Source organism: Aquisalimonas sp. 2447, assembly GCF_012044895.1.
GTDB lineage: Bacteria > Pseudomonadota > Gammaproteobacteria > Nitrococcales > Aquisalimonadaceae > Aquisalimonas.
On sequence record NZ_CP050695.1, the window covers coordinates 1,873,554 to 1,985,152 of the forward strand.

The 111,599-nt window shown below is 64.8% G+C and carries 109 protein-coding genes and 2 tRNA genes (2 of these 111 cut by a window edge); 48 read left to right on the forward strand and 63 right to left on the reverse strand.

All coding sequences use genetic code 11. The annotated features are described in order from the left end of the window. The 4 genes from KU884_RS08825 to KU884_RS08840 form a co-directional block, all read right to left on the reverse strand. On the reverse strand, nucleotides 1-449 hold the 5' portion of the coding sequence (locus KU884_RS08825) for a DUF4113 domain-containing protein (protein WP_167782296.1). 79 nt of this gene lie to the left of the window's left edge; only the first 449 of its 528 coding nucleotides appear in the window; it begins with the start codon at nucleotides 447-449; its stop codon lies off the left edge, out of view. A gap of 26 nt (nucleotides 450-475) precedes the next feature. Next, nucleotides 476-694: a S24 family peptidase gene (locus tag KU884_RS08830; protein WP_174813725.1), complete on the reverse strand. Its 219-nt coding sequence runs from the start codon at nucleotides 692-694 to the stop codon at nucleotides 476-478. A 124-nt stretch (nucleotides 695-818) separates the two neighbouring features. Further along, nucleotides 819-1,994, reverse strand: coding sequence for an MFS transporter (locus tag KU884_RS08835; protein ID WP_254432222.1), 1,176 nt, complete (start codon nucleotides 1,992-1,994; stop codon nucleotides 819-821). Between the two features lie 555 nt (nucleotides 1,995-2,549). Then, nucleotides 2,550-3,242, reverse strand: coding sequence for a hypothetical protein (locus KU884_RS08840; RefSeq protein WP_167782298.1), 693 nt, complete (start codon nucleotides 3,240-3,242; stop codon nucleotides 2,550-2,552). A gap of 545 nt (nucleotides 3,243-3,787) precedes the next feature. On the opposite strand from KU884_RS08840, the gene KU884_RS08845 reads away from it, so the two are divergent. From KU884_RS08845 to KU884_RS08860, 4 genes are all read left to right on the forward strand, one after another. Next, entirely contained in the window at nucleotides 3,788-4,873 is a 1,086-nt protein-coding gene (locus KU884_RS08845) for a fatty acid desaturase (RefSeq protein WP_167782299.1), read from the forward strand. Between the two features lie 396 nt (nucleotides 4,874-5,269). Then, nucleotides 5,270-5,476 (forward strand): hypothetical protein, encoded by a 207-nt coding sequence (locus KU884_RS08850; protein ID WP_167782300.1) that lies wholly within the window; start codon nucleotides 5,270-5,272, stop codon nucleotides 5,474-5,476. Nucleotides 5,477-5,526: 50 nt separating this feature from the next. Continuing rightward, entirely contained in the window at nucleotides 5,527-6,828 is a 1,302-nt protein-coding gene (locus KU884_RS08855; protein WP_167782301.1) for a cyclopropane-fatty-acyl-phospholipid synthase family protein, read from the forward strand. Beyond that, entirely contained in the window at nucleotides 6,821-7,945 is a 1,125-nt protein-coding gene (locus KU884_RS08860; protein WP_167782302.1) for an NAD(P)/FAD-dependent oxidoreductase, read from the forward strand. Before KU884_RS08855 ends, KU884_RS08860 begins: the two co-directional genes overlap by 8 nt. Nucleotides 7,946-8,038: 93 nt before the next feature. Here the strand turns inward: KU884_RS08860 and KU884_RS08865 are convergent, their stop codons facing one another. The 4 genes from KU884_RS08865 to KU884_RS08880 form a co-directional block, all read right to left on the reverse strand. Further along, nucleotides 8,039-8,497, reverse strand: coding sequence for a general glycosylation pathway protein (locus KU884_RS08865; RefSeq protein ID WP_174813726.1), 459 nt, complete (start codon nucleotides 8,495-8,497; stop codon nucleotides 8,039-8,041). 459 nt (nucleotides 8,498-8,956) lie between these two features. After that, nucleotides 8,957-9,145 carry a hypothetical protein gene (locus KU884_RS08870; protein WP_167782303.1) on the reverse strand — a complete coding sequence of 63 codons (189 nt, stop codon included), beginning with the start codon at nucleotides 9,143-9,145 and terminating at the stop codon, nucleotides 8,957-8,959. Between the two features lie 145 nt (nucleotides 9,146-9,290). After that, the gene (locus tag KU884_RS08875; protein ID WP_167782304.1) at nucleotides 9,291-10,841 is read right to left on the reverse strand and encodes a class I adenylate-forming enzyme family protein; all 1,551 of its coding nucleotides are present in this window, start codon (nucleotides 10,839-10,841) and stop codon (nucleotides 9,291-9,293) included. Between the two features lie 120 nt (nucleotides 10,842-10,961). Further along, nucleotides 10,962-12,242, reverse strand: coding sequence for a GGDEF domain-containing protein (locus KU884_RS08880; RefSeq protein WP_167782305.1), 1,281 nt, complete (start codon nucleotides 12,240-12,242; stop codon nucleotides 10,962-10,964). Between the two features lie 139 nt (nucleotides 12,243-12,381). Between KU884_RS08880 and KU884_RS08885 the strand changes: the two genes are divergently transcribed. Further along, nucleotides 12,382-12,936 carry a histidine phosphatase family protein gene (locus KU884_RS08885; RefSeq protein WP_167782306.1) on the forward strand — a complete coding sequence of 185 codons (555 nt, stop codon included), beginning with the start codon at nucleotides 12,382-12,384 and terminating at the stop codon, nucleotides 12,934-12,936. A 45-nt stretch (nucleotides 12,937-12,981) separates the two neighbouring features. Here the strand turns inward: KU884_RS08885 and KU884_RS08890 are convergent, their stop codons facing one another. Further along, nucleotides 12,982-14,184 carry an ABC transporter substrate-binding protein gene (locus KU884_RS08890; protein ID WP_167782307.1) on the reverse strand — a complete coding sequence of 401 codons (1,203 nt, stop codon included), beginning with the start codon at nucleotides 14,182-14,184 and terminating at the stop codon, nucleotides 12,982-12,984. A 182-nt stretch (nucleotides 14,185-14,366) separates the two neighbouring features. Further along, on the reverse strand, nucleotides 14,367-15,833 hold the full coding sequence (locus KU884_RS08895) for an HDOD domain-containing protein (RefSeq protein ID WP_167782308.1): 1,467 nt from the start codon (nucleotides 15,831-15,833) through the stop codon (nucleotides 14,367-14,369). A 242-nt stretch (nucleotides 15,834-16,075) separates the two neighbouring features. Here KU884_RS08895 and motA point away from each other — a divergent pair, with 242 nt between their 5' ends. From motA to rnk, 6 genes are all read left to right on the forward strand, one after another. Beyond that, the gene (motA, locus tag KU884_RS08900; RefSeq protein WP_167782309.1) at nucleotides 16,076-16,927 is read left to right on the forward strand and encodes a flagellar motor stator protein MotA; all 852 of its coding nucleotides are present in this window, start codon (nucleotides 16,076-16,078) and stop codon (nucleotides 16,925-16,927) included. A 16-nt stretch (nucleotides 16,928-16,943) separates the two neighbouring features. Then, entirely contained in the window at nucleotides 16,944-17,831 is an 888-nt protein-coding gene (gene motB / locus KU884_RS08905; protein WP_167782310.1) for a flagellar motor protein MotB, read from the forward strand. Nucleotides 17,832-17,907: 76 nt separating this feature from the next. Then, nucleotides 17,908-18,750, forward strand: a complete 843-nt coding sequence (locus tag KU884_RS08910; protein ID WP_167782311.1) for a 6-carboxytetrahydropterin synthase — start codon at nucleotides 17,908-17,910, stop codon at nucleotides 18,748-18,750. 71 nt (nucleotides 18,751-18,821) lie between these two features. Then, complete coding sequence (hemN, locus tag KU884_RS08915; RefSeq protein ID WP_167782312.1) at nucleotides 18,822-20,210, forward strand: oxygen-independent coproporphyrinogen III oxidase; 1,389 nt, start codon at nucleotides 18,822-18,824, stop codon at nucleotides 20,208-20,210. A gap of 60 nt (nucleotides 20,211-20,270) precedes the next feature. Continuing rightward, nucleotides 20,271-20,636 (forward strand): YbaN family protein, encoded by a 366-nt coding sequence (locus KU884_RS08920; RefSeq protein ID WP_254432223.1) that lies wholly within the window; start codon nucleotides 20,271-20,273, stop codon nucleotides 20,634-20,636. 27 nt (nucleotides 20,637-20,663) lie between these two features. Next, complete coding sequence (rnk, locus tag KU884_RS08925) at nucleotides 20,664-21,077, forward strand: nucleoside diphosphate kinase regulator (protein WP_167782314.1); 414 nt, start codon at nucleotides 20,664-20,666, stop codon at nucleotides 21,075-21,077. Between the two features lie 40 nt (nucleotides 21,078-21,117). Here the strand turns inward: rnk and KU884_RS08930 are convergent, their stop codons facing one another. From KU884_RS08930 to KU884_RS08940, 3 genes are all read right to left on the reverse strand, one after another. Continuing rightward, nucleotides 21,118-21,735 carry a YitT family protein gene (locus KU884_RS08930; protein ID WP_167782315.1) on the reverse strand — a complete coding sequence of 206 codons (618 nt, stop codon included), beginning with the start codon at nucleotides 21,733-21,735 and terminating at the stop codon, nucleotides 21,118-21,120. A gap of 104 nt (nucleotides 21,736-21,839) precedes the next feature. Then, nucleotides 21,840-21,916 (reverse strand) — tRNA-Arg (locus KU884_RS08935). A 79-nt stretch (nucleotides 21,917-21,995) separates the two neighbouring features. Beyond that, complete coding sequence (locus tag KU884_RS08940; RefSeq protein WP_167782316.1) at nucleotides 21,996-23,057, reverse strand: diguanylate cyclase; 1,062 nt, start codon at nucleotides 23,055-23,057, stop codon at nucleotides 21,996-21,998. Nucleotides 23,058-23,220: 163 nt separating this feature from the next. Here KU884_RS08940 and KU884_RS08945 point away from each other — a divergent pair, with 163 nt between their 5' ends. Next, the gene (locus tag KU884_RS08945; protein ID WP_167782317.1) at nucleotides 23,221-23,583 is read left to right on the forward strand and encodes a hypothetical protein; all 363 of its coding nucleotides are present in this window, start codon (nucleotides 23,221-23,223) and stop codon (nucleotides 23,581-23,583) included. 234 nt (nucleotides 23,584-23,817) lie between these two features. After that, entirely contained in the window at nucleotides 23,818-25,998 is a 2,181-nt protein-coding gene (katG, locus tag KU884_RS08950) for a catalase/peroxidase HPI (RefSeq protein ID WP_167782318.1), read from the forward strand. 114 nt (nucleotides 25,999-26,112) lie between these two features. Here the strand turns inward: katG and KU884_RS08955 are convergent, their stop codons facing one another. Both KU884_RS08955 and KU884_RS08960 read right to left on the reverse strand, forming a co-directional pair. Then, a complete protein-coding gene (locus tag KU884_RS08955; protein ID WP_167782319.1) occupies nucleotides 26,113-27,078 on the reverse strand; it encodes a putative zinc-binding metallopeptidase in 966 nt (321 codons plus the stop codon). A 123-nt stretch (nucleotides 27,079-27,201) separates the two neighbouring features. Next, nucleotides 27,202-28,173, reverse strand: a complete 972-nt coding sequence (locus tag KU884_RS08960; protein WP_167782320.1) for a LysR family transcriptional regulator — start codon at nucleotides 28,171-28,173, stop codon at nucleotides 27,202-27,204. Between the two features lie 110 nt (nucleotides 28,174-28,283). Between KU884_RS08960 and KU884_RS08965 the strand changes: the two genes are divergently transcribed. Then, nucleotides 28,284-29,177, forward strand: coding sequence for a DMT family transporter (locus tag KU884_RS08965; RefSeq protein WP_167782321.1), 894 nt, complete (start codon nucleotides 28,284-28,286; stop codon nucleotides 29,175-29,177). A gap of 117 nt (nucleotides 29,178-29,294) precedes the next feature. On the opposite strand, the gene KU884_RS08970 is transcribed toward KU884_RS08965, so the two are convergent. From KU884_RS08970 to KU884_RS09005, 8 genes are all read right to left on the reverse strand, one after another. Beyond that, nucleotides 29,295-29,370: transfer RNA gene (locus KU884_RS08970), tRNA-Ala, on the reverse strand. A gap of 91 nt (nucleotides 29,371-29,461) precedes the next feature. Then, complete coding sequence (locus KU884_RS08975) at nucleotides 29,462-29,761, reverse strand: hypothetical protein (RefSeq protein ID WP_167782322.1); 300 nt, start codon at nucleotides 29,759-29,761, stop codon at nucleotides 29,462-29,464. 148 nt (nucleotides 29,762-29,909) lie between these two features. After that, nucleotides 29,910-31,376 (reverse strand): membrane-bound lytic murein transglycosylase MltF, encoded by a 1,467-nt coding sequence (mltF, locus tag KU884_RS08980; RefSeq protein WP_167782323.1) that lies wholly within the window; start codon nucleotides 31,374-31,376, stop codon nucleotides 29,910-29,912. Between the two features lie 70 nt (nucleotides 31,377-31,446). After that, a complete protein-coding gene (locus KU884_RS08985) occupies nucleotides 31,447-32,631 on the reverse strand; it encodes an NnrS family protein (RefSeq protein ID WP_167782324.1) in 1,185 nt (394 codons plus the stop codon). A gap of 104 nt (nucleotides 32,632-32,735) precedes the next feature. Further along, a complete protein-coding gene (locus tag KU884_RS08990) occupies nucleotides 32,736-34,199 on the reverse strand; it encodes a DASS family sodium-coupled anion symporter (RefSeq protein ID WP_167782325.1) in 1,464 nt (487 codons plus the stop codon). A gap of 7 nt (nucleotides 34,200-34,206) precedes the next feature. After that, the gene (locus tag KU884_RS08995) at nucleotides 34,207-35,667 is read right to left on the reverse strand and encodes a ferric reductase-like transmembrane domain-containing protein (protein ID WP_167782326.1); all 1,461 of its coding nucleotides are present in this window, start codon (nucleotides 35,665-35,667) and stop codon (nucleotides 34,207-34,209) included. 97 nt (nucleotides 35,668-35,764) lie between these two features. Further along, the gene (locus tag KU884_RS09000) at nucleotides 35,765-36,094 is read right to left on the reverse strand and encodes an AzlD domain-containing protein (protein WP_167782327.1); all 330 of its coding nucleotides are present in this window, start codon (nucleotides 36,092-36,094) and stop codon (nucleotides 35,765-35,767) included. Then, nucleotides 36,091-36,813 (reverse strand): AzlC family ABC transporter permease, encoded by a 723-nt coding sequence (locus tag KU884_RS09005; RefSeq protein ID WP_167782328.1) that lies wholly within the window; start codon nucleotides 36,811-36,813, stop codon nucleotides 36,091-36,093. The genes KU884_RS09000 and KU884_RS09005 overlap by 4 nt, the downstream gene beginning before the upstream one ends. 73 nt (nucleotides 36,814-36,886) lie before the next feature. Between KU884_RS09005 and KU884_RS09010 the strand changes: the two genes are divergently transcribed. Both KU884_RS09010 and KU884_RS09015 read left to right on the forward strand, forming a co-directional pair. Beyond that, on the forward strand, nucleotides 36,887-37,429 hold the full coding sequence (locus KU884_RS09010) for a lipocalin family protein (RefSeq protein WP_217351454.1): 543 nt from the start codon (nucleotides 36,887-36,889) through the stop codon (nucleotides 37,427-37,429). Between the two features lie 180 nt (nucleotides 37,430-37,609). After that, nucleotides 37,610-37,864, forward strand: a complete 255-nt coding sequence (locus KU884_RS09015) for a hypothetical protein (RefSeq protein WP_254432224.1) — start codon at nucleotides 37,610-37,612, stop codon at nucleotides 37,862-37,864. 28 nt (nucleotides 37,865-37,892) lie between these two features. Here KU884_RS09015 and KU884_RS09020 read toward each other — a convergent pair whose 3' ends face one another. Both KU884_RS09020 and KU884_RS09025 read right to left on the reverse strand, forming a co-directional pair. Beyond that, the gene (locus tag KU884_RS09020; RefSeq protein ID WP_167782331.1) at nucleotides 37,893-39,467 is read right to left on the reverse strand and encodes a class I adenylate-forming enzyme family protein; all 1,575 of its coding nucleotides are present in this window, start codon (nucleotides 39,465-39,467) and stop codon (nucleotides 37,893-37,895) included. A gap of 70 nt (nucleotides 39,468-39,537) precedes the next feature. Continuing rightward, nucleotides 39,538-40,635: a histone deacetylase gene (locus tag KU884_RS09025; protein ID WP_217351455.1), complete on the reverse strand. Its 1,098-nt coding sequence runs from the start codon at nucleotides 40,633-40,635 to the stop codon at nucleotides 39,538-39,540. Between the two features lie 103 nt (nucleotides 40,636-40,738). On the opposite strand from KU884_RS09025, the gene KU884_RS09030 reads away from it, so the two are divergent. Continuing rightward, entirely contained in the window at nucleotides 40,739-41,197 is a 459-nt protein-coding gene (locus KU884_RS09030; RefSeq protein ID WP_167782332.1) for a YaiI/YqxD family protein, read from the forward strand. A gap of 56 nt (nucleotides 41,198-41,253) precedes the next feature. Here KU884_RS09030 and KU884_RS09035 read toward each other — a convergent pair whose 3' ends face one another. Continuing rightward, a complete protein-coding gene (locus KU884_RS09035) occupies nucleotides 41,254-41,826 on the reverse strand; it encodes a 5-formyltetrahydrofolate cyclo-ligase (RefSeq protein ID WP_167782333.1) in 573 nt (190 codons plus the stop codon). A gap of 70 nt (nucleotides 41,827-41,896) precedes the next feature. Beyond that, nucleotides 41,897-42,220: a ferredoxin FdxA gene (fdxA, locus tag KU884_RS09040; protein ID WP_167782334.1), complete on the reverse strand. Its 324-nt coding sequence runs from the start codon at nucleotides 42,218-42,220 to the stop codon at nucleotides 41,897-41,899. A gap of 164 nt (nucleotides 42,221-42,384) precedes the next feature. On the opposite strand from fdxA, the gene KU884_RS09045 reads away from it, so the two are divergent. Then, a complete protein-coding gene (locus KU884_RS09045) occupies nucleotides 42,385-42,666 on the forward strand; it encodes a DUF2249 domain-containing protein (protein WP_167782335.1) in 282 nt (93 codons plus the stop codon). A gap of 13 nt (nucleotides 42,667-42,679) precedes the next feature. Next, on the forward strand, nucleotides 42,680-43,114 hold the full coding sequence (locus KU884_RS09050) for an Rrf2 family transcriptional regulator (protein ID WP_167782336.1): 435 nt from the start codon (nucleotides 42,680-42,682) through the stop codon (nucleotides 43,112-43,114). 24 nt (nucleotides 43,115-43,138) lie between these two features. Here the strand turns inward: KU884_RS09050 and KU884_RS09055 are convergent, their stop codons facing one another. Then, nucleotides 43,139-45,247, reverse strand: a complete 2,109-nt coding sequence (locus KU884_RS09055; protein WP_167782337.1) for an exonuclease domain-containing protein — start codon at nucleotides 45,245-45,247, stop codon at nucleotides 43,139-43,141. A 122-nt stretch (nucleotides 45,248-45,369) separates the two neighbouring features. Between KU884_RS09055 and KU884_RS09060 the strand changes: the two genes are divergently transcribed. Further along, complete coding sequence (locus KU884_RS09060) at nucleotides 45,370-45,624, forward strand: hypothetical protein (protein WP_167782338.1); 255 nt, start codon at nucleotides 45,370-45,372, stop codon at nucleotides 45,622-45,624. A 21-nt stretch (nucleotides 45,625-45,645) separates the two neighbouring features. Here KU884_RS09060 and KU884_RS09065 read toward each other — a convergent pair whose 3' ends face one another. The 5 genes from KU884_RS09065 to KU884_RS09085 form a co-directional block, all read right to left on the reverse strand. After that, nucleotides 45,646-47,097, reverse strand: coding sequence for a DUF294 nucleotidyltransferase-like domain-containing protein (locus tag KU884_RS09065; RefSeq protein WP_167782339.1), 1,452 nt, complete (start codon nucleotides 47,095-47,097; stop codon nucleotides 45,646-45,648). 90 nt (nucleotides 47,098-47,187) lie between these two features. Beyond that, nucleotides 47,188-48,210 carry a DUF294 nucleotidyltransferase-like domain-containing protein gene (locus KU884_RS09070; RefSeq protein WP_167782340.1) on the reverse strand — a complete coding sequence of 341 codons (1,023 nt, stop codon included), beginning with the start codon at nucleotides 48,208-48,210 and terminating at the stop codon, nucleotides 47,188-47,190. Between the two features lie 108 nt (nucleotides 48,211-48,318). Further along, nucleotides 48,319-50,118 carry a sodium:solute symporter family protein gene (locus KU884_RS09075; RefSeq protein WP_167782341.1) on the reverse strand — a complete coding sequence of 600 codons (1,800 nt, stop codon included), beginning with the start codon at nucleotides 50,116-50,118 and terminating at the stop codon, nucleotides 48,319-48,321. A gap of 21 nt (nucleotides 50,119-50,139) precedes the next feature. Beyond that, nucleotides 50,140-50,415: a DUF4212 domain-containing protein gene (locus KU884_RS09080; protein WP_167782342.1), complete on the reverse strand. Its 276-nt coding sequence runs from the start codon at nucleotides 50,413-50,415 to the stop codon at nucleotides 50,140-50,142. Nucleotides 50,416-50,453: 38 nt separating this feature from the next. After that, nucleotides 50,454-52,388 carry a DUF294 nucleotidyltransferase-like domain-containing protein gene (locus KU884_RS09085; RefSeq protein ID WP_305793270.1) on the reverse strand — a complete coding sequence of 645 codons (1,935 nt, stop codon included), beginning with the start codon at nucleotides 52,386-52,388 and terminating at the stop codon, nucleotides 50,454-50,456. 214 nt (nucleotides 52,389-52,602) lie between these two features. On the opposite strand from KU884_RS09085, the gene modA reads away from it, so the two are divergent. Then, complete coding sequence (modA, locus tag KU884_RS09090) at nucleotides 52,603-53,385, forward strand: molybdate ABC transporter substrate-binding protein (protein ID WP_167782343.1); 783 nt, start codon at nucleotides 52,603-52,605, stop codon at nucleotides 53,383-53,385. 17 nt (nucleotides 53,386-53,402) lie between these two features. Here modA and KU884_RS09095 read toward each other — a convergent pair whose 3' ends face one another. Together KU884_RS09095 and KU884_RS09100 are read right to left on the reverse strand one after the other, a co-directional pair. Then, complete coding sequence (locus KU884_RS09095; RefSeq protein WP_167782344.1) at nucleotides 53,403-54,290, reverse strand: amino acid ABC transporter substrate-binding protein; 888 nt, start codon at nucleotides 54,288-54,290, stop codon at nucleotides 53,403-53,405. Next, a complete protein-coding gene (locus tag KU884_RS09100) occupies nucleotides 54,280-56,673 on the reverse strand; it encodes an EAL domain-containing protein (RefSeq protein ID WP_167782345.1) in 2,394 nt (797 codons plus the stop codon). The genes KU884_RS09095 and KU884_RS09100 overlap by 11 nt, the downstream gene beginning before the upstream one ends. A gap of 242 nt (nucleotides 56,674-56,915) precedes the next feature. Here KU884_RS09100 and KU884_RS09105 point away from each other — a divergent pair, with 242 nt between their 5' ends. From KU884_RS09105 to KU884_RS09115, 3 genes are read left to right on the forward strand one after another with little or no spacing between them, the layout of a single operon-like run. After that, nucleotides 56,916-57,767, forward strand: a complete 852-nt coding sequence (locus tag KU884_RS09105; protein ID WP_167782346.1) for an SDR family NAD(P)-dependent oxidoreductase — start codon at nucleotides 56,916-56,918, stop codon at nucleotides 57,765-57,767. Between the two features lie 47 nt (nucleotides 57,768-57,814). Then, complete coding sequence (locus KU884_RS09110; RefSeq protein WP_167782347.1) at nucleotides 57,815-58,996, forward strand: nitrate/nitrite transporter; 1,182 nt, start codon at nucleotides 57,815-57,817, stop codon at nucleotides 58,994-58,996. A gap of 46 nt (nucleotides 58,997-59,042) precedes the next feature. Beyond that, a complete protein-coding gene (locus KU884_RS09115) occupies nucleotides 59,043-59,531 on the forward strand; it encodes a hypothetical protein (protein ID WP_167782348.1) in 489 nt (162 codons plus the stop codon). A 269-nt stretch (nucleotides 59,532-59,800) separates the two neighbouring features. On the opposite strand, the gene KU884_RS09120 is transcribed toward KU884_RS09115, so the two are convergent. Then, the gene (locus KU884_RS09120; RefSeq protein ID WP_167782349.1) at nucleotides 59,801-60,673 is read right to left on the reverse strand and encodes an alpha/beta fold hydrolase; all 873 of its coding nucleotides are present in this window, start codon (nucleotides 60,671-60,673) and stop codon (nucleotides 59,801-59,803) included. A gap of 55 nt (nucleotides 60,674-60,728) precedes the next feature. On the opposite strand from KU884_RS09120, the gene KU884_RS09125 reads away from it, so the two are divergent. From KU884_RS09125 to KU884_RS09155, 7 genes are all read left to right on the forward strand, one after another. Then, the gene (locus KU884_RS09125; RefSeq protein ID WP_167782350.1) at nucleotides 60,729-61,874 is read left to right on the forward strand and encodes a PQQ-dependent sugar dehydrogenase; all 1,146 of its coding nucleotides are present in this window, start codon (nucleotides 60,729-60,731) and stop codon (nucleotides 61,872-61,874) included. A 122-nt stretch (nucleotides 61,875-61,996) separates the two neighbouring features. Next, entirely contained in the window at nucleotides 61,997-63,670 is a 1,674-nt protein-coding gene (locus KU884_RS09130; RefSeq protein WP_167782351.1) for a carbon starvation protein A, read from the forward strand. A 19-nt stretch (nucleotides 63,671-63,689) separates the two neighbouring features. Next, nucleotides 63,690-64,013, forward strand: coding sequence for a cory-CC-star protein (locus tag KU884_RS09135; RefSeq protein WP_254432225.1), 324 nt, complete (start codon nucleotides 63,690-63,692; stop codon nucleotides 64,011-64,013). 36 nt (nucleotides 64,014-64,049) lie between these two features. Further along, the gene (locus KU884_RS09140; protein ID WP_167782352.1) at nucleotides 64,050-65,069 is read left to right on the forward strand and encodes an ArsA family ATPase; all 1,020 of its coding nucleotides are present in this window, start codon (nucleotides 64,050-64,052) and stop codon (nucleotides 65,067-65,069) included. A 152-nt stretch (nucleotides 65,070-65,221) separates the two neighbouring features. Beyond that, nucleotides 65,222-65,968 carry an SDR family oxidoreductase gene (locus tag KU884_RS09145; RefSeq protein ID WP_167782353.1) on the forward strand — a complete coding sequence of 249 codons (747 nt, stop codon included), beginning with the start codon at nucleotides 65,222-65,224 and terminating at the stop codon, nucleotides 65,966-65,968. 27 nt (nucleotides 65,969-65,995) lie between these two features. Further along, complete coding sequence (locus KU884_RS09150; RefSeq protein WP_167782354.1) at nucleotides 65,996-67,072, forward strand: AI-2E family transporter; 1,077 nt, start codon at nucleotides 65,996-65,998, stop codon at nucleotides 67,070-67,072. Nucleotides 67,073-67,095: 23 nt separating this feature from the next. After that, on the forward strand, nucleotides 67,096-67,749 hold the full coding sequence (locus tag KU884_RS09155) for a glutathione S-transferase (protein ID WP_167782355.1): 654 nt from the start codon (nucleotides 67,096-67,098) through the stop codon (nucleotides 67,747-67,749). On the opposite strand, the gene KU884_RS09160 is transcribed toward KU884_RS09155, so the two are convergent. Then, nucleotides 67,730-68,473: a pseudouridine synthase gene (locus KU884_RS09160; protein WP_167782356.1), complete on the reverse strand. Its 744-nt coding sequence runs from the start codon at nucleotides 68,471-68,473 to the stop codon at nucleotides 67,730-67,732. The genes KU884_RS09155 and KU884_RS09160 overlap by 20 nt on opposite strands. A 215-nt stretch (nucleotides 68,474-68,688) precedes the next feature. Between KU884_RS09160 and KU884_RS09165 the strand changes: the two genes are divergently transcribed. From KU884_RS09165 to KU884_RS09185, 5 genes are read left to right on the forward strand one after another with little or no spacing between them, the layout of a single operon-like run. Then, on the forward strand, nucleotides 68,689-70,557 hold the full coding sequence (locus KU884_RS09165) for a bifunctional diguanylate cyclase/phosphodiesterase (protein WP_167782357.1): 1,869 nt from the start codon (nucleotides 68,689-68,691) through the stop codon (nucleotides 70,555-70,557). 59 nt (nucleotides 70,558-70,616) lie between these two features. Next, nucleotides 70,617-71,264: a hypothetical protein gene (locus tag KU884_RS09170; protein ID WP_167782358.1), complete on the forward strand. Its 648-nt coding sequence runs from the start codon at nucleotides 70,617-70,619 to the stop codon at nucleotides 71,262-71,264. A 9-nt stretch (nucleotides 71,265-71,273) separates the two neighbouring features. Next, nucleotides 71,274-73,082: an ABC transporter ATP-binding protein/permease gene (locus KU884_RS09175; RefSeq protein WP_167782359.1), complete on the forward strand. Its 1,809-nt coding sequence runs from the start codon at nucleotides 71,274-71,276 to the stop codon at nucleotides 73,080-73,082. After that, the gene (locus tag KU884_RS09180; protein ID WP_254432226.1) at nucleotides 73,079-74,254 is read left to right on the forward strand and encodes an NAD(P)/FAD-dependent oxidoreductase; all 1,176 of its coding nucleotides are present in this window, start codon (nucleotides 73,079-73,081) and stop codon (nucleotides 74,252-74,254) included. Before KU884_RS09175 ends, KU884_RS09180 begins: the two co-directional genes overlap by 4 nt. A gap of 56 nt (nucleotides 74,255-74,310) precedes the next feature. Further along, nucleotides 74,311-75,105: an acyl-CoA thioesterase II gene (locus tag KU884_RS09185; RefSeq protein WP_167782360.1), complete on the forward strand. Its 795-nt coding sequence runs from the start codon at nucleotides 74,311-74,313 to the stop codon at nucleotides 75,103-75,105. 24 nt (nucleotides 75,106-75,129) lie between these two features. On the opposite strand, the gene KU884_RS09190 is transcribed toward KU884_RS09185, so the two are convergent. Together KU884_RS09190 and KU884_RS09195 are read right to left on the reverse strand one after the other, a co-directional pair. Then, nucleotides 75,130-75,327: a hypothetical protein gene (locus KU884_RS09190; protein WP_167782361.1), complete on the reverse strand. Its 198-nt coding sequence runs from the start codon at nucleotides 75,325-75,327 to the stop codon at nucleotides 75,130-75,132. 81 nt (nucleotides 75,328-75,408) lie between these two features. Further along, nucleotides 75,409-76,128: a hypothetical protein gene (locus tag KU884_RS09195; RefSeq protein WP_167782362.1), complete on the reverse strand. Its 720-nt coding sequence runs from the start codon at nucleotides 76,126-76,128 to the stop codon at nucleotides 75,409-75,411. 61 nt (nucleotides 76,129-76,189) lie between these two features. Here KU884_RS09195 and KU884_RS09200 point away from each other — a divergent pair, with 61 nt between their 5' ends. Beyond that, nucleotides 76,190-76,873 (forward strand): hemolysin III family protein, encoded by a 684-nt coding sequence (locus KU884_RS09200; protein WP_167782363.1) that lies wholly within the window; start codon nucleotides 76,190-76,192, stop codon nucleotides 76,871-76,873. A gap of 106 nt (nucleotides 76,874-76,979) precedes the next feature. Then, complete coding sequence (locus KU884_RS09205; protein WP_167782364.1) at nucleotides 76,980-77,750, forward strand: SDR family oxidoreductase; 771 nt, start codon at nucleotides 76,980-76,982, stop codon at nucleotides 77,748-77,750. 18 nt (nucleotides 77,751-77,768) lie between these two features. Here the strand turns inward: KU884_RS09205 and KU884_RS09210 are convergent, their stop codons facing one another. Then, the gene (locus KU884_RS09210; protein ID WP_167782365.1) at nucleotides 77,769-78,182 is read right to left on the reverse strand and encodes a secondary thiamine-phosphate synthase enzyme YjbQ; all 414 of its coding nucleotides are present in this window, start codon (nucleotides 78,180-78,182) and stop codon (nucleotides 77,769-77,771) included. A gap of 102 nt (nucleotides 78,183-78,284) precedes the next feature. On the opposite strand from KU884_RS09210, the gene KU884_RS09215 reads away from it, so the two are divergent. Further along, nucleotides 78,285-78,398: a 30S ribosomal protein THX gene (locus KU884_RS09215; protein WP_167782366.1), complete on the forward strand. Its 114-nt coding sequence runs from the start codon at nucleotides 78,285-78,287 to the stop codon at nucleotides 78,396-78,398. 67 nt (nucleotides 78,399-78,465) lie between these two features. Here KU884_RS09215 and KU884_RS09220 read toward each other — a convergent pair whose 3' ends face one another. The 4 genes from KU884_RS09220 to KU884_RS09235 form a co-directional block, all read right to left on the reverse strand. Next, the gene (locus KU884_RS09220; protein ID WP_167782367.1) at nucleotides 78,466-79,041 is read right to left on the reverse strand and encodes a class I SAM-dependent methyltransferase; all 576 of its coding nucleotides are present in this window, start codon (nucleotides 79,039-79,041) and stop codon (nucleotides 78,466-78,468) included. After that, complete coding sequence (locus KU884_RS09225) at nucleotides 79,038-80,117, reverse strand: FAD-binding oxidoreductase (protein WP_167782368.1); 1,080 nt, start codon at nucleotides 80,115-80,117, stop codon at nucleotides 79,038-79,040. Before KU884_RS09225 ends, KU884_RS09220 begins: the two co-directional genes overlap by 4 nt. A gap of 111 nt (nucleotides 80,118-80,228) precedes the next feature. After that, nucleotides 80,229-80,837: an NAD(P)H:quinone oxidoreductase gene (gene wrbA / locus KU884_RS09230; RefSeq protein ID WP_167782369.1), complete on the reverse strand. Its 609-nt coding sequence runs from the start codon at nucleotides 80,835-80,837 to the stop codon at nucleotides 80,229-80,231. A gap of 73 nt (nucleotides 80,838-80,910) precedes the next feature. Next, the gene (locus KU884_RS09235; protein ID WP_167782370.1) at nucleotides 80,911-81,354 is read right to left on the reverse strand and encodes a MarR family winged helix-turn-helix transcriptional regulator; all 444 of its coding nucleotides are present in this window, start codon (nucleotides 81,352-81,354) and stop codon (nucleotides 80,911-80,913) included. A gap of 114 nt (nucleotides 81,355-81,468) precedes the next feature. Here KU884_RS09235 and KU884_RS09240 point away from each other — a divergent pair, with 114 nt between their 5' ends. Further along, entirely contained in the window at nucleotides 81,469-81,849 is a 381-nt protein-coding gene (locus tag KU884_RS09240; protein ID WP_167782371.1) for a DnaJ family domain-containing protein, read from the forward strand. A 19-nt stretch (nucleotides 81,850-81,868) separates the two neighbouring features. Here the strand turns inward: KU884_RS09240 and KU884_RS09245 are convergent, their stop codons facing one another. The 4 genes from KU884_RS09245 to KU884_RS09260 all read right to left on the reverse strand — a co-directional run bounded on the left by KU884_RS09245 (nucleotide 81,869) and on the right by KU884_RS09260 (nucleotide 88,417). Then, entirely contained in the window at nucleotides 81,869-84,664 is a 2,796-nt protein-coding gene (locus KU884_RS09245) for a hypothetical protein (RefSeq protein WP_167782372.1), read from the reverse strand. Nucleotides 84,665-84,792: 128 nt separating this feature from the next. Continuing rightward, nucleotides 84,793-85,587: an NAD-dependent protein deacylase gene (locus tag KU884_RS09250; RefSeq protein ID WP_167782373.1), complete on the reverse strand. Its 795-nt coding sequence runs from the start codon at nucleotides 85,585-85,587 to the stop codon at nucleotides 84,793-84,795. Between the two features lie 79 nt (nucleotides 85,588-85,666). Beyond that, nucleotides 85,667-86,740: a PA0069 family radical SAM protein gene (locus KU884_RS09255; RefSeq protein ID WP_167782374.1), complete on the reverse strand. Its 1,074-nt coding sequence runs from the start codon at nucleotides 86,738-86,740 to the stop codon at nucleotides 85,667-85,669. Nucleotides 86,741-87,001: 261 nt separating this feature from the next. Continuing rightward, nucleotides 87,002-88,417: a M20/M25/M40 family metallo-hydrolase gene (locus KU884_RS09260; protein WP_254432227.1), complete on the reverse strand. Its 1,416-nt coding sequence runs from the start codon at nucleotides 88,415-88,417 to the stop codon at nucleotides 87,002-87,004. 102 nt (nucleotides 88,418-88,519) lie between these two features. On the opposite strand from KU884_RS09260, the gene KU884_RS09265 reads away from it, so the two are divergent. Continuing rightward, nucleotides 88,520-88,822 carry an antibiotic biosynthesis monooxygenase gene (locus KU884_RS09265; protein ID WP_167782375.1) on the forward strand — a complete coding sequence of 101 codons (303 nt, stop codon included), beginning with the start codon at nucleotides 88,520-88,522 and terminating at the stop codon, nucleotides 88,820-88,822. Between the two features lie 15 nt (nucleotides 88,823-88,837). Here the strand turns inward: KU884_RS09265 and KU884_RS09270 are convergent, their stop codons facing one another. The 10 genes from KU884_RS09270 to KU884_RS09315 all read right to left on the reverse strand — a co-directional run bounded on the left by KU884_RS09270 (nucleotide 88,838) and on the right by KU884_RS09315 (nucleotide 100,613). Beyond that, complete coding sequence (locus KU884_RS09270) at nucleotides 88,838-89,539, reverse strand: methyltransferase (RefSeq protein ID WP_254432228.1); 702 nt, start codon at nucleotides 89,537-89,539, stop codon at nucleotides 88,838-88,840. Between the two features lie 49 nt (nucleotides 89,540-89,588). Further along, the gene (gene cydC / locus KU884_RS09275) at nucleotides 89,589-91,247 is read right to left on the reverse strand and encodes a thiol reductant ABC exporter subunit CydC (protein WP_167782377.1); all 1,659 of its coding nucleotides are present in this window, start codon (nucleotides 91,245-91,247) and stop codon (nucleotides 89,589-89,591) included. After that, complete coding sequence (gene cydD / locus KU884_RS09280) at nucleotides 91,240-92,976, reverse strand: thiol reductant ABC exporter subunit CydD (RefSeq protein ID WP_167782378.1); 1,737 nt, start codon at nucleotides 92,974-92,976, stop codon at nucleotides 91,240-91,242. Before cydD ends, cydC begins: the two co-directional genes overlap by 8 nt. Nucleotides 92,977-92,982: 6 nt before the next feature. Then, nucleotides 92,983-93,987: a cytochrome d ubiquinol oxidase subunit II gene (gene cydB / locus KU884_RS09285; protein ID WP_167782379.1), complete on the reverse strand. Its 1,005-nt coding sequence runs from the start codon at nucleotides 93,985-93,987 to the stop codon at nucleotides 92,983-92,985. 5 nt (nucleotides 93,988-93,992) lie between these two features. Next, entirely contained in the window at nucleotides 93,993-95,408 is a 1,416-nt protein-coding gene (locus KU884_RS09290; protein WP_167782380.1) for a cytochrome ubiquinol oxidase subunit I, read from the reverse strand. 79 nt (nucleotides 95,409-95,487) lie between these two features. Further along, nucleotides 95,488-95,838 carry a hypothetical protein gene (locus KU884_RS09295; RefSeq protein ID WP_167782381.1) on the reverse strand — a complete coding sequence of 117 codons (351 nt, stop codon included), beginning with the start codon at nucleotides 95,836-95,838 and terminating at the stop codon, nucleotides 95,488-95,490. A 25-nt stretch (nucleotides 95,839-95,863) separates the two neighbouring features. After that, nucleotides 95,864-97,216, reverse strand: coding sequence for an NAD(P)/FAD-dependent oxidoreductase (locus tag KU884_RS09300; RefSeq protein ID WP_167782382.1), 1,353 nt, complete (start codon nucleotides 97,214-97,216; stop codon nucleotides 95,864-95,866). A 124-nt stretch (nucleotides 97,217-97,340) separates the two neighbouring features. Next, nucleotides 97,341-98,156 carry a TlpA disulfide reductase family protein gene (locus tag KU884_RS09305; protein WP_167782383.1) on the reverse strand — a complete coding sequence of 272 codons (816 nt, stop codon included), beginning with the start codon at nucleotides 98,154-98,156 and terminating at the stop codon, nucleotides 97,341-97,343. 34 nt (nucleotides 98,157-98,190) lie between these two features. Beyond that, nucleotides 98,191-99,201 (reverse strand): cytochrome d ubiquinol oxidase subunit II, encoded by a 1,011-nt coding sequence (cydB, locus tag KU884_RS09310; protein WP_167782384.1) that lies wholly within the window; start codon nucleotides 99,199-99,201, stop codon nucleotides 98,191-98,193. Between the two features lie 5 nt (nucleotides 99,202-99,206). Continuing rightward, nucleotides 99,207-100,613 carry a cytochrome ubiquinol oxidase subunit I gene (locus tag KU884_RS09315; protein WP_167782385.1) on the reverse strand — a complete coding sequence of 469 codons (1,407 nt, stop codon included), beginning with the start codon at nucleotides 100,611-100,613 and terminating at the stop codon, nucleotides 99,207-99,209. Between the two features lie 174 nt (nucleotides 100,614-100,787). Here KU884_RS09315 and KU884_RS09320 point away from each other — a divergent pair, with 174 nt between their 5' ends. From KU884_RS09320 to KU884_RS09330, 3 genes are all read left to right on the forward strand, one after another. Next, entirely contained in the window at nucleotides 100,788-101,378 is a 591-nt protein-coding gene (locus tag KU884_RS09320) for a QsdR family transcriptional regulator (protein ID WP_167782386.1), read from the forward strand. 188 nt (nucleotides 101,379-101,566) lie between these two features. Further along, complete coding sequence (locus KU884_RS09325) at nucleotides 101,567-102,415, forward strand: MoxR family ATPase (RefSeq protein ID WP_174813727.1); 849 nt, start codon at nucleotides 101,567-101,569, stop codon at nucleotides 102,413-102,415. A gap of 37 nt (nucleotides 102,416-102,452) precedes the next feature. Next, nucleotides 102,453-103,631 (forward strand): VWA domain-containing protein, encoded by a 1,179-nt coding sequence (locus tag KU884_RS09330; RefSeq protein WP_167782388.1) that lies wholly within the window; start codon nucleotides 102,453-102,455, stop codon nucleotides 103,629-103,631. A gap of 33 nt (nucleotides 103,632-103,664) precedes the next feature. Here KU884_RS09330 and KU884_RS09335 read toward each other — a convergent pair whose 3' ends face one another. The 4 genes from KU884_RS09335 to KU884_RS09350 form a co-directional block, all read right to left on the reverse strand. After that, a complete protein-coding gene (locus KU884_RS09335; protein ID WP_167782389.1) occupies nucleotides 103,665-104,759 on the reverse strand; it encodes a patatin-like phospholipase family protein in 1,095 nt (364 codons plus the stop codon). An 84-nt stretch (nucleotides 104,760-104,843) separates the two neighbouring features. After that, nucleotides 104,844-105,248: a DUF4878 domain-containing protein gene (locus KU884_RS09340; protein ID WP_167782390.1), complete on the reverse strand. Its 405-nt coding sequence runs from the start codon at nucleotides 105,246-105,248 to the stop codon at nucleotides 104,844-104,846. A 139-nt stretch (nucleotides 105,249-105,387) separates the two neighbouring features. Beyond that, nucleotides 105,388-105,966: an ACP phosphodiesterase gene (locus KU884_RS09345; RefSeq protein WP_167782391.1), complete on the reverse strand. Its 579-nt coding sequence runs from the start codon at nucleotides 105,964-105,966 to the stop codon at nucleotides 105,388-105,390. Between the two features lie 116 nt (nucleotides 105,967-106,082). Continuing rightward, nucleotides 106,083-107,360 carry a DEAD/DEAH box helicase gene (locus tag KU884_RS09350; protein WP_167782392.1) on the reverse strand — a complete coding sequence of 426 codons (1,278 nt, stop codon included), beginning with the start codon at nucleotides 107,358-107,360 and terminating at the stop codon, nucleotides 106,083-106,085. 435 nt (nucleotides 107,361-107,795) lie between these two features. On the opposite strand from KU884_RS09350, the gene KU884_RS09355 reads away from it, so the two are divergent. Genes KU884_RS09355 through KU884_RS09365 form a run of 3 tightly spaced genes read left to right on the forward strand, consistent with a single transcriptional unit; the run spans nucleotide 107,796 to nucleotide 109,459 of the window. Then, nucleotides 107,796-108,155: a DsrE family protein gene (locus tag KU884_RS09355; protein WP_167782393.1), complete on the forward strand. Its 360-nt coding sequence runs from the start codon at nucleotides 107,796-107,798 to the stop codon at nucleotides 108,153-108,155. A 15-nt stretch (nucleotides 108,156-108,170) separates the two neighbouring features. Next, on the forward strand, nucleotides 108,171-108,722 hold the full coding sequence (locus KU884_RS09360; RefSeq protein ID WP_167782394.1) for a hypoxanthine-guanine phosphoribosyltransferase: 552 nt from the start codon (nucleotides 108,171-108,173) through the stop codon (nucleotides 108,720-108,722). Further along, complete coding sequence (locus KU884_RS09365; protein ID WP_167782395.1) at nucleotides 108,722-109,459, forward strand: S-methyl-5'-thioinosine phosphorylase; 738 nt, start codon at nucleotides 108,722-108,724, stop codon at nucleotides 109,457-109,459. The genes KU884_RS09360 and KU884_RS09365 overlap by 1 nt, the downstream gene beginning before the upstream one ends. A gap of 39 nt (nucleotides 109,460-109,498) precedes the next feature. On the opposite strand, the gene KU884_RS09370 is transcribed toward KU884_RS09365, so the two are convergent. Next, on the reverse strand, nucleotides 109,499-111,385 hold the full coding sequence (locus KU884_RS09370; RefSeq protein WP_167782396.1) for an ATP-binding cassette domain-containing protein: 1,887 nt from the start codon (nucleotides 111,383-111,385) through the stop codon (nucleotides 109,499-109,501). A gap of 93 nt (nucleotides 111,386-111,478) precedes the next feature. Between KU884_RS09370 and KU884_RS09375 the strand changes: the two genes are divergently transcribed. Beyond that, nucleotides 111,479-111,599: the start of an HD-GYP domain-containing protein gene (locus tag KU884_RS09375; RefSeq protein WP_167782397.1), read on the forward strand. It continues 1,115 nt past the right edge of the window; only the first 121 of its 1,236 coding nucleotides appear in the window; the start codon lies at nucleotides 111,479-111,481; its stop codon lies beyond the right edge, outside the window.

Consider the following 111,599-nt stretch of genomic DNA (forward strand, 5'->3'; position numbering starts at 1 on the left):
TCTTCCCGGCGTTGTGCGGCGAAGAATACCCGGCCATGGGGGCTCGCGTTCATTGCACCCATCGCGGCCATGAGCCGTCCGGAGCGTTCGCGTGCCGCATTGTCCTGGAATAGGTCCCCCTGGCGAGCCGTCTTCGCAGTGAACTCGATCAGCACTACGGCTGCCTTGGAATAACGGAAACCGGGCTGAACCATTCGCTCCACCATTGCGCGCACGGTGCAGAGCAGAACCCGCGTGTCATCGCTGGGCTCCGCTAAGGGGCCAGTGGCCTGTGGTGTGTGCTGTGGCTCATCGGTATTGAAGACGTTGGTGCGCAGAAAAACGTGCACCACACCAGTGAGCTGGCCCTCCCTGCGAAGTTTCTCTGCGGCCTTGGTGGTGAACTGTGCCAGGGCCTCTTGCAGAGCGGCCGCGCCCTCAATGCGCTGACCGAAGGTGCGGCTGACCACGAGCTGTTGCTTGGCGTTGGGTGCATCTACATCCCTGGATGGATGCCCGCGCCGAGCATGGATTCGCCGCTGGCGCGCACAAAGTACGTTGCCGTTGGGTGGTCGATGCACAGGTCGTTCAGATCCCGCGAGCCGTCGACATAATCCTGGACAGGGGAGAGGAAGCTGGCAGCAACCCGCTTGAGGAAAAGGGGGTGCTCGCAAGAGGGTGCATGCGGATCGGGGCAGGCGAACACTGAAGTCATGGCCATTCAGGAAAGGTGAACATATATACAGTTATCGAGTGCACTGATGTGTTTCAACGCTGGATGGTTAAGACATCGTCCCGTAAGCGACAGGGCGACCCCAGCCCGAGTGAGCTTTGCAGCCTTATGAGGAGCCCCCACGCTGTTGCTGGCCGAAGGTCTCCCGGGTGAATGCAAGCAGGACCACGGCTGCTGCTGTCCAGATCAGCATGGCGCTGAAGGCCCACTGGTATGTGGTGAGTGAATAGACGGGCGTGCCGTCGACTCTGGTGCCGTCCCAGGACCTCTCCAGGAGCCAGCCGACAAGCGGCTGCAGGGTCATCGGGCCTACCATGACACCCATGTTGATAAGGCCGGCGCTCGTGCCGGCGAGATGGGGCGGGACCGATTCCTTGCCAAAGGCGAAGGAGACGATCATGGCGCCGGAGGCCAGGCCGATGACGATCAGCAAACCGAGCAACACGACACGCGGGAGCGCCGGGACCTGAATGACCAAGAGCCAGCCCGCGAGCAGGATAATCACCCCCGCCAGGTAGACACTCTTGCGTCTTTGCATGCGATCGGCGAGCGCTCCGAAAGCGGGGCCTCCGGCGGCCCATGCCAGCAGCAGCGCCGAGGTGTAAACGGCTGCTTCGTTGGCGGACATGCCATAGTGCCTGGTTAGGAAAGGAACGCCCCAGAGACCGGCGAAGGTGAGCAAGGGGCCAACTACGCCCCCGGGGATCAACACCAGCAGCCAGGAATTGCGGTAGCGGAAAACGCTCAGAATGCCTTGAAGGATGCCTTCGTTTTCCGGCGGTCGGGCGTCCTTCGGGGCATGGCTTCGATATCCGTACGCACTCGGGTCTTCGCGGACGAACCATGCGATAAGCACGGCGATCATCAGCGTGGCCACACCGATGATCACCATCACTGGCCGCCAGCCGAATGCATCGACCCCCAGGCGCAGAGGCGCGCCGGCGGACACCGCACCAATCATCCCGACACAAAGGGCCATGCCGCTGGCCAGAGCGAAGCGACGCGCATCAAGCCAGTGAGCAGCCAGCTTTAGCATGCAGACGAAGGCCACCGCGACGGAGGCACCAATCAGGGCCCGGCCGGCGGCGGCCACCGCGAAACTGGGAGCGAGGGCGAACATGAGCGCGCCCGCAGAGGCAATCAGCGCGCCCCAGCCCAGCAGCGGTCGAGGTCCCAGGCGGTCCGCGAGAATCCCGGTCGGGACCTGCATTGCGACGTAGGTATAGAAATAGAACGCCGACAGGCTCCCAAGCCCTGCGGCACCCAGGTTGAACTCGCGCATGAGTTCTTCGGTGATGACCCCGGGAGCCACGCGGTGGAAAAACCCCGCGAAGTACAGGGCTGCCCCGAGTCCCCAGATGGACCAGGCGAGTCGTAGGGGAGGTGGATGCCAAATGGCGTTCTGGGTCATAGGTCAGCGACTGTCCGAGGGATGTGTCAAGAGCCCGGCAAAGCTGGAAAGGATACAGGCATTGCGCGGTTGATCGCAGCTTGTGGGGCAGAGTGCAGGGCAAGAGAACGCCCGATCGGCGGCAAGCCGAAGTGGACTAGAGGGGGAGAGAACCCACGTCTGTGAGGGCGAGAGCGACCCGTTGCCGACCTTCGATCAACGGTTGGGAACGTCTGCTTGCGTCGTTAATAAACCTCGGGTTTGTGTGCCGATTCCGCACCCGGTGGACGTGAACGTCCACCCGATTCCCAAGCTTTTCTAGAAGTCACCGAGGCGTTGTTCCCGCCATTCGTCATCGTTGTACGGACGATACGAAGCGACCAGGCTCCCCCCTGCAGCCGGTCGTCAAGGGCTGGTCATCCCCGTCTGATCTGCCAAAGCTTGGCCCTAACGGACAAGCTCTGCGGTGCGCCGTGTGGTCGAGCCGAACCACATGGGTTTGTCGACGACGAACTTCATCGAACGTTTCACCAGACCTTTGCCGGGGAAGAAACCAAGATCGAGCCACAGCCGGATCACAGCCGGCGCCTCAAGATCGATGGTCTGCTCGATTGGCACCAGGAAGCCTTCGTAATCACCCGCCGGGGTCGCGTACCGCTCTCGAGTGATGGGCATGACTCGGTGCTGGTACTGACCCTTGTGTACAGCTTCTTGCGTCTCTCTGTTAACGACCGTAGCCCTGCCGGAGGCACTCCATGTCTGGTCGGGCACGATCCTGTTGGGTAGCAGCAGTACGGGCGGCTCGTACAGCACGGTCTGGCCTTGCGTCAGCACGTCCAGACCGGTGAGCAGCAGGCTGCCATCCCGAAGCTCTTGAAGATGGAGGATGTTGTAGTCGCCGAATCGAACCTCCCAGCGGCCTTCACCTTCAGCGGAACTCAGTTCCAGCACGACCTGCCGTCCCTCTCCGTCTCCGTCCACCACCTCAAACGTGCTTTCACCTGGGACCAGAGGGAAAAGCTCCCCAGCCTCAACCTCTTGAACCGTCGATGCCGGCGGCGCCGACGTCTCCGCGAGGGTGGCCCCGGCGGTGCAGAGACCGACGCCGATCAGTATCGCTCGTGCGCAAGACAGGTACATTGCATCTCTCCTGTACATTGCATCTCTCCTGGAGCCCGTGGGCGAGGTGCGGCGCAGCACTCGTAGCAGTGAAGCGACGTCAACGCGAGAGACGGCGGCACTGGCCGAGGTTTGTCGAGGCCTTCCCCTGAAGCGCTTCCCGACCAGAATTCGCGACACCCAACCTTCTCCGCTGGAGTTTAGACAACACCCGGCCAGCCGCCACCGCAGCCGCGACGTAGACGTTGCACCGCCGGAGGGGAGTCGTAGGATTATCCCGGTCAATCAAACAGTCCGCGACTGCGACCGGCAACACCGCTGTCCGTGGACACACGAACGCGATTTCACACCGAGGGTCAGAACGCTTCTGATCGCCGATAGGTCGAGCCGACATCACTTTTCCGGCCCTTTTCCGAAGCCCTGCACGGTGCGTTCTGTAGCGCACAGACAACATCCATTGACGGAATTAATCTAACGCCTAAGCAGGTTGCCGCCGGATCCCGTCGGTAAGACCGGAATCGCACTGCGACTTGCATGGTCCGTATTAGTAATTAGAGAGTCGCTGGATGAGTGTACAAGCGTCGAATATCGACACCACGGACGACCCCCGGGCGTGGCGCCGCCTGCTGAGTGGCTATCGTGAACCCCGCATCGTGCGAAGCGTTGTGGAAATCCTCATTACGGCAATCCCGTTCGCGCTCCTGTGGGGGCTGACATGGCTTGCCGTGAGCGCAGGCCACTGGGTTGGGTTGGTGCTTGCCTTGCCGGCGGCAGGCTTCCTCGTGCGTTTGTTCATGATCCAGCATGATTGCGGCCACGGGTCGTTTTTCCGTTCTCGACGTGCCAACGACTGGGTTGGCCGGGTCATCGGGGTGTTTACGCTTACGCCGTATGATTTCTGGCGCCATAGCCATGCGATCCACCACGCTAGTTCCGGCAACCTGGACCGACCCAATGTCGGCGGTATCGATACGTTGACCGTGCGGGAGTACCAAGCGCTTCCAAGGCGTCAAAAGCTGCGCTATCGCTTGTACCGCCATCCACTGGTCCTGTTCGGGATCGGCCCGGCGTACGTGTTCTTGCTCGATCAGCGGCTACCGGTGGGTTTCATGCGCTCCGGGTGGATGCCGTGGGTGAGCACCATGGGCACGAATGCAGGCATCGTTCTGGTGGCGGCCGGCGTGATCGCGCTCGTTGGTGTCGGGGATTTTCTGCTCGTGCAGCTTCCCATTACGCTGCTTGCCTCGGCAATGGGGGTCTGGCTGTTCTATGTCCAGCACCAATTCGAAGATACCTACTGGGAGCGCCAGGACGAGTGGGAATTCCATGAGGCGGCCTTTCATGGGAGTTCGTACTACGCGTTGCCGGGCTTGCTGCGATGGTTCAGCGCCAACATCGGCGTGCACCATGTCCATCACCTGTCCAGTCGCATTCCGTCGTACCGGCTCCGTGAAGTGCTGCAGGACCATCCGGAACTCCGGGACGTGGGGCGCATCACCTTCCGCCAGAGCCTGGCGGGCGTACCGCTTGCCCTCTGGGATGAGGACCAGCGGCGCCTGGTCTCCTTCAAAGAGGCAGAGCGTACCCGCGCCGAGGGCGGACACCCCCTGGGCGGTGCTGAAGATCTCCAGACACCTCGTTCGATGACCTGAAATGCATAAGCACAGACCTATGGCCAAGGTGGACGGTATATACCGACATCAGGACAACGTCATTAACCGGCAGCGTTCCCGACTACTTACCGGCCGCCGCTTTCTCGCCCATCTTCCAGACTTTTGCCGTGCCCAGAGCGACGACGGATATCTAAGGCCGGATGCTGGACGATCCCTGCGATACCAAGCACGTCGCCCTCGGCGTAGAGTCGCAAGACGGATGCGCAGCCATTGCTGTCTATGCTGCAGCGCTTGAAGGCCCTGAAATCACCATGCACGGCCTGGCTGGATACCGATACGCCGGCGCAAGAAAGGTGCTCCCCCTTCGACAGGACGCGGTCGCCACAAGGCGTCTGTTCGTCAGCCGCCTTGTGCCCCGAGAAATGCGGAAACGCAATGGATAGCCCTGGGAATCTAGAGGGCGCGCACTTCGTGTTTTGTTATGTGCAGGGCATGGAATCCTTTATCGAGCTGAGACTGGCGAAGTTCGATCCCGACGTGCAAGGCGAGGACAACCTGCTGGGCATTTCGAGCCGCGCATCACCCGCCCGCTGCGGTGGCTGGCGGACTCCCGCGTTCCGCGTGAGGTTGACACCATTCTGAAACGATCTCGCCGGAGGGGACTACAATGGGCAAGGACGAGGGAAGTAGCCATGCCGCACGATACAGAACACACCTATGTCAACGAGCGTAATCCTCTGGCGGTACCCCACGGCGAGCGCGTTTCCAGCGGGCCCTCGGCTGCACCGGAGCGTTGGCTGACCCGTCGGCTCTACGAGCTGGTGGGCTCACCAGCGTTGGAGGTACGCCTGTGGGACGGTTCGTCCGTTGGATCCGGCGACAGCACTCTGGCGGTCGAGATCATGGATCGCGGCGCCTTGTACGAGCTGCTTCGTAACCCGAACCTGGGCTACGGGGATCTCTACAGCACCGGGCGTATCGAGGTGCATGGCGAGCTCAAGGAAGTAATGAATATCCTGGTAAGAGCCGTGAATGAACGCGAAGGCCGCAAGCCTGCCTGGCTGGAGTGGCTCTGGCGCGATAAGCCGAGCATTGGCGCGGATGTTTCCGGGGCGCGGGGCAATATCCATCACCACTACGATTTGGGCAATGAGTTCTACAGTCTCTGGCTGGACCACGCGGCCATGCAGTATACCTGCGCCTATTTCGAAAGCCCCGACAACACCCTCGAGCAAGCGCAACTGGCCAAGCTGGAACACGTCTGTCGCAAGGTGCGGCTGCAGCCCGGCGAGACGGTCATCGAAGCCGGCTGTGGCTGGGGCGGGCTCGCACGCTACATGGCGAAGCAGTACGGGGCAAAGGTACGCGCATTCAACATATCCCGGGAGCAGATCGAGTATGCCCGCGAGCAGGCCCGTAGGGAGGGCCTGGACCATCTGGTTGAATACGTTGAGGACGACTACCGCAATATTTCCGGCTCCTGCGACCACTTCGTTTCGGTGGGTATGCTCGAGCACGTGGGACCCGCGAACTACGAGGCCTTGGCCAAGGTGGCGCGGCGCTGCCTGCATCCGGAGGGTCTGGGCCTGATCCATACCATCGGGCGTAATCGACCGCGGCCGGTTAACAAGTGGATCGAGCAGCGCATATTCCCGGGCGCCTATGTACCCAGCGCGGCGGAGCTTATGACGCTGTTCGAGTATGATGATCTTTCCGTGCTGGACGTGGAGAACCTACGGCTGCATTACGCGCAGACCCTGGATAACTGGCTGGAGCGTTTCCGGGTCCATCGGGACTGGGTGGCGCAACAGTACGACGAGCGCTTTGCTCGTGCCTGGGAGCTGTATCTGGCCACCTCCAGTGCCACCTTCACGCAGGGAGGGATGCAACTCTTCCAGGTTGTGTTCGCGCCGGCCCGGTCCAACAACGTACCCCGCAATCGCGCGCATCTATACGAAACCACGGCGGCGCCTCGGGAGTGGGCCGATGGATGAATACGACCTGATCGTTGTCGGAGGCGGACCCGCCGGCTCCAGTCTCGCCCACGCCCTCACCCACCGGGGCTGGCGGGTGCTGGTCATGGACAAGGCCCGGTTTCCCAGGGACAAGACGTGCGCGGGCTGGGTGACCCCGGCGGTGCTGGAGTCCCTCGACGTTAACCCTGAGACCTATGGCCGCGATCATGTGCTCCAGCCCATTCGTTCGTTTCGGGTGGGGTTGATGGGTCAGGAGCCCGTGGAGACTGATCACGGCGAGGAGCCGGTGAGCTACGGCATTCGTCGGTGTGAGTTCGACAATTATCTGCTAGAGCGCTCGGGAGCCGACATGGCGCTGGGCGAGAAGCTCCACGACCTGCGCCGCACGGAGGGGGCCTGGGTACTTAATAAACGTTTCCGGGCCGCCTGGCTAGTGGGCGCGGGGGGTCACTTCTGTCCCGTTGCCGCCCGTCTCGGAGACGGCCCGGGTGGGTACGAGCAGCCTGTGACCGCCAAGGAAGTGGAATTCGAAATGACGCCGGAGCAGCAGCAGCGCTGCCGGGCCCGAGGCGATACGCCGGAGCTGTGGTTCTGCCGGGACCTGAAGGGCTATGGCTGGGTGTTTCGCAAGGAGGAGTACCTTAATATCGGACTGGGCCGTCAGGAGAACCACCAGCTTTCGGTACACTTGGCAGAGTTCGTCCGGTTCATGCAGGACGCCGGGCGTATCCCGGAGGATCTGCCCAGGCGATACAAGGGGCACGCCTACCTGCTGCACGGCCACGCCCGTCGTCCACTGACCGACGACCATTGTCTGTTGGTCGGTGATGCCGCTGGCCTGGCCTATGACCAGAGCGGCGAGGGGATTCGCCCGGCGGTGGAATCCTCCTTGCTGGCGGCGGATCTGCTCGCACGCCTGGGAGATCGGCCGGAGACGGTGGTCGCGGAATACGATCGGGCCATTCGCGCTCGTTTCGGCCGGCGTGGCGACGAATCCGGTGGTGTGCGCTTGCCCGAATGGCTGAAAGCCACGGTGGCCCCCCCGTTGATGCGCACGGATTGGTTTACCCGGAAGGTGGTCACGGAGAAGTGGTTCCTCCACACCGACGTGCCGCTACTGCATCTCAGCGCCTAATAGACAAGAGTGGAAAGTGAAAGCTGCCAGGCGGCGAGCAACTCACGGCACTTCAATATTCGAGTAGCAATCGTAATGATTTTTTTATCGCGGCTACTTGTCATCATCCCGAGTCAACTTCTGATAGACGCCCAGACCTACCACCACAAAAATAGCTGCAATTAATAGAAAAGTTGGATAGATCAACGTGGTAATATCTTTTGTCCCGGCGTCAAAGACGAACACGAGGGCTTCCAAGTTTACGGCAATAGCAATTATGACGAGAAACTTTAATAAAGTCGCTCTCTGTTTTGCGGGCGATTTCGTGGCACTGCTGCTAAAAACTTCTTCCTCCAACAAGAACTTGGAAACATCAAATACAGCCATTCCAATCACGATCAAGCCGATGGCATTAAGAAGGGCTGTAACGAGCAAGGTGTCTCCGTGTATCGAGAGCCATATATCCCACAAGGCGACACCCATCATTGTGAGACTGATAATACCCAAGCTTAAACTGATGAGTCCATAAACAGCACGCCCTATCCAATCAGAAATACCTTGCGTTTTATTCATCTTTGCTCCGATTCGCCAATTTATTTGTCCGCATAGAAGCCGTCGCTGGAGTCGACAGGCTTTATGCAGCATATACAGGAGCGTAGCGCGAATTGGCCATAGGACACCAACCAAAACTTTGACGGCGTGTTTTCCCGCCGTCACCTACGAAGCGGACACTGATCAATGGTGGGGCAAGGTCCGCTACGGGTCGGAGGACAGCGCCCTTCTATGGACGCGGCCCGGGAAGAAGCCCCGTCTAGACGTCGGTTTGTTCCGACACCTCGAGAGCGTGGTCAACCTCGAACTCAAGCGCTTCGACGAGGTGATCACGATTGGCTTCGCCTTTCAGGCGCTCTAGCAGCTTCCCAGAATAAATCCGCCCGGCCATCTGCTTCCTCAGAAGGTGTCTAAAACTTCCCCAGTGCTGGATCGGCAATCAAAGGCTTATAAGCTAGTAGCTTAGATACCGATTAGACGTTACAAAGTGTTGAATGCTGTGTAAGCGCCTGAATAGGAGGGGGTTTGATAGGATTCGAGCGCATACTGCCCCATGACGGCGGCGCTGGTCAGAATGAGGAACAGGCATGCCTGGGCGGCGAAACCCCAGCCCAGGCGCTGCTTCCGCAGCGCCTGGGCCTTGTTGGATTCGTCTCGTAATGTATTCATACGCGGTCTGTCGCGGTTGCGCCCGCCGGGGCGGGATCGCCCGCTCTCGTTGTTCTCGTTGCCGCGGCCAGAATGGGTGCGAAGACCGGGATGACACTGTTACAGCGAATCTACACCGCATTTCTGCACAAAAAAAAGGCCCGGTTCACATTTCGTACGTCTCGCGCAGCTCCCGCTTGAGGACCTTGCCGATGGCCGAGTGGGGCAGGGCGTCGCGCAACACCACGTCCGCCAGGCGCTGGGTTTTACCCAGGCGGTTGTTGGCCCATTCACGCACGGCCACGGGGTCCGGCTGGCGGCCCGCCGCGGGCACCACGAATGCCACCGGGGTCTCGCCCCAGCGCTGCGAGCTCACCCCCACCACCGAGCACTCGCCGACGTCCTCGTGCTGGCGCACCACGGCCTCGATGTCGGCGGGATAGATGTTGAAGCCGCCGGAGATGATCATGTCCTTCTTGCGGTCGATGATCATCAGGAAGCCGTCCTCGTCGAAGCGGCCGATATCCCCCGTGCGGATGAAACGCCGGCCATCCGGTGCGAACCACTCTGCCTCGGCGGTTTTCTGCGGCTGGTTGTGATAGCCGAGCATCAATCCGGGCGAGTGGCCGACCACTTCCCCGGGTTCACCCGGTGCCACCTCGTTGCCGGCATCATCGATCAGGCGGATGTCGTGGCCTTCCACGGGCTGGCCGACGGTGTGCAGCTTGTCCGGGTGCCGGTGGGCGAGCAGGCTGCAGACGCCGCCGCCCTCAGTCATGCCGTAGTTGTCGATGAGCCGCCCGGGCCAGCGGCGCAGCACATCCGCCTTGAGATCGGCGCGGAACGGCGCGCTGGTGCAGAGCTTGCACTCGAAGGCGGAGAGGTCGTAGTCGTCGAACGTGGGCACGTCCATGAGCCGCTGGTACTGCACCGGCACCAGAATGGTATGGGTGACCCGGTGGCGCTCCGCCAGTTGCAGGTAGCGTTCCGCGTCGAACTTGGCCATGAGCACCAGGGCGCCGCCCAGAGCGATGGTCTGGAAGAAAGGCACCAGTGTGGTGTTGGAGTACAACGGCGTGGAAAGCAGGGTGACGCTCTCGGGGCCGATGCCGTACTCCGGCGACAGACCCCGGCGGATGTGTCCCCAGCGCAGGCGATGGGGCTGGACGATCCCCTTCGGGCTGCCGGTGGTGCCGGAGGAGTAGATGATGTTGAACGGCCAGTCAGGCTCGATGGTAACGGGTCCGGGCTCTGCCCCTTCCGGTGCCAGCCATTCCCGGAACGGCGTCCCGTGGTCGGAGTCGTCCAGGGTGATCCACCGTGACTGGATGCGGTCGGCCACCGGCGCCAGGGCCCGGGCGTTGTCGGCGTCCAGGAACAGGTGGCGTGTCCCGGCGTCGGCGATCATGTCAGCAATGCTCTCAGGGGTTGCCGATGGCGCCAGCGGCGCTGCCACCACGCCTGCCCGCAGGGCTCCGAGAAATACCACGGCATAGTTGATGGAATTGGCCGCGCAGATACTGACGATGTCGCCGGGTGCGAGACCGTCGCGCTGCAGGGCGGCAGCCACCTGGTCAACGATGGTGTCCAGTTCGCCGTAGTCGACGACCTGGCCATCCTGGATGAACGCCGTTGAGCGGGGGCTCCGGGAAGCGTGCATGCGGATGAGTTCCGGCACGCTCATGAAGGGTTGCTGGGCAAGGGTGGCCGCATCCATGAATCGAATCCTGGTTTTTGAACGGATAGCGCGTGTCTGGATTCCGGGCGTCTCAGGGTTCTGGCGCCCTGATCCTTTGCGCTGCGAGCGTCGAAGGTAGAGTATCGGCGCGGGCGCTGTCTACTCGGGATCACTGCTGGCCGGTGCCGGGAATGTGGCCGCGGTCTCTCCGGGCGGGGTCGTTCCAGGTTCGCCGGCTCGCAGGATGACCACTTGGTTCCTGCCCTGATCCTTACCGCGGTAGAGCGCCTCGTCGGCTCGGGCGATCATGTCCTGGAAGCTGTCATCGGCGGCACCCAGGTCGGTGACACCGATGGTCACCGTCACCGCAACCGTGGCAACGCCCAGTTCCCGGGGAACGCTCTCGGTGTGACGGCGCAGGCGTTCCATGACCTCCGCCGCCTCCGGGGCGGCGGTGTCCGGCATGAGCACCACGAATTCTTCGCCTCCCAGGCGACCCAGGATGTCCGGCCCGCGCAGGCGCTGCGACCATTCCCGGGCGAGGCTCTTGAGAACCTGGTCACCGGCGCCGTGGCCATAGGTGTCGTTGAGGTTCTTGAAGCGGTCCAGATCCAGGATGGCGACGCTGAGAGGGGCGTTGAGGCGCTGCGCGCGCTTGAGCTCCTGCTCGAAGAGCAGTTCGTAGCCCCGGCGGTTGTGCAACCCGGTGAGCGGGTCGGTGGCGGCCTGCTGTTCCAGTTCCTGCTCGAGGGCTTTACGGCGCTCCACCTCGCGTTCGAGCTCCTGGTTGCGCTGCTCTGCCTCCAGCAGCAGGGCGAACTGACCGCGCCGCAACAACTGCAGCCGGTGGGCAATAAAGAAGCCGGTCAGTGCTGGCAGCAGGTAAATGACGAACAGCGACGCGAGGCCAGCAGCGCTGGTGCCGTGCGTCAGCCAGACGCTCAGCAACGAGGTTGCGATAATGTAGCTGATCACCAGCGTGTTCCAGGAGAGCAGGTTGGGGATCAGCAGGTAAGCGCCCACGATCATGACCATGGTCACGCCAATCACGAATCCGACCACGTCCGGCCGCAGGAAGTAGATCAGCACGAAGCCGGTCATGGCGACGATCACGATCAGGCTTATGGCCGGAAAATTGTGAGCCAGATTGCGCCAGCGCAGGCACGCCAACGCATAGCCCAGAATCATCACGGCACTGGCAGCACGCATTGCGAACATTGCCGCGAACTCGGGCCCGGCTCCAAGGTCCGCGTAGTCGGGGACTGCGAAAACGAGGATCAGTGCGGCCCAGACCAGAAATGCGATCACCAGGTGGCGGCGGGTTTCCCCGGCAACGTGATCCAGGAACTCGCGCTCGGTGGCCGGATCGGTGAACCGCGCGAACACCGGATGGATCAGCTTGTAGACCGAGTGCAAGGGGCGGGTGGTGGGTGTCGTCATCGCGTTGTCAGGCTCGGGGCCGGCGTGAGTATCGGAATTCGTTATTATTTCATTGGAAAGTAACATTGTTGTCGTCCCGCTGCCCCAATCGGGTGCACGAAGTGTGAACGCGTTAACGCCTTTTCCCGGAAGGAGTCCCATGCCAACAGTCTTTCTGATACGCCACGGACAGGCGACTGCCGCCTGGAACGAGGACCGCGACCCGGGGTTGGATGCCACTGGGCAGGCCCAGGCCGAGCAGCTTGCGGCGTCGCTGCACGCTCAGCTTCCTGCGGCGGTGCAACTAGTCACCAGCCCACTGCGGCGGGCACAGGAGACCATGGCGCCGCTGGCACGGCAACTGGGCGGGGAGCCAATGGTGGAGTCCGCCGTGGCCGAGGTGCCTTCCCCGGGGTTGAGCCTGGAACAGCGTGGTCCGTGGCTGCAGCGGTTACTGCGGTCGCGGTGGGTGGAGGTGGACGGGGTGGTCCGCCAGTGGCAGGCACAGGCCGTGGAAACCGTCGCCGCTTACCAGGGGAACGTGGTGGTGGTGACCCACGCGGTCCTCATTAACGCCGTGGTGGCGGCATGCACCGGAGAGGAAGATGTGCTGGTGTTCAGGCCGGATTACTGTTCCGTGACGGTGCTGGAAGCGAGCGAGAGCGGAATGAAGGTGCACAGCATGGGGAGTGATGCACGCACGCGCATTCTGTGAGGTCGATGTGCTGCCGGCCGCCCGGTGGGCGGCCGGCAGCACCTGTCAGTCGAGGAACGGGCAGTCACTTTCCTCGAGGGGCACGAATGCATCCTCCGGCGCGATGCTGCCCTGGATTTCGTAGTAGTCCCCGGGGGCGGTGGAGTCAGCCGGACTCTTCACGCGAGCCAGGTACATGTCGATCATCAGGCGGCCGTCCTCGCGGAGCCGGGCTCCCCGGCCGTAGACGTCGTCCACGGGCATGGCGCGCATCTGTTCCATCACTGCTCCGGCGTCATCGGTGCCTGCCGCTTCGACAGCCCGGAGATAGTGCTTTACAGCGGAGTACTGCCCGGCACTGAACTGACTGCCGAACAGGCCCGAGCGGGTCCCGAAACGCTCGGCCCATTCGCGGGTTTCGTCGTCCAGATTCCAGTACCAGCCAGTGGTCAGGCGCAGGCCCTGGGAGACGTAGAGCCCGAGTTCCTGGGGCAGATCCTCGGTGGTCATGAGGGCGGCGATGACCTGGTCCTCTTCAGGGATGCCCATTTCGTAGGCGGTGCGCACGGCACGCCCGGTGTCGTCCCCGGCACTGGCCAGCGCGATGACATCGGCCCCCGAGGCCGCCACTTCCAGGATTTCGCCGACAAGGTCGTCCGTCTGGAACGGGTGCATGACGGAGCCCGTAACAGTGCCGCCGTGTTGTTCGATCACCGCGCGGGAGTCGGCCTCGAGACTGTGACCCATGGAGTAATCGGCGGTGAGGAACTGCCAGCTTTCATGGCCGTCTTCCAGGAGTGCGGAGGTGATGCCGGCGGCCAGGCCCCGGGTATCGAACATCCAGTGGGCGCCGTAAGGGCTGCAATGCTCTCCCGTGAGGCTGGATGCCACCGAACTCGTATGCAGGGTCACGATTTCGTTTTCGCGGGCGTAGTGCTGGAGCGGAATTGCGACGTGCGAGCCCACCATGTCCAGGAACATGTCCACGTTGTGCTCTTCGTGGAGTTCGCGGGCATGTTCCATGGCGAGATCCGCATCCAGCTGATGGTCACGGATGAACACCCGGATGTCGCGGCCGAGCACTTCACCGCCGAAGTCGCGAATGGCCATATCCACGGCGATTTCCGCGCCTTCGCCCACCGTGCGATAGGACTGGCTCATGTCGGAAATCAGGCCGATGCGCACCTCGTTGTCGGATATGTCCGCCTGGGCGGTGGTGCCTGCCGCCAGCAGACAGACCCCGCATAAACTGATGGCAAAGCGCTTCATGCCGCTCCTCCTGTCCGTGCGTGTTAGTGATGGTCGCGATGCCTGTTGCTGCGCCCTGGCTCCGCACGACGGGCGCAAACAGGTATCCCTGATGATCGGCGATGACGTCCCGGTGGCATGCCGGATCTTCTCGTTATGAGGCGCCGAGTATCGCATGAATCTGTCTTTGTAGGGAGACAGATTCACTGTGTACTCCGCTGGCGGTTCCAGGCGCTCTCCAGTATCTGCGTGATACGCGAGAACCCCTGGCGGGCAGCATCGTTGAGCCGGCACTCCGGCGCGTGGCGGTCGCCGAAGACGAGGGCCAGAGCGGACCCGGGCCCACGGACCAGTCGGATGAGGTATTCCTGGGTGTCGAACAGGTGGCCGCCGGCGGCGCGGAGCTGCTGTCGCAGTTCGGAGGTCTCGCCGGAGCGAAGGCAGCGCGCTCCGCCGCCAGCTGGGAAATGCTGCTCAAGCCAGCCGCCCTCGACGCGAACGGTGGTGGCAAGCAGGGCGGGGTCCGTGTCCGCACCGAGTGCCACGTATGGGGTCATGGCGTCGAGCTCCTGATTCATCAGAAAAATCACGGCCCGGTTCAATCCGAGTCCATGGTGCAGGGCACGCGCCGCCAGTGTGAGCACGGCGGCGTCAGGGTCGGTGCGGTCGTGACGCCGTGCCAGCTCATGCTCGATCCGCTCCAGGCGGCCATCTTCGAGCTCGCCGATCAGCCGCTCCATCAGGTCGCGCTGCGGCATCAGGCATAGACCGCGGGGCGGTGGCTCGTGGGCAGGCGGCGCTTCGTTGTCCGCCAGCGGCAGCCAGCGCGGGTTTTCAATCTTCGGATATTCCTCCAGGACAGCGCGGGCGATGCCTGGAATGGTGTCCGCCGCTTTGTCACGATCCGTTCCCAGGTAGTTGGCCAGGGCGGGCAGCAGGCGCTTCATGCCCGGAGAGAACCAGCCCAGGTGCCCGATGCGACGCAGTTGCATGGCCAGCCGAATGCCCAGGGTGCGGCGCGCATTGATGTTCTCCGGCAGCAGGTACTCCAAGGCCAGGGTGGGCAGGCGCCAGTTCGTGTTCAGCACGGTGGCGAGTTCGTCAACGCCGAAACCCAGCACCACATACTCGGCTTCCGGTGGCTCAATGCTGCAGCGTTCCCGGATTTCATTGATGGCGTCCATGCGATGCCGGCCTTCGGGGTGCGCCTGTAGCGCGAGACTGCCGGAATGTCTGGCCAGGGCAGCGCAGTAGATTTCCGCCGGCAGGACGTCGCTGCGCAGCTCTGCCCAGTACGCGGCCAGCCGGGCGGTGAAGCAGGCATCTGCCATGACTTGCCGGTAGCCTGCGCGGGCATCGTCGGTCATGGATTCGCTGGCACAGGGCCATTGCGCCGCCAGGTCCAGAGTGCGCGCCGTGCCCAGCATCAGCGCTGCCTGGTCGGCGGTGGTGGTCTGGCCGTCCAGGTGCCGGTGGCGGAACGCGTTCGCGGAACGCAGGATGTTCAGGGCGAACGCCGGGTCCCGCACCAGCATCGGATGAAGATCCCGCACACCGAGATCCTCCATGCCGGCGCCTGCCATTTGCTCCAGGGCCACCCTGGTGGACGGACGCACGGGCAGATACGCCTCAGTCAGGCTGTTGAACCAGTCGTCCAGGCGTTGCGCCATGAAAGCTCCCGCGAAGATACCCGTTATTGTTTGCGCCGATTGTGGCGCAGACGCGGCGGCGAGTTTGCGAACCAGTTGGCCGTTATGAAGATCGCGGGTGGTTACGATGTGACTCGAACGGGGATTCAGCGGACTTCAGTTTCCGCGCCGTCGGCCGATTCCCCTGGCTGGAAGCCGGATCATTACGGCCACGTTATCGGGTGGGTGGCGGGCCACTGCGCCAGTAGTTCTGGGAGTAAAGCATGCTGATTGTTCTGGGTGCGCTGATCGTCGTTTTCTCGGTGATCACGGGCTACGTCGCTCATGGCGGCCAGGTGGCCATTCTGTGGCAGCCCTACGAGGTGCTGATCATCGCCGGCGCTGCCTTCGGCGCGTTCATGATCTCGAACCCCGGCAAGGTCATCCGCCAGGTCTTCAAGACGGTGCCGTCCCTTTTCAAAGGCACGGTCTACAGCAAGTCCATCTACATGGACCTGCTCGCCATGCTCTACGAACTCTTCTACAAGGCCCAGCGCGAGGGGTTACTGGCCATCGAGGCGGACGTCGACGACCCGCACAACAGCGAGCTTTTCCAGAAGTATCCGAAGGTCCTGGCGCAGGAAGAAGCCATGACTTTCCTGGTGGATTACCTGCGCCTGATGGTCGGTGGCAGCATGAACCCCCACGAGCTTGAAAACCTCATGGACCTGGAGCTGGAGACCCTCCACCAGGAGGAAGAGATGCCCGCCCATGCGGTGAACAGCGTCGCCGACGCACTGCCGGGCTTCGGTATCATCGCCGCGCTTTTGGGCATCACCATCGCCATGGGGGAGATCGACGGCCCCGTGGATCTCATTGGCGAACTGGTCGCCGCCGCCCTCATCGGTACCTTCCTGGGTATTCTCTCCGGTTACTCCTTCATCGGCCCGCTGGGCAAGGCCATGGAGCACCGGGCGCGGGAGCGGGCGAAGTTTCTCGAGATCATCAAGGTCACCATCATGGCGATTCTCAACGGGTACAAACCGGTGCTGGCGGTGGAGTTCGGTCGCAAGGTGATGTACGAGAATGAACGCCCGAGCTTCCAGGAGCTCGAGGACCACGTGAAGGGCAAGTGACGCCCACCGGAGCGCCATGATGGATGACAAGACGCAGCCCATTGTCATCAAGCGCGTCAAGAAGGTGCAAGGGGGCCACCACGGCGGTTCGTGGAAGGTCGCCTTTGCGGACTTCATGACCGCCATGTTCGCCATGTTCCTGATTCTATGGGTGGTGACCGCCATGGATGAGGAGCAACGGGCGGGCGTGGCCGGCTATTTCCGTGATCCCACCGGCTTCCAGGCCCCGGAGCGGGAGGAGGGCGCGCCTCCCGGGGAGAACCTGATTGACCTTGAAGGGGGCAGCGAAACGCCGCTGGATATGGGCGATTCGCCCCTGGCGCCCCGGGACGAGGATCTGTTTGAAGAGGCGCAGCGACGCCAGCTGGAACGCATGGAATCCTTGCAGCAGGATCTGGAGCACGCCATCGAGCGCAGCCAGGCACTGGAGCCGTTCAAGGACCAGCTGTTACTGGATATCACCCCGGAGGGGCTTCGCATCCAGTTGGTGGACCAGCGCAACCGGCCCATGTTCGATCTGGGCAGCGACGACATGCGCAACTATGCCGAGTCCATCCTCATGGAACTGGCAGACGTCATCAACGAGGTGCCGAACAAGATCAGCGTTACCGGCCACACCGACGCGGTGGCCTTTGCCGACCCCCGGGACTACGACAACTGGGAGCTTTCCGCGGACCGTGCGAACAGTGCACGCCGCGCGTTGTTGCGGGGCGGCATCGAGCCCGGCCGGATCGCCCAGGTCACTGGGCTGGCAGATACCGTCCTGTTCGACAAGGAGGATCCGGAGAATCCGATCAATCGCCGGATCAGCATCGTAGTGCTGAACCCCGACGCCGAGCAGGCCATCTCCGACCGCGCGGATTCAAGGCGATTTACGCCGGACGACGGGCCGGACGGTGGCTGATCGCGGCGCTGAGCCCTGGCCTTACTTGCTGAAAGGTGAGTAGACTGCGCGCTTACACAGTCTGATCGAAACCGCCATGCCTTGCCTTTTCGTGGAACAGCTCACCGTGATCGACTCCTCGCGGCTGGATCCGGTCCAGGGGCTTGTGGGCGAGAGCTGGATCGTCGATGTGGAACTCACCGGCACGCTGGACGACCAGGGGATGGTGTTCGATTTCGGCGACGTCAAGCGTGAGCTCAAGGCTGCCATCGATGACAGCGTCGATCATCGGTTGCTGGTGCCGGAGGCCACAACGCGGCTGAAGCGCGCCGATGGCTACGTCGACGTGGGCTACCGCAGCGAGCTCGGCCCCATAAGCATGAGCGGCCCGGAACACACGGTTGTCGTGGTTCCCGGCAACTCGGTGGACGCCGCCGCCGTGCGCGATTTTCTGCATCGATCCATCCGCCACCTGTTACCCGCCAACGTCACGGAACTGGGCCTGCGACTGCGTGCGGAGCGTATCGACGGCGCGTGGTACGCCTACAGCCACGGGCTGCAGGCCCACGGTGGTGCCTGTCAGCGTATCGCCCACGGGCACCGCTCCCGCATCGAAGTGTACCGCAACGGACACCGCGCAGAGGACTGGGAGACCTACTGGGCCGAGCGCTGGCGCAATGTCTATCTGGGCTCCCGGGAACACCTGGTGGACACCATGGACGTGGAAGGTATCCGCTGCCACCGGTTCGCCTACAGCGCCCGCGAGGGCGAGTTCAGTGTGACCGTCCCCGCTGCGGCCTGCGAAATCCTCGAGACCGAGAGCACCGTCGAGCAGATCGCGGCTCACCTGCATGCAGTCATGCAGCGCCAGGAGCCGGGCAAACGTTTCAGCGTGCGTGCCTTCGAGGGGGTGGGAAAGGGCGCTCGCGCCTCGGATTGACCTGAATCAATGTGACCTGCAGCGGTTCCGCTACCGTAGGCGCATCAGGCAACCCAACAGGGACGGAATCCATGGCGGACCCAGTCTTCGACCGGCCGTTGTACGAGAAATACGATGTGCCCGGCCCCCGATACACGTCCTATCCGACGGCACCGCATTTCCATGAGGAGTTCGATGCCGGGCAGTACATGGCGGTGGCCAGGGCGAGTAACGATGATCCGGTGCCGCGTCCGCTGTCGCTCTATGTGCACATCCCGTTCTGTCACAGCCTCTGCTACTACTGTGCGTGCAACAAGATCATCACGCGCCATCCCGAAAAGGCTGAGGTCTACCTGCACTATCTGGAGCGGGAACTGGCCCTGCAGTCGCACTTGTTCGACCGCGATCGCCCCCTGCGCCAGCTCCACCTCGGCGGCGGCACGCCGACCTTCATGGACGACCGCCAGCTCTGGCGCCTGATGCAGGCCATTGCACGCAACTTCACGCTGCCGCCCCCGGATCAGCGCGAGTATTCCATTGAAATCGATCCCCGCGCCGTGGGCCCCGACACAATATCCCTGCTGGGTGACCTGGGCTTCAACCGCATGAGCCTGGGCGTGCAGGACTTCGATGCGGACGTGCAGAAGGCGGTGAACCGGGTTCAGTCCCGTGAGCAGGTGTATGCCGTCATCGAACAGGGCCGCCGGGCGGGCATGGATTCCCTGAGTCTGGACCTCATCTATGGCCTGCCGTACCAGACCATCGCCAGCTTCGATGCCACGCTGGACGAAGTCCTGGCGATCCGTCCGCAGCGGCTGTCCGTCTACAACTACGCGCACCTGCCGGAGCGGGTGAAGGCGCAGCGCATGATCGACGCCGAAACCCTGCCTTCGCCGGAAGAGAAGCTCGGGATGATCGAGCACACGGTGCGCAAGCTTACCGATGCCGGCTATGTCACAATCGGCCTCGATCACTTCGCCCTCCCGGACAGCGATCTGGCCCGGGCCATGGCCGACAACACGCTGCAGCGGAACTTCCAGGGCTATTCCACCCATTCCGAGTGCGATCTCATTCCCGTGGGCATGACTGCCATCGGCATGATCGGCCACCATTACAGCCAGAACCACAGTGATCTGCGCAGCTACTACGCCGCGCTGGATGCCGGCGAACTGCCCGTGGCACGGGGCTGCAGCCTGGATTTCGACGACCGCCTTCGGCGTACGGTGATCGAGCGGATCATGTGCAGGACCTGGCTGGAGTTCCGGGACATCGAGCGGCTTTTCGGTGTTCGTTTCGACGACTACTTCGAGCCGGAACTCGCCGCCCTGGCACCGCTGGAGGCAGACGGCCTGCTGCGGGTGGAGAATGATGGCATCCGTGTGCAGCCCACCGGCCGGCTGCTGCTACGCAATATCGCCATGGTGTTCGATCGATACCTGCGCGAGCAGCCCGTCCAGGTGCGCTACTCGCGCACCGTCTGACCCCTGGGGGTCAACGCTGCCATGGGGTATCATGGTGGCCGGAAGCAGGGTGAGGCACGCGTGATTAAACGCTGGTTGTGGCGGGCACTCGGGGTCAGCGCCGTGGGCATAGGAGCGGCGGGTACGGTAGTGCCTCTATTGCCCACCACCCCGTTTCTGCTTGTTGCTGCATGGGCCTTTGCCCGGGGTTCCGAACGCTGGCGGCAGTGGCTCGTCAACCACCCCCGGTTCGGCCCGGCCATTCGCTCGTGGCAAACCCAGCGTGCGATTCCGCGGAAGGCCAAGTGGATCGGGGTCGCCTCGGTGGTCGCCAGCCTCGCCATTGCCGTCTGGATGCAACTCCCGCCCCTGGCGCTTACCCTGCAGGTGATCGCGCTGGTGGGGGTTTCGGTTTTCCTGCTGACACGACCGGACAGCCGGTACTGAGTGCGGCGCGATTGCAAGAGGATGCTCATGTCTGAACAGCCGCCCATCATGATTTCGCAAACCGATGTGGATCGCATCGAGCGTCTGCTTGAAACCGCTGCCCAGGAGGGCGCCGCCGGCGTGACTGCGCTGGAGCAGGAGCTGGAGCGCGCCCGAGTGGTGCCCTCCGCCGAGATGCCGCCCAACGTGGTGACCATGAACTCCAGGGTCCGTTTCCGGGAAGTCGCGTCGTCGAAGCCCTTCGAGCTGACGCTGGTGTATCCCCGGGACGTCGACCCCGACGGCACCACCGTCTCCATCCTGGCTCCGGTGGGAAGTGCGTTGCTCGGGCTCTCGGAAGGGGATGAAATCGAGTGGCCGAAGCCGGCCGGCGGAACCCTGCGGGTGCGGATCGAGGAAATTCTCTACCAGCCCGAGCGCGCCGGTGAGCACCATCGCTGAGGCTATGCCGGGGCCTCAATGGGAGTTCGGCCATTGCAGCTCAGGAGACGCCCATATAGCGTCCGGGCTTGTGGTTGAGGGCAATGATCAGGTTCAGCGCCAAGGCCCCGAGCACCGAGAGCCCGACACGGTCGGCGGGCAGCACCAGGAAAGCGACTAGCATGATCAGGCCGTCGATGCCGAGCTGCACATAGCCGGCGCGTAGCCCATAGCGATCCTGGAGGTAGAGGGCGAGGATATTGATGCCGCCCAGGCTGCAGCGGTGGCGGAACAGCACCAGCATGCCGATGCCGATCAGACTGCCGCCCATCAGCGAGGCGTAGAGCGGGTTGAGGCTCTCGATCACGAGCCATTTGCCGGTCAACTCGGAGAACAGGGACACCAAACCTATGGCCACGAAGGTGCGAAGCGTAAAGGACCAGCCCATGCGCTTGATGGCCAGGTAGTAGAAAGGCAGATTGATCAGGAAGAACCACGCGCCGAAACGCCACCCAGTGGCGTACTGCAGCAGGAACGCCATCCCTGCGGTACTGCCGGTCAGCAGTCGCGCCTGGGTGTATAGCGTCACCCCGAGGGCCACGAACAGCGTTCCCACCAGTATGGCCATGACATCTTCATGGGGGCGGTGGGGGTCGGTTGGCAGATCCTGGGGGTCCATGCGGGTCCTTATACCTCGGCACAGCGGCTTCGTGTTGCCGCCGAAGAGTTTGCCTTTTTCTACTATAAAGACAGGATCTTGCGGGAATTTGCTGGAATAGGGAGTGGCGCCCCGGGCAGGATTCGAACCTGCGACCTACCGCTTAGGAGGCGGTTGCTCTATCCGACTGAGCTACCGGGGCCAGGAGGCGGAGTATAGCGAAGGCGCGGGTCTGGCTGAACCCGCGTTGTGTCCTCTGGCCTATAAGCATTGCACGCTGGTCATGTTGTCGCCGCTGTCCGGTTGCGGCCGTCGCGCTTGGCCTGCAGCAGGGCGGTGTCGGCCCGGGAAATGAGCGTGTTAGCGGAATCCCCTGGCTGCAGTGCCGCAACGCCGATGCTCACGGTTAGCTGGTGTCCTGGAGGTGCGCTCCACGATTCGGGCACGCGCGCACGCAACCGCTCGGAGACTTGCCAGGCAGCCTCCTGGTCGTGACCCCGCAGTAGCACCAGGAACTCCTCGCCGCCCCAGCGGGCCACCGCATCCTCATCCCGGGTGCCGGCTTCCAGGACGGCTGCAACGGCCTGGATGACGAGATCGCCGGTGTCATGCCCGAGATCGTCGTTAATGCGCTTGAACCGATCGATATCAACCAGCAGCGCCGCCGCGGGTTGTCGGGCGCGTATCGCTGCCCGCAACTGTTCATCCATGCTGCGACGATTGAGCAGGCCGGTGAGTGGATCCGTGGCTGCCAGGGCCTCCAGCCTGTCATGTGCAGTGCGGGCCAGTTCGTCGGCATTTCGAACGGCGACGGCGTAGAAGAGGATGAAAACGCTCAGGCCGACGCTCACGAGCACTACGTTGGCGGCGCTGAGCCAGGGAGCCACTGCATCCGGCAGTGGCGCCACGGGGGTCGCCGTCGTGTATGGCAGGGCGATCAGGGCGTACGCCACAGTAACTCCGGCAATCGCCAGAAACCGGGCTGTAAGGCTGATGGTTGTAAGAAACGCGATGAGAGGAAGCAGAATCAGCGGGTACAGGTGAAATCCGCTCTCCCAGCCCACGAAGCGCGTTGCCAACCAGGCGTGCAGCAGCACCTCGACGACGGCTACCGTGATGAATACCCGGGAATCCAGTCGCGTAGCGACATTGAGCAGGGTGATATACAGGGCGGTGCTGACAATGTTGAACGCCACCATGGGCATGACGTCCAGCGCCAGGAACAGGAGCAGAAATACGGCATGGGCAACGGCGCCGAAGATCAGGATGGGGCGCAGTACGCGGGAGTACCGCCAGTCATAAGGCGGGGCGGTGAACGTGCCTGGGAGTTGTGCGTCAGCCATTGAGCGATCGGCAAGGCAAATCAGAAGAGTCCATAGTGGCGGTCATCGTCGCATGTTGCCCGGAACCGTATCACAGAGCCGGGTTGCCAATTGTGCGATCACGACATGTTGCGCTGCAGCATGTCGTGATATAATGCGAATCTCTATGTGACGGAGGTGACGCATGCCACAGCCTGGTTTCGATCCCCACACCCTGACCGGCGAGTTCGACCGGTTGTTCCTGACCCCTGCGCGGTCCTGCGCTGCGTTGACCAGTAGCTACGCCGAGGCGTTGACGCAGTACCAACTCAAAACGCTGAGCACCTATGTCGACATTGCAGGGAAGGCTCATCGGGCGGCGCTTGGCACCAGGAACCCTGACGATGTGCAACGCTCGGTGCAGGATCTCGCCGATATCGGCCAGGAACTGCGTGGGCAGGTGAAAACGGATACCGAGACGATGATCCATCTGAACCGGAGCTTCACGGACACCCTGGAGAAGTTTGCGCAGGGCACCTATCAGGGGTTCGCGAGCCGAACCGGGTGACGACGTTGCCCGGCTAATAATAGTTTATGACTATCGATACGGTAGGAATTGAGTGTTTAACCTATGACTCCCAGGTGGTGTATGTTGCTAGGGATGATTCACGAGGGAGAAAGACGCCTGTCCATGTGCTAAATCATTGGACAGGCGCTGGATCAGGGCAGCGGTGCAAAGAGAGTTGTGCCGCTCCTGAACGCCAGGCTTCCCCGAAAATGCTGCAACGAGCTGGAGAGTGATATGACGGAACAGCAAAGCGCTGGCAAGTGCCCGGTTGCGCACGGTGCCAATACCGAAGTCGGGAATTCGGTCATGGAGTGGTGGCCGAACAACCTGAATCTGGAAATCCTGCATCAGCACGACCGCAAGACCAATCCCATGGGGGAGAGCTTCAACTACCGGGAAGAGGTGCGGAAGCTCGACTTCGACGCCGTCAAGAAGGACGTTGAAGACCTCATGACCAACAGCCAGGAGTGGTGGCCGGCTGACTGGGGGCACTACGGTGGTCTGATGATCCGCATGACCTGGCACGCCGCCGGCTCCTACCGCGTGGCCGATGGCCGCGGCGGTGCCGCAACGGGCAACCAGCGTTTTGCGCCCATCAACAGCTGGCCGGACAACACCAATCTGGACAAGGCGCGCCGTCTGCTGTGGCCGATCAAGAAGAAGTACGGCAACAAGCTGAGCTGGGCCGACCTCATCGTGCTCGCCGGTAACGTCGCCTACGAATCCATGGGCTTCAAGACCTTCGGCTTCTCCTTCGGCCGCGAGGACATCTGGCATCCCGAGAAGGACACCTACTGGGGTTCCGAGAAGGAGTGGCTGGCGCCCAGCGATAACGAGAACAGCCGTTACGGCAAGGACCGTGATGCGGAAACCCTCGAGAATCCGCTGGCGGCAGTGATGATGGGTCTGATCTACGTCAATCCCGAGGGCGTGGACGGTAACCCGGACCCGCAGAAGACCGCTCACGACGTCCGCGTGACCTTTGCGCGCATGGCGATGGACGATGAGGAAACCGTCGCGCTGACCGCCGGTGGTCATACGGTCGGCAAGTGTCACGGGAACGGTGACGCCGCGAATCTGGGCCCCGATCCCGAATCTGCCGATGTTGAAGAGCAGGGCTTGGGCTGGAACAACAAGGTCAGCCGTGGTGTTGGTCGCGATACGGTGACCAGCGGCATCGAGGGTGCGTGGACCACCAACCCAATCCAGTGGGACAACGGCTATTTCTACCTCCTCCTCAATTATGAGTGGGAACTGACCAAGAGCCCGGCAGGGGCCTGGCAGTGGGAGCCCAAAGACATCAAGGAAGAAGACAAGCCGGTTGATGTCGAAGATCCGTCCATCCGCCTGAACCCGATCATGACCGACGCCGACATGGCCATGAAGGTGGATCCGGAGTACCGCAAGATCTCCGAGAAGTTCTACAAGGATCCGGAGTACTTCAACGACGTCTTCGCCCGTGCCTGGTTCAAGCTCATCCATCGTGACCTGGGCCCGAAGGAGCGCTACATCGGTCCTGAAGCGCCCCAGGAAGACCTGATCTGGCAGGATCCGGTGCCCGCCGGAAATAAGGACTACAGCGTTGAGCTGGTCAAGGCCAAGATCGCCGACAGTGGCCTTAGCATCGGCGAGATGGTCGCCACCGCCTGGGACAGCGCCCGTACCTTCCGCCAGTCCGACATGCGCGGCGGGGCCAACGGTGCCCGTATCCGGCTGGCACCGCAGAAGGACTGGGAAGGCAACGAGCCGGAGCGCCTGGCGAAAGTGCTCAAGGTTCTGGAAGGGATCGCCTCCGAGACCGGTGCCAGTGTCGCCGACGTCATTGTGCTGGCCGGCAACGTGGGTATCGAGAAGGCCGCCAAGGCGGCTGGCTACGATATCGCCGTTCCGTTCAAGCGCGGCCGGGGTGATGCCAGCCAGGAAATGACCGATGAAGAGTCCTTTGAGTGGCTGGAGCCGCTCTCCGATGGTTACCGCAACTGGGTCAAGAAGGACTACGCGGTGCAGCCGGAAGAGATGATGCTGGATCGCACCCAGCTGATGGGCCTGACTGCGCCGGAGATGACCGTGCTGGTTGGTGGCATGCGTGTGCTGGGCACCAACCATGGCGGCACCAAGCATGGGGTGTTCACGGATCGTGAAGGTCAGTTGACCAACGATTTCTTCGTGAACCTCACCGATATGGCCTACAAGTGGGTGCCCACGGGCAACAACCTGTACGAAATCCGCGACCGCAAGACGGACAAGGCCAAGTGGACCGCCACCCGCGTGGATCTGGTGTTCGGCTCGAACTCCATCCTGCGCTCCTATGCGGAAGTCTACGCACAGGACGATAATCAGGAGAAGTTCGTGAACGACTTCGTTAACGCCTGGGCCAAGGTGATGAGCGCCGATCGGTTCGATCTGGTGTCCTGACTGCGGATCGCCGGTCCATTACAGTGGATCGGCAAGGCCCTTCAAAACGGCGTTTCAGCAGGACTGAAGCGCCGTTTTTTCTTTTGCTGCCCTCAATCCGCCGGCGTGGTCTGGCTAGAGGCCCTGGGCGCCACGGCGCAGCCAATTATGGACAAAGGCCAGTTTGTGGCGGGCATGGTCCGAGAGCACGAAGGGATACAGGTCGGGCAGCCCCATGGCACGGTTCACATGATTTACGCCCACGGTGAGCCCGGTGGCGACGTGAATCAGCCGCTCCGGATCCGGTTCGGAGTAGGGGTCCCAGCCGGCGTGGGGAATCTGCGGCGATGACAGGCCCGTGGCCACGAAACTGTCGGTAATATCCGTCAGGTGCAGCAGGTGTGCAGCCGTCTCTGCCCAGTCCTCGTGCGGATGGGCCGAGGCGTAGGCGGTCAGGTAGTGTTGCCGCCACTGGGCCGGTGGGCCGTTTTCGTAGTGGTACTGAAGGGCGGCAGGGTAGTTGATCCGCTCATCACCGAACATCCCCCGGAAAGCGTCGAGAAAGTCATCGCGGAGGCTGAGGCGCCACCACAGCATATGCGCGATCTCGTGGCGCATGTGACCCATCATGGTCCGATAGGGCTCTTCCAGTGCCTCGCGCCGTGTTGCCACCAGTACCGGGTCCACTTCCGCCACACTAATGGTGACGACACCCTCGGCATGGCCCATGGGCACCGGCGTAGGGCCTTCGGCGAGCAGGTGGAAAACCGGCGGGGCGCCCGGGTCTTCCGGGCGGAACCAATGCCAGCGACCGAGGTTGTCCAGCACCCAGCGCTTGGCAGCCTCCGTCTGCGCCCAGTTGGGAATCGCATCCGGTATCGATGGGTCGGGGGCCAGAGCCGTCATGGCGCAGGAGCGACAGAAGGCGCCTTTCTCCGGGGCGATCCAGTTACAGCCGATCACGTCCCGGTTGGCACAGAACGGCGGCATCGGCAGGAACGCCCGCGCCTGGGGATCGTAAGCGACCGGGGTGCCGTCGGCGGTGGCAAGGTTATCGAACCACAGTGAGCCACCACCGACGGGGTTGGCGAAAACGCGCATGAAAAAGGCTCCGACAGAGGGTGTGAATCACCATGGTGGGCGCACTACGCGAGTCTGTCTACCGACTTGGTGTTGCGCTCTCGAATCCGACGCTCATGGTCGACGGGCATAACGGGCTCGTCGCTACAGGCGGGTCTGGCGTTCGCGCTCCCCCTCCAGGCGCAATCCGGACGCCTCGGCCTGTTGCCGTAACCATTGCCGGAGCATGCGAATGCCCGGTTCGTTGCGGCGGCTCGTCTTGTAGGCGAGCCGGAACTCATCGCCGGTTCCTACCTGATAACAGGGAAGGACGACCATGTCTGGATCATCTGCGGGATCAATCATGTAGTCATTGGTGAGTGCGATCCCCTGGTGATAGCGAGCCGCCGCGTGGGCCATGAGCATATGGCTGAAGTGCTGCATACGGATGCTCCCGGGCAGCTCGCAATGATCAGCGGCCAGCCAGACCTGCCAGTCTTCCCCGGGTTGCCCGATGATGCTCGAGGCGGACAAGAGCGGGTAACGGGTCAACCATGCCGCCTCGATGTGCTCTGGCGTATCAGTGTCGATCAACCCGGCCTGGCGTAAATCGTCACACATCCACTGCCAGAATCGTCGACTACAGATCGGGAACAAACGCTCGGAGTAGAGCGGGTCCGAGCTGAAGCCGCGATGCTCTCCCTGGATGGTGATAAAGGCATCGGCGAGGCGCTCCGAGAGTGCCGGTGGCTCATGCAGCATTTCCAGCATGACCTCCAGTTGCGGATGGCGGCGTTGCAGGTCCGGCAAACGGGGGATCAACCAGCGCACCGCAAAGGAGCTGAACACGGCGAGACGCAGCTCCGTACCGCCATCCCCCCGCAGTCGCTCACTTGCCCGCTCAATCTGCGCCAGCCCCGAACTCACGGGCTCGAGATACTGCCGCCCCTGCTCCGTCAGTACGACGCGGTGGCCACCCCGCTGGAACAGGGCCTCGCCGAGGTTGTCTTCAAGCTGTTTGATGCTGTGACTGACAGCGCTCTGGCTAACCCGCAACTCCTCAGCGGCAAGGGAGAAGCTGCCCAGACGGGCCACAGCTTCGAAGACGGGCAGTGTTCTCAGGGGCGGCAACGGCATTATTCAAAAAACTAATGGATTCGAAATTCTTATCATTATACAAGATCGTGATCCCTGCCTAGCATGGCGCGCCATCATGGTACGGCACGTCAACGTGGAGGTTCAGGAGCATGTCGGGCCGGACATTGCAGGGGGCGATCATACTGCTGGTCATCGGCAACCTGGCAGCCATCTTCTCCGATATCATCATCAAGGTTCAGGGTTCCGATATCCCCCTGTTCCAGTTCGTCTTCATGCGGCTGTTGTGCACGCTGGCCATCCTGGCCCCGTTTCTGCCGATGATTGATCGGAAACAACTCTTTCGCGGCACCCGCATTCACCTGGTGCGCGCCCAGATCAGCATCATTGGCGTCGCCTGCATGGTGGTGGCACTCACCAATCTGCCTCTGGCCACGGCAAACGCACTGTTCTATGCCGCGCCGCTGATCGTCATGGTGCTGGCAGTCGCGGTGTTCAGGGAGAGGGCGACCGGGCTCAGCGTATTCGCGGTCATCAGCGGGTTCATCGGGATTCTGGTCATTCTCCGGCCGCTGGAGTTCTCCTGGCAGGGGGTTAGCGCTCTGGTGGCGGCAGCGGCGCTGGGTACGAATGCGCTGCTGGTCAGAAAGCTGCCCTGGGGCCAGTCCATGGCGCATATCCTTCTTCTCACCCACGTCTACGGGCTGCCCGTGGCGCTGGTGCTGATGCTCTGGGAGGGCGCGGCCTGGGACTGGACCCTGATGACAGCGGCCTTGGGGTCGGCAGTGTTCATTCTCGGTTATCACACCACGGTGATTCTTGCCTATCGGCATGTGGCGGCAAACCAGGTGACCAGCGCGGAGTACACCGGGCTGATCTGGGCAATCGCCTTCGGCTGGTGGTGGTTTCAGGAAGTACCGGATGTCTGGTTCTTCATTGGTTCCGCACTGATCGTGGGTCCGCTGGTGCTGCTGAGCCTGGCGGAGCGGCGTCGCACGCGGGGGACCACGCCGGTTGCCGCGCAACCGGCAACCCACCCTGACTAATGAGTTCCGAAAGGCCGGTAACGCTTGAGTAGTGTTGCGAGGAACACTGGACAGGCTGATGGATCGTGCCTGGCGCCAAAAAAAAAGCCCTTGAAAACAAGGGCTTCATGTTATGCCTGGTGGAGCTGAGGGGAATCGAACCCCTGACCTCGACAATGCGAATGTCGCGCTCTCCCAACTGAGCTACAGCCCCTTTGAAGGCGCGTAATATAGCATCGTCGCGCCGTTGCACCAAGCCCTTGCGGGCGGGGCCGGACGCCTGGTCAGCGCCCGGCCGTGGACGCTCAGCCCAGGGCGTTCTCGCACCGTTCACGGATCATGGAAGCGGCTTCCTCGGTGCCCAGGGAGTTGTTCTCATAGAGCGCCTCGGTGGATTCGCTGAGAACGTTCGCAGAAGCGTCGTGACTCGCATTGGCCTGAATTTCCCCGATCACCTCGTCGAGAGGCACGCCGTCGTCACGGGCATCGATCAGTTCAGGGGCCGCGGCTTCCTGTGCCGCACAGATGGAATCGGTGTTGTCGGCGCTGGCGGCAGCGCTGAAACCGAAAGCGATGGCTGCGAGTCCGAGTGTCGTCCGTTTCATGTCGCTTCATTCCTTTTCATAGTGGTGAATGTCGGGAGCCTCGTTGAGGGCTCCCGGAAAACCCTAGTTGAATGAAACGAAACCGGCAAGTGTTGCATTCCGGGGGCAGGCGGGTGCCGTGCATCTGCGTCCGCAGGCCGATGCGGCGCTACTCGAAGGCAGGGCTGATAACGTCCCGGTAGTTGCGTATGCGCTGCACATAGTGGACTGGTTCGTAGCCCCGCGCGTAACCGTGGCGTGTGCTCGGGTAGTAGCGCTTGTCCGCCTTGAGCGGGAGTACTTCCCGCATGTCCTGCCAGGAATCCGGGTTGCGGTCCAGATCGCGGGCGAGCTGGCGGGCATCCAGTAGATGCCCGCGACCGATGTTGTAGCTGGCCAGAGCCAGGAAGGTCCGGTCGGGCTCGGGGATAGAGTCGGGCAGGCGACGATGGCGGTCCGCAAGATAGCGGGCGCCGGCATCAATGGCCTGATCCGGATCGAGCCGATTGGTCACGCCCAGCGACTGTGCAGTGGGCTGCGTGAGCATCATGATCCCGCGCACCCCCGTGGGCGAGACAGCCTGTGGATCCCAGTGCGATTCCTGGTAAGCGAGGGCGGCCAGCAGATCCGCGGGCATGCCGGTCTCCTGCTCGGCGCGCAGGAAGGCGTCACGGAATCGCGGGAGGCGCTCCTCGATGCGGCGGTTCAGCGCGCGAAGGTCAACGAAATCGAACTCGCCGATATAGGCGTAGTAGCGCTGTTCCACCTGGGCGATGGTTTCGTCCCCCTGGCGGCTGTTCATCCATTCCCGCGCGGTGCTGGCCAGGCCCTCGGCGTCCCGGGGCAAGTACCAGCCAAGGTTGCGCCCGTCAGTCAGGTTCATCGCAACCTCCAGGGTGGGGAAATGGCGGCGCATTACCTGGACGATGTTGGCGTCTGCGACCACGCAGTCCACGGTCTGTTCGGCGACCCGGGAGAGCAGGATCTCGGTTGTGCGGTCGCTGTCCTCCGTGTACGCGATGTCCTCGTGTTGCTCCGCCAGACGGTCGAGGGTGTGCGTGTAGCTGGAGTTCGCCGTCACATGGATGTCCACGCCATCGAGAGCGTCGGGAGTCCGGGGCATGGGCCGGAATTCCCGGTGGCACACGAGCTGTTCCACCACCTCTGTGTGCGCCGGTCCGCGGGTGAAGTGCGCGTTCCGCGAGGCAACCTGAGTCAGCCCCGAGGCCGCGATGTGCGTTTCTCCGGCAGCCAGGGTTCCCAGCACCTCCCCGGTGGACCCGACCATGTTCCACTCCACGTCCCAGTCCTGGGCCTCGGCGAAGGCCGAAACCAGGGTGTACTCGGGCCCGGTGGGCTGTTCGTGGCGATCCAGGTAGTAGGTGGTGGAGCCGTTTCGAGCCGTGACGTGAAGCACCCCGGCTTCTTCCGGCGGTGCCAGTTGCAGAGGTCTCGTCTCGACATCCGGCCCGTACTCGATGGTGTCGTCACTGCACGCGGAGGCGAGTACGGCCAGACTGACGAAGGCGAGGTGTCGCCATGCCGGGCCGTGTTTGTCGGGATGGTCACTGCCTCGGTGGGCGCGCTGGAGCGTGGAACCTGTCGGGTCGGCCCGATCGGGGGCGCGTTGAATCATGGGGTATCCGTCGTTCAGGTGTACGCCCGGGAGGGTACATTAATTCCGACGCACTTTATCCTGCGCAATGTCAGTTGCGGACAGTCATCCCGGGCTTCCGGGCTGCGGCTGCAGTGTCTGCACGGGGTTTCAGCAGGATCGGCGTGTACAGCACGGCGTAGAGCGCGAAGGCGACCATCCACAGTACCCCGGAGGCTCCCATGAGCCAGGCGGGGCCAACGCCCAGGGCAACCAGGAGCCTTGCGGCGGCGGCCAGCAGGATTGCCGCGAAGCCACCGACCATCAGCGGGGGCGCCGCGAGGGGGCGACCGGAGTGCCCCAGGGCGACCCGGGCCATCATTCCCAGGCACAGCCCGCCCATGGCGCCGATCATCAGCAGGTGCACGCCGGCACTCCAGGTCCCGGCAATGCCTCCCACGTACGCTGCCTGCAGACCCAGGCCGAAGGGGATGAACAGATAACTGGCGTGCAGGATCCACAGCAGGGGGTCACGCACCGTGCCCCAGGGTTTCCACGCTAGCAGTCGCACCAGGGTGAACAGTGATGCCGCGGTCAGGACTACCGCGAGCCACGGATCCCGGCCGATCACCAGGTACACCGGCAGGATCGCCAGGGTGCTCAGGGTGGACGCCCAGTTCAGCCAGGGCCACTGGCGTACACCAAGCCCTGGCAGGCGGTTGGCGGTGAAGAAGGGAATGATGCGTCCGCCCATGAAGACCAGCAGCACGGTGATGAGCCAGATGGCGAGATCCATGGAGGTACTGCCGAGCCCGGGTGCCACGCCGTGGAAGTCGGCGTGAATCATGCCGTTGAGCACGGTAAAAGCCAGCAGCAGGGGGATAAAGGCGTAATTGCGCCGGTTCTCCGCAGGGATCAGCGCCGTGGCCAGCATGATCGCCAGCAGCGGGAAGAAGGCCAGATCCAGCACCGTAAGCAGCCACATGGGCATGGCCCCCGGCACCAGGAACCCGAGCCGTGCCGCCAGCCACAGGGTGACGAGAACCATGAGGCTGCGCGGGGTGCAGGTCTGCCGCTTGGTCCAGTTCTGCGCGGCGGTGAGCAGAAAGCCGGCGATGACGGCGGCGGTGAAGCCGAACAGCAGTTCGTGCCCGTGCCAGAGTATCGGGTCCCAGGGCCCCGGTGCCGGTGCCCCCGTGGTCAGAAAGCTGACCCAGACCACCATTACGAGCACGGCAAACCAGGACGCCACGAGGAAGAAGGGCCGAAAACCGATGGAGAGCAGAGGTGGTGCCATTGGCGTTGCCCCACGAAAATGCATTTGAACTACATGTTAGGTGCAGTCTAGCGGGGTTGGAAGAGCGGGAAATTGATCCAGAACAAGAGTCGACGACGCTGTCTCTACCGCAGCAGTAACCACGGAGTGAGGATCAGGCTGCCGGCAAGAATCAACGGAATTGCGAATAAAGTGACCCGCCAGCCTGCCTGCGCCATGTCCGCTACCCGCAGGCGCTCGCTGCCGAAGATGATGGCGTTGGGTGGTGTCGCCACGGGCAGCATGAAGGCACAGGAGGCCGCCAGGGCCACGGCGACGGCGAGCACCAGCGGTGGCCGGTCGATGGACAGCGCCACGCTGGTGACCACGGGCATGAGTGTGGCGGCGGTGGCCGTGTTGCTGGCCACATGACTGAGCAATATGGTCAGCCCGACCACCGCGGTGACCACCACAACCAGAGGCAGGGCGCCCAGCGCGGTGAGTTGCTCCGCCACGGCGGCGGCAAGGCCGCTGGCCTCGATGGCGGTGCCCAGGCTCAAACCGCCACCGATGAGTATGATCACGCCCCAGGGCAGCTCGCGGGTGCTCTTCCAGTCCAGCAGGGCGGCACGGCGCGGTCCGGCAGCCGGCAAAAGAAACAACGCGACGGCGGCCGTGATGGCGATGCCGGCGTCGGAGATCGAGGCCGCGGTAACTGTTTCCAGTAGTGGTCGAAAGACCCACGCCAGGGCGGTGCCCAGGAACACCAACAGCACCCGGCGCTCGCTTCCGGAAATGGGCCCGAGTTCGGCGCGGCGGTCACGGATGATCGCGCTGATGCCCTCGGCGGGGCGGCGGTCCAGTGGAAACGCCCAGCGTGTCAGCGCCCACCAGCAGGCCAGCAGTAACACCAGGCTCACCGGCATGCCCACGGCCATCCACTGGCCGAAGCCGATCTGCACGCCATACGTGTCGCTCATGAACCCCGCCAGAATGGCGTTGGGTGGCGTGCCGATGAGCGTCGCCATGCCGCCGACGTTGGCGCCAAAGGCGATTCCCAGCAGCAGCGCCAGGGAGAAGCGATGCTGTGACATCGCGTCGTGTTCGCCCCGGGTGGTGTCCATGACAGCGAGCACGGACAGGCCGATGGGCAGCATCATGGCGGCTGTGGCCGTATTGCTCACCCACATGCTGAGCCCCGCACTGCCCGCTATGAAGCCCCCGACCACATGATCGGGGCGTTGTCCGCAGTAGTGGAGCAACAGCAGGGCCATGCGCCTGTGCAGCCCCCATTGCTGGATGGCCAGGGCGATGACGAAGCCGCCCAGGAAAAGGAACACCAGCGGGTTGGCATACGGGGTGGTCACGTCCGCCGGGGTGCCAACGCCGGCGACCGGCAACACCACGATCGGCAGCAGGGCGGTGACCGGGATCGGGACCACCTCGGTGATCCACCATGTGGCCATGAACAGTGTCAGGACCGCGACGGTCCAGGCGTCGCCGTCGAGCCCTTCCGGCGGGCCGAGCAGCATGAGCACGACGGCAACCACGGGGGCCACAAGAAACCCGATCAGGCGCCCGGTGCGTCCGGTGTCCATCGCATCGGTCATGTCGTTGCTACCGCACCGCGAACGAGGCGACGCCGGCGAGGATGATCAGGGCCGCACCGACGGTGGCTGCCAGCAGTCGCGTGCTGGAGCCGCGGCGGGTTCGCAGGGAGTAGCGGAAGCGCTCGGACACGACCTGTCCGGCGGGGATACCTAAACGGCTCAGTAGCCCGTGCTCGAGGGTGTCGATCATGGCCGGCGGGCCGCAGAGGTAATACACGCAGTCCTGTGGCGGCACCCGGACCACCTGCTGCAGGAGCGTTGCGTCCGGGAGACCGGTGAGGCCATCCCAGTCCGCCGGGGGGGCGGAGAGCATGTAGTGCACGCGCAGATCGAGCTCGCTGGTCATTGCCTCCAGTTCCGCCGTGTAGAGTTGCTGAGCGATATCCCTGTTCGTCTGAACCACCACCAGGGTGCGCTGCGACTGCCGTGCCCGCAGTTCCCGGAGCAGCGCCATGATCGGAGCCATGCCGACGCCGCCGCCCACGAGCACCAGCGGTCGGGCGTCGCTTTCGTCCAGCGTGAAATGGCCGTAGGGGCCGTCGAGATACGCACGGGTTCCCGGGGCGAGTTCGCCGATGCCGTTGGTGAAGTCCCCCGCCTCCTTGATGGAGAAGGCGATGCGTGGCCACTGGGCGGGTGCCGACGCGATGGAGAACGGGTGTTCGGTGATGCGGAACAGTGGGCGTTCAAGCTTGAGCCACGCGAACTGACCAGCCCGATACGGGAACACGGTGCCAGGATGGCCTGCCGCGGTGTCGGGCTCCAGCTCCACCGTCCAGATCCGCTCCGCCTCCTGTTGCACCGTGACGACCTTGAGTGGATAGCGCCGTTGGCGCAGGGGAATGATGACGTGGACGTGGACCAGTGACGCCACGGCGACCAGGACGCCGAGCACCCAGAATCCGGTGAGCCAGACATCCTGGCTGTAGCGGCCGGCCTCGAGGGTGTGGTGCAGCCCGAACAGGGCGATCAGGAGCGCGCCCAGTCCGTGGCTGAAGCGCCAGGCCTCGTAACGCATGGGGAGGTCATCGCGGGCAATGGCCATGAATACCAGCATCGCGAGCAGAACCCAGGCCAGTATGCCGCTGAGGCCGGGCCAGAGGGACAGCCGTAGCCACTCCTCTCCTGCCGGGACGGTGGGGGGCGTCTCCCCCATGGGCAGGCTGTACAGGAACGGGTGGAGCAGCAGAAAGGCCAGCAGGACATAGGCCATCACTTGATGGAACTGCATGACCCGGTCCTGTCCCACCTGCGCCGACAGTCGCTTGAACCGGCCGGAAAGCAGGAACTCCATTAACAGCATGGTAAACCCGGCGAGGCCGAGACCGGTAGCCAGCTCATCCCGCCAGGGCCGTGGCTCCAGCCCCTGAACGGCTGCGAGGGTCACGGGCAGCAGCGCCAGCACCAGGTACAGCGCAAGCAGCGACGCGCTCAGGCGCCACCGCCGATGTGAACCGGAGCCGTGCATGATGGCGAACCCCTGCCAGTGACTGAGCACCAAGTAGTACCAGATTCGGGGTGGTTCCGCTTGATTCAGATCACGCCGATGGCACACGGGGGCAGAGTCAGGATCCGAGCAACCATTCCAGCAGCCACAGAGTCCCCATGCCCGCGGCCAGCGTGCCGAGCACGCTGCGGGTGCCCCAGGCGACGCCGGCGGCCACCAGTCCCGCCAGCAGCCGCGTGTTCTCCAGCGTGAACCCGGGGGTCGGGCCGCCCTGGATAATGGCCGGCACCACGATGGCGGCAATCACGGCCGCCGGGACGTAACGCAGCACACGCATGACGCCGTCGGGCAGGCTGCGCCCGCCCAGCAGTTGCAGTCCGGCGAAGCGAAACAGGAACGTGCCGATGCCGATAACAACAATGATGGTCCATAGCGCCCAGGTGCTCATGTTTCCCGTCTCCGGCGGTGCAGGGCAATCTCGGCGATGACACCGGCTGTTACCCCGGCCACGGCGCCAATGCTCAGCCCGAGGTGATAGGGCGCATCGTGGGCAGCCAGGGAAATGCCGCCGCCGGTAATGGCGGCAATGGCACTGGGGCGGTCGCGAATCACCGGGACCAGAAGGACCAGAAACACCAGGGGCAGGGCAAAACCCACTTGCCATGCCGGGGGGACGGCCGCTCCGAGCCAGACGCCGAGCGCCGTGGCGAACAGCCAGACCACCCACAGTGGCAGGGCCGCGCCCAGGTAGAACCACTGTTTCGGACCGTCCACCCGGCCGTGCACGAACTGCGTGATGCTGACGGCGTAGGCCTGGTCCGTCAGCAGATAGGCCGTGGTCGCTTTCCAGTGCGTGGGGATATGGCCCAGATGGGGAGCCAGCGAGGCGCTGTACATGAGCATGCGCAGGTTGATGATGAGTGCGGTGACCACGACCATCAGCGGCAGGGCGCCGTCGCCGATGAGCTGGGCTGCCACCAGCTGCGCCGCACCGGCGAAGATGATCACCGACATGGCGATTCCGACCATGGGGTCCAGCCCCGCCTCCAGCGCAGCGATACCGGCAGTCATCCCGAACGGGATCACACCGGGAATCATGGGCGCGATCTTGCTCAGCCCGTGCCGGAACCCGGCGCGCTGTGGTGATTCCTGTCTATTTCCTGCCATTGCTCCAGAGCCCGTTGAACTCCCGCACCCCCGACGGATCGAAACAGTACCCTGTTCACCCGAGACAATGCCAATGATCCGTGCCGGTCTGCTATCCGTTGCTGTTGCCGCCCTCCTGCTGGTCGCCTGCCAGAGTCGCCCGCCCATGGAAACCGTCGACCACGTGGATCTGGAGCGCTATATGGGAGACTGGTATGTGATCGCCAACATCCCCACGTTCCTGGAGCGCGACGCCCACAACGCCGTGGAGAGCTACAGCCTCAACGATGACGGCACCATCGACACCGTGTTCACCTTTCGTCAGGGCGCGTTCGATGGTGAGCTCAAGCGCTACAATCCCAAGGGGTTCGTGCGTAGCGAGGACAATGCCGAGTGGGGCATGCAGTTCATCTGGCCCATCAAGGCCGAGTTCCTGATCATCTACCTGGACGACGAATACCAGCACACGGTCATTGGCCGCACCCGGCGCGACTATGTCTGGATTATGGCGCGGGAGCCCGAGATGCCGGAGGCAGAGTACCAGCGCATCGTCGCGTTCCTTGGCGAACGGGGATATGACACCGATGCGATCCAGCGCGTCCCGCAGCGCTGGGGTGAATCGGCGGAGGATAATTGATCCGGTACCGTGTCCGAATCGGCCACCGTGGTCTATTCTTACTTTGATGCGGCTTTCAAGGAGTCCCTGAAGCTGCTGACGCCCCGGAACGGCACTGCACTACCCGTCTGCCCCGGCACCAAGCCCCCCGGATGCGGACGGAGGAGAATGATGATGCTGACATTTGAGGATTGCCTCGCGATGACGGATCTCACCGAGGAAGAAGTGGAAGCCATTGCCGAACATGAACACTGCCACGAAATGGTTGCCATGGAACTGGGACACTGCCTCGTTCGCACGGAGGAGGGAGTGGTGCGGATACGGCACATGATCACGGAGGATATCGCCATGGCCCGGGCCCGCGGAGACAGCCGCCGCGCAGAGAAGCTCCAGGTGGTCCACGACAGGTTCTGCGAGAAGTATCCCCGGGCTCTGCGGAGTGAAATCCACGCGTGAGCAAGCTGAACGGTGCGGGACGCGCCGGTCAGCCCCCGGGGTCCGAGCCCAGTGACCGGTGTGACTCGCGCAGTTTGTATTTCATCAGCTTGCCGGAGGGCGTGCGTGGCAGTGAGTCGGCAAAAACCACATGGCGGGGGCACTTGTAACCGGCCAGGGACTGCCGGCAATGCTGCACCACGGCCTGTTCATCGATGTCCGCGTCCGCGCCTGGCACCACCACGGCGCACACCGTCTCGATGAACTTTGGGTCGGGAACGGCGATAACGGCCACTTCGCGGATGTCGGGGTGGCGCATGAGTATGTCCTCCACCTCGGCCGGGTAGACGTTCTCCCCGCCGGTACGAATCATGTCCTTCTTGCGTCCCGCGATGCACAGCAGCCCATTGTCGGTGAACCGACCCAGGTCCCCGGTGCGACACCAGCCGTCGACGAAGGTCTCGGCGGTGGCGTCGGGCCGGTTCCAGTAGCGCTCGCAGACCACCGGGCTGCGGATCCAGATCTCCCCCTCCTCGCCGGGGTCGGCGATACCGCCCTGGTCGTCCCGCAAGGTGATTTCCGTGAATGGCATCGGCCGGCCGACGCTTTCGGGATGGCTCAATGTCTCTTCGCCGGTGGAGGCTGCAGCGATGGGAGTGCCCTCGGTCAGGCCGAAGACCTGGATGACCTCGATCCACGGATACCGCTGACGCAGCACGTCGGTGGCCCAGGGCAGCAGTGGATCGCCCCCGGAGAGAATGCGGCGCACGCTGCCCATGTCGTAGCCGGCCGCTTCGTCCGCCTCCAGTTGCGCCAGTTCGTAGATCATGAACGGGAACAGGAACAAGTCGGTGACCCGCCGTTGCTGAACAATCTCCATCACCCGGCGGATGCTGAAACCGCCACTGCGCAGCACCACCGCATGCCCGCCCACGGCCAGTGCGGCACTGGTGAGGTCTTCCACCGCGCCCACGTGGTACATGGGTCCGGTGGTCATGGCGACGCAGTGCTCGTCCAGTTGCCACTGCATGGCCTGCATGGCGGTGAACCAGAGAGTGTTGGCGTGGTTCCACAGGGCCCCCTTGGGGCGGCCCGTGGTGCCGGAGGTGTACATGAGCATGGCCGGGTCGTCCGGCGCCGGCCGCGGGCAGGCCGGTTCCTCCGTTGCGCCGGTGGTCAGAGTCGAGAACGGGGCTGCCCAATGGGGCAGCGGGCTCTCGTCATCGGCCAGACCTACGTAATGCTCGACCCGGACATCCGGGCGCACGGATTCCAGGGTCTTTGCCAGGCTGGCGTGGAAACATAGCAGCCGACAGCCGGAGTCGTTGATGGCAAATGCCAGTTCCTCGGCGGTCAGGCGGAAGTTGAGCCGGACGGCAATGGCGCCGATGCGGGCGGTGGCCAGGTAGAGCGTCCAGTAGTCCAGGGTGTTGTACAGCAGAATGCCGACCCGGTCGCCGTGACCGATCCCGTGGGCGAGCAGACTGTTGGCAACGCTATTGGCACGTTGTCGAAGGGTGTCATGCGTCCACGTTTCGCCGTCCTCGAAGGACACCGCCGGACGGTGGCCGCGAACGCGGGCTCCCGGCCACTGACTGCGCCGCGTGATAAAACCGGTATCCAAGGCTCTCTCCTCCGATCTTTTTGTCAGGATGGCTGATCAGAGGCAGTGCTGTCACGCCGTTACGGCGCGCTCATTCCCCGCCAAAGGCATTGCGGTGGAAGGCGGCGGCCTCGGCGACCTCCTGGATTCCCGGCTCCGGCGGCACAGGAATGTCCTCCCCCGCCAGCGTCCGCAGGACCGTGTGCACGCCATTGGAGAGGGAATCCAGGTGATAGCCGCCTTCCAGCACCAGAGCCAGGCGTCCGTGGCAATGGCGCTCGGCGATTTCCCGGGTGATGGTGGCCAGGCGGGCAAGGCCCTCGTGGCTCATGTTCAGGCACAGGTCCAGCCGGTGCGGGTCGAAGCCGGCGGAGACCAGGACCAGATCCGGGGCGAACCAGTCCGCCGCCGGCACCAGTATGTCCTCGAAGGCCTTGATCACTGCCTGATCCCCGGCGCCGGCGGGCAGAGGGACATTGACGGTGTAGCCTTCCCCGAGGCCGGCGCCTATCTCGTCCAGCAAGCCGGAGCCAGGATAGAACGGGCTGCCGCGGTGGGTATCGAAGAACAATACATGGGGCGATGCCCAGAAAATATCCTGGGTGCCGTTGCCGTGGTGGGCGTCCCAGTCCACGATCAGCACACGCTCAGCACCCAGCTCCTCCAGCGCATGTGCGGCAGCGACCGCCACATTGTTGAACAGGCAGAAACCGCGGGCGCGGGCGGGCTCGGCATGGTGACCCGGTGGCCGGCACAGGGCGAACGCGGTCTGGGCTTCGCCGCGCATGACCGCTTCCACGGCCATGACCGCGGAGCCGGCGGCGACCTCCGCAGCCTCCAGACTGCCCGGAGAGACCGCGGTGGTGTCCACGTCCAACCAGGCATGTTTGCCGCGCAGGGCGTTGATTTCCCGCAGGTAGGAGGTAGTGTGCACGCGCGCGAGTTCGTCCTCACTTGCCGCACGACCCTGCCGGAAGCGCACCCCGGGGATGGGGGTGCGCTCGAGGATTTCGTTGATGGCGCTCAGCCGTCCCGGGTGCTCCGGGTAATTCCACTGCACCTGCAGCCCCGAGAGAATCTCCCGCACTCGCTTTTCCAGGCGCCCCGGCAGGTACGGATCGCTCGCCTGGGGCTTGTGTTCCAGCATGCGGTCATCACGGACCACCAGCACGTCACGATCGCCAGTCACGTTCGCTTCTCCGGGTATGATCTAATGTCAGCAAGAAAACACAGTTTATGGCGTACGCAAAGTCACCGCACGTGCGACGGGTGACGGGGGCCAAGGGAGGACTATGCAGATCTGGGTGGATGCGGATGCCTGTCCGGTGGTGATCCGGGAAATCCTGTTCAAGGCGGCGGCGCGCACGCAAACGACCACAACGCTGGTGGCGAACCAGCCGATTCGCGTCCCGCCGTCGCCCTGGATCCGCTCCATGCAGGTGGCGTCCGGCTTCGATGTCGCCGATAACGAGATTGTCCAGCGGGTTGCCTCCGGCGATCTGGTGGTCACGGGTGACATCCCGCTGGCCGCCGAGGTCATTGAGAAGGGCGCCGTGGCTCTGAGTCCGCGGGGCGAGCTACATACCCGGGAGAACATCCGCTCGCGCCTGAACATGCGAGATTTCATGGACACCATGCGCGCCAGCGGCATTGACACCGGGGGCGCGCCCGCCATGAGCAAGAGCGATCGCCAGCAGTTTGCCAATCACCTGGACCGCATCCTGGCACGCCGTGCCGATAACGCTAACTGACTTCCGCGGCGGCGGATGTCGGCAGCGGCAGCGGCAGCGTGCAGACTGCTCCTGCCTCAGCGACTGATCACGCGGTCTTCGGTGACGATCCTGTCCACGGACCGGTCGTGCGGTTCCACGGGCAACTCCGGGACCAGCTGCAGCTCGAAGGCGAGGGCGATGCTGGACCCCACCGGGTTCGCCTCCAGCCAGCGGTCGTAGTAGCCTCGCCCGTGACCGATCCGTTGCCGGCTCTCGGTGAAGGCGACCCCGGGGATGATGGCTGCATCGAAGGGGCCGGGTGCCGGATCGTCGCGTAGCGGCGCGAGAATTCCCCACTTGCCCGGGGCGAGGTCATCCCAGCTGTCCATGGGCACGGCACGAATGGTGGTGGCGTCCATGATGCGGGGAACGGCCACCTGCTGGCCGCGGGCCAGGAGGCTGTCGATGAGGCCGTGGGTATCCACCTCGCTGCCGAAGGAGACGAACACGAACACGGTGCGCGCTTCCGCGATATCAGGGAGTCGAAGTACCTGCTCACGGATCCGGTCGCTGGCAGCGCGGTGGGCATCGGCGGGCAGCCGATCGCGGCCTGCAAGCGCGGTTTCCCGCAGACGCCGTTTGCGTTCCTGAATGCTTTCTTCGGACATGCGGCGTGTTGTAGCCGATGGGCGGCACCCGGCGCAAGCTGTACTGTGGGCCGGGTGTCGTTGCCCTGGGCTATCGCTCCAGATACTGGAGCTTGTCCGGCACGTCCGCCCAGTCATCGGCGTCCGGCGGCGGGTCTTTCTGCTCGGTGATCACCGGCCACTTCTGGGATAACTCGGCGTTGAGCTCCAGAAAGTCGAACTTCTCCGGTGGCAGGTCGTCTTCCGAGTAGATGGCCTCCACCGGGCATTCCGGTTCACAGAGAGTGCAATCGATGCACTCGTCCGGGTCGATGACCAGGAAATTCGGTCCTTCGTGGAAGCAGTCCACGGGGCAGACTTCCACGCAGTCGGTGTACTTGCACTTGATGCAGCTGTCGATGACGACGTAGGTCATGTGAGCTCCGGGTGATTCGGGTACATGTGCCGTAGCGGCAAATAATGTATTATAAAAGCATCGATCCGTACAGGTGGGCGAGACCATGGATTTCCCGGCGATCGGACGCCGGGTGTCGGGTTCTGCCTGGAGACGGTGTCACTCCATCGCTGGAGGAGCGAGCAATGGCACACACTGTGCCGAAGTCGGCGCTGGAGCACCAGTATACGGCGGTGCTCGATCTGCGTGTCCACGATCCGCGGGAGCGGCTGCCGCTGCTGGAACTCACCCTGGGCGCCCTGACCCCTGGCGAGGACCTGCTGCTGGTGACCGATGCCGAGCCCGAGAGGCTGCGTGGTCACATCCATGAGCGCTACGCTGGAGTGTACACCTGGGAACAGCTTGAGTCCGGGCCGGTGCTCTGGCGGGCGCGACTGTTACGACTCTCGCCCGATAATCCGGCCTGAGGCAGAGGCATCCATGGAACTCACTTACCATACCGACTACAGCCTGCGTGTGTTGATGTTTGCCGGCGCCCACCGGGAGCGGCGGGTGACCATGCGGGAGATTTCCGCCGCTTATGCCATCTCGCTGGAGCACTTGCGCAAAGTGGTGCATCGGCTGGCACAGAAGGGTTTTCTCGCCACCGCCAAGGGGCGGGCAGGGGGGCTGACTCTGGCGCGGCCAGCAGAGGAGATCCGCATCGGCGACGTGGTGGTGGCCATGGAAGACTCCCTGGCCATTGTTGACTGCAGTCGACAGCCATGTCCGCTGTGCGGCGGTTGTTCTCTCAAGACAGTGTTCGACAGCGCCCGGCAGGCCTTCGTCGATCAGCTCAACACCTTCACTCTCGCGCATCTGCTGGACAACACCGATACATTTGGCGAGCTCCAGCGTCTCGGCCAGTCGGCCTGATCGGGTCCGGCGGCGCCGACCGGATTACCCTGACATGGAAGCGTGCACGATGGCCGAGCGCTGCCGGATCTGCGCGGCCATGTTCGATGCGCGCATGGCTTCACCCCAGGTGTCCAGCCCCTTGGCCTCCAGCCGGTCGATGAGCCGCACCAGCAGTTCAGCAGTGGCCAGCGTGTCGCCCAGCGCGGTGTGGCGGCCCGTGACGGTGATGCCGTAGCGCTGGCACAGGGCATCCAGGGAATGATCTTCCTCGTCGCCGTCCAGCATGTGGGACAGCAGCAGGGTGTCCAGCAGGGGATTGTCGAACTCGACCCCGCTTTCTTCCTGCTTGAGACTGATGAACTTCATGTCGAAGGCGGCGTTGTGGGCCACCATCACCGCGTCGCCGACGAACTGCTTGAACTGTGGCAGCACGACCTGGATGGCAGGCTTGTCCTGGACCTGATCCTCGGTAATGCCATGGAAGCGGATGGAGTCCTCCGGAATGGAACGGCCCGGGTTCACCAGTCGCTCGAACGTTTCACCTGTGAGCACCCGGTGCTTGACCACCCGCACGCCGGCGATGGAGATGATCTCGTCGCCGCCCATGGGGTCCAGTCCCGTCATCTCGCAGTCGAAGACCACGAAGGAGAGTTCTCGTAGCGGTGTTGCCGCCAGTTCCTCGTCGCCGGCGTGCTTGCGCATCAGGCCGAAGTCGTAGAACTCGGGGCGGGCTGGTAGCCGTTCCGGTTCGGGCAGGAACTGAGGGCGGTTGGGGGCCGGCAGGGGTAAGCGTACGAGCGCCTGGCCGGCCTCCCGCGAGGTCTGACTCCACGGCTCGCAGTCGTGGCGTTCCAGCACCTCGCGCATGCGCTGGCCGCTGGCCTCGTCGTCGCAGGGCGTATTCAGCCAGTCCTCGATGATATCGGCGGACAAAGGGGCCCCTTGCCAGCGAAGGTCCAGGTACACGGCCTTGTCCGCCAGCAGGGCCTCCAGGTCGAACTCCCTGGCTGCCGTCTCCTGATGAACCCGCCGGACCAGGCAATCCAGCATCTGCATCAGCGACAGGCTGTCACCGTGCAGCCACAGGGGCATGCCCACAAGCTGCAGCTGCAGCTCCGGGGTATCCTCCAGCCGCCTCTGGACGCAGCTCGCCAGGTCACTGACGTGCACGTCCGCCATGGGCCAGCGCCCTAGCAGCTGGCCGCTGATCTCCTGTCCCAGTTCCTGGATGCGGCGGCTCAGGGTCTCGCTTTCCCGCAGGATGACGTCATCAAAGGAGCGTCGTTCATCGGGGCCCATGTCCGGGTAGCCGTGCAGCGTCTCCGCCGCGGCCAGGAGGTTGCCGACGACGCCGCGCAGCTCGCGGGTCAGTGCCAGTCGGATGGCGTCGCCCCGGGCCAGCAGGGCAACGTCGTCGGAGATGTCCACCAGGGTAATCAGGTGACCACTGATCGCGCCGTTGTTATCCAGGATCAGCGCCACACGGGCGTGCAGCATCTGCCCGGCGTCGAGGCTGCTGCAGACGAAGGGTGCCGTGAGTTCCGAGGCGGCAGACGCGCCGTTGGCGTGATGGCGCTCAAGGCGCTCCAGGGTGTGTTCCACCGGTGCCCGCGAGAGAATGTTGAACAGTGGTCGGCCCAGGCCGATGGCTTCCGGCTGGCCGAGAATGGACACCGCGGCGTTGTTGTAGAGCAGGATCTGCTGCTGGCGGTTGCAGACCACAACGCCCTCGCTGAGGCTCTGCAGTATGACTTCCAGCCAGGTTTTCTGCTCTTCCACGCGGGCGGTGGCGGCTTCGGTAGCCTGGCGGATCTCGCGTCGCGAAGCCTTCAGCGCCTGGGCGAACTCCTCGGTGGCCGCCGGCAGGCTGCCGAGCGCATGGTAGCGAGGCATGGCGATGCCCTGCTCCGGGGAGCGGGACTCCAGCATGGCACGGATGCCGCGGACGAGTTTGCGGGACGGACGCATGATCAGCCGGTCCACGAGGACACCAGCCACCACCATCATGGCCGCCGCCAGAACCCCGGCGGCGGAGGCGAGGCCCATCGCGGCATCCGCGGGCGCCATGGCGTAGACCGTGCCGCCGATGATCACGCCGCTCAGCGCGGCGAGCGCAAAGGTGACCAGGGTGACTTGCTGGCGCGGGTTCATGGGTCAGACGCTACCACACGGCGGCCGCGATTTCAGGCGTCCCCGCCGTCGCCGACCGGCCTGGCATCGCTTCCGTAAACACGGGTAGGATGAAGGTTTCCAAGGTACTCGCGAGGCAATACATGAGCGATCAGGAAGACGGCAGCAAGGTCACCGACGACTCGTGGCTGCGGATGATGATGAAGGTCGGCATCCCCATGGCGGTGATCAGCATTGCCTCGCTGTGGATCAGCCAGCTGATGGGCGTGACCTGGCTATTCCCCCTGTTCGTGGTGACCGCCGGTTTTGCGCTGTTGATGGGGTTCCTCTACAACGTGCGCTTCGTGCTCCTCAGCGTGCGCCGTTCCCGGGAACGGGAATCGAGTGACGGCCACTGAGCGGCCGCCGGCACGCGGATGCTAATGCTCTGCGCCGCCCGCCAGATCGCGGCTCAGTTTGCGGACCATGGATTGTGAGGTCTTCAGGCTGCGCACCAGCGCTTCCCGGTCACACCGATTCAGCGCCTCGGGCGCCACGTGCTTCCCTGTTATCCGGCCCGCCCTCCAGTCACTGAGCTGCTGGCGGAATACCAGTTCCGCCATGAATGCATGGGCTTCCTTCAGGGCATTGCTGTCGTCCGCGTCCAGCGTTCCCTGTTCCCGCAGGGCATTCAGCCGCTCCGGCGTGGAGGTCGCTTCCAGCCCATGCGCCAGCCCATAGAGCCGGGCGATCTCGACAATGGGCATGATGCCGTGGCGCTTAAGGTCGATTTCGCCTGCATGGGCGCTCTCGCCGGTGTCGGTGATCAGCCGGTCGAACCAGCCGAGCCCGACTTCGCGGATGGAGTCGTTCAGGGTCAGGGAGCGTACGAAGGTGGCGGAGCCCGACAATTGTGCGACCAGGTCCCCGCGCATGGCGCGGGCCAGCGGCATGTCACCGGCCACGCCACGACAGTCCAGCAGGATGTTGCTGTGAAGAAAACCCTGGGGTGAACGCGACCGCAGCCAGCCGCGGACCTGCTGGTGCCACTGTGTGAGCGTCTTGCGCCACAACGGATTGGTGGCCATGACGTTGCCCGTGCACAGGCGGATGCCGCTGTGGTCCAGAAGGCCGATGACGCGCCTCGCCAGTTCGCTGAAATACCGGTCCACGGCGCCATGTTCGGTGTCCGGGTAATCGGCGATGACCAGGCCGTTGTCCTGGTCGGGATCGAGAAAACTCTCCATGCGCCCGCCGGATCCCATGAGCACGAGGGCGAAGGGGTAGGGCGCCTGTCCCCAGCCATCCTGTTCCATGGCATCCCGTGCGATGGCAAAGGCCTGACGGTGGATGCTGTCGTTGAGACGCGATATCACTTCCTGCAGCTGATGGCCCCGCAGACCCTGATCCAGCAGGCCGGCGAGCAGGTGCGGCTGGCGCTCCCGTGCCCGGGCCAGTGTGGTGGCGCTGGTGCCGGCGAGCACGTGCTGGAAGTGACCTGTCACACCCTCGATGCTGCTGCCCAGGCAGTCCCGCTCGTGGACGATGCCGCACACCGCACCTTCGGCGGTGACCACCGGCGCCTGCTGCCGTTGTTGCTGCTGCAGCAGCCCCAGGACCTGATACAGGGGCATGCCGCGCCTGACAAGCAGTGGCGGCCCCGGCGGCAGACAATGGGCAACGGGCGTCTCCGGCGACAGCCGCTCGGCCGGCAGACGGAGCAGGTCCTCGGCCCGGACCATGCCCCGGATGCGGCGTGCGTCTAGTACCACTGCGCAGGATTCGCCCAGCTCGGTCATCTGCCTGGCCACCTGGTCGCACGGGGTGTCGCGATGCACCTGGACCCGCGCCGGGCGCATTATGGCTCCGGCGGTGCGGCGGAAAAGTTCCATGCAACCCACCATGGGCGCCTCCTCAGCGGTTGTGGGCCTGCCGGTGTTGATATCCCCCATGGTGCCATTGCCGACGACGAACGTCCCCGATCAGGCGATCTCACGGCCGAGTGCGTTCTGGGCGTCCCGCACCAGTGTCAGGGCGGCCTTCAGATGGGCCTGCTCCAGGCGTGACATATCGGACAGGCGAATGCGGTTGGTGGGCACTGCGTCGGCATCCATCTGTTCCAGAATGGCCCGGTTGCGCAGTTCGAGGACGGTATTGCGCACGCGCTCCAGGTCCCGCGCGTGCCGCGGTGGCATGGTGCCAGCGTCTGCGGCCTGGCGCAGGCGGTGGGTGGTGTTCAGCGCATCGATGCCGGCCTCCATGGCGTGGGCGAAAGCCAATTGCTGCACCGGCAACAGGCCCTGCTGCTTGAGATGCAGGGTGCCACGATGTGCACCGATCAGGGGCGTGCGCCACCGGCGCAGCCGGCCCACGCCGGCGCGGGTGCGCAGCGCGTTCTCTTTGACCCGGGCGATGAAAAGGCGGTTGGCGCGGGCTTCCCGCAGCGCATCGGCGCGAATGGCAGCCAGTAGCGATGGATCACCGTGGACCGTGCGCAAGTCGAAGTAGTGGGAGGCCAGCATCACGTTGCGGGTTTCCGGTACCCGGATGACCTGCTGGATGGCGCTCCGCCAAGCGGTGGCAGATCCGCGCCAGTCGGCATGGTCCGGTCCGACGCCGCCGGGACAGTGCTCGATGCCGCAGTCCGCAAGTCCCTGGGTTACGCGTTCAGCCAGCGCGGCGAACCAGCGGTCGGCGCCCTCGGGCAGGTTGTCGGCGTAGATCAGGGCATTGTCCTGGTCGGTGTGAACGGACTGCTCGCCGCGGCCCTGGGATCCGCAGGCGAGCCAGGCATAGGGCCCCGGGGGCGGACCCAGCTCCTCTTCTGCCAGGATGATGAATTGGCGGGTCAGGGTATCCACCAGGTCACTGATGAGCAGTCCGGCCTGGTGGCCGGCAATGCCGGCATCCATCAGGCGACGCTGCAGTGCGACCAGTGCGGCCGAGGCGTCAGTGACCTCGGCGGGTGAGCGGCATTGGGCAATGGATCGGGCAAGCGTCTGCATAAAAAAGGCCCGCACGAGGCGGGCCTTGTCCTGCAGTCGCCGGGCCCGCCGGGGTGTTCGATTCCTGAATCGTAACACCCGCGACGGTTCCCCGGTGTGCGGGCCGGCTCAGTAGCGCGGCACGCGCACGTTCTCCACGAGCTGCTGGATGTCCTTCGGCGGCGGAGCGGTCATCTTCGCCACGATGATTGCCACCGCGAAGTTGAAGATCGCACCGATGACGCCGAAGCTCGACGGGTTGATACCGAACAGCCAGTACTCGGCGGTATCCGGCAGCGTCATGAACGCCGGGAAGTCCGGGAAGAAGAACCAGCCCTTGTAGGTGAAGATGTACACCAGGGTGGTCGCCAGACCCGCCAGCATGCCGGCAATGGCCCCTTCCTTGTTCATCTTGGCGAAGAACACGCCCATGACGAGGGTCGGGAACAGACTGGCTGCCGCCAGACCGAATGCCAATGCCACCACTTCCGCCGCAAAGCCTGGTGGATTCAACCCGAGATACCCGGCGAAGATGATGGCCGCTGCCATGCTGATGCGGGCTGCGAGCATCTCTCCCTTTTCGCTGACGTCCGGCTTGATCACGCCCTTGATCAGGTCATGGGAGATCGCCGAAGAGATGGCCAGCAGCAGACCCGCCGCCGTGGACAGCGCCGCCGCGATACCACCGGCCGCCACCAGGGCGACGATGATCGGGTGCAAACCGGCGATCTGCGGGTTGGCCAGGACGATGATGTCACGGTCGATTTCCAGCTCCGACCCCTGCCAGCCGTGCTCCTCCGCGAACGCCTGCATGTCCGGGTCGTCGGCGTTGTAGTACTGGAGGTGCCCGTCTTCGTTGTGGTCGGTGATGGTCAGCAGACCGGCGTCGCTCCAGTGCCGCATCCAGCCGGGTTGTTCGTCGTACGCCATCCATGCATCCGGTTCGGCCAGCGCCTCGCGGTTATCCCAGATCTCCGTCGGTTCGTCGATGACGGTGTTCAGGGTGTTCCACATGGCCATGGCGCCCACCGCCGGTGCCGTGGTGTAGAGGATGGCGATGAACACCAGCGCCCAGCCGGCGGAGCGGCGAGCATCGGCCATCTTCGGCACCGTGAAGAAGCGCACGATGACGTGGGGGAGCCCTGCGGTACCGATCATCAGCGACAGGGTGAGCAGGAACATGTTGAGCATGCTCATGTTCGCCAGGTCGCTGTAGGGCGCGAAGCCGATCTCCACCAGCGTCTTGTCGAGTGCCTGGATCAGGAACTCGCCGCCACCGCCTGCGGTGGTGGCACCCAGACCGATCTGCGGGATCGGGATCCCGGTGATGGTCAGGGAGATGAAGATGGCCGGCACCGTGTAGGCAAAGATCATCACCACGTACTGCGCGATCTGGGTGTAGGTGATGCCCTTCATGCCACCGAACACGCAGTACAGGAACACCACCGCCATACCGGAGACCAGACCGATTTCCAGCGGCACCTCCAGAATGTTGGAGAAGGCGATGCCCACACCGCGCATCTGCCCGATCACGTAGGTGATGGACATGACCAGCAGCGATATCACGGCGATGATGCGCGCGGTCTTCGAGTAGAACCGGTCACCGATGAACTCGGGCACCGTGAACTTGCCGAACTTACGAAGATACGGCGCGAGCAGCAGTGCCATGAGCACATAGCCGCCGGTCCACCCCATCAGGTAGGCGCCCCCGGAATACCCCAGGAACGCGATCAGACCGGCCATGGAGATGAAGCTGGCCGCGGACATCCAGTCCGCCGCGGTGGCCATGCCGTTGGCCACCGGGTGGATCCCCTTGCCGGCCACGTAGAACTCGGACGTACTCCCCGTGCGGGCCCAGATCGCGATGCCGATATACACCGCGAACGTCAGGCCCACGACGGAGAGGTTCATGATCTGTTGTGCATCCATCAGTGCAATCCCCCCGTTTTATTATTCTTCGACGCCGAACTCGCGATCGAGTCGGTTCATGTACCACGCGTAGAAGAAGATCAGCGCGAGGAAGACATAGATGGATCCCTGCTGGGCAATGAAGAACCCGAGCGGATAGCCACCGATGGAGCCCAGCTGGTTCAGCGTCGGCCCGAGCAGAATGCCCAGGACCAGCGAGACCGTGGCCCAGATGGCCAGTAGTATCCCGATGACCTTGACGTTGCGCCGCCAGTACTCCAGGCGTGCCGTTTGGCGTTCATCTGTGTTGTCAGACATGGTTTCTCCTCCGTTTTGCGATTCGTCAATCGCTTGCTCTAGAGCTGATAAATGCTTTCAAGTCGTTGCTGTAGTTGCCTCGCTTCGCGAAATGCCTCCTTCAGAACACGTCGATCAAGGTCGTTGAGCGCGCTGGGATCTACCCGATTGCTCAGGGGTTCACCCGCGGCGCGCTGTTCCTGGTTGATGCGCATGCGCAGCATCTGAATGTAATCATAGGCGTCGGACCAGGCGTCCACATCACCGGGATCGACGACCCGGGCGTCAGCGGCGAGCCGTAGCCTCGAGAGGGTGTTGGTCGCCGGTAGCCTGTGTGCCAGCGAAAACAGCCGTGCCGTGTCCACGAACGGGGTGACGCCGTTGAGCTTGAGATTGAGCGTGTTGCGGTACTCGCCGCGTGAATCCACACGGAAGGAGCGGAATACCCCCAGAGGTGGGCGCAACTGCAGGGCATTGGCGGCCATCTGGCGGCGGAAGCGGCTGTTGCGGGCCGTGCGATCCAGGAGCCAGTAACGCAGCTCCTCCACATCTTCCGCATTGCCGGCGATGGTGCGGAAATCGAAGAAGATGGATGCCTGCAGCAGGTGCTCCGGTGTGCCCTGTTCGATCCAGCGGGTGAAGCGCTGCTGCCACTCCTCGAAGCTGAGACAGCACTCCGGGTTGCTGGCCATGATGTTGCCCTGGCAGAGCGGATAACCGCACTGGTCCAGGGCCTCGTTGATGCGCCGGAACACGGGCGTGAGGGACTCACGGACCTGGTCCGGCGTCATGTCTTCGGGGGTCCGGAAGATCGCGCCGTTGTCCTGGTCCGTCTTCAGCGTCTGCTCCTGGCGTGCCTCGCTGCCGAAGGCCACCCAGGAAAACTGCACCTCGGGCAGATCAGCAGCCTCGCGCAGGTGCAGTTCGATGAGCCGCCGCGTGATCTGGTCATTGATCATGGTGATCATCTGTGTGATCTGTGCCACGCGCACGCCCTGCGCCAGCATCTGGTCCACCAGCTGGTGGATGTCGGGGCGCAGGCGGGCAAGCTCGCCCACGCTCTCGGCCCGGGCCACGGTCTTGCTCAGATTGACCAGACCGACCCGCTGCATGGAGAACAGGTCGCGCTCCGAGATCACCCCCACGAGGCGGCCGCGATCCACCAAGCAGACGTGGTGGATCGCATGCTGCGCCATCAGCATGGCGGCCTCGAAGGCGAACGCCGAGCGCGGCAGGCAGACGGGGTCCGGCGTCATCACCTCGTCTATCCGGGTGTCCAGGGAGCGCTCCGGCAGCGAAAGCCGGGCGAGCAGGTCACGCAGAGTAAAGACTCCCACGGGCCGATGGCCGCCGTCGGTGACCACGATGCTGCCGACATGCTCTGAGTTCATGGACTCCAGTGCCTGGCGCACCGGCGTATCAACGCGGCAGGTCACCGGTGCCCGGCGCAGCCGTGCGCCCAGCGGGATGTTCAGCGAGGTGTCTTCACCCAGGCCGCGAATGGCATCCGCCTGCACCTCGCGCTTCATGGTGTTCAGCAGGGTGGACAGGCGATGGGTGCAGAAGTCGTTGAAGGCCGAAGAGGTCTCCAGCAGCTCGGTGAAATCCGACCACTCCAGCTCCAGGCATTCTGTTTCGTCCACTGCCTCGTGCACCGTGCGGACGGGGCGGCGAGCGAGCAGGGCACCCACGGGAAAACATTCACCGGGCAGAAGCTCCCAGGAGTCACCGCCCTCTTCATGCGTCTGAGCAGGATTGCCGCCGCGCACGCGCCCACTGAGGACGATGAACAGGCGTGCGGCGGGGCCATCGCCGGGGTCGGCGATGGTGGTGCCGGCCGGGTAACGGCCAACCTCCAGGCGATACGCCATATCGCGCACGGCAGTGCGCTCCATGCGATCGAATGGCGGGTGACGGCGCAGAAAGTTGACGACGTTCAAAACCTCGTCGCCGATCTCCTCCGTCTGCCGGTTGTTGTTGGCGTTATCGCTCACGGTGATCCCGTACGCTGGCAGCTTCCCCTGTTCAGCTATGCATAACCGGTGCCATTGGTTGTTGTTCGCCTGGTCAGTGGGTTATCGCAAACACAATGGCACTCGATGTTACAAAAGGTAACGGATTGTGGCGCACGGTAACGCCTGCACTAGTGGCAGTCATGGACCAATCGCGGCACCATGGGCTCGCACTCACCCCGGGGAGGCAGGACGCGTGGACTGGAGGCTCCGACTGGCAGTGGCGATGGTGGTGGTGGCACTGGCCGCGGCCGCGCAGGCGCAACAACAGCCTGTTGTGCGCATCGCCACAGATGCCGCACTGGGCGATGCCATGACGGACCTGGCCGCCGCGTTCGAGCGTAACGGCGGTGCCACCGTGCACGTCTCCCTGGGGAATTCCAGGGAACTGGGTCGGCAGATCGCCGCCGGAGCACCCTATACGCTGTTCCTGACCGCCGATCAGGGAGTGATCGAGGACCTCATCGAAGCCGCGGAAGTGGAGGATACGGGAGAGGTTTTCGCCCGCTCGGCCCTTGTCCTGTATGTCCGCAGGGGTGCTCCCATGCGGGCGGAAGACGGCCTGGAGGGGCTGGGTGAGGCAATGGAGCGCCGGCGCCTTGGCCGCGTGGCCATGCCCGACCCGTCGGTGTCACCTCATGGCCGGGCGGCGCGGGAGAGCCTGTTCGAGGTAGGGCTGTGGGCGGATCTGCAAGCGCACCTGTCGCTAACGCGAACGGCAGTGCAGGCACGGCGGCGCGTTGATGGCGGGCCTGCGCAGGCGGCCATTCTGCCCCAATCGCTCACCCGTCGGTATGCCTTCGATGCCGGCGGAGATACGGTTAACCTGCCGGAGGCGCTGCACGCGCCGGTTGAGTATTCGAGCGTGGTGCTGGAGGACGCTGATGATTCCCCGGCGCGGGAGTTCCACGAATTCCTGCTGGAAGGGGAGGGGCGAGAGATTCTCGAACATTACGGTTTCGCGCTTCCGCCGTTTTAGTCCCTCAGTGCAGCACACTACGGGATCTCATCGAAGACGGTATTGAGCCAGAGTTCATCCCGGTCAATGGGCGTCAACTCCGGAAGGTCAGGGTTCTCCAGCGGGATGATCCGCGCATCCCCCGATTCCAGGTGGGCCAGTCCATTGCCGGTGCCCGGGTGGCTGCGCATCAGGGCTTCCAGGCTGCCGTCGGCCACGGCTCGCTCCAGGCCCGTCTCCAGCCGTAGCGCCAGGGCGTCGTTATCCGGGGCGACGAAGAAATAGTTGGGCGCGTGGTAGGCAAGCAGGAGATCCGGGTACGGTACCAGGCCGTAGCGTTGGTAAAGGTCCTCTTCCGCGGCAAGCTCCTGGATACCCCGCGGGAAGAAGTCGAAGCGCCCCAGCTCCAGCATCCTGAAGAGGGTCTCATAGCCTGTGGAGGTTGTTACCCGGATGCCGTTGTGGCGCAGAATTGCGGTATCCGGCCAGTCATGGCCCTGACCGGCGACGTGCTGCTGAAGCTCTGCAAGGTCGGCGATTTCCTCGAAGGCCTCCCCTCGATGCTTTGGCAGTACCGGAACGCGGACACCCAGCATGCCGGCGGCCAACGGAATGCGGACCGGGGTGAGCTGCTCCTCACGGGCGGAGGTGGTCATCATCCACAGGACATCGATATAGCGGCCGTTGCGCATTTCCCGCATGGCGCGGTTCTGTGTCATGCGTAGCCCGATGCGGTGGAGGCTGGCCGGGCCGAAATCGTGGCGGGTCTGCTCCAGCGCGAGCTCCAGGACCTGAACCGCGTAGTCGTCGCGCTGGTCATCGGCGGTGGCCGGTGGTTGAACGCGAATCAGCGTGGTGCCCTGGGCGTCGGCGGCGGCGATGGCGGCAGCCAGGCAGCAGCTCAGGGCGCGGATGCTATAGCGCATGGTCGATGCGAGTTCCAAGAACGTCCTGCAACCGCGCGAGCGGCATTGGCCGGTAGAAGAAATAGCCCTGCGCGCACTCGCAGCCGAGTTCACGCAGTACGTCCAGATCAGCTGCCGTTTCGACGCCTTCGGCGACAGTCGTCAGACCGAATCCGTGGGCGATGGCCACAATGGTGCGAACAAGCTCACGGTTGCCGGCGTTGTCGGACAGGCTCCGGACAAAACCGCGGTCCACCTTGAGAACGTCCGCCTGCAGCCGCTGGAGGTAGCTGAGGGACGAATAACCCTTGCCGAAGTCGTCGATGGCAATATTTACCCCCATTTCCTGGAGTCGATGCAGGGTCTGCCAGGCGAGGGCAACATCCTCCATGAACACGCGTTCGGTGATCTCCAGGGTCAGTGCCCACGAGGGCAGATCATGCTCGGCCAGGGCCCGGGTGATGGTGTCTGCGAATGCCGTGTCCCCGAGCTGCCGCGGGGAGACGTTGACCGCCATACGAAGGCTGGCGTGGTCCTTGTCCCGCCGCAGGGCGGCGAGGGTTGCCAGGCTGGCGCGCAGGACCCACTCGCCCATGGGCAGGATCAGGCCATTGTCTTCGGCGAGATTGATGAATTCGTCCGGCGGGATCAGGCCCCGCGTCGGATGATCCCAGCGGATCAGGGCCTCCAGGCCGGTGATGTGACTGTCAGCGAGGTCGATGATGGGCTGGTAATGGAGCAGGAACTCGCCCTCCGCCAGAGCGCGGTGTAGATCCGCATCCAGCGTCAGTCGCCGCCGGGTGTCATCCTGATGCTGATAGTCCGCCATGCAGACCGGAGTCAGGGGATTGTGCTTGGCACGGGAGAGCGCAGCGTCGGCGGCGCGCAGCAGCTCGGGCACCTGCCGGCCGGAGCCCGGGCACGGGGCGACACCGGCGGTGAACGCCAGCACGAAGGGCTGATCGTTGACGAAGCGGACCTCGCGCAGTTGCTCCAGGAACTCGCAGATGCGCTCAAAGAGCGCGTCTGCGGACCATGCTCCGGGAATGACCAGTATGAACTCGTCATTGCCGAAGCGCCCGGCCTGCCAGCCCGGATCGGTGAGATGGCGCAGGTGGTCGGCGATTGCCCGCAGAACCTGATCGCCGCCGTCGGGGCCGAGGCTTTCATTGATGGCCTTGAAGTTATTGATGTCCAGCAGCACCACGGCGCCGGCATGTTCGCCCTGCGGGCCGATTGCGGCGGCCAGGAGCTGCTGCATCAGTTGGCGGTTGGGCAGGCCGGTGAGGGGATCGAAATGGGTCTGGTAGTCCAGGCGCTTTTCCACCGTGCGCAGCTGGGTAAGATCCTCGAACACGGCGATGTACTGGGACCCTTGGCCGGCATTGATGGCCGAGATGGCGGCATGCGCCCAGCGGTACTGTCCGTCCGCACGCCGGAAGCGGATCTCCCCCCGCCATTCGCCGCCCTCACGGGCGATCTCCCAGGGATCGGGCTGACCATCGGCCACGGTGAGGTGCTGCTCAAGCCACCCGTTGTCGCCGAATACCGGCCGCCCAGCGTGCTCGGCCAGGGCACAGCCACTGAACGCCTCGAATCGCGGATTCGCGTATTCCAGGCGACTGCGATCATCCAGGATCATGACACCGGCCGGGGACTGCTGCAGTGCCCCGGAGAGGAGTCTGTGACGTCGCTCGGCATGCAGGCGCGCATCCATGTCTTCCGCCATGCGGGTCGTCGCGTAGTTCAGGGAACCGGCGAGTTCATCCAGTTCGTCCGGGCGCAGCAGGCCGCCGGGGCCGCGCGGGAGTTCGACGGAGTCCTCAAGATGGTCGAGCCGCAACGCCCGGGCGAACCGGGCGAGGTATTGCAGGTGCCGGATCACGAGGTAGTAGATGAGGGCCAGGAGCAGCAGCGAGACCACGAATGTCTTGGCGGCCTGGGTTCCGAGGATCGTGAGCAAGCGTTCCCAGATGCGCGCGTGGATACCCGCAAGGGAGGCCGTGACTTCGACAGTGCCCAGTTGGTGGTGGACGCCGTCCGACGTGCGGTAGTGCACCGGGATGGTCATCTGGTGCGTGTGCGGGTAGTCGTCGGTCTCGCCCACCGTCAGTTCGGCGTCACCGGAAAGTTCCGCCTGTTTCACGTGGGGTAGGCTCTCGAGCCCCTGGAGTTGCAGCCGTAGCTGGTCCTCGTCCAGCGCCCAGAGGCTGGCGCCCAGGGGGCCCGCAAAGCTTCCGCGGGCGTCCGTCAGGGTCTGTTCGAGGGTATTCAGGTCCCGGCGGTACTCGACGTAGAGCTGGATGGACGTGACCACCAGTGTGACCAGGGAACTGGCCAGCAGAATGGCGACAACCACTTTCAGGCTCAGTCGGCGGTGTCGGATCCATCCTGGTAGTGTCATCAACCACCTTTTTTCCGCCGGGCGGCATGGCAGGTGAACCGGCCCGGGGCCTGACACGTTTATGACGCACTCTATCAGCTCGTTATAGCATCTTTGTTGCGCCGGAGGCGAGATCGCGGCTACGTCGTCGTTGGCCGTCGCCTCCGGTAACATGTCCTGCTTTGCGGTGGCCCTGCGCTCGGCATGGGACACCGGGTACGGGCGCCTCTACACCGATCAGAACAACAGACGGGGAGACTGGAATGGTGAAGCTCAAGGGACGGGTTGCCGTCGTTACCGGCGGCGGCAGCGGGCTCGGGCGTGAGTTGGCGCTGTGCTGCGCTCGACGCGGCATGACCGTGGTGCTGGCCGACGTGGACGAGCCGGGGATGGCGGAGACAGCGCGTCTGGTGACCGAAGAGTGTGCCGGCAGCGACTGCGTTGCCTATCCCCTGGATGTCTCCAGCGCAGATGCCGTGGAGGCGTTCGCCGCCGCCGTGTGGGACCGCTTTGGCGGGATCCATTTGCTTTTCAATAACGCCGGCGTCGCCGTGAACGGTCCCGTCTGGGAGCATACCGTGGCGGATTGGGAGTGGGTCCTCGGAGTGAATCTGCGCGGGGTTGCCTGGGGCATTCGTGCCTTTGTCCCGCGGATGATCGCTCAGGGCGAGGGGCACGTGGTCAACACCGCTTCCGCTGCCGGCTGGGTCAATGCCCCGGGGAGCGCCATCTACAACGCCAGCAAGGCCAGTGTCGTGGCGCTCACCGAGACGCTGGCACTGGACCTGCGTGACGTCGATGCCGACATAGGCGTCACGCTGCTGTCGCCGGCGTTCTTCCCGACACCCATCGCTGAATCGGAGCGCAACCGGCCGCCGGAGCTGGCCGATACGGCCCCCATGTCGGAGATCCGGCGCAAGCGCGATCAGGAACTGCGCCATGCCGTCCAGCATGGGCGTATTGCTGCCGGCACCATCGCGGAGCGCGCCCTGGAAGCGGTGGAAGCGGGGCGGTTCTATGTGTTTCCCCACGCCAAGATCAAGGATCTGGTGGGCGCCCGGGCGGACGCAGTGGCGGCTGAAGCCGATGTGTTCGACACCCTGGCCGGGCGCTGACCGCGGCATGCCGGACACAGGGATTGCAACGCGCTTTGGTCGGAACCATGCGTAGCGATACGGCGCGCCCGCCGGCCTGGCTGATGATCGTCACCGGGATGCTGGTCACCGTGGTGGTGCTGGTGTTCGCGCGCCTGGCCTACGGTTTCATCGTGCCGCCCATGCGGGAAGGGCTGGGGCTCAGCTACCAGCAGGCCGGGACCCTTGGCACGGTGACCGCGTTCGGTTACCTGTGCCTGGTCATGGTGGCCGGCGTGACCGCCGGCCGCGTTGGCGGCCGCAACACCGTTGTCCTCGGTGTAGCCCTGGTCACGGTGGGATTCGCCGGACTGAGCGTGGCATCGGATTACCGTCTGCTGTTGGTCCTCATGGCGTTACTGGGTTTCGGTACCGCGTTCGGCTATACGCCGCTGGTATCATTGCTCTCCAGCTGGTTCCCGGAGCGCCGGGGTGTGGTCATCGGGCTGCTCAATGGTGGCGTCGGCGGCGGTATGCTGATCTGCGGCATCCTGATTCCCTACGCCCCGGATGTGTTCGGCGAGGCCGGCTGGCGGGTGACCTGGGCGGCGTTCGCCGTGGGCGGAGCGGCCGTGCTGGTTGCTGTGCTGGCGTTCCTGCGCAACCCGCCGACGCCCCCGGAGGGCGGCGGCAAGAGCAGCCCGGCGGACAAGGCCGCGGTGTTCCGCAACCGGCACGTCATCCTGGTAGGCGTGGTCTACGGGGTGCTGGGAACCACCTACATCGTCCAGGTGGTGTTCATGTACAGCTTTGCCCTGGAGTCCGGAATCTCCGCGGTGGTCGCCGGCCGCCTGGCGGCGAGCATGGGGGCGCTGGGGATGGTTGCCAGCCTGCTGTGGGGCTGGCTGTCTGACCGTTTCGGCCGCGGCAATGCCCTGATGCTGTCCATGGGGCTGTACCTGGCAGGCATGACGGTCCCTGTGATCACGCCGACCCTGGCGGGTTTCGCCGCTCATTATCTGGTCCTGGGACTGGCGGTGAGCGGGGTGTTCACCACCATCCTGGCCGCCAGCACCGAGCATGTCGGGGTCAGGGAAGCGCCGCTGGCGGTGAGCTTCGTTACCATGTTCATGGCGGCGGGGCAGCTTGCAGGCCCGGCGGCGGCCGGGGTGCTCATCGACTGGACCGGTGATTTCCGCCTGACCTTCGGCTTGTGCGCGGCCCTGGTTGCCGCCGGCGTGGTGCTGAGCTGGCGAATCCGACGTTACTGATCATGCCCGCGGGGTTCGGCCCTGGCGTGCGCCAACAGAGGTTGACATGAAATTCCTGACCGGCGGGCGCAAGGCCCCGTTCACCGACCGTATCGCGTCACGTTTCGCCTTCTGGATCATCAACGGCCATGCGCCACCGGATCAACCCGCGCTGGACCAGTTGGAGCGTGAGCGGCGGCGGCATCTGCAGTGGTTGCTGGTGCAGCTGGCGATCTATTTCTCCTTCGGCGGCTTTCTGGCAATGGCGGCACCGGATGCAGTGGTGTTCGTGGCTGCCGTGGCGTTGCTGGTTGCTGCTCCGACCCTGTGGCGGCTCGGGCGTGACTGGCGGGCCACACCCGCGCTGTTCGAGGGCGTGGATCACGAGCACGAACTGGTGCAGGAGGTGGAAAGGGCCTGCGAGCGCTCGGAGCACGTCGCCCGGTACCGCAAGCGCCAGCGCAAACTCAAGCGGCCATTGTTGCGTATCGAGGCAGTGGCCATGGTGGCCGTGCCGGATCTGGACGAGCAGCACTGGCGGCTAGGGGAGCGCTGAACAATTCCCGCGTGCCTCTGCGCGTCATGGCGGCGCTCTGGCAAGGCGGCGTTCGCAGTGAATGGCCGCAGCCCTTTACAAGAACGCCAACGCGGTCAGAGCGCCGCCATGACGCGCCCTGCGGGCCGATCAGCGCGCTCGCAGCCGGCGTTGCACTGCTTGACTGTACCGGCAGTACAGCGCGGCGCAGCGCGCCTTGTCTGCGAGCGCGCTGATCGGCCAGAGGCGCGCGCGAATTATTCAGCGTTCCCCTAGAGGCGCCGGGTGCTTCATGAGGGTTGCAGAAACCCGTTGAGATGCTCCGCCACGGTGTCCGGTATTTCTTCCTGGAGGAAGTGGCCCGCGGCCACCGATTCCACGCGCACTTCACTGAAACAGTCCTCGATGTGATTGAGAAACTCCGGGATCACCACCTTGTCGCGGTTGCCATGGACGTACAGTGCAGGCATGGGGAAGACGTGCCCGGCCAGTGATGCCCAGCGTTTCTGATCCTCACGCATGGTGCGGTAGTAGTTTGCGCCGCTGCCGGGAGTGCCGGGGATGCTGTAACAGCGGACGAATTCCTGAAAGGCGTCCTCCGGGAACGGGGTGTTGTTGGAGGTGCGCAAAAAGGCACTCAGCCAGTCCGCCTCGTTGCCGGGAATCATCGCCTCGGCCAGGCCCTGCTGTTGCTGGAAGTGCTGGTACCACTGGTGGCGCGCTCCCTTGCTCTTGATCACTTCCAGGGCCTCGGCGTTGCCGCGGGCATTGTTCACCAGGCTGATGTTCATGATCACCAGCCGGGTGACGCGCTGGGGCGCGGCAATAGCCATCTCCTGGGCGACCACGCCGCCCCAGTCGTGGCTGACCAGCTGGAAGCGGTCGATGCCCAGGGCGTCCAGGACCCGCAGCATGTCTGCCGCCAGGGCCTGTTTGCGGAACAGCGCCTGTTCACCTTCGCGGGGACTGTCGCCGAGGCCGCGCAGGTCGGGGGCGATAACGCGCAGGCCCTGGCGCAGCCGTCCGCCGACCCGCTCCCAGCAGTAGGAACTCTCCGGCCAGCCATGGAGCATGACCACCGGCGTGCCGGCGGGGTCACCCCCTTCCCGGTAAGCGAACTGTTCACCATCAACCGTGACGAATCGGGGTTCTGAAAGAAACACGAAAAACTCCTACAATAGTTGTTCAATCATTTCAGCCGAGCAGGAGGTCCGAACCATGCGACGCAACCGGCAGGTCACGACGCTGGCAGCCCTGGCTCTGGCTGGAGTCACGCCGGCGACTCTAGCAGAAACCCTCATCGACGAGCGCATCGATACCGAATACCAGGACGTGCGCCTGGTTCAGGTGGCCGATGGCTTCGAATACCCCTGGTCCGTGGCGGTGTTGCCTGATGGCAGCTACCTGGTAACGGAGCGCCCCGGCCGCCTGAACCACGTTGTCGATGGCGAGACCCGCGAGATCGCCGGCGTGCCTGAGGTCCATGCGGAGAACCAGGGCGGTCTTCTCGACGTTGTGCTGCATCCGGAGTTCGAGGACAACGGGTCGGTTTACCTGACGTACTCGGTCGGTGACGGCGGCGAAACAGCGACGGCGCTTGCCCGCGGTCGCCTGGAAGGCTCCGAACTGGTGGACGTGGAGAAACTTTTCGAGCAGGACCGGCGGTCATCGCCCGGTCGCCATTACGGCTCCCGGCTTGCGTGGATGGACGACGGAACCCTGCTCATGAGCATCGGCGATCGTGGGGTCGAGCCGGAGCGCGCGCAGGATCCTGGCGACCACGCGGGGACCATCCTGCGGCTGAACGACGACGGCAGTGTTCCGGAGGACAATCCCTTTGTTGCCGAGGACGATGCGCTGGATGAGATCTACTCCTGGGGGCACCGCAATGTGCAGGGCATGATCGTCGATCCTGACACCGGCGAGATCTGGGTCACGGAGCACGGGCCCAGAGGCGGTGACGAGCTCAACCTGATCCAGGCTGGCCAGAACTACGGCTGGCCAGCGGTTACCCTGGGCAGGGACTACGGAACCCAGGAGCAGTTCGGGGATTCCGGCCGGCTGCACGATCAGGACATGGTGGCCCCGGTGTATGAGTTCCTGCCCACCCATGCACCGTCCGGGCTCGCGCAGGTGACGGCAGATCGCTTCCCGGACTGGGAGGGGGATCTTCTGGCAGGTGGCCTGCGCGGCGAGAGGGTTCGTCGTGTGGTCATGGATGGCGACGAAGTGGTGCATGAGGAGGAACTGTTCCTCAAGACCATCGGGCGTATCCGTGACGTCCGGGAAGGCCCGGACGGGGCCATCTACATGCTCAATGACAGTGACGACGGCAGTCTCTACCGGGTGACCCCGGCGGACTGATGCCGCCACGTGCCGGGGAGGCCGCGGAGTGAGGTCCGCGCCTCCCGCGGCGCAACAAGACATTTGCGTAAACGGCTGCAATACTCCGCCAACAACGAGAATACCGGCAGGGGGAGTGTTCCATGAGTGCGATTGTCGTTCTGCTGCTTGGCCTGGCCGGCATGGCCGCCGGTTACTTTATCTATTCGCGATTCATCGCGGAGCGTATTTTCAAACTGGATCCCGATTTCCGCACGCCATCCCATGAGCTGGAAGACGGGATCGATTTCGTCCCGACCAACAAGTTCATTCTCTGGGGGCACCACTTTACATCGGTGGCCGGCGCGGCCCCCATCGTCGGGCCAGCCGTGGCGGTGATCTGGGGGTGGCTGCCGGCATTTCTCTGGGTCATTTTCGGGACCATCTTCTTTGCCGGGGTCCATGACGCCGGTGCGATCTGGGCCAGCGTGCGCAACAAGGGGCGCTCCATCGGCGCGTTGACCGGTGACGTGGTCGGTAACCGGGCACGCAACGTTTTCATGATCGTCATCTTCCTGGTCCTGTTGATGGTCAACGCGGTGTTCGCCGTGGTGATCTCCAACCTGCTGGTGGCCAACCCCTCGGCGGTGGTTCCGGTCTGGGGCGCCATCATCGTTGCGCTGATTATCGGGCAGCTGATCTACCGGCGGCGGATCAATCTGCTGACCGTCTCCATTATCGGGGTGATCGCGCTCTATGCGTTGATCGGCGTCGGGCCGTTGATGCCGGTTGAGTTGCCGGAGAGCGTCGCCGGGCTGCCGGCGAACAGCCAGTGGATCATTATCCTGTTTCTGTATGCCGGCATCGCCTCGCTGTTGCCCGTCTGGGTGCTGCTGCAGCCTCGCGACTATATCAACGGTCTGCAGCTGTTCATCGGGCTCGGCCTGGTCTACGCGGCCATTCTGATTTCCAACCCCACTATCGTGGCCCCGGCCATCAACACGGCGGTGCCCGAGGGCACGCCATCCATGTTGCCGCTGTTATTCGTGACCATCGCCTGCGGCGCCATCTCCGGCTTCCACGGTCTGGTCTCCTCCGGGACGACATCGAAGCAGATCAACCGGGAACCGGATGTCCGTTTCGTCGGCTACTTCGGCGCCGTGGGCGAAGGCTCACTGGCCCTGGCGGCCATCCTTGCAACCACCGCCGGGTTTGCGACGCTGGGTGAATGGCGCGAGCTGTATTCTGCATTCGGTCAGGGCGGCGTAAACGCCTTCGTCGATGGCGGCGCTGCCATCGTGGCCGCGGGTACGGGCCTCTCCGAGGCCATAGCGGTGACGCTGCTTACGGTGATGGCGGTGCTGTTCGCGGGCACCACCATGGATACCGGGATCCGCCTGCAGCGCTACATCATGCAGGAGTGGGGCAGCATGTATAACATCCCGGCGCTGAAGAGCGTGCCGGTGGCCACCGTGGTCGCAGTGGCCACCTGTGTCGCGTTGGCGTTCGGCGCCGGCGGCGCCGACGGCACGGGCGGGATGCTCATCTGGCCGCTGTTCGGCACCACCAACCAGCTGCTTGCAGGCCTCACCCTGCTGGTGATCACCGTCATGCTGGTGCGTCTCGCCCGGCCCATGTGGTTCACGCTGCTGCCGCTGGCATTCCTGCTCACCATGACGGTGTTCGCCCTGCTGGTGCAGTTGCGTACCTTCTACGAGGCGGGTGACTGGTTCCTGCTGGGGCTGGATATCGTTATTCTGGTTGCGGCCGTGATGGTGCTGCTGGAGTGCGTTGGAACGTTGCGCAAGCACTTCCGGGAGCAGCGTGCCGCATCTTGAGTGGTTGTGAGGTGTCGGCGTGAACGACGATAGCAACAGGCCTCCCCGTGGCAATCGGCCGCGGGGAGGCGCAAAGGCGGAAACCGTACGCGAGTGGCTGCGCACGGCCACCTATTATGCCGAGGAGTACTACTCGGCCCGCTACCGCGCCACCATCGCCCGGGCGCGGCGGGACGAGGACGACCTGTTCATGCTGCTGGTGTTCTCGGAGATGATGGGGGTCCCAAACCCGGCCAGTTACTACACCATGGAATTGCAGCCGCTACTGATGGAGCGTTTTCATGACTGGCACCGGCGTATGGGCATGGAGCGTTCGCCTCTGGAGCACTTCCGTTGCTGTTGAGCCGGGCGTGATGCGGCGCCGGCGGAGCAAGCAGCCATGAGTGGGCTGGAAGGCGTCAGTGATCTTCGCACCGTGTTTGTCGGCGGCAAGGGCGGGGTCGGCAAGACCACCATGGCGGGGGCTCTGGGCGTGCATGCGGCAGCCCGGGGCAAGCGTTGCCTGGTGGTCTCCACGGACCCGGCCCACTCCCTGGGCGACCTGTTCCAGCGCGAGATCGGTGACCGCATCACCGGGCTGACGGCGGGGCTCTGGGGGCTGGAAATCGATCCCGATGCCCAGGCGCGCAGGCACGTCGATGCCGTCACCGAGCACATGAAGGAACTGGCGGCGCCGGAGATGCACAAGGAGCTGACCCGTCAAATGGCGCTGGCACGTCATTCGCCCGGGGCTTCGGAAGCGGCACTGCTGGAACGTATCGCTGGTCTCATTGCCGACCAGCTGGATGCGTACGATCTCATCATTTTCGATACCGCGCCCACCGGTCACACGCTGCGGCTGCTGAGCCTGCCGGAGGCCATGGCGGCCTGGACCGACGGTTTGCTGGCCCACAACCGCCGTTCCGACGAACTCGGCAAGGTGCTCAAGCACCTGACGCCGGGGCAGAGCAGGGCGGATCTACCGACGCCCTTTGACGACCCTGACGAGGACCCGTTTCAGGGAATGGACCGGCGAACCCGGCGGATCGCCGAGACGTTGCTGGAGCGGCGGCGACTGTTCCACCGGGCCCGGCGAGTGATGACCGATGCGTCGTGCACCGGGTTCGTGTTCGTGCTCACACCGGAGCGGTTGCCGATTCTGGAGTCGGCGCGGGCGGTGCGGACGTTGAAGGAGTTCCACATCCCGGTGCGCGGAGCCCTTGTCAATCGAGTCATCCCCGCCGACGCTGACGGCAGTTTCCTTGCCCGTCGCCGTGCGCGGGAGGCGCGTTACCTGGACGATATCGGCCGGGAGCTGGGTGACCTGGCCCTGCTGCGTATCCCTATGCATGCCGAGGACATCCAGGGGCTGGATGACCTGGAAGGCCTGGCCTGGCATCTGCGGGAGCACGGGATCTGAGCCGATGTCCTGATACCGGCAAAGGTGTCGAGACCTGGCTTTCCATCCGCAAAGGTTAGTAAGCTCGTACGTCCTGTAATCTCAGGCAGTGGCGTTTTCGGGTTCGGCGGGCCCGGACACGCAGTCATCGTGATGGAAAGGGTAATGGACAAATGCGGCAGACGATCCTGATTACCGGCGCCAGCTCCGGCCTGGGCTGGGGCATGGCGACGGAGTTCGCGGCAAAGGGGTACGATCTGGCGCTGTGCGCGCGCCGCACCAGCCGGCTGGAAGAACTGCGCCAGGAACTGGAGGTGGAGAATCCCGCCTCCCGGGTGCGCATCCGCGAACTGGACGTGCGCGACACGGAGGCCGTTTTCGACACGTTTCGGGGTTTCCGTGATGATTTCGGCGGCCTGGACCGCATTATCGTCAATGCCGGCATCGGTAAAGGTGCCCCCCTTGGCACCGGCCACGTTCACGCGAACCGGGAAACCGCAGAGACCAACTTCGTCGCTGCCCTGGTCCAGTTCGAGGCGGCGCTGGAGATCTTCCGTGCCCAGAATGCGGGCCACCTGGTGGCGATTTCTTCCATGGGGGCGATGCGCGGGATGCCCCGGAAAATGACTGCCTACGCCGCCAGCAAGGCCGGCCTGGCAGCACTGGCAGAGGGTGTGCGAGTGGAACTGATGAACACGCCGATCCGCGTCAGCACCATCTTCCCGGGCTTCATCCGTTCACCGATCAATGAGGATGTCGGGCGAACGCCTTTCATTGTGGACGCCGAGAAGGGGTGCCGCATGTTGGTGCGTACCATCGAGCAGGAACCGCAGACCGCCTGCGTGCCTGGCTGGCCGTGGGCGCCGGTTGGCTGGCTGCTGCGGAATCTGCCGTTGCGCCTTGCTGCCCGCATGATGTAGGCCGCAGGGTCCGGGGGACGCATGGCAATGAACAGTGATCATTCCCAGTCATCACTGGGCGCGCTTCACGTTCCAGTGTACGGGCTGTTTGCCCTGGGTGTTCTGTACACCCTGTACCTCGCCCATGAGGTGCTGCTGCCCGTGACTCTGGCCGCCATGGCCAGCCTGCTGCTGGCCCCGTCCGTGCAGGGGCTGGCGCGCCGTGGGGTACCGCGAAGTTTTGGTGCCCTGTTGATGCTCAGTCTGCTGGTGGGGTTTCTCGGCAGTATCGGTACTTATGTCTCCGGTCCGATCATGGACTGGATGGAGGAGGCGCCGGAGGGGATCGGCAATCTCCTGCTCTCCGACCACGGCCTGCACGAGGCCTATACCCGCATGACCGATTCGGCCCGTCAGGTGGAGGAGACCGTCGAGGAGTTCGCGGACGAAGGAGTGGACAATCAGCCCACCACGGTGGTGCTGCAGTCGGAATCCTGGCGCGGGCAGCTGCTGGTCGGTGCGCGGAACAACGCCGTGGCAATTGCGCTGGCACTGACGTTGAGCTATTTCCTTCTGGTCAGCGGCCAGGCGTTGGTCCGCAACCTCGCGGGGCAGATTTCCACGCGCCGGACACGGCGCACGGTGCTGACTGTCGTGCGTGATTCCCAGCGTGAGATCGCGCGCTATCTGGGTGTGATCACCTTGAGCAACGGTGCCGTAGGTCTGCTGACCGGGATCATGCTATGGCTGCTGGGGCTGCCGGAGCCGGTGGTCTGGGGCGTGATCGCCGCCTTGTTACGTTTCATCCCGTATCTCGGCGTGCTGGTCACCACCGTGTTACTGGCGATCATCTCGGCCATGCACATGAACGACCCGCTGGTCATGCTGATCGCGCCCATGGCCTACCTGGGCCTGAGCAGCTTCGTGGGCTTTGTTCTCGAGCCCTACATCCATGGCTACCGGCTGGACATCAATCCCGTGATCATCTTTGTCGGGATCTTCTTCTGGGGCTGGCTGTGGGGTGGTATCGGTGTCCTGCTCGCCGTGCCGCTGATGACCGTGATCATGGTGGTTCTGCGCCACATCGACAGTCTGCGCCCCGTCTACCGCGTCATCGCCCGATGACCTCTCAACCAAGGAGCCAATCAATGCTCAAACTCTACGGCTTTGCCGTCAGCAATTATTACAACGTCGCCAAGACGGCCCTGCTGGAGAAAGGCCTGGAATTCGAGGAGGTGACTGCGTGGACGCCCCTGGAGGGCGATATGCTGCGCAAGAGCCCAATGGGCAAGGTGCCGTTCCTGGAAACCGCCGAGGGCGTGTTCACCGAAGCCCAGGTGATTCTGGATTACCTGGAAGAGCTGGCGCCGGCGCCCGCCCTGCTGCCCGCCGATCCCTTCCACCGCGCCAAGGCGCGGGAGATCAGCCGGGTCATCGAGCTGTACATGGAATTGCCCGCCCGGCGCGTCTACCCCGAGGCCTTCTTCGGTGCCACGGTGAGTGACGAAACCAAGAAGGAAGCCGCAGCCGTGCTGCGCCGGGGTGCCGACGCCCTGGCGGCGCTGAGCCGTTTCGACGGGCCGCTGGATGGCCAGGCCTTCGGTCAGGCTGACATTAACGCGATCATCCACCTGCCGTTGCTGCGGGATGCCGGCCGCAAGATCCTGGACGTGGACGTCTATGATCAGCTGCCGGGCGTGAAGGAGTACCTGGGTGAGGCGCGCAAGCGGGACGCGGTGGCCCGGGTCATGGCGGATCAGAAGGAGGCCATGGCGGCGTTTCTCAAGCGCAAGAACGGCTGATGGTCTGAACACCGTCGCTGGCGGCATCAGCATCCGGCGGCGACGGCCAGCCCAGCGTCTGGCAGACAACGTGGAATTCTTCGGGTAACGGTGCCAGCACGCGCAGCTCCTCTCCATGCCGAGGGTGTGGCAGGGTCAGCGCGCGGGCCATGAGTAACAGGCGGTGGACGCCCACGTGTTCGCGAAAGGCCCGGTTCTGTTTGCCGTCACCGTGGGTGGTGTCGCCGATGATCGGGTGCCGAAGGTGGGCGAAATGGCGCCGGAGCTGGTGGAGCCGCCCGGTCTGTGGTTCGGCTTCCAGCAGCGAAAAGCGAGCCGTGTTGTAGCGGCCCGCCGGGAACGGCGCCTCTGCCGTATACAGCCGCCGGTAGATCGTGCGTGCGGAGCGCTCTGGTTTGTGACGGTCCTGACGCAATGGTCGGTCGATCACGCCGTGCTCCGGCGCATGACCGCGAACCACGGCCAGGTATCGTTTGTGTGCGCGGCCGTCGTTGAACATGGCCTGCAACAGGCGGGTGGTGTCGGCCTCAAAGGCAAACAGCAACACGCCGGATGTGGGGCGGTCCAGACGATGGACCGGGTTCACCCGGCGGCCCACCAGATCCCGCACCTGCTGGAGCGCTGCAGCCTGCTCATCGGCAATCCGGGTGCGGTGCACGAGCAAGCCGGCGGGCTTGTCCACGGCAACCAGGTCGTCGTCTTGATAGAGAATGCGCAGATTCATGGCCAGCGGAGTCTACAGTATTCCGCGGTGGTTCCAGCAATCTGCGACACAGCCCACACTTTGGTCGCGATCCGTAAAGATACAATACCGGGAAATGTCGCGGCGCGGCCGGGGGTGCCGCGACCCCGGAAAACATCGATTGCGGCTGCGAGTTCGGCCAGCGGCGTGATCCGGCGCTTGGTCAGTGTCATTGAACCCGCCGACAGGGTGGCCCATTGAATCCCGATTTCCTGTCTTCCTCGTTTGGCAATGAGTCCGAGGCGCGACGGTTGCAGGAGCTCTTGTCACGCGAGCTCCTGGATACGCGCCCGGACCAGCGGCTGGATCAGTTCACGGGACTGGTTGCCGACGTCGTTGAAGCGCCCATGGCGTTCATTGCGCTCATGGACGAGCACACCCAGTGGTTCAAATCCCGGGTGGGCCTGGATATCGAACGCGCGCCTCGGGATGAGGCCTTCTGCAACCACACGCTGATGGCCGGAGCCATGGAGATCCCGGACACCCAGGCAGATCCGCGTTTCCGCGAGCACCACCTGGTGCGCGGCGAGCCCGGAATCCGCTTCTATGCGGGTGTTACGCTGCTGGGGCCCGGGGATGCTCCGGTGGGCACGCTATGCGTACTGGATACGCGGCCCCGCACCCTGGGTGATGTCGGCTGGCGTCGATTGCGGGACTTCGCGCGTCTGGTGGAACAGGAGTTGCATTTCAACGTGCGTATCGCTGAAGCGCGAGAGGCCATCGAGCACACGGCGCTGCGTGATCCGGTCACCGGTCTGCCGCGGCGAAGCATCATCGTGGAACTGCTCGAGCGTGCCCTGGTCTCGGCCAGGGAGAGAGGTGAGGGCGTTGCCGTGGGCCAGATACGGTTCCCCCGCTATGACGAAGTGCTGGCCGTTTACGGGCGGGAGAGGGTGGACTACCTCGCGGAGCTGTTCAGTGAGCGCCTGCGTTGTGCCCTGCGCGCAGGGGACTATCTCGGTCGGCTGGAGGCGGACACCTTCTGTGTGGTGGCGACGCAGGTCACCGCGGAGGACGATGCGGCGCAGCGGATGCGCGAGCTTTGCGATGCCTTGCGTCAGCCCTACAACATCAGCGGGGGGACACGGGAGGTGATGGTCGGCTTCGGCGCCAGCATGTTTCCGCAAGACGCCACCGAGGCGTTGGCGCTGATGGATCGGGCCGGGCTGGCCGCCGGCCGCGCCGAGGCTGCCGGCGAGCAGGCGCCGGTGTTTTTCAGCGGTGAGGTGAATAGCGCCATTTCCCGCCGTGATCGGATCGCACAGCGGCTTTCCCGGGCCCTGGAGCGCGAACGGGTAGAACTGCACTATCAGCCGGTGCTGGATGCCCGCACCGGGCTGCTGGTGGGCTGTGAGGCGCTGGCGCGTTGGACCTGCTCTCAGCTCGGACGCGTCAGCCCGGGCGAGTTCATCCCGGTGGCGGAGCGCGATCCGCTGCTCTCGCGGACGCTGACCCGCTATGTGCTGGAACATGCCTGCCGACAGGCCGCGGCGTGGCGGGCGTGCATGCGCGAGCCGTTCTGGATCAGCGTCAATGTCTCCGGCGGGGAACTGCATGACCCCGATCTTGCCGGCGCGGTTCAGGAGCTCATTACCCGCCACCAACTGCCTGCGGGGACCCTGGTGGTGGAGCTCACCGAACAGAGCATGATCACTGATCTGGATGGAGCGGTTGCAGTCATGGAGCGACTGCAGAGGCTCGGCGTCCACTGCGCGGTGGACGATTTCGGCACCGGGTACTCGTCCCTGAATTACCTGCGCCGGTTGCCCCTGGACAAACTCAAGATCGACCGCAGCTTCATCGATGCCATGCGCGAGGCCGGGCCCGGGCGCGACGTGGTCAAGGCAATCATCGGCATCGGCCATGCCCTGGGGATGAGTGTGGTGGCCGAGGGCGTGGAGACCCACGACCAGGTGCAGCTCCTGTGTGACCTCAACTGCAACGAACTCCAGGGTTTTCTGGTGCGACATCCGGTGTCGGCCGAGGACATCGAGGCCATAGTCCAGGGCGGTGCGCGGATTCCCTGGGTCTGGGAGGAGCAGCTCGGCCGCGGCCAGACCTCCTGACAGTGCGTACTGGTGCGGTACCATGGCGACTCCCGTGCCGTGTGAACAGGCGATAGTCCATGACCGCGCTGAATGCGACCGCGACGGCCGATCCGGCACTGCGCCGGGCGGCCATCACCTTCAGTCTCTGGATGGTGTTCTGGATCCCCGTCATCCTCTGGGGATACGGGCCACAGAATTTCCTCTGGCTGTGCAACATTGCCCAGTTCCTGGTCCTCTACAGCCTCTGGACCGGTAACCGCCTGCTGCTGTCCAGCCAGGCGGGGACGGTCGTGATGGTCGGCATTTTCTGGACTCCCGACTTTCTCCTGGGGGCGATAAGCGGCGGCGCGTGGGGGAGTTTCACCGCCTACATGTTCAACCCGGAGAACCCGCTGCTGGCGCGGGCGACTTCCCTGTATCACATCTTTCTGCCGGTGCTGATCGTCTGGGCGCTGCACCGTGTCGGTTACGACCGGCGCGCTCCCTTGTTACAGACCGCCCTGGCCGTGGTCGTGCTCCCCGCGACATGGTTGCTGACCGAGGCAGAGCGGAATATCAACTGGCTGACCGAGCCCATGGGCATCGAGCAGGTGTGGATGCCTGATCCCGCTTTTGTGCTGCTCATGATGTTCCTCTATCCTCTGCTGCTCTTCTGGCCCGGTCACGGGCTTGTCCTTCTGGTGCGGCGGATCCTGGCGCGGTGCGGTCTGCCCCCGGTGAAATAGGGGAAAGCGTTGCGGTCTTCCGGCGCGACAACGGCCGATGTTGGTGTGCGTCCCAACTGGGGCATTATTCGCAGCCTGCTGCCTTATCTCCTGGAGTTCCGCGGGCGGGTCGCAGTGGCCGTCGCCTGCCTGGTGCTGGCCAAGGTGGCGAACGTGCTGGTGCCCGTCGCCCTGAAGTTCCTGGTTGACACCCTGGAAGAACGGGGCGAGGAGGTGATGCTGCTGGTACCGCTGGCGCTGGTGGTGGGCTACGGCCTGCTGCGTTTCGGTGCCACGTTCTTCGGCGAACTCCGGGATGCGGTGTTCGCCCGTGTCGCAGAGCGCGCCATGCGGCGGGCGTCCCTGGAGGTGTTCCGCCACCTGCATCGCCTGCAGCTGTCGTTTCATCTGTCGCGCCAGACCGGGGCCCTGGCCCGGGACATCGAACGCGGCACCAACGGCATGAGCTTCCTGCTGCGGTTCATGCTGTTCAACATCGTGCCCACGGTGCTGGAGATCGCCATGGTGGCGGTGATTCTGTTCTTTGCCTTCAGCCCCGGTTTCGTGGTTACGGTGATTGCCGCGGTGGTGATCTACATCGCGTTCTCCGTGGTGGTTACCGAGTGGCGCACGCGCTTCGTACGCGAGGCGAACACCATGGACAACCGCTCCAACACCCGCGCCGTGGACAGTCTGCTGAACTACGAGACGGTGAAGTACTTCAATAACGAGGCCTACGAGGCCCAGCGCTACGACCGGGATCTGGAGGCGTGGGAATCCGCCCGCATGAAGAACCGCCTCTCCCTGGCCGCGCTGAACTCCGGTCAGGCCCTGATCATCGCTGGCGCCATCACCGTGATGATGGCCATGGCCGCCATCCAGGTCAGCAGCGGCGACATGAGTATGGGTGACCTGGTGATGGTCAACGCGTACATGATCCAGCTTTTCATGCCCCTGAACGTGCTCGGCTTCGTCTACCGGGAGATCCGCCAGGCTCTGGTGGACATTGAGCGCATGTTCGGGCTGCTCGGCGAGGACGCCAGCGTACAGGATCATCCCCGTGCCCGACCGCTGGCTCCGGATGGTGGAGAAGTGCGCTTTCACCGCGTGGACTTTGCCTACCAGCCCGATCGTCCGATCCTGCGCGACGTGAGCTTCGCCATTCCGGCGGGCGCCAAGGTGGCGGTGGTGGGCCCCAGCGGTGCCGGCAAGTCCACCATCGCACGGCTGCTGTTCCGCTTCTACGATGTCGACGGCGGTGCAATTAGCGTCAATGGTCAGGATGTCCGCGACGTCACCCAGGACAGTCTGCGTGGGGCCATCGGCGTGGTGCCGCAGGATACCGTGCTGTTCAACGACACCATCCGCTACAACATCGCCTACGGCCGGCCTGACGCCAGTGAGGAGGAAGTTCTCGACGCGGTACGCCTGGCGGATCTGGATGATTTCATCGCGCGCCTGCCGGAAGGCCTAGAGACGCGTGTGGGCGAGCGGGGGCTCAAGGTCTCCGGGGGCGAGAAGCAGCGTATTGCCATCGCGCGGGTGCTGCTCAAGGATCCGCCCATCCTGGTGCTGGACGAGGCCACCTCGTCCCTGGATTCCGCCTCGGAGCAGGCTATCCTGCACGCGCTCAACACCGTAGCCCGCCAGCGCACCACCCTGGCCATTGCTCACCGATTGTCCACGATCATGGATGCGGACCGCATCGTGGTGCTGGACCAGGGGCGCGTGGTGGAGCAGGGGGAGCACGGAGAACTGCTGGCCGCCGACGGCGTCTACGCCGCCCTCTGGCGCCAGCAGCAGGCAGTCGCCGCCATGGACGGCGAGGATCCGGCGTGAGCCGATATGACGTCATCATCATCGGTGGCGGCGCCGCAGGCCTCTTTTGCGCCGCCCTGGCGGGCCAGCGCGGCCGCAAGGTGCTGGTGTTGGAGCATACCAGCAAGGTGGGCCGGAAGATCCTCATGTCCGGGGGTGGGCGCTGCAATTTCACCAATATGTACAGCGGTCCCGAGCACTTCCTGGGCGCTAATCCGCATTTTCACAAGTCTGCGCTAAGCCGTTACACACCCTGGGATTTCATTGCCCTGGTGGAATCCCATGGCATCGCGTACCACGAGAAGAAGCTGGGGCAGCTGTTCTGCGACGGCAAGGCCCGGGCCATCGTTGACCTGCTGCTGGCCGAGTGTGCCGCCGGTGGCGTGACCGTGGCGACCGGCACATCGGTGGATGCGGTGAGCGGTGATGGGCCGTTCCGGCTGCAGACTAGCACCGGCGCCATGGAGGCCGATGCGGTGGTGGTGGCCACCGGCGGCCTGTCCATTCCACGCATGGGCGCAACGGCGTTCGGCCATCGGCTGGCGCAGGAATACGGCCTGGCGCTGCAGCCCACACGGCCGGCCCTGGTGCCGCTAGTGCTGGACAAGGGGGTCATGGGCGAACTGCGGGAACTGGCGGGGACGTCCCTGGACGCCGTGGTCGCGGCCGGGGATGCCGCATTCCGGGAGAACGTGCTCATTACCCATCGCGGGCTCAGCGGCCCGGCGGTGCTGCAGGCATCATCATACTGGCAGGACGGAGCCCCGGTCGCCATCGATCTGGACCCGGATCAGCGGGTCCGTGAGGCCCTTCACCGGGCCAGGGTCGACGGCAGCCGCACCCGGGCACACACCCTGCTGGGCGAGCATCTGACCCGTCGGGTGGCACAGTACTGGTTCGGCGACGATCTGCCGGATATCCCGCTGGCCGGTTATTCCAGCACGGCCCTGGAGGCGCTGGCACAGCGCCTGAGTGCCTGGACGGTGGTGCCGGTGGGCACCGAGGGGTACGCCGTGGCCGAGGTGACCCTGGGCGGGGTGGATACCGACGAGCTTTCCTCGAAGACCATGGCCAGCCGCCGGGTGCCGGGGCTTTACTTCATTGGTGAAGTCGTGGATGTTACCGGTCATCTCGGTGGGCACAATTTCCAGTGGGCATGGGCATCGGCGCATGCCGCGGCTCAGTATGTTTAGCTTGGTGTCCTGCAGGACACTCGCGTCACGGGCGAAAACCACAACAAGGAGGGGGGATGGGGGATTTTTCCGGAATCCTGGAAGCGTTGGGCGGGTCCGGTAACAACACCGTTGAGGTCAGTGGAGAATGGGCCCAGGGACGTGCCCTGTTCGGAGGCCTGGCCGCGGCGATCACCATGGAGCCGGTGATGCGTCACGTGGATCCCGACCGGGAACTGCGCAGCGCCAGTATTGCGTTCGTGGGGCCGCTGAGCCCCGGCGTCGTGCACGTCACCCCGCGTGCGCTGCGTGAAGGCGGCAGTGTCAGCCAGTTCCAGGCAGAGGCGGCGCAGGACGGCGAGGTCAAGACATCGGTGCTTGCCAGCTTCGGCAAGGCACGGGCGTCCGGGGCGGTCATGCCGGCGGAGCCGGCGGTCGGCGCCCCAGCACCGGACGAGGTCGAGCCGGTGATCTACCGGAAGGGGGTGAATCCGGCGTTCACCCGGTTCTTCGAGTACCGCTATTGCATCGGCAGCCTGCCGTTCACCGGCGCGACGACCAGAGACATGGGCGGCTGGATCCGGTTCCGGGATGAAGCCGGGCCGTTGGGACCGTTGCAACTGCTCGGCCTGATCGACGCGTGGCCGCCGGCAACACTGCCGTTGCTGACTGAGCGCGCACCCTCCAGTTCGCTGACCTGGTTCGTGGAATTCGTGCAGCCGCTGCCCGCCATCGAGGCCAATGACTGGTTGCTGTATCAGGCCACTCTGGATCACGCCCGGGACGGCTACGGGCAGACCCAGGCCCGTTTGTGGACACGCGCCGGCGACCTGATCGCTCTCAGTCGCCAGACGGTAACGGTGTTCGGCTGACCTGCAGTCCTGACCCCGGCCGGATCAGTGATTGCCCTCGGGCATGCAGACGATCTCGGCGATCTCGAGATCGCGTTGGTCACCGGCATGTTCGGTCAGGAACGCGCGCTCGATCTCGTCGCTGGCGACACTGCCGTCGCTGGCGCTGAGTTCGCGTACGAAATGGTCGATGGCTCCGGATGCGCGATCCCGGAATTCCACGGTGCAGACGTAGTGCGTCATGGCTCGGCTCCTGTTTTCGCCTTCCCTGTGGAAAGAGTAGCAGAGCCATGCTTCCAGGCGATCCAGGGCGCCCGGGGGGCGTTACCAGTAGAGAGCCAATGCGGCTTGAGACGGCGCGATGACCATCCGGTAGTGGAGTCGCGGCGGGTCGCCGCCGGGTATTCGGGTTGTGGCTCCGGCGCGAGCGGTTGCACCCTGCGCGGATGTAGGGCGGGTCCAGACCTGGATGGCGGATACCGCCATGCCCAGGGCGGCGTTGCGCAGACCGTCACCGGTGCGGTCATCGCCGATGGCAATGGTCGCTCCGGCGGCGATATTCACCGCCAGCGCACCCTTGAGGGCGCCCGGTCGCCGACGCTGCGCTTCAATGCGTGCCGTCTCGGCGATGAGCTGCTCGGCCCGGTGCAGCGCGTCCGGATGCCCGGAGGCGCGCAGGTCCTGCAGGCGGTGTCGCGCCTCGGGGTAGGGGGGCGATTCCAGCAGGAGTGTTCCCAGGGCCAGTAGCGATTTCACCGAATCCACACGGGCGTCGAAGCGGGTGTCGCGGTCGGAGCCTTCGCTGGCCAGGTAGATGTTGCGGCCGAGGTTGGCCCCGTGGAAGCCACCCCAGCCGAAACGCCAGATTCTGTCGTGGCGCTGGCCCTGGGTCAGGGCGTCGTCCAGCGCCTGCCAGCGAGCCTCCGCGGCGACCGCGGGCTGCGCCGTCAGCGCGGCCGCCAGGGCCAGCAGGGCGGCGGCGAGGAGGCCGGTCGGCACCGAGATTGCGGAGTACTTCTGTAATAGGGCGATCACGGTGGGCATGTTAGCTTACTGACGAAACGCTGGCATGTTCCGCCAGCGGGCGAGATGGAGCAGGGCAAGAATGGGCGCGATCCTCAGGGCGTACACTACCGCCGAACAATGGGCGGACCGCAGCGTGCACTGGCTGGCCATGGTAGCCGCGGTGACGGGGCTGATTGCCTTGCTGGTGGCGGCCGGGCTATCGGGTGACGCCACGCCACTGGTCTGGGCGACTCTGGCGGTGTATGGCGCCGGCTTGGTGGTCATGTTCGGGTGTTCCATGCTGAGCAACCACGACCTGTCGGACAGTTCACGGTGGGCGGGGCTGTTCCAGAGACTGGACCATGCCGGCATCCTGTTCATGATCGCCGCGACCTACACGCCGCTGACCCTGTTCATCATCGGCGGTGCCGCCGGCTGGACCCTGCTGCTGTTCATCTGGGCCATGGCGCTCTTCGGCATGGGTCTGCGCCTGTTCCGGCGGCGTGCGCTGGAGCCGCGCAAGGCGTTTCTGTTCTACCTGGCGCTGGGCTGGAGCGCGGTGTTCGTGCTGCAACCGCTGGTATCGTCGGCGTCTCTGAGCGTCGCGGTGCTGGTGATCACCGGTGGCCTGCTGTACAGCCTGGGTGTACCGTTTTTCCTCTGGTGGCGGCTGCCGTTCCATCGCACCATCTGGCACGCCTTCGTGGTGGCGGCGGCAAGCTGCCATTACGCGGCGGTGATGGTCGGTGTGGCGCTGACCGGGGGCCTGACGGCCAGTAGTTGATCCAGCAGCGGAGACGCCGCTCCACCATGACCGGCACCCCGGCGCGGGCAAATGGGTAGCGGCTGTTTGGCCGCGGGTCCCGAAACTTCACTCGTGAGCAGCCACCATGTTTGAACGCTTCCCCGAAGGATTTCACGCCCTGATTCAGGGCGCCAGCCGCGGCATTGGCCTGGAGTGCGTGCGCCGGCTTCTCGATGAGCCGCAGGTGGGCCGGGTCTATGCGACCGCGCGCCGTCCGGACCGTGCTGAAGGGCTCCAGGAGCTCGCCGAAGCGCATCCGGAGCGGCTGGTGACGGTGCCCCTGGATGTCACCGACGAGAGCAGCATTGACGATGCCGCGGCCACCGTTGGTGCCCGCAGTGAGCGCCTGCACCTGCTGTTCAACGTGGCCGGATTGCTCCATGACGACCATGACCTGAAACCGGAGAAGCGCCTGGCGGACGTGCGCCTGGACAATCTGGAGCGCAGCTTCCGCGTCAACGCTTTCGGGCCATTGCTGGTGGCGCGAGCATTCGAACGGTTGCTCACCCATCGGGAGCACGCCGTGCTGGCCAATATGTCCGCGCGGGTCGGGAGTATCGGTGACAACGGCCTGGGCGGATGGTACGCCTACCGTGGTGCCAAGGCGGCGCAGAACATGTTCACCCGCGGGTTGTCCGTTGAGCTGGCGCGCCGGTCCCGGCAACTGGTGTGCGTGGCGCTGCACCCCGGAACCACCGATACCGGGCTGTCGCAGCCATTCCAGTCACGGGTGCCGGAGGGCAAGCTGTTCAGCACCGAATACACGGTGGAGCGCCTGTTCCAGGTCATCAGTGGACTGGGCCCGGAGGATTCTGGCAGCTTTCTTGCCTGGGACGGTGAGCCCATCCCCTGGTAGGGACCGCCCGCCGCGCGTTCAGCTGCCCTGAAGGGTGACTGTGAGATGGCGCTGGTGAGGCCGATGGCGGTGTTCCCAGAGGTAAATGCCCTGCCAGGTCCCCAGTGCGAGGCGCCCGTCGGCAACCGGAATGGTGAGCGTGGTCTGGGTGATGGCACTGCGTACATGGGCCGGCATGTCGTCCGGGCCTTCCATGTCGTGTTCGAACAGCGGGTCGCCGTCGGGGATCAGGCGCGCAAGAATGCGCTCCAGGTCGCGCTGCACGGAGGGGTCGGCGTTTTCCTGAATCAGCAGCGACGCACTGGTGTGGTGAATGAACACATGGCACAGACCGGACCGGATGCCGCTCTGGGTCACCCTGCGGCTGACTTCCCTGGTCATGTCGATGAGACCGCGCCCGTCGGTGCGGATGGACAGTGATTCATGGTGCATGGGCGTCTGGTGCATCCTTGTTCAACGGTGGAATGGCTTTCGTTCACCAGCCCGGCACTTTACCATTCCCGGTTCCACTGTTTGATGGCAAGGAGACGAAGCATGGCACGAGGTGATCAGCGCTCGCGTCGCGGAAAGATCGCGCGCGGCAGCTACGGCAAGACGCGGCCCAAGGCGTCCAAGGTGCGCAAGCAGCGGCGCGACGCCGCAAAGTAACCGCACGGCGGCGGTGGCCGGACCACGCGGCCGCCGCCGTCCGGCGGTATCTGAATCTGCTTCACCCTCAGTAATCGTCCCTGTCCACCACCATCAGCCGTGGCGCACCCTCCGGCGTCCCCGGTGGCCGTACTTCACGCACCAGGAACGGCCGCCCCAGGGCGTTGACCCACTCTTCCACGGCGCGTGCCTCCAGTTGACCGCCCGGGTGCCCGGTATAAGCGAGGATGGTCATCCGTCCTCCAGGCATCAAAAGAGTACTCGCCTGCCGCAGCGCCGGCACCGTGGATGCCGCTGAGGTGACGACCTCGCGGTCGCTGCCCGGCAGATAGCCCAGGTTGAACGTGATGGCTCGCACCCGGCCCTGGAGTTCATGGCCGAGCACGGCGAGCAGCTCGGCGTGGTCCGCCTGGATGAGCCGCGTCCGGGGCAGCGTGCCGGCGGCGTGGAGCCTGCGCCGGGTGGCCTCCAGGGCGGCAGCCTGGAGGTCCAGGGCGTACACATGGCCGTCGACGCCCACGGCGCGACTGAGGAACAGTGTGTCCAGGCCGTTGCCCGCAGTCGCATCGACGGCGGTGTCGCCGGGCCGCGACACGCCGCCCAGAAGTTCGTGGACCCAGGCTGTCAGCGGTCGACGGGTCATGGAAGATCCCGGCGCTGGCGCACGTCGGCGTCTGCCGGAAGCGGTCGCCCCAGCGCGATATGGTCGGCAAGGCGGGTTGCATGCCAGGGACCCAGAAGCGTGCCCCTGGAGCCCAGGCCGTTGAGGATCCCGATATGGTCGTCTTCCGGGTGCATGCCGATGAACGGGGGTCCCGGGTGCGAACACGGGCGGACGCCGGCGTGTCCGCGTACGACCCGCACCGGGGGAGGATCCTGAAGCAGCCGGGGCAGGGCAGCCAGCAGCTCCTGGCGTGCGGCCTCGGTGGGGTGGCACGCCGCATGGTCGCGGTCGTAGGTGGCTCCCAGTCGGTGGGTTCCGTCGTCCAGGGGAACCAGGGATTTGCCACCGGTGATGATGGCGCCGGGCAGTCCGGGCTGCCCCTGGGGTGCTTCGGAGGCAATGGTCAGGCTTTCGCCACAGGAGCGCCGCCAGGGCAGGTACCGCCACCACGGGTTACCGAATGCACCCGCCCCGTCACAGAAGATGATCCGGCGTGCGCGCCACTGTTGCCAGCGTACGGTACCGTCGGTCTCGAACACCACTGCCTCCGGTGCCAGGGTGTCATCGATGAGTCGCCCGGCGGCGTGCAGGTGGCGGCGAACATGCTCCTGCAGCTGACCGAGAGCCACATGCCCGCCACCGTGCATGCAGCTGGCGCCATAGGGTGCCATTACCCCCTCGGGCAATCCTTCCCGGGTGGGAGACGGCAGGTAGTCGCCGGCGGGGTGCTGGTCCTGTCGGCGTTTGATCTGCCCGATCTCCTCCGGCGCCTGAAGCACGCGCCAGATCGGCTGCGGCGTGAACAACGAACAGCCGAGGATGGCTTCCAGGCTCTGGTAGGTGGAGCGAGCGGTGGTGAGAAGTTCTCCCAGGCGTGCCGGTGCCTGATAGCGTGGCCCGGTAAAGGGGCTGAGGATGCCCGCCGCCGCCGCAGTGGCGCTTCCCTCCGGCCCCGGTGCCACGACACGGACGTCGACGCCGCGGTCTGCAAGCATCATGGCCAGCAGGCTGCCGGCCAGCCCCTGGCCTGCGACCAGGGTGTCAATCTGATTCAATCGGAGACCTCATGTGCTCGGCTGCAACCTCCCCCATGATACGCGGGGCGCGCTGCGGAGCCCATGATGCCCGGGTATCGGCAAGCCGCCGGTACCCGGGCAGGCTGGCAATCAGCTCTGCAGCTTCATGCCGATACGCGCCAGACGCGCGCCAAGGGCACGGCAGATGGCCGCTTCCTCGCTGTCGATCTCGCGATCATTATTGCCGCCGGCAATGTGTCCGGGGCCGTAAGGCGAGCCGCCACCCTGGGTCACGAACAGCTCCTGGGTGGAATAGGGAACACCCACCGGGATCATGCCAAGGTGCATGAGCGGTCCGATGCTGGACGTGATGGTGGCCTCCTGTCCGCCGTGGAGACTGGCGGTGGAGACGAACATGCCGGCCGGCTTGTCCTCGAATACGCCCTCCATCCACAGCGCACTGACCTGATCGATCCGGTTCTTGAGCTGTGACGCCATGTTGCCGAAGCGTGTCGGGGTACCGAAGGCAATGGCCCCGGCTTCGCGGAAGTCGTCGTCGGTGACCAGGGGAATGTCCTTCTGCTTGTCGCGCCCGGCCTTCATGCCCTCGTTGCCGTTAATGACCTCCTCGGGCATGAGTTCCGGGACGGTGCGGATCACCGGCTCGGCACCAGGAACGGTTTTCACGCCTTCCGCCACCAGACGGGCCATGTCGAGAACGTTGCCGAACGTGCTGTAGTAAACGATGAGTACTTTCATGGTGCACCTCACGGGATTGGTCCGAAATCGGACTATTAGGGCGTAAAATTGCGGGGCATTCCCCGCGGTTTCGTCAGCTGAATGTGTCCTTTACCCGTCGCAACTGGGTGATGGCCTCCTCCATTTCATCTTCCGACAGGCGTTCCAGCCGCCGGCGCAGGTGTTCGGCGTGGTCATTGAACGCCTCCTGGAACAGCGCGTCTCCCTCGGGGGTGAGCACGGCCAGCGTACTGCGGCGATCCGTTGTCGAGGGGCGGCGTTCCACCAGTCCGCGCTCCTGAAGGCGGTCGACCACGCTGGTGAGGGTCGTCTTGTAAATCAGGGTACGCTCACCGAGTTCACGGAAGGTCATCCCCTCCGTATTGCCCAGGGTCGCTATGACATCAAACTGCGCGGGGGTCAGGCCCCATGACTTGATATGAGGCATCGTATACGCCTCAAAGGCCTGATAGGCCTGGACGAGCTCGCGCAACAGCCGCATGTACTTGGGTTTGGCAGCAGCGTCGGAGTGATTCATTATGCCTCCAGAGAATGTGCCAACCATGATAGTCCAATATCGGACAAATGCAAGCCTTTGCTTTCGACGCAGTGCTATCCTGAAGACCGCGGACGTGGTGTGGAGGCGGTGAGTATGTCGCTGCTGGACGAGATCGCGGAGCAGCGTGTCGCCGAGGCGCGGGACCGGGGCGAGCTGGACAATCTTCCCGGTTCCGGCAGGCGCCAGCAGCTGGACGACGATGCCATGGTGCCGGCGCATCTGCGGGCCGGCTACCGATTGCTGAAGAACGCAGGCTTCCTGCCCCCGGAAATGCAGCTGCAGCGGGAGATCAACACCGTGGAAGAGCTGCTGGAGCAGTTGCCGGTGGAGGATCAGGCCGGCCGCAGCGATGCCCGTCGTCGCCTGGAGGTGCTGCGCATGCAGCTCGCCGAGAAGCGGGGCCGTGGCCTCAGCTTGCTGACCACGGATCCCGCCTACCAGCAGCGGTTGCTCGATCGTCTAGGGAAGCGCTAAACCCCTGGACCGTCGGAAATCAGATGTCCTTGGCGACCAGGCCGAAGAAGGTTCCGGCGAATAGTGCGAACCCGGCCCAGACCGCGATGTGTCCCAGGGCCATTGGGCCGTGAACGACCTCGTCGGTGCCGGAGAGCAGCAGCCAGAGGCCGCCGGTGACCAGCAGGGTATAGACCAGGCACAGGCTCAGAAAGACCATGACTCGGCCCAGCTGCGCCAGCCAGAACGATAGTGCTGCCTCTTCCGGGCTGCGCCGTACCTTGCCCCGAAGATTGGCCATGAGGTAGGCGGCGGTCCCGCCGGCGCCGAGCAGGAAGGTGATGGCGATGCCGCGTGTGTCGCCCCCGGAAGCAATCTCGCGCCAGGCGTCACCGAAGTCCAGCATGAGAATGGCGCCCACGAGCAGACCGATCCACACGGCGGCGAAATGGCCCAGGAAACCGGCCAGACCGGAGAGGGCATTCGCCGAGCCGCCGACACGTTGACCGGAGGCGACCCCGCGCAGTGGCTGCAGGCGGTCAAAGTGCCATTGGCGTAACTGGCGGCCGAGGTCCGGGTCGTTGATGCGTTCGCGCATTGGCGCGAACAGCGGATCCCGCATGAGCATGTGCACGTCAGCAGTGGCGCCGGAGGACATGGCACGCTCCAGCTGCCCTCGCCAGCGCAGTGCCAGGGCGTCGATGACCTCGGGCAGGGAGTGGTGATCCAGCCCCTCGGTGGCCCAGCGCAGCAGCAGAATGGGGCGCCGCGTGTCGGTATGCAGGCTGTTCCAGATCTCCAGCAGCAGCGGCGGACGCAGGGACACCGGAATCTCGGAGGGAACGGATGCCAGGGCCGCCGACCACTGTTCCGGCGTATCGTCAGTGTGCAGCGTGGCCTGGGCCACGGCGTCGAGCCCCTCCAGCCAGGCTCGTGAGTAGCGACGCAGGGCGTTGCAGGCGTTTTGGAGCAGAGTCGCCTCGCTCGCAGGCAGCAAGGGGGTCAGCAGCTGTTCCAGGGTCGCCAGTCGGTGATCCAGGCTTGCCGCCGCTTCACGGGAGCGGTGAGGTTCCCGCCAAGCGCCGGCCTCAAGCAGTTCCGAGAGAGTCAGCAGCTCTCCCTGGGCGTCGTCCATGGCGTTCTCCGGCAACCCGTCGGCGCCGGCCGGGGCGCCGAGGTAGCGCAACAACCCGACGACGGTGCCGGGCGGTGCACCGATGGTGGTGCCGGCCCGCCCGATCAGGGACAGCAGGGTGCGGATGCCGTCGGCGGGCGCTCCAGGGTCGCTGGCAAGCTCCCGGAGCGCGGTGATGACAACCCGGCGGTGTCCGTCCGGCGAGTCCAGTCCGGGGCGGGCGGCATCCACTCTTTCCTCGGCTAGACCCTGGCACCATTCCCGTAACGGAATCAGCTCGCCGTTGCTGTCCTCGTACGGGCGGTCACTCGCGACGGTGGCCATGCGCCGGAACAGCTGTGGTGAAGGCTGACGGGCATGGATGCGGAGCAGAAAACGCCGTGCATCCCAGCCCTGGGTGCCCATGAAGCTGCGGAAACGATGCTCAAGGACGTCGGCGAGTTCGCCGTCACCACCGCGGTGGCGCTGAACCAGCTGCTCCTGGAGGCCGAGGTCGTTGATACCGTGCAGTACCCGGGTATCTAGCAGCTTGTCCGCGGCGATGGCCTCCCAGTCGGCAACGCGAAGGACCCAAGGCACGCTGAGGCCGCTGTTGCCGATCCGTACCCCCGGAAGTGCCGCGAGCCGATTCGGCTCCAGAGGCGTGGCCCGGTCCAGGTCGGTGATCAGGAACAGGGCCAACGCCCGCTCCCGAGCCGGCAGGCGGTGCCAGTTGGCGGGACGGGCAAGCATGTCCGCCAGCGCGTCCAGCAGTGCCTGACCATGCGCCTCCACCGGCGAAGCGCCGATATAGCCCGGGCGTTCCTGGCTGGCACGCTCCAGTTCCGCCGCCCGGCGTGCCAGACCGCCGTATTCCCTGGGTTCCACGGTGAGCAGCGGGTTGCGGTTGGGAAAATGCCGCCGGCACCAGGTAGCGAAGCGCAGGCGACACCAGCGGCGGTCGGCTTCGGTTACCGTCTGCGGCCAGGCCGAGCTGAGTTCCTGGAGTGCGTCGGGATGGCGTCCCGCGACATGGAAAAGCTCATCCAGGCAGAGCAGCCGACGGGTGCCGTCAGCCACTGGCTTGTCGTCGCCAATGGACACCACCAGGCAGTCCAGGGCGTCGCGCCAGGCGGCGGTGCAGGAGGGGACATGCATGGGGATGCCGTGGCCGCGGATGGCGAACAGCAGTTCGGTCCATCGCCGCCACACCATGCGCCCGGCGCGGTGGTCAGGTAGATCTTCCAGCAGGCCCAGGGCCGCCTCGGTAAGCCCCTCCAGGGCGCGGGTGGCCAACAGCTCGGCGACGACCTGTAGCAGCACGGCAGCGTCGGCGGCGTTACCGGGGCGACCGTCGCCGAGGGATGCGGAGGAGATTGGCGGTGGTCCACGCTGATCTGCCGGCGCATGGACCCAAGTGCTGGTGCGCGCCAGGAGGACGCGACGCGTGCTGCGCTGGCCATTCAGTTGCAGTGGGCGTTCCGGGTCGATGCTGCGCGAACAGGCGTAGTTATAGAGGGCGCGGTCCACCGTGTCGTCCTGGGCAGCGCGGCGTCCCAGACTGTATGCAGCGGGCTGATATACCCCGGGATCCGAGGCGCGGAAAAGGAACAGGAGCCGTTCGAGGTCCTTCTCATCCAGCGTTTCCCGGGCGTCAAGCTGTTCGAGCTCATCCAGCAGGGAGGGGCGGGCCGACTGAGTGGCGGCGTCTGTCGTTGCCATTGTTATCCGTTCTTTTTTGCCCGGATCGGATGCCGCGCCCCGATCGTGTCAGAATCGTTATGCGGGCAAAGGTACCAGCTTCACCGGCGCATGCCCATGAAGTATGTCGCAGGTGAGGGCGGCCGCGGTCAGCCGTGGCCGTGGGCCGATTCAAAACGGTCCCACAGGGCTCCAAGAACCGGTGCTGCCCGATCCGGCAACCGGTAGTCGACCACGGCGGAGATCTCTGTCTCGGCGGGGTTGATTTCCACCGTCATAGCGCCCTGGCGACCAGCGGCAAGCAATGGTTCGGTAATGTACGGAAACACCCCGGTCGTGCCGATACTGAAGACAATGTCGAACCCTTCCGCACTTTCCGCGGCGAGGCGGTCCAGAGCAGCGAAAGGCAGCATCTCACCGAACAGCACCACGTCCGGGCGGAGCAGGCCAGCGCAGCGTATGCAGCGTGGTGGCATGGTAAGACCGGAGAAATCGTCCACGTCCTTGAGCCGGTCGCAGGCAGTGCAACGCAGGCGATGGACGTTGCCGTGGATTTCGATCACGTTGCGGCTTCCCGCCTGGTGGTGAAAGCCGTCCACGTTCTGAGTGAGCAGGCAGCCGCGTTCCAGGCGCTCTTCCAGAGCGGCCAGAACCTCGTGCCCGCGATTGCAGCACGCACCCCGCGTGGCGGACTCGATCCGCGCGATGTGCTTCCAGGTGACTTCCGGGTTGCGCTGGAACATGTCTCCGGAGAGGGCGACTTCAAAGGGAACACCCTCCTCGGTCACGCCGTCGTCGTAGATCCCACCCACGCCGCGATAGGTGGGCAGCCCCGAGTCTGCAGACAGCCCCGCACCGGTGATGAAAAGGGCGCGCCGGGCCGTTGCCAGCCGTCTCGCGACCGCATCCAGGGTTGTGAGCATGTCCGGTTCATTCGCTGCCATGGCGCATCCATCCTGTTAGAGCGTGACCCGTTGGTAAATCCGGGCAATGTGCAGGGGTCAGGATAGCGGCGAATACGCGCTACGGACCAGCATCGTCGAACAGGTCCTGTTGGCCGCCGGGGTGGGGTGCGCGGAACAGACTGGCGTCGAGTTGCGGGTGACTGCGGCGGTCCAGTCCATGTCGCCGCAGGGCTTTCCGGAAGCGCTGCTCGAGGAGGTCGGCCCAGGGGCCGCTGCCGCGCATGCGACTGCCGAAACAGGGATCGTTCTCGCGGCCGTCCCGCGCCTGCCGCAGCAGGCTCATCACGTGCTCTGCGCGTTCCGGGTAGTGCTCCTGGAGCCATTGCCTGAACAGGGGGCGGACTTCCCAGGGCAGGCGCAGCAGCACGTAGCCCGCCTCGCTTGCGCCGGCCTCCGCCGCCGCGGCGAGCAGATCCTCGAGCTCGTGATCGGTGAGGGCGGGAATGACCGGGGCGATCAATGTACCCACTGGGATGCCGCGTTCATGCAGTTCCCGGATCACCCGCAGGCGACCCGCGGGCGAGGCAGCGCGGGGCTCCAGTGCGCGTTTCAGCCTGGCGTTCATGGAGGTCAGGCTGATTATCACTGAGACCAGGCGATACTCGGCCATTTCGGCGAGCAGATCCAGATCCCGCAGGATCCCGGCGCCCTTGGTGATGATACTCACCGGATGGCGGCATTCCCGGAGCACTTCCAGCACCTGGCGCGTCACGCCCCAGTGGCGCTCCACTGGCTGGTAGGGGTCGGTATTGGTGCCGAGCACGATGGGGTTGCAGTGATAGGCCGGCTTCGCCAGTTCGGCACGCAGGCGTTCTGCGGCATTGGTCTTGGCGCTCAGGCGGGTTTCGAAGTCGATGCCGGGCGACAGATCCAGGTAGGCGTGGCTCGGGCGCGCGAAACAGTAAATACACCCGTGTTCACAGCCCCTGTAGGGATTCACGGACTGAGTAAAGGGGACGTCCGGGGACTGGTTCCGGGTGATGATGCTGCGTGCCGTCTCGGGGGCGCACTGCGTTTGCGGCGCCGATGTCTCTGCATCGGGAAGCTCGGGCCAGCCGTCGTCGCAGGCCTGTCTGGTCTGCCGCGCAAAGCGGCCGGGGATGTCCTGGTCGGTACCGCGACCCTTGAGCATGAAGCGCCCTCCGTACGGAGGACTGATTATGACAGAGAGACTGTATAAAAAACCAGTTGTGACGTTGGGGGCTCCATTTGGCAGATAGGCTTCGGCGGGAGCGGGGGCGGTCTCCGGGGCGACTAGCGGAGCCCCGGAGCGTAAGCCGGCCAGGCCGGAGTGGAGGGAACTTTTCTTCGTCAGGAGAAAAGTTAGGCGGAGCTCCGGAGCCCCGGAGACCGCCCCCGCTCCCGCCGAAGCCGCCCCGGATCGAAGCCCTCGCTACCCAGTGTCTCGCGACCCATGCGCCGCTATAATCCGCGCCACGCATGTGGTGAGCCGGCGCGCGGTGGGTACGTGCAGGAATTCGTCCGGTCCGTGGGCGTTGGACTGGGGGCCGAGCACGCCGGTGATGACGAACTGTGCCTTCGGAAACGCTTCGCTGAGCAATGCCATGAACGGGATGGTGCCGCCTTCGCCCATGTATATCACCGGTGCACCGAAGGCATCCCGGGAAGCCGCATCCATGGTCTCCGCCAGCCAGGGGCTCAGGGGCGGAGCATGCCACCCGGTGGCCGCCTGGTCCGGGGTGAAGGTCACCCGGGCGCCATGGGGCGGGTTTGCCTCCAGCAGATCCTTCAGCCGGGCCGTTGCCGCCGTGCCCTCCACCGTCGGCGGCAGCCGCAGGGCCAGCTTGAAGGCTGTGGCTGCGCGGAGCACATTGCCGGCGTCTGCAATGGTCGGCAGCCCGTCGGCACCGGTGATCTCCAGTGCCGGCCGCCAGCTGCGGTTCAGGACCAGCTCCGTGAGGTCCTGTTCCTCGGCCCGGGTTTCCCCCGTGAAGGGAAATCGGTCCCGCAGGGTGGCGCCCACCACCTCCGCAGCGGCTCTCGCCTGAGCGCGGCGCTCATCGGGAATCTCCGCGTTGAATGCCGCCGGAGTGATCCGTCCGTCGGTGGAGTCCTCAAGGCGCTCCAGCAGGTGGCGGGCGATGCGAAACGACGACGGCACCACGCCCCCTGCATCGCCGGAGTGCACCCCCTGGGTCAGCGTCTCCACCTGCAGTGTGCCCGCCGCCATGCCGCGCAGTGAGGTGGTGCACCACATCTGTTCGTAGTTGCCGCAGCCGGAATCGAGACACAGCACCAGGTCGGGCTGGCCGATGCGCTGGCGGAGATGATCGATGTAGTGGGGCAGATCGTAGCTGCCGCTCTCCTCGCAGGTCTCGATCAGCAACAGGCAGCGGCCGTGGGGCAGACCCTGCTCGTGCACCGCCGTGACCGCGGCCAGCGAGGCGTATACGGCGTAGCCGTCATCGGCACTGCCGCGCCCGTAAAGCCGCTCGTCCCTCAGTACCGGTTGCCACGGGCCGAGGCCGTCACTCCAGCCGCTGACCTCCGGCTGCTTGTCCAGGTGACCGTAGAGCAGAATGGTGCCGTCGCGGTTGCCGGGAACGTCCACCAGCAGCAGTGGCGTGCGCCCGTCCAGGCGGATTACCTCAATACTGGCGTCCGCCGGTGCGGTTGCGCGGCACCAGCGTTCGGCATGGGCGATGGCGTCTTCCAGGTAACCGTTGGCGGCCCAGTCCGGATCGAAGGCCGGCGATTTCGCCGGTATGCGTATAAAACCCTCCATCTCCGTGAGGATTTCTTTCTCCCAGCGGTGATCGACTGCGGCCTGAAGCGCTTTGGTAGTCAAGATGATGCCTCCCGGTGGACAGACGCTGTCGCCAAAACCGCGATTGTAAACGAGGCCATGGCCGGGACACACTGCTATCCCGTCGGAATCAAGGTGATCGCCATGTACCAGGTAACCAATCGCGTGTTTGTTGCCCCGGGATGGGAGGACGCGTTCGAGGAGCGCTTTCGGCAACGAGCCGGGCGTATCCACCACAACCCGGGATTCGTGCGCATGGAGGTGTTGCGGCCGGAGGCAGACGGGCTTCCCTACTTGGTGCAGAGCGTCTGGCAGAGCAAGGAGGCCTTCGATGCCTGGGTTGGCAGCGAGGATTTCCGCGCAGCCCATGCGGACCCGCTGCCCCAGGAGGCGTTCAGCCGCGGTAGTGAGATGGAGCGCCACGCGGTGGTGGTGGCGGCGCCGTGAGCGGGGCGTCGCAGATCAGTCGCGGCGGGGGTAGCGCGCCCCGGCGAAGATCCAGCGCTCGTGATAGGAAGGCACCACCACCGGGCGCTGGGATACCGCAGTAAAGTGCCGGGTCAGGGCCTGGTGGATTTCCTCCCGCAATTGCGGCTGATGCTCGCTGCAGCACTGCATGGTCAGCATACCTTCCGGCTGGAGGCTGGTGGCGGCCCGGCTGACGATCTCCTCGATGAATTCCAGCCGGCTCTGATTCTCCCGCACGGGTTCCATGGTGAGGTCATAGACAATGGCGTCGTAACCGGCGGCGGCGTCCAGCCAGGCGAAAGCGTCGCCGATGACCACCCGCGCATTCGGGGCGTCGAAGGCGTCCTCGCACAGCCCCGGGAGATACATCCTTGCCAGTTCCACGACCTTGGCATCGATGTCCACCAGGGTGGCCTGCGTGGCGCCGGCATGGACGGCCGCCTTGAGCACGCCGCCGTCACCGCCACCGAGGATCAGAACCCGGCCCATGAGCCCGGCCTGGATTATGGGGTCGGTGACGGCGCGGTGGTAAGCGGCGTCGGATTCCGCGATCTGCATGTCCCCGTCCAGGTACAGAACATACCCGTAGTCCGGATCGCGGGTGATGACAATGTGCTGGTAGTCCGAATGGAGATCCTCGACGATCTCCTGGCCGCGGGTGATGTACTCGGGGGTGCCGGGTGCGTCGCTGGACACCGCTGTTCCTCCTGCTCGCGCTCCGTGAACTCGGAGATCAGAGAGTATATCAAACCGCCGGGTGGAGGCGCCCCCGGGACAGGCTGTAGCGGGTAAACCCGGCGGGAAGCAGATCCGGGTCATGGGTCACCATCAGGACGGCCCGGTCACCGGCCGCTTTGCCGAGGCGTGCCAGAAGGTCACGGGCCGTGTCGTCGTCCAGGCCGCGGGTGGGTTCGTCCAGCAACAGGACCGGGGCCGGCTGCAGCAGCGTTCGCGCCAGGCAAAGGCGGCGGGCCTCGCCACCGGAGAGCGCCCGGCCCGCCGCGCCCACCGGGGTCGCCAATCCCTGGGGGAGGTTCGCAACCGTCGAATCCAGAGCGGCGGCGTACAACGCCGCCTGCAGCTCGTCATCAGTCGCCTGGGGGGCGGCCAGGCGCAGGTTATCGGCCACGGTGGCGGCGAACACCATGGTGCGCTGCGGCAGCCAGGCCGCCCGCAGGCCCGCGTCCTCCGGGCTGAGGCTTGCCACAGGTGTCCCACCGAGCAGGATCCTGCCGTCATTCGGCACCCGCGCGCCGATGGCGAGACTGATCAGCGTGCTCTTGCCGGCACCGCTGGGGCCGGACACGGCGATGCGGTCCCCCGGCGCAACGTATAAATCCACGCCGACGAACAATGGTGCTTCTCCCGTGGTCGTGGTGAAGGCAACATTCTCGAGGACCAGCGTGCCGTCCCCGGGCAGCGTCGTTGCATCCGCATGGACAGGCTGCTTCGGCGTCAACTTGAGGATGCGGCGCGCAGCACCCAGGGTGCGGGGGAGCGCCTGGGCTGCCAGCGGCAGCGGCACCAGCAGCTCCATGAGGGCAAGAGTGCCCAGCAGGACCAGCGCAAAACCTGGCCCTGACAGTGCCTCAGCGCGGACCAGAGGCACCATGAGCACGGCCGCAACCCATACGGCCAGTAGTGTCGCCAGCGTTCCCGCTGCCTGGGTCAGGCCGGCCATGCGCGCCAGCCCCCGCTGGTTGCCCTCGTAGGTTGCGGCGAGGGTGCGAAATTGCCGGGAAGCCAGGGCGTCGGCTCCGTAGATGCGCAGCTCGGCCAGGCTTTCCAGGGACGTGACCGCCTGCTCCCGCAGGCGGCTCCCCTGTTGAACCACCGCCCGGCCCGGGCCTCGGGCCATGTGACCGCTGATCCAGGCCGCAATCAGGGCGGCGGCAAGAATGCAGACGATCACGGCCAGTGCGGCGATCGGGGCGAACAGCGCCAGCACGGTCCCGGCCACGGTGAGCCCAAGCAGGGCGGTGGCCACCGGGGCCAGAATGCGCAGGTAGAACTGGTCCAGAGCGTCCACATCCGCAGTGAGCCGACTGAGGGTGTCGCCGCTGCGCAAGGCCGACAGGCGCGGGAGGCTCAGGCCCATGAGTCCGCGGAACACCCGCACGCGCAGATCTGCGAGAAGTCGCAATACCGCCTCGTGGGTCACCAGGCGTTCGCCGTACCGGGTCACGGCACGCCCCACGGCGAAAAAGCGGATCCCGGCACCCGGGCGATAGATGTCGAGAGCTGTACCAGCCAGCCCTGCCAGGCCGGTGGCGGTGATGAACCAGCCGGAGAGGGCCAGCAGGCCAAAACTGGCCAGCACCGCGGCAAGCATCAGCAACCCGCCGGCCAGCAGCCAGGGCCAGCGAGGCCAGTGCAGGCGTAGCAGGGCCCGGAGTTCAGTCATCGGGAGCTCCGACAAGGCGGCCGTGGCGGAGCCGGATGGTCCGTTGTACCCAGGGGAACAGATCGCCTGCGTGGCTGGCGATGATGACAGTGGCGCCGCGCTGGTGCTCGGCCTGCAGAGCCTGGCTCACCTGTTCGGCGGTTTCCGGATCCAGGCTGGCGGTGGGTTCATCCACCAGCATCAGCGGGGCGCCGCGCAGCAAGGCCCGGGCAAGGGCGAGGCGCTGGCCTTCGCCCCCGGACAAGCCTTGACCCCGCTCGCCCAACCGCGTCTCCAGTTGTTCCGGGCGTTGTTGTACGAAGGCAGTCGCACCTGCGCGATCCAGGGCCGAAGCGGCGGCGTCCGGGGGCATGCTCCCGTTCGGTGCCAGGTTGTCGATGATGCGGCCGGGAAACAGGTACGGCGTCTGTGCAAGCCACGCCAGGCGTTGTTGCCATGCGTCCAGGTCCAACTCGCTTAAAGGATCGCCGTTGATGCGTAAGACCCCGGCATCAACGTCCCGGAACCCGGCCAGGACCTCCAGCAAGGATGTCTTGCCGCTGCCCGAGGGGCCCGTCAGCAGGATCGCTTCGCCCGGAGCGATATCCAGATCGATGCCGGCGAGAATCGGTTGCTCGCCATCCCCCCGCAGCGAGACCCTTTCAAGAACGAGGTGGGGAGGTTGCGGTGGCGGCACTTTGGTTCCGCCTGCGGGCATGGGGGAGGGCGTCTGGTCCAGGGGGCGCAGTTCCGCTGCCGCGCCCAGGGCGGCGGCCCGATCGTGGTAGTGCTGGGCAAGTTGGCGCAGGGGCTGGAAGAATTCCGGCGCCAGCAGCAGCACGAACAGGCCCGTGAAAAGGGTCAGCTCCGGCGCCGGGCCGAAGGTCACGAAGCCGAGCAGGCCCATGCCGATGTACACCGCCACCATCGCAATGGCCACGGAGCTGAAGAACTCCAGCACCGCCGAGGACAGAAATGCCACCCGCAGCACCGCCATGGTGCGGCGGCGATAATCCTCGCCCACGGCGGCCAGGGTGGTTGCTTCGTTCTCGGCCCGCCCCAGGTGGCGCAACAGGTCCAGCCCCTGGAGTCGGTCCAGGAAATACCCGCCCAGGCGCGCCAGTGCCTCGTGCTGGCTGCGGCTTACGGCTTCAGCGCCCATGCCGACAATGGCCATGAAGGCGGGAATCAGCGGCGCCGCAAACAACAGCAGCAGGGCAGCCAGCCAGTCCAGCATTAACACGGTGATCAGAATGGCCACCGGCACGATTACCGTGAGCACCATCTGCGGACGGTAGCGCGCGGCGAATGGCCCCAGGGCGGCGACCTGTTCCAGCAATGCAGTGGCCAATGCGCCGGTGGCGCGCCCCCCGAGCCCGGCGGGCCCGAGGCCGAGCAGGCGATCGTAGATCCGCTCACGGGCGTGGCGATGCACTCGATAGGCCGTTTCTGCAGCGCTCCATTCCTGCACTGCCACGGCCCCGGAGCGGAACAGGACCACCAGGAATAGCAACCCCAGCAGGCCGCCCACTTCTGCAAGCCCCGAACCTTCCACGGTGACGGCGTGGACCAGCCAGGCCAGCAGGCCGGCCTGGGGGATCACGCCCCAGCCGGCAGCCGTCCCGGCAACCACGGTCAGCGTGGGGGCGAGACCGGCCGCCCGCGCCCGCTGCGCGAGCCAGGCGCGGTCCGCGCGTGCCTGATCGCTACCTGCTGCTTGCGCTTCGTCAACGGCACGGGACTCGGTCATTCAGCCTCAGTGATAACCCGCGGATTCCTGCGTGACTTTGCCTCGGAACACCCAGTACGTCCAGGCGGTATACCCCAGCACGACGGGGGTCAGGAAGAGCACGCCGATCAGCAGGAACAGCTGGCTCGCCGGAGCGGAGGCGGCATCCCAGAACGTGTGGTCCGGTGGCACGGCCAGTGGCCACATGCTGATTAACAGACCGACGTAGAAGGTGATGAACAGCACCAGCGTGGCCACGAACGGGGTCCCTTCCCGTTGCCGGTGAATGGCCTGCCAGAGCCAGCCGGCGGCCAGGAGCGTCACCAGGGGGAACACCCACAGCCATTCCATGTTGCCGAGCCAGCGTTCCAGTACCCGGGCTTCGGCCAGGGGCGTCCAGAGGCTGATGATCACGAAGAACGCGAGAACGGCAAGGAGTACGCGTGACGCCACGGCATACGCCCAGGCCTGCAGCGAGCCGGTGGTCTTGAGGATCAGCCAGGTAGCGCCGAGCAGCGTGTAGCCCGCAACCAGGGCCAGCCCGGTCATGATGGTGAACGGGGTGAGCCAGTCCAGCGGGCCGCCCACATAGGTGAACCCGTCGGTCTCAAAGCCCTGGATGTAGGCGCCGACCACGGCCCCCTGGGCGAAGGTGGCAACCAGCGACCCCCCAAAGAAGGACCAGTCCCACAGGTAGCGTGAGCGGTTCGCCTTGAAGCGAAACTCGAAGGCGACACCGCGGAAGATCAGCCCGGCAAGGAGGAGGAATACGCCAATATACAGTGCGGGCAGGAACACCGTGTAGACCAGTGGGAAAGCCGCCAGCAGCCCGGCGCCGCCGAGAATCAGCCAGGTCTCGTTGCCGTCCCAGACGGGAGCGACGGTGTTCATCATGATGTCCCGTTCAGTGTCACCCGGCGCGAACGGGAACAGGATGCCCACGCCCAGATCGAAACCGTCCATGAGCACGTACATGAACACACCGAAACCGATGATGCCGATCCAGATCAGGGTGAGGTCAATGAGTTCCATCCGGTTTACCCCCTGCTGTCCGCGGTGTGCGTGGTATCACCCTCGAAGCCCGTTTCCACGGCCGAGAATGGACGTTTGGCGTGGCCACCCTCGGTCTCTGCTGCGTCGATGGCCTCGGGGCCGGACTGAAAGATCCGCACCAGATAATACAGGCCGGCGGTGAAGATGACGGCGTAGACCAGGATGAAGCCGATCAGGCTGAACAGGGCCATGCCGCCGGTGAGTGATGGCGTGACCCCCTCCGAGGTGCGCATGATCCCGTACACGACCCAGGGCTGCCTGCCGATGTCAGTGACGAACCAGCCGGCCAGTACCGCGATGAACGGTGTGGGGATCATCCAGGTGAAGGCACGCAACAGACGCGGGGAATGGAACAGCCGCCCGCGCAGGCGCTGCACCAGGCCCGTCAGTGCGATGACGATCATCAGCAGGCCGATGGCCACCATGACGCGGAAGCTCCAGAACACCCAGCCCACCGGTGGCCGGTCCTCTGCCGCCCACTCCTTGAGCCCGGGAACCTCGCCGTCCAGTTGATGCGTCAGGATCAGGCTGGCGCCATAAGGGATGCCGATCTCGAAGTGGTTGCGCTCGGCGCTGGCATCCGGAATCGCGAACAGGATCAGCGGGGCACCCTCCTTGGTCTCCCAGGCCCCCTCCATGGCGGCCACCTTGGCGGGTTGATGCTCGAACGAGTTCAGCCCGTGCCAGTCCCCGACCACCAGCTGCGCCGGTGCGATGAGCGCCAGGAGGACCACAGTCATGCCCAGCGCTTTGCGGTTGAGGCCGGTCTCTCGCCCCTGGCGCAGGTACCAGGCACTGATGCCCGCGACCACGAAGCCGGCGGTAAGGAAGGACGCAAGTGCCATATGGACGAAGCGGGGCCAGAGGGACGGATTGAAAATCGCCTCGGCCCAGGAGGTCACGTGCAGCAGGCCGTCCTGCACTTCCACGCCCGCCGGTGTCTGCATCCAGCTGTTAGCGGAGAGAATCCAGAACGAGGAGATGAAGGTGCCCAGCGCGACCATGCAGGCGGCGAACAGGTGGACACCCCGGGGCACCCGGTCGCGACCGAACAGCAGCACACCCAGGAACGTCGCTTCCAGGAAGAAGGCCGTCACCACCTCGTAGCTCAGTATCGGCCCGAGGAAGTTTGCCGACGCGTACGAGAAGGCGCTCCAGTTGGAGCCGAACTGGAATGCCATGACGATGCCGGAGACGACGCCCATGCCGAACACGACCGCAAAGACTTTGGTCCAGAAACGCGATAGCCGCGCATAGACCGGGTCGTTCGTGCGGTAGTAGAGCCCTTCCAGAGTGGCGATGAAGGCCGCAAGCCCGATGGTAAACACCGGGAAGATGGCATGAAACGAGACGACGAAGGCGAACTGTATGCGTGACAGGAGAAGCGGATCGAGTTCCATGGATACTCACTCGACTGGGTGGATTTGACGCCGGGCAGTAGTGTCCCGGCGCCGCGTCGCGCTGCGGCGCGCCCCGGGGTCAGCCGGGTGCGCGCCGGAAAGCCAGCTGCACGAAGGGGTAGATCACCACGCCGAAGCCGATGCCGGCACCCAGGCTCGCGCCGAAGAGCGCGGCGTAGTCGATGATGCTGGTCACTTGTGCGTGGCTCGCGCCGGAGAAACCGGGTGTCAGCGCGAACGCCAGCAGTGCGACCATGACGCCGACAGCGCCTGCCAGTCGCACGGCTGGGCCCGTGTTGAATTGGCGACGGCGCAGAAGCACGTAGATGGCGACGCCAACAAAGGCAACAAGCAGTACTCCCAACGGAACCAGTGCGGCTCGGAAGAGCTCCAGGAACACGGCCAGGATGCCTATGAATGAAAATGCCATGGTCAGTCCTCCCTTCCGTTCGTCGTCAGATGCGCCCGCGGAGCATGGCGTTGTAGGCGGCGTGGAGCATGCGGTCCTTCATGACCCAGGGCACCCATTGCTCCTTGTACGGGTCGATGAAATCGAAGGAAGGCACCATCTTCAGGTCGTAGTCGAATTCCACCAGGATGCCGCGCCCCTGTTCCGTGATCAGCGGACAGGAGGTGTAGCCGTTGTAGCTGGCCGCGGGCTCGCGCTCCTGCATGACGGCAAGAAGGTTGTCCACGGCCACCGGCACCTGCGCCTTGACGCTGGCGGCGGTCTTGCCGATGGGGGTGCCGACCACGTCGCCCACGCCGAAGACGTTGGGGTAGCGCCGGTGCTGCATGGTGTGACGGTCGACTTCCAGCCAGCCGGCAAAGGGCCCGTCCGCCCAGGCCAGCTCGCTGTTGCGCACCGGGTCCGGCGCCGACATCGGGGGGACAACGTGGATAAAGTCGTAGTCCACCGTGCGCTCACCATTGTCGGTGCTGAACACGGCCTGCCGGGCACCGGGCTCGATCGCCTTGAGCTGGTGTTGCCAGTTCACGTTGATATCCCGCTCGTCGGGGAAGTGGCGCTTGAGGAACTCGTCCATATCCGGCTGCGAGAACAGGCTGTCGCCCGGCTGGAAGTAGTGGAGTTCGGCGGCATTACGGTTGCCCTGACGGCGTAGCCGGTGCTCGCTCAGCATGGTCACCTTCAGTGGCGCCCCGGCACACTTGATGGCGCCCGGAGCGCGCGTGAACAGCCCGATCCCGCCGGAGTCGGTGAACTCCCGGATCATCCTCCAGCTGCGCCCGGCGTGATCGGGGTTGTCGTACACACAGGCAATGCCCTCCTGGCCGATCAGGCCAGGCTCCATGCCCTCGATAGCGTCGAAGTTCACCTGCAGGCCGGTGGCCACCAGCAGGTAGTCGTACTCGAGGGTGTCGCCGCCGTCCGTGACTACACGGTCATTGTCCGGGTCGTATTCGACCACCGCACTGCGCACCCAGTCCACGCCCCGCGGAATGTACCGGGCGTTGCGGTCGATCACCCGTTCGGCGTCCCAGGCGCCGGTGGCAACCAGGGTCAGTCCGGGCTGGTAGTAGTGCTCTTCCCTGGGATCGACGATGGTGATGCGTGCGCCGTCGAGTTCACGGGCCAGGCGCGAAGCCAGGGATATCCCCGCGGCGCCGGCGCCGACAATGACAATGCGGGCATTCGAAGGCTGTGCGCGAACGCTGGACGAATAAAGCAGGTGGCTGCCGGTGACGGCGCCGGCGGCGGCCAGGACGCCGGTGGCGCCCGTGGCCTGGAGAAAACGCCGGCGACCGGGGTTGATGCTGCCGTGACGGCTATCGGAACGGTGGCTCATGTCTACTCCCTCCAGGCGGCCTGGCAGCGCAGGTCCCGTGGACCGGCGCTACCTCTTTAGAGGGAGTGTTGCTCAGCGACAGTGATGCGTCAGTGACAAAGTCACACACCTGGAGTCCCGGTCGCTATTGTTCGTTGGTGAGGTCCCGCAAGTACTGGTGCAGACGCGCGGCGGAGACTTCGCCGACGTGGACGTCATGCAGGCTGCCGTCGGCGGCGAAGAAGAGGGTGAGTGGCATGCCGTGGGCGCCGAAATGGCTGGACAGTTCCGACCCGGTATCCAGCAGCACATGCTCCAGCCGGAGTTCTTCGTCATCCAGGTAGGCGTGGACGTCGTCGGCGCTCTCTCCCTGGTTGCCGAACACGAACTGGACATCGTCCCGATCAGCGCTGGCGGCCTGAAACGCGGGCATTTCCCGGCGACAGGGAGGGCACCAGGTGGCCCAAAGGTTGAGTACCAGGGGCTCCCCCTGGAACCCCTGCAGCGGAATCCGCTCACCGTCGGTGTTGTCCAGCACCAGTGGCGGAATCCCGGGGCCGTCGTGGCCGGCCTGCGGCGCGGCCATGGTCAGACCGAACCAGAGCGCGATCCCCGCGGCGACGGGCGGGGCCAGAAGCCATGACCGCGGTCGCCGCAGCAAAGCCAGGATCAGCGCAGTGAGAACGCCACCGCCGATGGCGAACCCAATGGCGTAGCCGTCCTGCCACAGATACAGCGCCTGCAGTGGGTGATCCCGGTAGAAATCCCACTGCTGGACCACATAGCCGAGGCGGCCTATTACCAACCCGCCCAGCAGGACCAGCCAAAGCGCATTGGACAGCTGCCGGCCGGTGCGGCGCTCCAGGACATACCCCACCCCCAGCATGCCTGCCACCGACAACAGCAGGAACAACCGGGGGTAGGGCATGAACAGCGGGCCGAGACTCAGGCCGTCGACCATGGGCACGCCTCCGCTACGGGTCCGCTTTCAGCCATCAGTGGTAACCCACCGAGTCCTTCGTCACCTTGCCGCGGAACACCCAGTACACCCAGGTCGTGTAGCCGAGAATCACCGGCAGGGTGAACAGCACACCCAGAAGCAGGAACAACTGAGACTCCGGAGCCGAGGCCGCATCCCACAGGGTGATGTCCGGCTGGATCACGTTGGGCCACAGGCTGATGGCAAGCCCGGTGTAGCTGAGCAGATACAGCCCCAGGGCGCAGAAGAACGGCAGGGCGTCCTGCCGGTTTAACAATGCCCGGTAGAACACCACGGCCAGCAGCGCGGTGAGGAATGGCACCGGCGAGAAGAACAGCAGGTTGGGCCAGGAGAACCAGCGCTGGGCAATTGCGTCGTGCATCAGCGGCGTCCAGATACTGACGATCACCACTGCCAGCAGCGTGACGCCCAGCAGGCGGTGGGCAATGCCGTACGCCCATTCGCGCACGTCATCGATGGTCTTCATGATGATCCAGGCGCAGCCGATAAGGGCGTAGCCGGCCACGAGTCCGAATCCGGTCATGATGCTGAACGGCGTGAGCCAGTCGAACATGCCGCCCACATAGGTGCCGTCCACCACCTCGAAGCCCTGGATGAAGGCGCCCAGGATGACGCCCTGGGAAAACGCGGCCAGCGTTGAGCCCACGGTGAACGAGATATCCCACAGCCATTTGGACTCCTTGGCCTTGAAACGGAACTCGAATGCGACACCGCGGAAAATCAGGGCCACCAGCATCAGCAATACTGGCAGATACAACGCCGGCAGCAGGATCGAGTAGACCATGGGGAAGGCGCCGAGCAGCCCGGCGCCACCCAGCACCAGCCAGGTCTCATTGCCGTCCCAGACCGGGGCCACGGTGTTCATCATGGTGTCGCGGGCTTCTTCACCGGGGGCAAAGGGGAAGAGGATACCCACACCCAGGTCAAAGCCGTCCATGAGCACGTACATGAACACGCCCAGGGCGATGATCAGCGCCCAGATCAATGTCAGGTCGATGGTTTCCATGGCCTCTACCCCCGTGTATCCAGAGCATCGTCGGCGGCGGACATCGGCCGTGCGGGCCGGCGGCGGTATTCGCTGTGAACGTCGTGGGCCGACGCTTCTTCCTTGTCCGGTCCGCCCTGGATGAGCTTGAGGATGTAGTACGCACCGGCAGCGAAGACCACGGCATAAACCGCGATGTAGACCAGCAGCGAGGTCAGCGCCACGCCTCCGGTCAGCGCCGGGGTCAGCCCGTCCTCCACGCGCATCATGCCGTGCACTACCCATGGATAGCGCCCCGTCTCCGTTGTCAGCCATCCGGCCAGCACGGCAATGAAACTGAGCGGCATCATGCCTACGCAAACGCGATGGAACCAGCTGGCGTCAAAGAGACGCCTGCGGTAGCGCAGGACCAGACTGGTGATTGCCACCGCGACCATGAGAAAACCAATGCCGACCATGACCCGGAAAGACCAGAAAACCCAGCCGACCTCTGGCCGATCCTCGGGCGCCCAGTCCTTCAGGCCCGGAACCTCGCCCGCCGGGTCATGCTTGAGGATGACACTCGCCATGCTGGGAATGCCGATCTCGAAGTGGTTCATCTCCCGCTCGGCATCCGGGATGGCAAAGAGCAACAGCGGGACGTTACCGCGGGTTTCCCAATTGCCCTCCATGGCGGCGACCTTCTGTGGCTGATGCTCCAGCGTGTTGAGCCCGTGCAGATCACCCATGATCACCTGCGCCGGCGCCAGCACCGCCAGCAGCCAGAAGGTCATGGAGAACATCACCTTGGCGGATTCCACGGCCTTGTTCTTCAGCAGGTACCAGGCGCTCACGCCCACCACGAAGAAGCCCGTGGTCAGAAAGGCCGCGAGGACCATGTGGGCGAAGCGGAACGGGAACGATGGGTTGAAGATCGCCTCGATCCAGCTGGTGACGCGGAACACCCCGTCAACCATCTCCACCCCGGCCGGCGTCTGCATCCAGCTGTTGGCGGACAGAATCCAGAACGAGGAGATGAACGTGCCCACGGCCACCATGATGGCAGCGAACAGGTGTGCGCCCTGGGGCACCTTGCTGCGGCCGAACAGCAGCACGCCGAGGAAGGTGGCCTCGAGGAAGAACGCTGTCACGACCTCGTAGCTGAGCACCGGCCCCATGAAGTTGGCCGACGCATACGCGAACGCACTCCAGTTGGTGCCGAACTGGAACGACATGACGATGCCGGACACCACGCCCATGCCGAACGATACCGCGAAGATCTTGATCCAGAACTTCGACAGGCGCAGGTACACCGGGTTGTTGGTGCGGAAATACAGTGCCTCCAGTACCGCGATGAAGGAGGCCAGGCCGATCGTGAAAGCGGGGAAGATGATGTGCCACGAGACCACGAACGCGAACTGGATACGGGACAGCAGCAGTGGATCGAGTTCCATGAGTCACTCCCGGTAATGGGCGCGTACGGTACAGCGATACGGCAAAGGGGGCAGCAATACTGTGCAGGAGCCCATCGGCTCCCGCAACGTAGACCGCGAAGCCACTCCGGAATTCCCCCGGCTGCTCACTTTCGGCACCAATCTGGTATGGTGCGGCGAAAACGGGGGGTAACAATGGCCACGAATGTAACGGATTCTGGCCCGGCAGCGGTGATCAACGGCGGGCGCCGGGAGGAGGTACTGCGGCTCGCTCGCGGCATGTTCATGCGCCAGGAGCGCCTGGACGTGGGGGATATTGCCGCCCGGCTGGGTGTCAGCAGAATCACGGTGTACAGGCACATGGGCAATCGCGAACAGCTGGTGTCCGAGGTGCTCTGGTCACTGAGCCGGGCGACCCTGGAGCGCGCCCGCCGCGACTCCGAGCAGGCGGGGGAGGTGGAGTTTCTCCCCATTTATCGGCGCTACAACAGTTATCTCGGCAGCTCGCCACCGTTCCTGCATTTCCTGCGGGAAGAGTCGGCGTTTGCGCTGAAACTGCTGACTCGCCCGGACGGTATGGTGCGGGTTCGTCTCATGGGCGCACTCCAGGAGCTCCTGGACGAAGACATCGAGCTGCGCGGGCATCGCTTCCACCTGGATACGGCGACGCTGGCGTACGTGATCGTCTGCATCGGCGAATCCTATCTGTATCCGCTCATCGCCATGCACGATGAGCCGGACCTGGATCGCGCCACCGAGGTGGTGCGCCTGCTGCTCAGGCCCTGAGGGAGAGGCTGAACCAGTCGGGCTGTGCGGCCAGTGCCGCTAAGGGGCCCGTGTTTCCTGATTCCCGCGCAGCGGCGGCTGCGACGCCCCCGCACCCTCATGTTAGACTCCCGCGTCTGTTACGACGGCCGGTTCACGCAGGTGCGGCCTGGCCGGACGATCCGATGAATTCTCCAAAGGTGAGTGACATGCAATTCAAGGGGACCGAAACCTACGTTGCGACGGATGATCTGAACATGGCCGTCAACGCTGCGGCCACCCTGCAGCGGCCGCTGTTGATCAAGGGCGAGCCGGGCACCGGCAAGACCCTGCTGGCGGAAGAAGTGGCCAAGGGGCTGGGAATGCCTTTCTTCGAGTGGCATATCAAGTCCACCACCAAGGCACAGCAGGGGCTGTACGAGTACGATGCGGTCTCCCGGCTGCGGGATTCCCAGCTCGGTGATGACCGCGTTCACGACATTGCCAACTACATTGTCAAGGGTCCGCTGTGGCACTGCTTCGAGTCGGACACCCAGCCGGTGCTGCTGATCGACGAGATCGACAAGGCGGACATCGAGTTCCCCAACGATCTGCTGCGGGAACTCGACCGCATGGAGTTCTATGTCTATGAGACACAGACCATGGTCCGTGCCAAGCACCGGCCCGTCATTGTCATCACCAGCAACAACGAGAAGGAGCTGCCGGACGCCTTCCTGCGCCGTTGTTTCTTCCACTACATCAACTTCCCCGACAAGGAGACCATGCAGCAGATCGTCGAGGTGCACTTCCCGGGGTTGAAGAAAGAGCTGCTGCGTGAGGCCATGGAGCTGTTCTTCGAACTGCGCGACGTGCCGGGCCTGAAGAAAAAGCCCTCCACCTCGGAGCTGCTGGACTGGTTGAAGCTGCTCATGGCGGAGGATATGGATGCAGAGACGCTGCGTGAGGGCACCAAGCACAAGATGATGCCGCCGCTGCACGGCGCACTGCTGAAGAACGAGCAGGATGTGCATCTGTTCGAGCGCCTGATGTTCATGTCCCGGCGGAAGCAGTCCAACTGAACCGCGGCCCGGGGCCGGTTCCCGGTGGGTGGATACTATGTTGATCGATTTCTTCTTCGAGCTCCGGAAGGCGAACCTTAAGGTCACGCTGACGGAGTACCTCACCCTGATGGAGGCGCTGGACAAGCGCCTGGCCGTGTGCAGCGTGGATGATTTCTACTTCCTGGCCCGCGGTATCATGGTGAAGGACGAGACTCTGTTCGACCGGTTCGATCAGGTTTTCGGGAATTACTTCAATGGAATAGAAAACATTTTTGGGGAAGAACTCGAGGGTGAGATCCCCGAAGAGTGGCTACGGGCCATGGCCGAGCGCATGCTCAGCGAGGAGGAGAAGGCGCAGGTCGAAGCCATGGGCGGCTGGGACGAGCTCATGGAGACGCTGAAAAAGCGTCTGGAAGAACAGACCGACCGCCACGAGGGCGGCAGCAAGTGGATCGGCACCGGCGGTACCTCGCCGTTCGGCGCTCACGGCTACAATCCGGAAGGGGTCCGGATCGGCCAGGACAAGTCCCGGCATCGGCGCGCGGTGAAGGTGTGGGATGAACGCCAGTATCGCAATCTGGACAGCAGCCGGGAACTCGGCACGCGCAATATCAAGATGGCGTTGCGGCGGCTACGCCGGTTTGCGCGACAAGGCGCCGACGAGGTGCTGGACATGGATGACACCATCCGCTCCACGGCCCGCAACGGGGGCTACCTTGACCTGAAAATGGTGCCCGAACGGCACAACGCGGTGAAGGTGCTGCTGTTCTTCGACGTGGGTGGCTCCATGGACGACCATGTCCGGGTCTGTGAGGAACTGTTCTCCGCCGCGCACATGGAGTTCAAGCACCTGGAGTACTACTACTTCCACAACTTCCTGTACGAGGGGGTGTGGAAGGACAGTCGGCGGCGTTTCAGCGCGGTAACGCCCACCTGGGACGTGCTCCACACGTATCCTTCGGATTACAAGGTGATTTTCGTCGGTGACGCCACCATGAGCCCATACGAGATCCTCTATCCCGGTGCCAGCGTGGAGCACTGGAACGAGGAGGCCGGCGCCACCTGGATCCAGCGGGTGCTGGAGGCCTACCCCAAGGCGGTCTGGCTGAACCCCGAGCCGGAGAGCCGCTGGGATTACACGCCGTCCATCAAGATCACCCGCGAGCTCATGGGCGAGCGCATGTATCCGTTGACCCTGGAAGGGGTCGAGCAGGCCATCGAATACCTCAGTTGATCCCCCGCGTGCCGCTGCCCACCCGGAGGCATCTTATCCCCGGGTAGGCAGTGGCTCCAGCCGGGCCGCGAGCGCGTCGCCGGTGACCGTTTCCAGGAAATCGTCGGCCAGGGCACGGGTGGCGTCGGTGGCACGCTGCCAGTCCCGCGTGCGTCCGCGATCGTCGCCGGCGTAACGGTAGAAGTCCTTGCGGTCGGGAATCCGGCCATTGGGCAGGGACGCCAGCCATTCTTCCGACGGTGCCAGTACGAGGACGTCCTGCATGTGCTCCCGGTGTGCCCGCCGCCAGGGCAGGGGTTTGTCGAACCAGCCCGGCACGACCCGCGCCTCGTAATGGGAAAACAGGATGACGCCGCCGGCGGCGTCCAGGGGCAGATCCATCTGGTAGTCGATCAGTCCGCCGTCCCGGTAAACGCCGCGGGGTGCGTCCGGTATCGCCGTCTCTGCCTCCATTACCGATGGAATGGAACCTGACGCCAGCAGCGCCTGACGGAGGTTGCCGCCAGTCAGGGGAATGTGCTCCATGCCGGGATCAAAGGCTGCCAGCATCGGCGATGCCCCGGCGGGGTGGTGGAACAGGGCGCGCCGGAAGAACGCCCTCAGGGCACGGCGGCCCGCCAGATTCGTCAGTCCGGCGGCGGCAAGCCCGGTGTTGAGTGGCAGTGCGCGTTCGCTGGCGACAAGCCCGCGGCTCAGCACGGTCATGACCTGCAGGCGCTGCTGTTGGTTGGCCAGAATTTCGTCGATGCCGTGCTCGCCAAGTACGTGATCGAGAATCGCCCGGGCCTGGTCGCTGATTTCGCGGCGCGTCGGCTTGCCGCTGTAGCGCTGCGCCATGTAGGCCTCTTCGAAGCGCTGAAATGCGGCTTCGGGGGTCTTCTGGGCAGCGCAGGCGAAGCGCCAGGTGGCGATGGACGAACCGATCAGAAAGCGTGACTGTGCCGTCACCGGCTTCAGCCAGCGGCCAAAGATCGCCCGATCCAGATGGTTCAGTGCCAGCCATTTGGGACCGCCGGCTGCGCCGACAAAGCCAGTAACCATGTCCGGGCTGAGGCCATCTCGCTGCAGCCGCGTCAACGACCGTTCACCGGCCAGGAACCGTAGCGGCCCCCTGCGGGAAGATGCCACAAATCTCTCCTTGAAGTGAGAACCGCGTCATCCTCGGGGTCGGGTCATGCCGCGTCAAGGCGTAGCCGGCAGTTCCCCGGCCGGTCAGAGTTGTCCGACCCAGATGTCGTCCTCGCGGACGAAGGTGATGCTGCGCTGTAACTCGGTACCGTCGCCGAAGCGCAGTCGGCCCTCCACGCGCACGGTGTTCTCGTTCACTTCGCCGGTCTCATCGATCAGCACCCTGTCCAGGCCATCGTAGCGGTCGAACTCGGCCTCCACGGCATCGGCGTAGCTGTAGTACGCGCCGCCCCGGAACGTGTCCCCCAGGGCGCCGGCCGGCGCGAGCTTTTCCAGGGCATCCTGTCGGTTGCCGCGGTTGAGTTCGACGAAAAACGATTCGTAGGCGTCGGCGGGTGTGCCTGCATCGGTGCTGCCGTTGCCGCAACCGGCGAGCAGTGCGGTAAGGGCGAGGAGCAGGAGTGAGCGGAACAGTTGCAAGCGCAGCATGGTGGACCTCGCAGACGGAAACAACGGCGGAATCAACCCTCCGGGCAGACACGCTGGCGTCAGTCCTTCCATGGGCCCGAATTCATCGTGCCGCGTTGCGGATCCCGCGTCCAGTGTCCGCGGTGGCGAAGCGAGAACGCTACCTGCGCGGGTTCAGCGTCGCCTCCAGGTCGGCCATCAAGTGATGGAACTGCTCCTCCAGCGCTGTATATTCCCGCTGCAGCACGGGCAGCGCACCGGCCAGACCCGGATCACGGCGCATGCGCCCGCCGATCCGCTCCAGCGCCATGGCAATGATCTCCAGACGACCGTAGCTGCCCAGCCAGTCATGGCTGATCATGCGCGTGATCACCGGCTCGGCGGGCGCGGGCCAGAGAGGGCGGGTACGCTCCAGGCCGGCATAGGCGTCGTCGATGAAGGCCTCCAGTGGCAGGTCGCCGTACCGGGGCCAGTGCTGTACCAGGAAGTGGTCATTGACCATGTCCGTGATAATGCCGGCGGCGCGGCGCCGATCGGCGCCCAGGCATTGGCGGGCGGTGCGCATGGCAGGGTGCTGGTCTGAGAAGCTGTCGACGAAACGGTGGCGCCGAGCGCCCTGGATGACCCGGGGCGGGTACGGTTGCGCCTCCAGCCGGCCTTTGATCCAGTCGCCGGCCAGATTGCCCAGTCGGTGCTGGTCGTCGGCGTCGGCGAAGTGCAGGTGGGCAAGGTAGTTCACTGCGTGGCGACCCCGCTGTGACTGTACGGCGGCGGCCGCAAGCCAACGGCGACGTCCGGGAGCATGACCGCGGAAGCGGCAGTCATGTCCCGGATGGTTCACGCCCCGGAGTTTTCTTAGCTGCCACTGGCCTGGCTGCGCCGCGGTCCGCGATTGCCGGCGCCGGGTTTGCCTTTTGGTCCGCCCCGGTTGCTGGGTGGGCGCTTGGGCATCTTCGGCGGCTTGGGGTCCACCAGCATGTCGTCGGTGACCACCTCCGACGGGATCTTCTGATCGATGTACTTTTCGATGTCCGGCAACGAGTAGACGTACTGGTCGCAGGCCAGGGACATGGCGTCACCGCTGGCGCCGGCGCGCGCCGTGCGGCCGATCCGGTGGACGTAGTCCTCGGCTTCCTGGGGCAGGTCAAAGTTGATGACATGACTCACCGCCGGAATGTGCAGACCGCGGGCTGCAACATCTGTCGCGACCAGAATCGGCAGTTCACCTGTCTGGAAGCGCTTCAGCAGCTTCTCCCGCTTGGTCTGCGGGATGTCACCGGAGATGACCTCGGCGTCGTAGTCATTGCCGCGCAGATAGCCCACCACCTGGTCGGCGGCGCGCTTGGTGTTGACGAAGACGATGGTGCGCTCGGGGGTGTGCTGCCGGAACAGCCCCAGCAGCAGCTTGATCTTGTCTTCCTTGGGCACGTGGAAGAGCTTCTGGGTGACGTTCTCGGCGGTGACGTACTCGCTCTCGATGCGCACGATCTCGGGATCGTTCATGTGCTCGTAGGCCAGTTCCATCACCCGGTGGGAGAGGGTGGCCGAATAGAGCATGTTGATGCGCTTGTCCGGCGGGGGCATCTTCCGCAGCAGGTAGCGTATGTCGTCGATGAAACCGAGGTCGAACATGCGGTCGGCCTCGTCCAGCACCACGACTTCGATGTTCTTCAGGCTGAACACTTTCTGCTTGTAGAAGTCGATGATGCGGCCCGGCGTGCCGATGATAATGTCGGCTTCGTTCTCCAGGGCCTTGCGCTGGCTCTCGTACCCGGTGCCGCCGTAGACGGCGACGCATTTCAGGCCGGTGAAGCGGCCGAGCTGTTCGGCGTCCTTGTGGATCTGCAACGCCAGTTCCCGGGTGGGCGCCAGGATCATGGACCACGGCCCGCGCTTGCCTTCTTCCACCGGCGTTTCCATGAGGTAGTGCATGGTTGCCAGCAGGAAGGCGGCAGACTTGCCGGTGCCGGTCTGCGCCTGGCCGGCCACGTCGCGCCCCTGCAGGGCGAGCGGCAGGGTGGCGGCCTGGATGGGCGTGCAGTGGGTGAAGGATGTTTCGTCGATACTGTCCTGCAGGCTCGGCGTGAGCGCCAGGGACTTGAAGGTTACGTCGGTCATGTGGTCGTTTTCCATGGCGCGGGAGCATACCGGAAAAGTCGTTCGTTGTCGTGGGGGCTGGCTCAACATCATTTAGTGCGAGTGTGATGATGGCTGGCGCCAGGGTCGGGGGTCGAAGGTGAGCGTCGGGAGCACGGTTGGGGCTCCGGAGCTCCGCCTAACTTTTCTTCTGGCGAAGAAAAGTTCCCTTCACTCCGGCCTGGCCGGCTTACAGCGCATCCATGCGCTGGGCGCCGGTGGCCGCATCCCTGCGGCCACCCCTTCGGGGCCGGACAGCCTGCGTTCCGGGGCTGCGCTAGTCGCCCCAACCGTGCTCCCGACGCTCACCTTCGACGTGGCTGCATTATCGGTTGAAGGCTTCTTTTAGATGCAGCCCGCCCCCGGGATGGTTCAGGGTAGGGGCTTGGTGTATCGTTCGCCTTCATTCGGGACGAGCCTGTGGGGTGAGGAATGGCCCGGCGGCTGGTGATGACACTGCTGAATACGCCTCCCGGCAACGCCGCGGCGCCCATCGCCCAGGCGGCGGTAGCAGCCGCCCTGGCTGCGGAGGTGACTGTGGTGTTCACGGGGGAGTCCGGGCGTATCGCCATCAACGGTGTTGCTGCCGGGGAGGATTCCGCCGATGGCACCGGGCGGTCGCTGCACGATGTGATTCGGGACGCGGTGGAAGCGGGCGTGGAATTCCGCGTCTGCTCACCGGCACTGGCACGGTTCGGTGATGATCTGATCCCGGAAATCAGCGAGGTGGTCGGTGCCGCCTGGCTCATGAGCCAGGTGCTGGAGCCGGATACCGTGACGTTGACGTACTGACAGGCGGAGACAGGCATGAATCAGGAGCAGGTACGGGCTGCGCTGGAGGGTGCCGAGCGGATCCACGACGGCGCAGCCGTCGAGCGGGCCCTGGCACGCATGGCCGCGGAGATTACCGTGGACATGGCCGACCGGCTGCCACTGGTGCTGTGCGTGATGATCGGCGGACTGGTGCCGGCCGGGCGGCTGCTGCCGCTGATGAACTTTCCCCTGGAAGTCGATTACGTGCACGCCACCCGGTACCGGGGCGAAACCTCCGGTGGCGAGCTGGTGTGGCAGGCGAAGCCGCACACCGCCCTGGCGGGTCGCTCGGTGCTGATCATCGATGACATCCTTGACGAGGGCCACACGCTGGCCGCGCTGCAGGCGTTCTGCCACGAGGAGGGGGCAAGGGATGTCCGCACGGCGGTGCTGGTGCGCAAGCAGCATGATCGCTGCCGGCCGGATGTCCGCGCGGACTACATCGGGCTGAACGTGGACGATCGCTACGTGTTCGGCGCCGGCATGGATTACCACGGCGTCTGGCGCAACGTGGATGGCATCTACGCGATTCGAGAGGAGGACTGATGGGCGTCGCAATCATTGGCGGCACCGGGCTGACCACACTGGAGAACCTGGAGATCACCCACCGGGAGGTGGTTCACACCCCCTACGGCGAGCCGTCGGGGCCGATCACCCACGGCATCCTTCATGGTCGCGAGGTGTTGTTCCTGGCGCGTCACGGCTACGGTCACACGATACCGCCCCACCGGGTGAACTACCGCGCCAACATCTGGGCCCTGCAGCACCTGGGCGTGGACCGGCTGTTTGCCGTGGCTGCGGTGGGCGGCATCGGCAATGCCATGAAGCCGGCGCGGATCGCCTTTCCGGATCAGATCATCGACTACACCTGGGGACGCAACCACACGTTCTTCGAGGACGATCTGGCCCATGTGACCCACATCGACTTTACCTACCCCTATGATGACGCCATGCGCCAGCTGCTGATCGAGGCGGCCCGTGAGGCGGGCATCGATGCGGTGGAAAGCGGAACCTACGGCGCCACCCAGGGACCGCGTCTGGAGACGGCCGCCGAGATCCAGCGATTGCAGCAGGACGGGTGCGATCTGGTGGGCATGACCGGCATGCCCGAGGCCGCGCTGGCGCGGGAGTTGGGCATGGCGTACGCAACCAGCGCCGTGGTGGCGAACTGGGGTGCCGGGCTGCAACCGGAGCCCATCTCCATGGCGGATATCGAAAGACACCTGGAGGATGGCATGGATCGGGTCAAGCAGTTGCTGGGCGCGCTGATACCCAGCCTTTGACTGGCAGCCAATAACTGTCAGGCCCAGCCGGAAAACCGCTCAGCCCTCGAGCTGCTCCCAGCGGGCGTAGGCCTGTTCCAGGGCGTTGTCCAGCTCCTGCAGGCGTCGCCCGGCCTCCGCCACCGTGTCCGCGTCACTGCGGTGAAAGTCCGGATCGGCCATTCGTTGCGAGAGTGCCGTGTGCTCCGCCTCCAGCGCCTCGATTCGCTCGGGCAGCTCCTCGAGTTCGCGTTTGTCCTTGTAGCTGAGTTTTCTCGCGCTTCTCGGTGGCTCGGGCGTGGCATCCGGTGTCGGCGCGGGTGCCGCCGCGCCCGGGCCGGGCGCATCTCGCGGCGGTTCCGGGCGCTGGCGTAGCCAGTCGTTGTAGCCGCCGACGTAGTCGCGGACCCCGCCGTCGGGGTCGAAGGCGATGCAGCCGGTGACCACGTTGTCCAGGAATTCCCGGTCGTGGCTGACCAGCAGCAGGGTGCCGTCGAAGTTCACCAGTTGCTGTTCCAGCAGGTCCAGCGTTTCCAGATCCAGATCGTTGGTGGGCTCGTCCAGGACCAGCACGTTGGCGGGCCGGGTGAACAGCCGCGCCAGCAACAGCCGGCTGCGTTCGCCCCCGGACAGGGAGGACACCGGCACACGGGTGCGTGAGGGTTCGAACAGGAAGTCCTGCAGGTAACTCACCACATGGCGCTCCTGGCCGTTAATCCGCACCGCGTCGCGACCGCCGCCGACGGTGTCACGGACCGTGGCATGGGGGTCCAGGGATTCCCGGAGCTGATCGAACCAGGCCACTTCCAGATTCGTGCCGCGTCGGATGCGGCCCGCCGTCGGTTCCATCTGGCCGAGCAGGACGCGCAGCAGCGTGGTCTTGCCGCAGCCGTTGGGACCGATCAGGCCCACCTTGTCGCCGCGCTGGATGGTGGTGGAGAAGCCGGAGAACAGCGTCTCGCCTTCGTACCCGCCGCTGATGGCGTCGGCCTCGATGACCAGCTTGCCGGAGCGCTCGGCGGTCTGTGCCTCCATGCGGGCGTTGCCTGCCCGCTGGCGGCGCTCGCGGCGCTCCTCGCGCATGGCCTTGAGAGCGCGGACGCGCCCCTGGTTGCGGGTACGCCGCGCCTTGATGCCTTGGCGGATCCACGCCTCTTCCTTGGCCAGCTTGCGGTCGAAGCGTTCCTGTTGCTGTTCCTCGGCCTCCAGCGCGGCCTCCCGTCGCTCCAGGTACTTGTCATAGTTGCCGGGCCAGCTTGTGAGCTGTCCGCGATCCAGCTCGATGATGCGGGTGGCCAGGCGCCGCAGGAAGGCACGGTCGTGGGTGATGAACAGCACCGTGCCGCGGTAGCCGAGCAGCAGACGCTCCAGGCGGTCGACGGAGTCGATGTCCAGGTGGTTGGTGGGCTCGTCCAGCAGCAGCAGGTCCGGTTCATCCACCAGCGCCCGGGCCAGCAGCACCCGGCGACGGCGACCGCCGGAGAGTTCGTCGAACGGGAGGTTGCCGTCCAGCTCCAGGCGGCTGAGCACGGCGTCGATATTCGATGCCAGCTGCCAGCCCCCGGCCTGCTCGATACGGTGCTGCACGGCGTCGAACTCCGCCGCCGCGGCGTCGTCGCCGGCGCCCAGGCGCCCGCTCAGGGTCTCCCAGCGCTGCAGGTCCACGCCCACGGGACCCAGCCCCTCGGCAACCACCTCGCGCACGGTCCGGTCGCCCAGCCCGGGCACATCCTGCTCCATCCGCGCCACCCGCAGGCCGTCACGGTTCAGTACCCGGCCACTGTCCGCCTCCTGGGTGCCCTCGATGACCTTCATCAACGTGGATTTGCCGGTGCCGTTGCGGCCCAGCAGGCAGATGCGCTCGCCGGTCTGGACTTCCAGGTTGACCCGGTCCAGCACCGGGGGACCACTGAACGCCAGAGTGATATCCTGTAGCTGGAGCAGCACATTACCTCCGGAAGTGCGGGTTGACGGGGACGGAACACTAACACACGCCAGGCTTCTCCGGGCCGGGCGCTTGCCGCGCGGGGCAGGGGACCAATGACGGAACAACGCATAACAACCGATGCGCTGCGTCTGGGTATGTATGTCTTCCGTCTGGATCGGCCGTGGGTGGAGACACCCTTCGTGTTTCAGGGCTTCACCGTTGAACGTGACGAGG

Excerpts from the sequence above, each read along its gene's own strand:
- KU884_RS08830 (WP_174813725.1), bottom strand. The coding sequence starts at position 694 with ATGACTTCAGTGTTCGCCTGCCCCGATCCGCATGCACCCTCTTGCGAG.
- KU884_RS08835 (WP_254432222.1), bottom strand. The coding sequence starts at position 1,994 with ATGCGCGAGTTCAACCTGGGTGCCGCAGGGCTTGGGAGCCTGTCGGCG.
- KU884_RS08840 (WP_167782298.1), bottom strand. The coding sequence starts at position 3,242 with ATGTACCTGTCTTGCGCACGAGCGATACTGATCGGCGTCGGTCTCTGC.
- KU884_RS08845 (WP_167782299.1), top strand. The coding sequence starts at position 3,788 with ATGAGTGTACAAGCGTCGAATATCGACACCACGGACGACCCCCGGGCG.
- KU884_RS08850 (WP_167782300.1), top strand. The coding sequence starts at position 5,270 with ATGGATAGCCCTGGGAATCTAGAGGGCGCGCACTTCGTGTTTTGTTAT.
- KU884_RS08855 (WP_167782301.1), top strand. The coding sequence starts at position 5,527 with ATGCCGCACGATACAGAACACACCTATGTCAACGAGCGTAATCCTCTG.
- KU884_RS08860 (WP_167782302.1), top strand. The coding sequence starts at position 6,821 with ATGGATGAATACGACCTGATCGTTGTCGGAGGCGGACCCGCCGGCTCC.
- KU884_RS08865 (WP_174813726.1), bottom strand. The coding sequence starts at position 8,497 with ATGAATAAAACGCAAGGTATTTCTGATTGGATAGGGCGTGCTGTTTAT.
- KU884_RS08870 (WP_167782303.1), bottom strand. The coding sequence starts at position 9,145 with ATGAATACATTACGAGACGAATCCAACAAGGCCCAGGCGCTGCGGAAG.
- KU884_RS08875 (WP_167782304.1), bottom strand. The coding sequence starts at position 10,841 with ATGGATGCGGCCACCCTTGCCCAGCAACCCTTCATGAGCGTGCCGGAA.
- KU884_RS08880 (WP_167782305.1), bottom strand. The coding sequence starts at position 12,242 with ATGACGACACCCACCACCCGCCCCTTGCACTCGGTCTACAAGCTGATC.
- KU884_RS08885 (WP_167782306.1), top strand. The coding sequence starts at position 12,382 with ATGCCAACAGTCTTTCTGATACGCCACGGACAGGCGACTGCCGCCTGG.
- KU884_RS08890 (WP_167782307.1), bottom strand. The coding sequence starts at position 14,184 with ATGAAGCGCTTTGCCATCAGTTTATGCGGGGTCTGTCTGCTGGCGGCA.
- KU884_RS08895 (WP_167782308.1), bottom strand. The coding sequence starts at position 15,833 with ATGGCGCAACGCCTGGACGACTGGTTCAACAGCCTGACTGAGGCGTAT.
- motA (WP_167782309.1), top strand. The coding sequence starts at position 16,076 with ATGCTGATTGTTCTGGGTGCGCTGATCGTCGTTTTCTCGGTGATCACG.
- motB (WP_167782310.1), top strand. The coding sequence starts at position 16,944 with ATGATGGATGACAAGACGCAGCCCATTGTCATCAAGCGCGTCAAGAAG.
- KU884_RS08910 (WP_167782311.1), top strand. The coding sequence starts at position 17,908 with ATGCCTTGCCTTTTCGTGGAACAGCTCACCGTGATCGACTCCTCGCGG.
- hemN (WP_167782312.1), top strand. The coding sequence starts at position 18,822 with ATGGCGGACCCAGTCTTCGACCGGCCGTTGTACGAGAAATACGATGTG.
- rnk (WP_167782314.1), top strand. The coding sequence starts at position 20,664 with ATGTCTGAACAGCCGCCCATCATGATTTCGCAAACCGATGTGGATCGC.
- KU884_RS08930 (WP_167782315.1), bottom strand. The coding sequence starts at position 21,735 with ATGGACCCCCAGGATCTGCCAACCGACCCCCACCGCCCCCATGAAGAT.
- KU884_RS08940 (WP_167782316.1), bottom strand. The coding sequence starts at position 23,057 with ATGGCTGACGCACAACTCCCAGGCACGTTCACCGCCCCGCCTTATGAC.
- KU884_RS08945 (WP_167782317.1), top strand. The coding sequence starts at position 23,221 with ATGCCACAGCCTGGTTTCGATCCCCACACCCTGACCGGCGAGTTCGAC.
- katG (WP_167782318.1), top strand. The coding sequence starts at position 23,818 with ATGACGGAACAGCAAAGCGCTGGCAAGTGCCCGGTTGCGCACGGTGCC.
- KU884_RS08955 (WP_167782319.1), bottom strand. The coding sequence starts at position 27,078 with ATGCGCGTTTTCGCCAACCCCGTCGGTGGTGGCTCACTGTGGTTCGAT.
- KU884_RS08960 (WP_167782320.1), bottom strand. The coding sequence starts at position 28,173 with ATGCCGTTGCCGCCCCTGAGAACACTGCCCGTCTTCGAAGCTGTGGCC.
- KU884_RS08965 (WP_167782321.1), top strand. The coding sequence starts at position 28,284 with ATGTCGGGCCGGACATTGCAGGGGGCGATCATACTGCTGGTCATCGGC.
- KU884_RS08975 (WP_167782322.1), bottom strand. The coding sequence starts at position 29,761 with ATGAAACGGACGACACTCGGACTCGCAGCCATCGCTTTCGGTTTCAGC.
- mltF (WP_167782323.1), bottom strand. The coding sequence starts at position 31,376 with ATGATTCAACGCGCCCCCGATCGGGCCGACCCGACAGGTTCCACGCTC.
- KU884_RS08985 (WP_167782324.1), bottom strand. The coding sequence starts at position 32,631 with ATGGCACCACCTCTGCTCTCCATCGGTTTTCGGCCCTTCTTCCTCGTG.
- KU884_RS08990 (WP_167782325.1), bottom strand. The coding sequence starts at position 34,199 with ATGACCGATGCGATGGACACCGGACGCACCGGGCGCCTGATCGGGTTT.
- KU884_RS08995 (WP_167782326.1), bottom strand. The coding sequence starts at position 35,667 with ATGCACGGCTCCGGTTCACATCGGCGGTGGCGCCTGAGCGCGTCGCTG.
- KU884_RS09000 (WP_167782327.1), bottom strand. The coding sequence starts at position 36,094 with ATGAGCACCTGGGCGCTATGGACCATCATTGTTGTTATCGGCATCGGC.
- KU884_RS09005 (WP_167782328.1), bottom strand. The coding sequence starts at position 36,813 with ATGGCAGGAAATAGACAGGAATCACCACAGCGCGCCGGGTTCCGGCAC.
- KU884_RS09010 (WP_217351454.1), top strand. The coding sequence starts at position 36,887 with ATGATCCGTGCCGGTCTGCTATCCGTTGCTGTTGCCGCCCTCCTGCTG.
- KU884_RS09015 (WP_254432224.1), top strand. The coding sequence starts at position 37,610 with ATGACGGATCTCACCGAGGAAGAAGTGGAAGCCATTGCCGAACATGAA.
- KU884_RS09030 (WP_167782332.1), top strand. The coding sequence starts at position 40,739 with ATGCAGATCTGGGTGGATGCGGATGCCTGTCCGGTGGTGATCCGGGAA.
- KU884_RS09035 (WP_167782333.1), bottom strand. The coding sequence starts at position 41,826 with ATGTCCGAAGAAAGCATTCAGGAACGCAAACGGCGTCTGCGGGAAACC.
- fdxA (WP_167782334.1), bottom strand. The coding sequence starts at position 42,220 with ATGACCTACGTCGTCATCGACAGCTGCATCAAGTGCAAGTACACCGAC.
- KU884_RS09045 (WP_167782335.1), top strand. The coding sequence starts at position 42,385 with ATGGCACACACTGTGCCGAAGTCGGCGCTGGAGCACCAGTATACGGCG.
- KU884_RS09050 (WP_167782336.1), top strand. The coding sequence starts at position 42,680 with ATGGAACTCACTTACCATACCGACTACAGCCTGCGTGTGTTGATGTTT.
- KU884_RS09055 (WP_167782337.1), bottom strand. The coding sequence starts at position 45,247 with ATGAACCCGCGCCAGCAAGTCACCCTGGTCACCTTTGCGCTCGCCGCG.
- KU884_RS09060 (WP_167782338.1), top strand. The coding sequence starts at position 45,370 with ATGAGCGATCAGGAAGACGGCAGCAAGGTCACCGACGACTCGTGGCTG.
- KU884_RS09065 (WP_167782339.1), bottom strand. The coding sequence starts at position 47,097 with ATGGAACTTTTCCGCCGCACCGCCGGAGCCATAATGCGCCCGGCGCGG.
- KU884_RS09070 (WP_167782340.1), bottom strand. The coding sequence starts at position 48,210 with ATGCAGACGCTTGCCCGATCCATTGCCCAATGCCGCTCACCCGCCGAG.
- KU884_RS09075 (WP_167782341.1), bottom strand. The coding sequence starts at position 50,118 with ATGGATGCACAACAGATCATGAACCTCTCCGTCGTGGGCCTGACGTTC.
- KU884_RS09080 (WP_167782342.1), bottom strand. The coding sequence starts at position 50,415 with ATGTCTGACAACACAGATGAACGCCAAACGGCACGCCTGGAGTACTGG.
- KU884_RS09095 (WP_167782344.1), bottom strand. The coding sequence starts at position 54,290 with ATGCGCTATAGCATCCGCGCCCTGAGCTGCTGCCTGGCTGCCGCCATC.
- KU884_RS09100 (WP_167782345.1), bottom strand. The coding sequence starts at position 56,673 with ATGACACTACCAGGATGGATCCGACACCGCCGACTGAGCCTGAAAGTG.
- KU884_RS09105 (WP_167782346.1), top strand. The coding sequence starts at position 56,916 with ATGGTGAAGCTCAAGGGACGGGTTGCCGTCGTTACCGGCGGCGGCAGC.
- KU884_RS09110 (WP_167782347.1), top strand. The coding sequence starts at position 57,815 with ATGCGTAGCGATACGGCGCGCCCGCCGGCCTGGCTGATGATCGTCACC.
- KU884_RS09115 (WP_167782348.1), top strand. The coding sequence starts at position 59,043 with ATGAAATTCCTGACCGGCGGGCGCAAGGCCCCGTTCACCGACCGTATC.
- KU884_RS09125 (WP_167782350.1), top strand. The coding sequence starts at position 60,729 with ATGCGACGCAACCGGCAGGTCACGACGCTGGCAGCCCTGGCTCTGGCT.
- KU884_RS09130 (WP_167782351.1), top strand. The coding sequence starts at position 61,997 with ATGAGTGCGATTGTCGTTCTGCTGCTTGGCCTGGCCGGCATGGCCGCC.
- KU884_RS09140 (WP_167782352.1), top strand. The coding sequence starts at position 64,050 with ATGAGTGGGCTGGAAGGCGTCAGTGATCTTCGCACCGTGTTTGTCGGC.
- KU884_RS09145 (WP_167782353.1), top strand. The coding sequence starts at position 65,222 with ATGCGGCAGACGATCCTGATTACCGGCGCCAGCTCCGGCCTGGGCTGG.
- KU884_RS09150 (WP_167782354.1), top strand. The coding sequence starts at position 65,996 with ATGAACAGTGATCATTCCCAGTCATCACTGGGCGCGCTTCACGTTCCA.
- KU884_RS09155 (WP_167782355.1), top strand. The coding sequence starts at position 67,096 with ATGCTCAAACTCTACGGCTTTGCCGTCAGCAATTATTACAACGTCGCC.
- KU884_RS09160 (WP_167782356.1), bottom strand. The coding sequence starts at position 68,473 with ATGAATCTGCGCATTCTCTATCAAGACGACGACCTGGTTGCCGTGGAC.
- KU884_RS09170 (WP_167782358.1), top strand. The coding sequence starts at position 70,617 with ATGACCGCGCTGAATGCGACCGCGACGGCCGATCCGGCACTGCGCCGG.
- KU884_RS09185 (WP_167782360.1), top strand. The coding sequence starts at position 74,311 with ATGGGGGATTTTTCCGGAATCCTGGAAGCGTTGGGCGGGTCCGGTAAC.
- KU884_RS09190 (WP_167782361.1), bottom strand. The coding sequence starts at position 75,327 with ATGACGCACTACGTCTGCACCGTGGAATTCCGGGATCGCGCATCCGGA.
- KU884_RS09195 (WP_167782362.1), bottom strand. The coding sequence starts at position 76,128 with ATGCCCACCGTGATCGCCCTATTACAGAAGTACTCCGCAATCTCGGTG.
- KU884_RS09200 (WP_167782363.1), top strand. The coding sequence starts at position 76,190 with ATGGGCGCGATCCTCAGGGCGTACACTACCGCCGAACAATGGGCGGAC.
- KU884_RS09205 (WP_167782364.1), top strand. The coding sequence starts at position 76,980 with ATGTTTGAACGCTTCCCCGAAGGATTTCACGCCCTGATTCAGGGCGCC.
- KU884_RS09210 (WP_167782365.1), bottom strand. The coding sequence starts at position 78,182 with ATGCACCATGAATCACTGTCCATCCGCACCGACGGGCGCGGTCTCATC.
- KU884_RS09215 (WP_167782366.1), top strand. The coding sequence starts at position 78,285 with ATGGCACGAGGTGATCAGCGCTCGCGTCGCGGAAAGATCGCGCGCGGC.
- KU884_RS09220 (WP_167782367.1), bottom strand. The coding sequence starts at position 79,041 with ATGACCCGTCGACCGCTGACAGCCTGGGTCCACGAACTTCTGGGCGGC.
- wrbA (WP_167782369.1), bottom strand. The coding sequence starts at position 80,837 with ATGAAAGTACTCATCGTTTACTACAGCACGTTCGGCAACGTTCTCGAC.
- KU884_RS09235 (WP_167782370.1), bottom strand. The coding sequence starts at position 81,354 with ATGAATCACTCCGACGCTGCTGCCAAACCCAAGTACATGCGGCTGTTG.
- KU884_RS09240 (WP_167782371.1), top strand. The coding sequence starts at position 81,469 with ATGTCGCTGCTGGACGAGATCGCGGAGCAGCGTGTCGCCGAGGCGCGG.
- KU884_RS09245 (WP_167782372.1), bottom strand. The coding sequence starts at position 84,664 with ATGGCAACGACAGACGCCGCCACTCAGTCGGCCCGCCCCTCCCTGCTG.
- KU884_RS09250 (WP_167782373.1), bottom strand. The coding sequence starts at position 85,587 with ATGGCAGCGAATGAACCGGACATGCTCACAACCCTGGATGCGGTCGCG.
- KU884_RS09255 (WP_167782374.1), bottom strand. The coding sequence starts at position 86,740 with ATGCTCAAGGGTCGCGGTACCGACCAGGACATCCCCGGCCGCTTTGCG.
- KU884_RS09265 (WP_167782375.1), top strand. The coding sequence starts at position 88,520 with ATGTACCAGGTAACCAATCGCGTGTTTGTTGCCCCGGGATGGGAGGAC.
- cydC (WP_167782377.1), bottom strand. The coding sequence starts at position 91,247 with ATGACTGAACTCCGGGCCCTGCTACGCCTGCACTGGCCTCGCTGGCCC.
- cydD (WP_167782378.1), bottom strand. The coding sequence starts at position 92,976 with ATGACCGAGTCCCGTGCCGTTGACGAAGCGCAAGCAGCAGGTAGCGAT.
- cydB (WP_167782379.1), bottom strand. The coding sequence starts at position 93,987 with ATGGAACTCATTGACCTCACCCTGATCTGGATCGGCATCATCGGTTTC.
- KU884_RS09290 (WP_167782380.1), bottom strand. The coding sequence starts at position 95,408 with ATGGAACTCGATCCGCTTCTCCTGTCACGCATACAGTTCGCCTTCGTC.
- KU884_RS09295 (WP_167782381.1), bottom strand. The coding sequence starts at position 95,838 with ATGGCATTTTCATTCATAGGCATCCTGGCCGTGTTCCTGGAGCTCTTC.
- KU884_RS09300 (WP_167782382.1), bottom strand. The coding sequence starts at position 97,216 with ATGAGCCACCGTTCCGATAGCCGTCACGGCAGCATCAACCCCGGTCGC.
- KU884_RS09305 (WP_167782383.1), bottom strand. The coding sequence starts at position 98,156 with ATGGTCGACGGCCTGAGTCTCGGCCCGCTGTTCATGCCCTACCCCCGG.
- cydB (WP_167782384.1), bottom strand. The coding sequence starts at position 99,201 with ATGGAAACCATCGACCTGACATTGATCTGGGCGCTGATCATCGCCCTG.
- KU884_RS09315 (WP_167782385.1), bottom strand. The coding sequence starts at position 100,613 with ATGGAACTCGATCCACTGCTGCTGTCCCGTATCCAGTTCGCGTTCGTG.
- KU884_RS09320 (WP_167782386.1), top strand. The coding sequence starts at position 100,788 with ATGGCCACGAATGTAACGGATTCTGGCCCGGCAGCGGTGATCAACGGC.
- KU884_RS09325 (WP_174813727.1), top strand. The coding sequence starts at position 101,567 with ATGCAATTCAAGGGGACCGAAACCTACGTTGCGACGGATGATCTGAAC.
- KU884_RS09330 (WP_167782388.1), top strand. The coding sequence starts at position 102,453 with ATGTTGATCGATTTCTTCTTCGAGCTCCGGAAGGCGAACCTTAAGGTC.
- KU884_RS09340 (WP_167782390.1), bottom strand. The coding sequence starts at position 105,248 with ATGCTGCGCTTGCAACTGTTCCGCTCACTCCTGCTCCTCGCCCTTACC.
- KU884_RS09350 (WP_167782392.1), bottom strand. The coding sequence starts at position 107,360 with ATGGAAAACGACCACATGACCGACGTAACCTTCAAGTCCCTGGCGCTC.
- KU884_RS09355 (WP_167782393.1), top strand. The coding sequence starts at position 107,796 with ATGGCCCGGCGGCTGGTGATGACACTGCTGAATACGCCTCCCGGCAAC.
- KU884_RS09360 (WP_167782394.1), top strand. The coding sequence starts at position 108,171 with ATGAATCAGGAGCAGGTACGGGCTGCGCTGGAGGGTGCCGAGCGGATC.
- KU884_RS09365 (WP_167782395.1), top strand. The coding sequence starts at position 108,722 with ATGGGCGTCGCAATCATTGGCGGCACCGGGCTGACCACACTGGAGAAC.